Annotated in this window: 93 protein-coding genes (2 of these 93 running past the window's edge); 46 read left to right on the forward strand and 47 right to left on the reverse strand. The window is 38.3% G+C overall.

What is annotated here, in order from left to right:
* From I6E82_RS04290 to I6E82_RS04310, 5 genes are all read left to right on the forward strand, one after another.
* A protein-coding gene (locus tag I6E82_RS04290; protein ID WP_010555216.1) for a fused MFS/spermidine synthase crosses the window boundary here: on the forward strand, positions 1–305 show its end. The gene continues 319 nt to the left of window position 1, outside the view; the window shows 305 of its 624 coding nt (coding positions 320–624); its start codon lies off the left edge, out of view; it ends in the stop codon at positions 303–305.
* Positions 298–1,182, forward strand: coding sequence for a spermidine synthase (locus I6E82_RS04295; RefSeq protein ID WP_121953523.1), 885 nt, complete (start codon positions 298–300; stop codon positions 1,180–1,182). The genes I6E82_RS04290 and I6E82_RS04295 overlap by 8 nt, the downstream gene beginning before the upstream one ends.
* Before the next feature lie 134 nt (positions 1,183–1,316).
* The gene (locus I6E82_RS04300; RefSeq protein ID WP_007583567.1) at positions 1,317–1,784 is read left to right on the forward strand and encodes a MarR family transcriptional regulator; all 468 of its coding nucleotides are present in this window, start codon (positions 1,317–1,319) and stop codon (positions 1,782–1,784) included.
* Positions 1,785–1,792: 8 nt separating this feature from the next.
* Positions 1,793–2,857 (forward strand): HlyD family secretion protein, encoded by a 1,065-nt coding sequence (locus I6E82_RS04305; RefSeq protein ID WP_165726410.1) that lies wholly within the window; start codon positions 1,793–1,795, stop codon positions 2,855–2,857.
* A 10-nt stretch (positions 2,858–2,867) separates the two neighbouring features.
* Entirely contained in the window at positions 2,868–3,917 is a 1,050-nt protein-coding gene (locus I6E82_RS04310; protein WP_007583570.1) for a DUF2955 domain-containing protein, read from the forward strand.
* A 137-nt stretch (positions 3,918–4,054) separates the two neighbouring features.
* Here the strand turns inward: I6E82_RS04310 and I6E82_RS04315 are convergent, their stop codons facing one another.
* Entirely contained in the window at positions 4,055–5,212 is a 1,158-nt protein-coding gene (locus I6E82_RS04315; RefSeq protein ID WP_197116893.1) for a benzoate/H(+) symporter BenE family transporter, read from the reverse strand.
* 379 nt (positions 5,213–5,591) lie between these two features.
* On the opposite strand from I6E82_RS04315, the gene I6E82_RS04320 reads away from it, so the two are divergent.
* Complete coding sequence (locus I6E82_RS04320) at positions 5,592–6,296, forward strand: hypothetical protein (RefSeq protein WP_010555212.1); 705 nt, start codon at positions 5,592–5,594, stop codon at positions 6,294–6,296.
* Positions 6,297–6,422: 126 nt separating this feature from the next.
* Positions 6,423–7,166 carry a zinc-dependent metalloprotease family protein gene (locus I6E82_RS04325; RefSeq protein WP_007583576.1) on the forward strand — a complete coding sequence of 248 codons (744 nt, stop codon included), beginning with the start codon at positions 6,423–6,425 and terminating at the stop codon, positions 7,164–7,166.
* Positions 7,167–7,257: 91 nt separating this feature from the next.
* Here I6E82_RS04325 and I6E82_RS04330 read toward each other — a convergent pair whose 3' ends face one another.
* Positions 7,258–8,478 (reverse strand): alkaline phosphatase family protein, encoded by a 1,221-nt coding sequence (locus I6E82_RS04330; protein WP_024591549.1) that lies wholly within the window; start codon positions 8,476–8,478, stop codon positions 7,258–7,260.
* Between the two features lie 162 nt (positions 8,479–8,640).
* On the opposite strand from I6E82_RS04330, the gene dgt reads away from it, so the two are divergent.
* Both dgt and I6E82_RS04340 read left to right on the forward strand, forming a co-directional pair.
* Positions 8,641–10,107, forward strand: coding sequence for a dGTPase (gene dgt, locus I6E82_RS04335; protein ID WP_197116895.1), 1,467 nt, complete (start codon positions 8,641–8,643; stop codon positions 10,105–10,107).
* 72 nt (positions 10,108–10,179) lie between these two features.
* Positions 10,180–11,829: a cell surface protein gene (locus I6E82_RS04340; protein WP_197116896.1), complete on the forward strand. Its 1,650-nt coding sequence runs from the start codon at positions 10,180–10,182 to the stop codon at positions 11,827–11,829.
* Positions 11,830–12,145: 316 nt separating this feature from the next.
* Here I6E82_RS04340 and I6E82_RS04345 read toward each other — a convergent pair whose 3' ends face one another.
* The 3 genes from I6E82_RS04345 to I6E82_RS04355 all read right to left on the reverse strand — a co-directional run bounded on the left by I6E82_RS04345 (position 12,146) and on the right by I6E82_RS04355 (position 14,417).
* A complete protein-coding gene (locus I6E82_RS04345; protein ID WP_024591551.1) occupies positions 12,146–13,024 on the reverse strand; it encodes a bile acid:sodium symporter family protein in 879 nt (292 codons plus the stop codon).
* A 304-nt stretch (positions 13,025–13,328) separates the two neighbouring features.
* On the reverse strand, positions 13,329–13,910 hold the full coding sequence (locus tag I6E82_RS04350; RefSeq protein ID WP_197116897.1) for a uracil-DNA glycosylase family protein: 582 nt from the start codon (positions 13,908–13,910) through the stop codon (positions 13,329–13,331).
* Between the two features lie 150 nt (positions 13,911–14,060).
* The gene (locus I6E82_RS04355; RefSeq protein ID WP_007583589.1) at positions 14,061–14,417 is read right to left on the reverse strand and encodes a VOC family protein; all 357 of its coding nucleotides are present in this window, start codon (positions 14,415–14,417) and stop codon (positions 14,061–14,063) included.
* Positions 14,418–14,760: 343 nt separating this feature from the next.
* Between I6E82_RS04355 and I6E82_RS04360 the strand changes: the two genes are divergently transcribed.
* Genes I6E82_RS04360 through I6E82_RS04370 form a run of 3 tightly spaced genes read left to right on the forward strand, consistent with a single transcriptional unit; the run spans position 14,761 to position 17,032 of the window.
* Positions 14,761–15,102 carry a hypothetical protein gene (locus tag I6E82_RS04360; protein ID WP_007583591.1) on the forward strand — a complete coding sequence of 114 codons (342 nt, stop codon included), beginning with the start codon at positions 14,761–14,763 and terminating at the stop codon, positions 15,100–15,102.
* A complete protein-coding gene (locus I6E82_RS04365; RefSeq protein ID WP_197116898.1) occupies positions 15,099–16,700 on the forward strand; it encodes a PepSY-associated TM helix domain-containing protein in 1,602 nt (533 codons plus the stop codon). Before I6E82_RS04360 ends, I6E82_RS04365 begins: the two co-directional genes overlap by 4 nt.
* A complete protein-coding gene (locus I6E82_RS04370; protein ID WP_007583595.1) occupies positions 16,697–17,032 on the forward strand; it encodes a DUF3325 domain-containing protein in 336 nt (111 codons plus the stop codon). The genes I6E82_RS04365 and I6E82_RS04370 overlap by 4 nt, the downstream gene beginning before the upstream one ends.
* Before the next feature lie 209 nt (positions 17,033–17,241).
* Here the strand turns inward: I6E82_RS04370 and I6E82_RS04375 are convergent, their stop codons facing one another.
* Complete coding sequence (locus tag I6E82_RS04375) at positions 17,242–17,763, reverse strand: lipocalin family protein (RefSeq protein ID WP_007376693.1); 522 nt, start codon at positions 17,761–17,763, stop codon at positions 17,242–17,244.
* A gap of 130 nt (positions 17,764–17,893) precedes the next feature.
* On the opposite strand from I6E82_RS04375, the gene I6E82_RS04380 reads away from it, so the two are divergent.
* The 4 genes from I6E82_RS04380 to I6E82_RS04395 all read left to right on the forward strand — a co-directional run bounded on the left by I6E82_RS04380 (position 17,894) and on the right by I6E82_RS04395 (position 20,261).
* Positions 17,894–18,349, forward strand: a complete 456-nt coding sequence (locus I6E82_RS04380) for a YaiI/YqxD family protein (protein WP_007376692.1) — start codon at positions 17,894–17,896, stop codon at positions 18,347–18,349.
* A gap of 1 nt (position 18,350) precedes the next feature.
* The gene (locus I6E82_RS04385) at positions 18,351–18,914 is read left to right on the forward strand and encodes a DUF6942 family protein (protein WP_197111823.1); all 564 of its coding nucleotides are present in this window, start codon (positions 18,351–18,353) and stop codon (positions 18,912–18,914) included.
* A gap of 19 nt (positions 18,915–18,933) precedes the next feature.
* A complete protein-coding gene (locus I6E82_RS04390) occupies positions 18,934–19,326 on the forward strand; it encodes an ACT domain-containing protein (RefSeq protein WP_197116899.1) in 393 nt (130 codons plus the stop codon).
* 122 nt (positions 19,327–19,448) lie between these two features.
* Entirely contained in the window at positions 19,449–20,261 is an 813-nt protein-coding gene (locus I6E82_RS04395) for a TIR domain-containing protein (RefSeq protein ID WP_024607052.1), read from the forward strand.
* A gap of 176 nt (positions 20,262–20,437) precedes the next feature.
* On the opposite strand, the gene I6E82_RS04400 is transcribed toward I6E82_RS04395, so the two are convergent.
* From I6E82_RS04400 to I6E82_RS04415, 4 genes are all read right to left on the reverse strand, one after another.
* On the reverse strand, positions 20,438–21,094 hold the full coding sequence (locus tag I6E82_RS04400) for a class I SAM-dependent methyltransferase (protein ID WP_197116900.1): 657 nt from the start codon (positions 21,092–21,094) through the stop codon (positions 20,438–20,440).
* A gap of 28 nt (positions 21,095–21,122) precedes the next feature.
* Positions 21,123–24,773 (reverse strand): SbcC/MukB-like Walker B domain-containing protein, encoded by a 3,651-nt coding sequence (locus tag I6E82_RS04405; RefSeq protein ID WP_197116901.1) that lies wholly within the window; start codon positions 24,771–24,773, stop codon positions 21,123–21,125.
* Entirely contained in the window at positions 24,770–26,017 is a 1,248-nt protein-coding gene (locus I6E82_RS04410; RefSeq protein WP_197116903.1) for an exonuclease SbcCD subunit D C-terminal domain-containing protein, read from the reverse strand. The genes I6E82_RS04405 and I6E82_RS04410 overlap by 4 nt, the downstream gene beginning before the upstream one ends.
* Positions 26,018–26,095: 78 nt before the next feature.
* The gene (locus I6E82_RS04415) at positions 26,096–26,332 is read right to left on the reverse strand and encodes a hypothetical protein (RefSeq protein WP_002959190.1); all 237 of its coding nucleotides are present in this window, start codon (positions 26,330–26,332) and stop codon (positions 26,096–26,098) included.
* Positions 26,333–26,911: 579 nt separating this feature from the next.
* Here I6E82_RS04415 and I6E82_RS04420 point away from each other — a divergent pair.
* The 4 genes from I6E82_RS04420 to I6E82_RS04435 all read left to right on the forward strand — a co-directional run bounded on the left by I6E82_RS04420 (position 26,912) and on the right by I6E82_RS04435 (position 31,658).
* The gene (locus I6E82_RS04420) at positions 26,912–29,359 is read left to right on the forward strand and encodes a M1 family metallopeptidase (protein WP_197116905.1); all 2,448 of its coding nucleotides are present in this window, start codon (positions 26,912–26,914) and stop codon (positions 29,357–29,359) included.
* Entirely contained in the window at positions 29,359–29,853 is a 495-nt protein-coding gene (locus I6E82_RS04425; RefSeq protein ID WP_197116907.1) for a DUF6702 family protein, read from the forward strand. The genes I6E82_RS04420 and I6E82_RS04425 overlap by 1 nt, the downstream gene beginning before the upstream one ends.
* A gap of 322 nt (positions 29,854–30,175) precedes the next feature.
* Complete coding sequence (locus tag I6E82_RS04430; RefSeq protein ID WP_007583617.1) at positions 30,176–30,793, forward strand: HAD family hydrolase; 618 nt, start codon at positions 30,176–30,178, stop codon at positions 30,791–30,793.
* A 139-nt stretch (positions 30,794–30,932) separates the two neighbouring features.
* Positions 30,933–31,658 carry a YebC/PmpR family DNA-binding transcriptional regulator gene (locus tag I6E82_RS04435; RefSeq protein ID WP_024591562.1) on the forward strand — a complete coding sequence of 242 codons (726 nt, stop codon included), beginning with the start codon at positions 30,933–30,935 and terminating at the stop codon, positions 31,656–31,658.
* 200 nt (positions 31,659–31,858) lie between these two features.
* Here the strand turns inward: I6E82_RS04435 and I6E82_RS04440 are convergent, their stop codons facing one another.
* On the reverse strand, positions 31,859–34,048 hold the full coding sequence (locus tag I6E82_RS04440) for a malate synthase G (protein ID WP_197116908.1): 2,190 nt from the start codon (positions 34,046–34,048) through the stop codon (positions 31,859–31,861).
* A 403-nt stretch (positions 34,049–34,451) separates the two neighbouring features.
* On the opposite strand from I6E82_RS04440, the gene I6E82_RS04445 reads away from it, so the two are divergent.
* Positions 34,452–36,053 carry an isocitrate lyase gene (locus tag I6E82_RS04445; protein WP_007583624.1) on the forward strand — a complete coding sequence of 534 codons (1,602 nt, stop codon included), beginning with the start codon at positions 34,452–34,454 and terminating at the stop codon, positions 36,051–36,053.
* An 815-nt stretch (positions 36,054–36,868) separates the two neighbouring features.
* On the opposite strand, the gene I6E82_RS04450 is transcribed toward I6E82_RS04445, so the two are convergent.
* The 4 genes from I6E82_RS04450 to I6E82_RS04465 all read right to left on the reverse strand — a co-directional run bounded on the left by I6E82_RS04450 (position 36,869) and on the right by I6E82_RS04465 (position 42,923).
* A complete protein-coding gene (locus tag I6E82_RS04450) occupies positions 36,869–38,887 on the reverse strand; it encodes a S9 family peptidase (RefSeq protein ID WP_197116910.1) in 2,019 nt (672 codons plus the stop codon).
* Positions 38,888–39,039: 152 nt separating this feature from the next.
* On the reverse strand, positions 39,040–39,774 hold the full coding sequence (locus I6E82_RS04455) for a 5-oxoprolinase subunit PxpA (protein WP_197111837.1): 735 nt from the start codon (positions 39,772–39,774) through the stop codon (positions 39,040–39,042).
* A 1-nt stretch (position 39,775) separates the two neighbouring features.
* Positions 39,776–41,587 carry a glycoside hydrolase family 3 protein gene (locus I6E82_RS04460; RefSeq protein WP_197116912.1) on the reverse strand — a complete coding sequence of 604 codons (1,812 nt, stop codon included), beginning with the start codon at positions 41,585–41,587 and terminating at the stop codon, positions 39,776–39,778.
* An 811-nt stretch (positions 41,588–42,398) separates the two neighbouring features.
* Complete coding sequence (locus I6E82_RS04465; RefSeq protein ID WP_007583632.1) at positions 42,399–42,923, reverse strand: hypothetical protein; 525 nt, start codon at positions 42,921–42,923, stop codon at positions 42,399–42,401.
* 149 nt (positions 42,924–43,072) lie between these two features.
* Here I6E82_RS04465 and I6E82_RS04470 point away from each other — a divergent pair, with 149 nt between their 5' ends.
* Both I6E82_RS04470 and I6E82_RS04475 read left to right on the forward strand, forming a co-directional pair.
* The gene (locus I6E82_RS04470; protein WP_197116914.1) at positions 43,073–47,095 is read left to right on the forward strand and encodes a rhombosortase-dependent M36 family metallopeptidase; all 4,023 of its coding nucleotides are present in this window, start codon (positions 43,073–43,075) and stop codon (positions 47,093–47,095) included.
* A 459-nt stretch (positions 47,096–47,554) separates the two neighbouring features.
* Complete coding sequence (locus I6E82_RS04475) at positions 47,555–49,078, forward strand: sensor domain-containing diguanylate cyclase (protein WP_197116916.1); 1,524 nt, start codon at positions 47,555–47,557, stop codon at positions 49,076–49,078.
* 582 nt (positions 49,079–49,660) lie between these two features.
* On the opposite strand, the gene I6E82_RS04480 is transcribed toward I6E82_RS04475, so the two are convergent.
* The gene (locus tag I6E82_RS04480) at positions 49,661–51,742 is read right to left on the reverse strand and encodes a TonB-dependent hemoglobin/transferrin/lactoferrin family receptor (RefSeq protein WP_197116918.1); all 2,082 of its coding nucleotides are present in this window, start codon (positions 51,740–51,742) and stop codon (positions 49,661–49,663) included.
* Between the two features lie 140 nt (positions 51,743–51,882).
* On the opposite strand from I6E82_RS04480, the gene I6E82_RS04485 reads away from it, so the two are divergent.
* The 4 genes from I6E82_RS04485 to I6E82_RS04500 are packed head-to-tail and all read left to right on the forward strand — an operon-like array spanning position 51,883 to position 55,242.
* Positions 51,883–52,692: a heme/hemin ABC transporter substrate-binding protein gene (locus I6E82_RS04485; RefSeq protein WP_197116920.1), complete on the forward strand. Its 810-nt coding sequence runs from the start codon at positions 51,883–51,885 to the stop codon at positions 52,690–52,692.
* Entirely contained in the window at positions 52,689–53,741 is a 1,053-nt protein-coding gene (locus tag I6E82_RS04490) for a FecCD family ABC transporter permease (protein ID WP_165721992.1), read from the forward strand. Before I6E82_RS04485 ends, I6E82_RS04490 begins: the two co-directional genes overlap by 4 nt.
* The gene (locus I6E82_RS04495) at positions 53,738–54,526 is read left to right on the forward strand and encodes an ATP-binding cassette domain-containing protein (protein WP_197116922.1); all 789 of its coding nucleotides are present in this window, start codon (positions 53,738–53,740) and stop codon (positions 54,524–54,526) included. The genes I6E82_RS04490 and I6E82_RS04495 overlap by 4 nt, the downstream gene beginning before the upstream one ends.
* Positions 54,523–55,242 carry a HugZ family pyridoxamine 5'-phosphate oxidase gene (locus I6E82_RS04500; protein WP_165721994.1) on the forward strand — a complete coding sequence of 240 codons (720 nt, stop codon included), beginning with the start codon at positions 54,523–54,525 and terminating at the stop codon, positions 55,240–55,242. The genes I6E82_RS04495 and I6E82_RS04500 overlap by 4 nt, the downstream gene beginning before the upstream one ends.
* 66 nt (positions 55,243–55,308) lie before the next feature.
* Here I6E82_RS04500 and I6E82_RS04505 read toward each other — a convergent pair whose 3' ends face one another.
* The gene (locus I6E82_RS04505; protein ID WP_197116923.1) at positions 55,309–56,241 is read right to left on the reverse strand and encodes a ChaN family lipoprotein; all 933 of its coding nucleotides are present in this window, start codon (positions 56,239–56,241) and stop codon (positions 55,309–55,311) included.
* A gap of 275 nt (positions 56,242–56,516) precedes the next feature.
* Here I6E82_RS04505 and I6E82_RS04510 point away from each other — a divergent pair, with 275 nt between their 5' ends.
* Both I6E82_RS04510 and I6E82_RS04515 read left to right on the forward strand, forming a co-directional pair.
* Positions 56,517–57,092, forward strand: coding sequence for a hypothetical protein (locus tag I6E82_RS04510; RefSeq protein WP_076924884.1), 576 nt, complete (start codon positions 56,517–56,519; stop codon positions 57,090–57,092).
* 256 nt (positions 57,093–57,348) lie between these two features.
* Positions 57,349–58,023 (forward strand): hypothetical protein, encoded by a 675-nt coding sequence (locus I6E82_RS04515; protein ID WP_197111856.1) that lies wholly within the window; start codon positions 57,349–57,351, stop codon positions 58,021–58,023.
* 316 nt (positions 58,024–58,339) lie between these two features.
* Here I6E82_RS04515 and I6E82_RS04520 read toward each other — a convergent pair whose 3' ends face one another.
* Positions 58,340–58,783, reverse strand: coding sequence for a GNAT family N-acetyltransferase (locus I6E82_RS04520; RefSeq protein WP_076924883.1), 444 nt, complete (start codon positions 58,781–58,783; stop codon positions 58,340–58,342).
* Positions 58,784–59,048: 265 nt separating this feature from the next.
* Between I6E82_RS04520 and I6E82_RS04525 the strand changes: the two genes are divergently transcribed.
* Entirely contained in the window at positions 59,049–59,879 is an 831-nt protein-coding gene (locus I6E82_RS04525; RefSeq protein WP_076924882.1) for a hypothetical protein, read from the forward strand.
* A gap of 10 nt (positions 59,880–59,889) precedes the next feature.
* On the forward strand, positions 59,890–60,432 hold the full coding sequence (locus I6E82_RS04530) for a DUF6843 domain-containing protein (RefSeq protein WP_076924881.1): 543 nt from the start codon (positions 59,890–59,892) through the stop codon (positions 60,430–60,432).
* A 202-nt stretch (positions 60,433–60,634) separates the two neighbouring features.
* Here I6E82_RS04530 and I6E82_RS04535 read toward each other — a convergent pair whose 3' ends face one another.
* Entirely contained in the window at positions 60,635–61,135 is a 501-nt protein-coding gene (locus I6E82_RS04535; protein WP_002959229.1) for a lactoylglutathione lyase family protein, read from the reverse strand.
* Positions 61,136–61,261: 126 nt separating this feature from the next.
* Here I6E82_RS04535 and I6E82_RS04540 point away from each other — a divergent pair, with 126 nt between their 5' ends.
* Complete coding sequence (locus tag I6E82_RS04540; RefSeq protein WP_197116924.1) at positions 61,262–62,137, forward strand: LysR family transcriptional regulator; 876 nt, start codon at positions 61,262–61,264, stop codon at positions 62,135–62,137.
* A gap of 61 nt (positions 62,138–62,198) precedes the next feature.
* Here I6E82_RS04540 and I6E82_RS04545 read toward each other — a convergent pair whose 3' ends face one another.
* Both I6E82_RS04545 and I6E82_RS04550 read right to left on the reverse strand, forming a co-directional pair.
* Complete coding sequence (locus I6E82_RS04545) at positions 62,199–62,876, reverse strand: haloacid dehalogenase type II (protein ID WP_002959247.1); 678 nt, start codon at positions 62,874–62,876, stop codon at positions 62,199–62,201.
* Positions 62,877–62,956: 80 nt separating this feature from the next.
* Positions 62,957–63,733, reverse strand: coding sequence for a DODA-type extradiol aromatic ring-opening family dioxygenase (locus tag I6E82_RS04550; RefSeq protein WP_024609280.1), 777 nt, complete (start codon positions 63,731–63,733; stop codon positions 62,957–62,959).
* 106 nt (positions 63,734–63,839) lie between these two features.
* Here I6E82_RS04550 and I6E82_RS04555 point away from each other — a divergent pair, with 106 nt between their 5' ends.
* Positions 63,840–64,742 carry a LysR family transcriptional regulator gene (locus I6E82_RS04555; protein ID WP_197116925.1) on the forward strand — a complete coding sequence of 301 codons (903 nt, stop codon included), beginning with the start codon at positions 63,840–63,842 and terminating at the stop codon, positions 64,740–64,742.
* 36 nt (positions 64,743–64,778) lie between these two features.
* On the opposite strand, the gene I6E82_RS04560 is transcribed toward I6E82_RS04555, so the two are convergent.
* Positions 64,779–65,660, reverse strand: a complete 882-nt coding sequence (locus tag I6E82_RS04560) for a LysR family transcriptional regulator (RefSeq protein WP_197116926.1) — start codon at positions 65,658–65,660, stop codon at positions 64,779–64,781.
* A gap of 90 nt (positions 65,661–65,750) precedes the next feature.
* Here I6E82_RS04560 and I6E82_RS04565 point away from each other — a divergent pair, with 90 nt between their 5' ends.
* The gene (locus I6E82_RS04565; protein WP_010552903.1) at positions 65,751–66,179 is read left to right on the forward strand and encodes a PACE efflux transporter; all 429 of its coding nucleotides are present in this window, start codon (positions 65,751–65,753) and stop codon (positions 66,177–66,179) included.
* A gap of 496 nt (positions 66,180–66,675) precedes the next feature.
* Here I6E82_RS04565 and I6E82_RS04570 read toward each other — a convergent pair whose 3' ends face one another.
* A complete protein-coding gene (locus I6E82_RS04570) occupies positions 66,676–67,842 on the reverse strand; it encodes an aldo/keto reductase (protein WP_197116927.1) in 1,167 nt (388 codons plus the stop codon).
* 351 nt (positions 67,843–68,193) lie between these two features.
* Positions 68,194–69,432 (reverse strand): NADH:flavin oxidoreductase/NADH oxidase family protein, encoded by a 1,239-nt coding sequence (locus I6E82_RS04575; protein WP_197116928.1) that lies wholly within the window; start codon positions 69,430–69,432, stop codon positions 68,194–68,196.
* 100 nt (positions 69,433–69,532) lie between these two features.
* On the opposite strand from I6E82_RS04575, the gene I6E82_RS04580 reads away from it, so the two are divergent.
* Positions 69,533–69,940: a MerR family transcriptional regulator gene (locus tag I6E82_RS04580; protein ID WP_007583676.1), complete on the forward strand. Its 408-nt coding sequence runs from the start codon at positions 69,533–69,535 to the stop codon at positions 69,938–69,940.
* Positions 69,941–70,292: 352 nt separating this feature from the next.
* Here the strand turns inward: I6E82_RS04580 and I6E82_RS04585 are convergent, their stop codons facing one another.
* The 5 genes from I6E82_RS04585 to I6E82_RS04605 all read right to left on the reverse strand — a co-directional run bounded on the left by I6E82_RS04585 (position 70,293) and on the right by I6E82_RS04605 (position 79,253).
* On the reverse strand, positions 70,293–70,484 hold the full coding sequence (locus tag I6E82_RS04585; protein WP_007583678.1) for a DUF3185 family protein: 192 nt from the start codon (positions 70,482–70,484) through the stop codon (positions 70,293–70,295).
* Between the two features lie 61 nt (positions 70,485–70,545).
* Positions 70,546–72,012, reverse strand: a complete 1,467-nt coding sequence (rmuC, locus tag I6E82_RS04590; protein ID WP_007583680.1) for a DNA recombination protein RmuC — start codon at positions 72,010–72,012, stop codon at positions 70,546–70,548.
* 1,451 nt (positions 72,013–73,463) lie between these two features.
* Positions 73,464–76,610 carry a DEAD/DEAH box helicase gene (locus I6E82_RS04595; protein WP_010552907.1) on the reverse strand — a complete coding sequence of 1,049 codons (3,147 nt, stop codon included), beginning with the start codon at positions 76,608–76,610 and terminating at the stop codon, positions 73,464–73,466.
* Between the two features lie 426 nt (positions 76,611–77,036).
* Positions 77,037–77,999, reverse strand: coding sequence for a transcriptional regulator (locus I6E82_RS04600; protein WP_101217266.1), 963 nt, complete (start codon positions 77,997–77,999; stop codon positions 77,037–77,039).
* Between the two features lie 15 nt (positions 78,000–78,014).
* Complete coding sequence (locus tag I6E82_RS04605) at positions 78,015–79,253, reverse strand: AAA family ATPase (protein WP_007583176.1); 1,239 nt, start codon at positions 79,251–79,253, stop codon at positions 78,015–78,017.
* Positions 79,254–80,026: 773 nt separating this feature from the next.
* Between I6E82_RS04605 and I6E82_RS04610 the strand changes: the two genes are divergently transcribed.
* The gene (locus I6E82_RS04610) at positions 80,027–81,241 is read left to right on the forward strand and encodes a replication protein A (protein ID WP_197116931.1); all 1,215 of its coding nucleotides are present in this window, start codon (positions 80,027–80,029) and stop codon (positions 81,239–81,241) included.
* A gap of 69 nt (positions 81,242–81,310) precedes the next feature.
* On the opposite strand, the gene I6E82_RS04615 is transcribed toward I6E82_RS04610, so the two are convergent.
* Positions 81,311–82,186, reverse strand: coding sequence for a DNA replication terminus site-binding protein (locus I6E82_RS04615; RefSeq protein ID WP_024591591.1), 876 nt, complete (start codon positions 82,184–82,186; stop codon positions 81,311–81,313).
* A 1,003-nt stretch (positions 82,187–83,189) separates the two neighbouring features.
* On the opposite strand from I6E82_RS04615, the gene I6E82_RS04620 reads away from it, so the two are divergent.
* A complete protein-coding gene (locus tag I6E82_RS04620) occupies positions 83,190–84,539 on the forward strand; it encodes a class II 3-deoxy-7-phosphoheptulonate synthase (RefSeq protein ID WP_008167282.1) in 1,350 nt (449 codons plus the stop codon).
* A gap of 63 nt (positions 84,540–84,602) precedes the next feature.
* On the opposite strand, the gene ppsR is transcribed toward I6E82_RS04620, so the two are convergent.
* Positions 84,603–85,412, reverse strand: a complete 810-nt coding sequence (gene ppsR, locus I6E82_RS04625; RefSeq protein WP_007583184.1) for a posphoenolpyruvate synthetase regulatory kinase/phosphorylase PpsR — start codon at positions 85,410–85,412, stop codon at positions 84,603–84,605.
* Positions 85,413–85,569: 157 nt separating this feature from the next.
* Between ppsR and ppsA the strand changes: the two genes are divergently transcribed.
* Both ppsA and ydiJ read left to right on the forward strand, forming a co-directional pair.
* Positions 85,570–87,945 carry a phosphoenolpyruvate synthase gene (ppsA, locus tag I6E82_RS04630; RefSeq protein WP_007583187.1) on the forward strand — a complete coding sequence of 792 codons (2,376 nt, stop codon included), beginning with the start codon at positions 85,570–85,572 and terminating at the stop codon, positions 87,943–87,945.
* Positions 87,946–88,683: 738 nt separating this feature from the next.
* Positions 88,684–91,731, forward strand: coding sequence for a D-2-hydroxyglutarate dehydrogenase YdiJ (gene ydiJ / locus I6E82_RS04635; protein ID WP_197116932.1), 3,048 nt, complete (start codon positions 88,684–88,686; stop codon positions 91,729–91,731).
* A gap of 184 nt (positions 91,732–91,915) precedes the next feature.
* Here ydiJ and I6E82_RS04640 read toward each other — a convergent pair whose 3' ends face one another.
* A complete protein-coding gene (locus I6E82_RS04640; protein ID WP_002962135.1) occupies positions 91,916–93,109 on the reverse strand; it encodes a cation:proton antiporter in 1,194 nt (397 codons plus the stop codon).
* Complete coding sequence (locus tag I6E82_RS04645; RefSeq protein ID WP_007583195.1) at positions 93,109–94,320, reverse strand: tyrosine-type recombinase/integrase; 1,212 nt, start codon at positions 94,318–94,320, stop codon at positions 93,109–93,111. Before I6E82_RS04645 ends, I6E82_RS04640 begins: the two co-directional genes overlap by 1 nt.
* 149 nt (positions 94,321–94,469) lie before the next feature.
* On the opposite strand from I6E82_RS04645, the gene I6E82_RS04650 reads away from it, so the two are divergent.
* Positions 94,470–95,033, forward strand: coding sequence for a YSC84-related protein (locus I6E82_RS04650; RefSeq protein ID WP_007583197.1), 564 nt, complete (start codon positions 94,470–94,472; stop codon positions 95,031–95,033).
* Positions 95,034–95,413: 380 nt separating this feature from the next.
* Entirely contained in the window at positions 95,414–96,394 is a 981-nt protein-coding gene (locus I6E82_RS04655; RefSeq protein WP_197116933.1) for a hypothetical protein, read from the forward strand.
* A 3-nt stretch (positions 96,395–96,397) separates the two neighbouring features.
* Here I6E82_RS04655 and I6E82_RS04660 read toward each other — a convergent pair whose 3' ends face one another.
* The 5 genes from I6E82_RS04660 to I6E82_RS04680 all read right to left on the reverse strand — a co-directional run bounded on the left by I6E82_RS04660 (position 96,398) and on the right by I6E82_RS04680 (position 102,828).
* Positions 96,398–97,429: a patatin-like phospholipase family protein gene (locus tag I6E82_RS04660; RefSeq protein WP_197116934.1), complete on the reverse strand. Its 1,032-nt coding sequence runs from the start codon at positions 97,427–97,429 to the stop codon at positions 96,398–96,400.
* A 402-nt stretch (positions 97,430–97,831) separates the two neighbouring features.
* Positions 97,832–99,238, reverse strand: coding sequence for an alanine/glycine:cation symporter family protein (locus tag I6E82_RS04665; protein WP_076924661.1), 1,407 nt, complete (start codon positions 99,236–99,238; stop codon positions 97,832–97,834).
* A 419-nt stretch (positions 99,239–99,657) separates the two neighbouring features.
* Positions 99,658–100,671 (reverse strand): patatin-like phospholipase family protein, encoded by a 1,014-nt coding sequence (locus I6E82_RS04670; protein ID WP_169060517.1) that lies wholly within the window; start codon positions 100,669–100,671, stop codon positions 99,658–99,660.
* 282 nt (positions 100,672–100,953) lie between these two features.
* Positions 100,954–101,943 (reverse strand): LLM class flavin-dependent oxidoreductase, encoded by a 990-nt coding sequence (locus I6E82_RS04675; RefSeq protein WP_007583209.1) that lies wholly within the window; start codon positions 101,941–101,943, stop codon positions 100,954–100,956.
* 141 nt (positions 101,944–102,084) lie between these two features.
* Positions 102,085–102,828, reverse strand: coding sequence for a siderophore-interacting protein (locus I6E82_RS04680; protein ID WP_197116935.1), 744 nt, complete (start codon positions 102,826–102,828; stop codon positions 102,085–102,087).
* A gap of 293 nt (positions 102,829–103,121) precedes the next feature.
* On the opposite strand from I6E82_RS04680, the gene I6E82_RS04685 reads away from it, so the two are divergent.
* The 3 genes from I6E82_RS04685 (at position 103,122) to I6E82_RS04695 (ending at position 105,282) form a co-directional block, all read left to right on the forward strand.
* The gene (locus tag I6E82_RS04685; RefSeq protein ID WP_197116936.1) at positions 103,122–103,541 is read left to right on the forward strand and encodes a MarR family winged helix-turn-helix transcriptional regulator; all 420 of its coding nucleotides are present in this window, start codon (positions 103,122–103,124) and stop codon (positions 103,539–103,541) included.
* Between the two features lie 80 nt (positions 103,542–103,621).
* Positions 103,622–104,035, forward strand: coding sequence for a S24 family peptidase (locus I6E82_RS04690; protein ID WP_010552918.1), 414 nt, complete (start codon positions 103,622–103,624; stop codon positions 104,033–104,035).
* A complete protein-coding gene (locus I6E82_RS04695) occupies positions 104,023–105,282 on the forward strand; it encodes a Y-family DNA polymerase (RefSeq protein ID WP_024591032.1) in 1,260 nt (419 codons plus the stop codon). The genes I6E82_RS04690 and I6E82_RS04695 overlap by 13 nt, the downstream gene beginning before the upstream one ends.
* A gap of 20 nt (positions 105,283–105,302) precedes the next feature.
* On the opposite strand, the gene I6E82_RS04700 is transcribed toward I6E82_RS04695, so the two are convergent.
* From I6E82_RS04700 to I6E82_RS04720, 5 genes are all read right to left on the reverse strand, one after another.
* Positions 105,303–105,764, reverse strand: coding sequence for a hypothetical protein (locus I6E82_RS04700; RefSeq protein WP_010552920.1), 462 nt, complete (start codon positions 105,762–105,764; stop codon positions 105,303–105,305).
* A gap of 447 nt (positions 105,765–106,211) precedes the next feature.
* Positions 106,212–106,730 (reverse strand): DUF4240 domain-containing protein, encoded by a 519-nt coding sequence (locus I6E82_RS04705; protein WP_007583221.1) that lies wholly within the window; start codon positions 106,728–106,730, stop codon positions 106,212–106,214.
* Positions 106,730–106,921 carry a YwbE family protein gene (locus I6E82_RS04710; protein WP_007583223.1) on the reverse strand — a complete coding sequence of 64 codons (192 nt, stop codon included), beginning with the start codon at positions 106,919–106,921 and terminating at the stop codon, positions 106,730–106,732. Before I6E82_RS04710 ends, I6E82_RS04705 begins: the two co-directional genes overlap by 1 nt.
* A 68-nt stretch (positions 106,922–106,989) precedes the next feature.
* The gene (locus I6E82_RS04715) at positions 106,990–107,271 is read right to left on the reverse strand and encodes a hypothetical protein (protein WP_197116937.1); all 282 of its coding nucleotides are present in this window, start codon (positions 107,269–107,271) and stop codon (positions 106,990–106,992) included.
* A 15-nt stretch (positions 107,272–107,286) separates the two neighbouring features.
* Positions 107,287–107,499 carry a hypothetical protein gene (locus tag I6E82_RS04720; protein ID WP_007583226.1) on the reverse strand — a complete coding sequence of 71 codons (213 nt, stop codon included), beginning with the start codon at positions 107,497–107,499 and terminating at the stop codon, positions 107,287–107,289.
* Between the two features lie 100 nt (positions 107,500–107,599).
* On the opposite strand from I6E82_RS04720, the gene I6E82_RS04725 reads away from it, so the two are divergent.
* On the forward strand, positions 107,600–108,409 hold the full coding sequence (locus I6E82_RS04725) for an ion transporter (protein WP_007583228.1): 810 nt from the start codon (positions 107,600–107,602) through the stop codon (positions 108,407–108,409).
* An 88-nt stretch (positions 108,410–108,497) separates the two neighbouring features.
* On the opposite strand, the gene I6E82_RS04730 is transcribed toward I6E82_RS04725, so the two are convergent.
* Positions 108,498–109,622: a DUF748 domain-containing protein gene (locus I6E82_RS04730; RefSeq protein WP_197116939.1), complete on the reverse strand. Its 1,125-nt coding sequence runs from the start codon at positions 109,620–109,622 to the stop codon at positions 108,498–108,500.
* Between the two features lie 487 nt (positions 109,623–110,109).
* On the opposite strand from I6E82_RS04730, the gene I6E82_RS04735 reads away from it, so the two are divergent.
* Positions 110,110–111,273, forward strand: coding sequence for a GGDEF domain-containing protein (locus I6E82_RS04735; RefSeq protein ID WP_197116940.1), 1,164 nt, complete (start codon positions 110,110–110,112; stop codon positions 111,271–111,273).
* A 233-nt stretch (positions 111,274–111,506) separates the two neighbouring features.
* On the opposite strand, the gene I6E82_RS04740 is transcribed toward I6E82_RS04735, so the two are convergent.
* From I6E82_RS04740 to I6E82_RS04750, 3 genes are all read right to left on the reverse strand, one after another.
* Positions 111,507–113,396, reverse strand: coding sequence for a putative bifunctional diguanylate cyclase/phosphodiesterase (locus I6E82_RS04740; protein ID WP_231616872.1), 1,890 nt, complete (start codon positions 113,394–113,396; stop codon positions 111,507–111,509).
* 339 nt (positions 113,397–113,735) lie between these two features.
* Entirely contained in the window at positions 113,736–114,875 is a 1,140-nt protein-coding gene (gene asd, locus I6E82_RS04745) for an aspartate-semialdehyde dehydrogenase (RefSeq protein WP_197116942.1), read from the reverse strand.
* Positions 114,876–115,095: 220 nt separating this feature from the next.
* Positions 115,096–115,343 carry the 3' end of a TonB-dependent receptor domain-containing protein gene (locus I6E82_RS04750; protein WP_197116943.1) on the reverse strand. 2,455 nt of this gene lie beyond the right edge of the window, so 248 of the gene's 2,703 nt are visible here — the last part of the coding sequence; its start codon lies beyond the right edge, outside the window; the stop codon is at positions 115,096–115,098.

The raw sequence follows: 115,343 nt of genomic DNA on the forward strand, positions 1-115,343 counted from the left end.
ACGGCTCACTCTTAGCGTCAACTGCTTTATTTTTTATACCTACCGTTATTTTAGGCATGATCTCGCCCTACTCTGTGCGCTTACTGGTAACAGATAGCGATAAAAGCGGCCAAGTGGCTGGGCGTTTATACTTTGTAAGTACGCTTGGCAGTGCCCTGGGTACTATAATTACCTCTTTTTACTTTGTACTCGCGTTTGACGTGAATACAATTATTAGCGCTTTTGCTTTAACGCTTGGGTCACTGGGTTTAGTAGCGATTGCTATTAATACCTTGGCTAATAATAAGGGGCTTGCTCATGCTTAAATATTTGCTACTGCCATTAATTGTGTTTTCAGGTTCTGCGTTTAGTAACGTTATTCATGAAGAACGCTCGCTTTATCGCAATATTATTGTTGAAGAAACGAGCGACTTACGTTGCCTTAAATTTAATACTAAAAGTAGCCAAACAAGCCAAAGTTGCATGTATAAAAGCAATCCCGACAAACTTGTTTTTAATTACACAAAATTGACGTTTGCGAGCCTTTTAGTAACCGACAACCCTAAAAGTGTACTTATTATAGGATTAGGTGGCGGTACGCTTTCTAATGTTATTCATGAGCTATACCCCACTGCAAATATTCATAATGTTGAAATAGATCCTGCAGTAACTAAAGTTGCACGCGATTACTTTAACTTTATAGAAAATGACTTAGTGACATCAAGCGTGCAAGATGGCCGTATTTTTATAAAACGCGCCGCTATTAAAAAGCAAAAGTACGATTGGATTATTTTAGATGCATTTAACGGCGACTATATTCCGGAGCATTTGCTCACTAAAGAGTTTTTTGAAGAAGTGCAAAGCGTATTGGCCGATGGTGGCGTTATTGCCGCAAATACGTTTTCAAGTAGTAAACTTTATGAGCATGAGTCGGCAACTTACCACGCTGTATTTGGCGACTTTATAAATGTAAGCCGCGAAAATCGCAGCAACCGTATTATTTTAGCGGGGCTTAAATCAATACCGAGCGAAGCGCAAATTAACACGCGTGTTAATGCTCTCGCCCCTAAATTAGTAAAATACGGTGTAGATATAAAAGCGATTAGCCAACTTATGCACTTTACTAAAGACGGCCAAGATTGGCCAGCAGATACAAAAGTACTTACCGATCAATACTCCCCAGCTAATTTACTTAACTTTTAAAATCCCCTAAACCTCACCATTTTTTTACAGGTGAGGTTTAGCAAATATTTTGCCACTTCCCGTACTTACACATATTTACTTAGCAAGCTAAGTAATGATAAAATAGTTAGCTTGCTAACTATGTTGGGATGGCTATGCCTACACAAAAACCTTTTCACGAGACGCTCGATTTAACAGTTATCGGTAATATGGGCCGAGTTCATCGCTTATGCCGCGAAGCAGTAACCATTGCTGTTGAGCCTTTGGGGCTTACTCAGTCGCGCTGGACTGCACTAATGCATATAAATATGCGTGGTGAGGGACTAACACAACTTGAACTTGCTAATAGCTTAGGGATAGAAATGCCTTCACTGACTCGCACGCTTAAGCAATTAGAGGAGCAATCGTTAATCGTTCGCCGTGTAGACAAACATGATAAGCGCAGTAAAAGACTCTATTTTACTGAGCAAAGTGATGCCATTTTACATTCATTGCAAGAGACCATTTCCGATATAAAAAATCAGTTATACAGCGGTTTATCTGTTGAGCAGCTAGATGCCATTGCATTTGGTTTGATCAAAATAGAGCAAAACGCCCTTAAATGTATTCAAGTTAATAAGTAAGGCTAAAAATGACACCGGATCAAAAGTTTGCACGCTATGTAAGGTTTTCTCTCATAGGGTTTATCTTAGTATTTATTTACTATTTAGTGGCCGATATGGTTTTGCCTGTGACACCACAGGCACGTGTATACCACCCTGTTGTGCAAATATCACCGCAAATTAGTGGCCGAGTCACTAGTGTGCAAGTTAATAATAACCAACCAGTTAAAGCGGGCGATATATTATTTAGTATCGATGAAGGCCCATATAATTTAGCCAAAGAGCAAGCTCAACTCGCGCTTGATGATGCCAAATTACAAAACAAGCGTCTTGATACCAATGTTAAAGCCCTTGAAGCACAAATTAGTGCTGCAAATGCTAAGCAGCATGAGCAAAAGCTATTAAAAAGCAGAGGCGAAAAACTCTATACTCAAAAGTCTATATCGGAGCAAGAGCTTGAAAGTATTCGTGCTAATTTTGAAGCCAGTAAAGCAAATGTTGCGGCCCTAGAAGCGCAGTTAGCTGAAGCAGTTTTAGCTAGAGGTGACTCAGGTAATAAAAACTTAGCTATGCGTCATGCTGCTAACCAGTTAGCGCAGGCTGAGTTAAATTTATCCTACACGCAAGTACGTGCACTAAGTGACGGCGTAGTTGCTAACTTACAATTATTAGACGGCGCATACGCAGTTGCAGGTAGCCCATTATTAGCTATTGTCGCTAAAAAAGCCGATTTAGTTGCCGACTTTAGAGAAAAGTCACTCTCAAATATGAAGCAAGGCACTCAAGCGCGCGTCGTATTTGATAGCCGCCCAGGTGAAGTTTACGACGCAATACTAGAAACATTTGAAGCAGGCGTTAGCAACGGTCAACTTAGTGCAAATGGTTTACTAAGTACAACAGAAACCAGCAATCGTTGGGTACGCGATGCACAGCGTCAACGTATTCATTTAAAGCTCGTAAATCATCAAGACTTAATAGCGGACATGCCAAGCGGGTCACGTGCAACAGTACAATTATTACCCGAATCGACAATTGGGCAATGGTTTGGCTCTGCACAAATTAGATTTATTAGCTGGTTACACTACATTTATTAATGGAGGCTTTATGACTCAAATTGTTAGCCAAGGCCCACAATTAGACTCTAATGGCCTTCGCCAAGCACTACGCATTGCAGGTGGATGCACCCTTGGCTTTACTATTAGTAAATTAATGAACTGGCCTAATGGTATATTTTTTACCGTTTATCCTATGTTGATATTGGGCATGGTACCTACGTTAAGTCGTGGGCTTATAAATCAATTTATAGCATCTGCTGCATTTAGCGCGCTTATAGTGCTGATAATGCAGGGATTATTTTCTCACTTGCCAGTCGTTATGACATTGTTAGTGTTTGGTGTTTTTTGCTTTTTATTTTACCAAATGAGTAGCGGTAGTGCCTTTTTATTTGGCGCTTTAGGCGTGATCAGCCTTTCTATTCAGCTACATTTTTCGAGCTATGTTGATGAAGGAAGTAGTATTTATCCGTTAATTTTAACTAATGGTTTGGCTATATTTTTAACCGTTGTTATTGGAGCATTAATGCATGGCCTATTTCCTGATGTAACCGCAAGGCCCGGGCGAGTAATGCCAGCTAAAGCAAAAGAAAGTATTCGCCATGAGGTATTGTTATGCTCAACCGTGGCTACGCTCTCTTTTGTGGTTTTTCAGGTTCTTGATTTACAAGACTCAATATCTGCGCAGGCAGCTTCTGTGCTTATTTTGTTTTCATTGTGCTGGAAAGCCGCAGGTATGGCTGGTTGGCAGCGAGCAATTGGAACGCTTATAGGGTGTAATGCAGCGTTACTATCGCAACTATTTTTGTATAGTCACTCTGATTTTTTACTTTTTCCGATGGCTATTTTATGGATACTTTCGTTTCTTTTTGCGCGTTTTCATATTTTAGGCGGAGGCATACCTGGTATTGGTTTTGGTGTGTTGACTACGTTTGGTATTTTATTTGGGAACTCACTCGGACCAGGCCAAGATCTTGTTTATAGCGCAATGTACCGGTTTAGCTCGGTATCGGTGGCTATAATATTAAGTCTGTGCGTTGTGTATATTATGCACCATATACTTAATCGGTTTAGTGTAACTCGCCATCATACTTTTGATTAGGTAAATCTTTTTTTATAAAACTAAAGGCTGCAATTACAGCCTTTTTTATAAGCTTAGTTAAGCTATTTTAATGATATAAATAAACTATAATTTTGTTTTGAATACTCACCAGCGGCTCTTTGTACACAATAAAGCTTTTAGTCTTTTTGGGTGATAAGGAGCGTAAGCATACCTGCTATAATCCCCCAAAAGGCAGACCCCACTGAGAGTAATGTTAAGTTAGATGCTGTTACTAAAAAAGTAACAATTGCGGCCTCCGTATATTTAGTACTACTAAGGGCTTGCTGCAAACTATTAGCAATGGTGCCAAATAGCGCAATGCCCGCCAAAGCTAAAATAAGTGCCTGCGGTAAACTTGCCACCAACCCGACTAATGTAGCCGCGCACAGCGCCATTAAAATATAAAATGCGCCACCGGCAATACTTGCCCAATAACGTTTGTCATGATTTTCATCCGCTTCATCACTCATACAAATAGCAGCAGTAATAGCGGCTAAATTAATAGAATAAGCTCCAAACGGGGCGGTAAGCATATTTACAAAACCAGTCACATTAAGAGACGCAGATATAGGCGCTTTATATTTGTGCGCTTTTAAAACAGCAATACCCGGTAAATTTTGCGAGGTCATGGTAACTATATAAAGTGGTAAACCTATGCTAATGCATGCTTGCAAGTGAAAAACGGGTTCAATATAAGCAAATTCGCTCATTTTCCAGTGCAGTGCGCTGGTATCAATATGGCCCATTTGCCAAGCGAGTAGTACACCTATAATAAGCACACTTAACATAGCAAAGCGGGCAAAAAAGCGTTTACCAATAAAGTACATAACAACCATTAAGCCAATCACTAAAGGCATGTCGTTCATAAAATTAAAAACATCAATACCAAAGGTAACAAGTACGCCGGCCAACATGGCGCACGCAAGCTCACTTGGAATACGGTTCATTATTTTTTCAAACCAGCCCGTCACCCCCGACAAAAAAACGAGCAATGCACTGAGCATGAACGCGCCAATAGCCTCGTTTAAGTTATACCCTTGTGCACTTGAAATCAGTAATGCAGCCCCCGTGGTAGACCACGCAATTAAAACAGGCACTTTGTAATAGTACGACAAACCTATTGACGTTGTGCCCATCACTAAACCAAGCATTAAAATCCAACTAGCTACTAAATCGGGCGTGCCTCCAAGGGTTATCACCACCTGATAAATCAATGCAATAGAACTCGAAAAACCAATAATTACAGCCACAAGTCCTGCTGTAATTCGGTTAAGCAACTGATCAGACACCTTCATAAATCCCTCGTAATGCCATTTATGCAGCACACAACATACGTGCCCGATAAGTGCATTGCAATTAGCGATTAGTTTACAAAGAGTGAAAAAAATTCACTTTTTATTTTTCATTGTAATTAACGTCAAAAAGTCACTTTTAACCATTGTATTTAACTAAACAAACAAGTACCCACAAACGCGCCAAAGGCCGCATAAACCCTACAAAAAACCAATACTAAAAAGAGTGAAAAACATACCAAAAATAAATATCCTTATATTTTATAAGGGATTATGAAATTTAGAATTAATTCTTTTCGGTTACATTTATTATCTTGATCTAATCCATTTAATAATATAAAACGTAACAAACAGTTAACCAAAAACACTAAAAGAGAAACAAATGAAGAGATCTGTCGTCTTACTAATTGCTATACCATTATCGGCATTTGCAGTTTATGGGCTATTTTTTAATGCAGATGAAACGGGCGAACCTATCGCGCCTGTTGCTATTGATTTTGTTCCTATTGATTTACAAAAAACGCGCAATACACATCCCCCTGCACCTATTGATATGAGTAAAGATCCAATTACCGTTAAACCTATTGTTGCCCCTGACAACAGCTTACCGTTTGAAGAATTTGATGCCGTAAATCGCCTATCCGACAAAGCAAAGCAAGTGCTTATAAACGCAAAAGTTTTACCTACCGACTTACATAACGAAGCCTACATTGAGTTTGATTTGAATTCTTTACAGGCTTTAGAAACTGGCGAAAATTTTGATTTAGCTATTCCGCAAACAGCCGAAACATTCACCGCAGAAGTGACTAATGTGGTTGAGTCTGAAAATGGCGATAAGAGCATATTTGGCAAAATAGTGGGTGTTGACGGTCGCATGCATAATACCGTTTTAACGGTAGGTAAAGATGCCGTATATGGTCAATTTACTGCGCCTTCTGGCAATTATGTATTCGAAAGTAAAGGTAAGTACGGATGGATTGCAGCAAAACGCGATTTATATAAAAGCCACATAGAGCATGATGTAACCGCACCAAAACCCAAATCAGATAAAAGCATCGATATATTTGCACCAAAAATTGATGGCTAACCAATAATCAAAATATAAAAAACAACTAAAGCCGCACTATAGGGCAGCTTTAGTGTGTCTGCTTTTTATGAGATCAACCAAGTTAAAAACAAGTTCCAACCACAACAAGAGTAAGGAAATACAATAATGAAAAAAGTAATCACAACAACCGCACTGGCTGCGGCATTATGTGCAGCAAGTGTTGCACAAGCAGAAACAATCGATATCGGTATTTTATATACCGACCAATCAGCTGCTGCAACTAGCAATATTGACACTAAAATAAATCAACTAATTGCTTTTAGTAATCAGGTATATAGCCAAAATGGCGTTGATATAACACTACGCTTAGCTGGCAAACAAAACCTAGGTGACTATGCAGTAACGCCGTCTGAGGATTGGTTAGATTCGGTTACAAATAGCAGCTACGTAGATGGTTTACGCAGCGATTGGAAAGCCGACATGATTGCCGTATTAGGTACTGGTCAAAGTGCTGGCAATGGGCTTATTTCATGTGGTTTAGCATGGGTTGGCCAAGGCACTAATGGCAATCTATACAGCTCAATGAGCAGCCGTATGTACTCAATCACTGCAATTGATTGTGGTGCAACTACATTTGTACACGAACTTGGTCATAACCAAGGTTTAGCGCATTCACGCAAACAAGGTGACACGTCTGGCGGTGTATATGTAGATGGCATGGGTCATGGCGTACAAAATGAATTTGCAAGTATTATGGCTTACCCGCACGTTTACGGTAGCGCAACTCAGTACGATTACTTCTCTAACCCTGGCTGGAGCGTAAACGGTATTGCATTTGGTATTACAAACCAAGCGCATGCAATTCGCACAGTTACTGCTACAAAAACAAGTATTGCTAACTTTAAATAAGCTGCCCAATAAAAAAGTGGGCTAAATAGCCCACTTTAAAGTTTTAACATGTTCTTCCCTGCAGAGCGCTTACGCGCTCTTTTAGATTAAGCTAATGCACAACGATTTTTTGCTTAATTGCTGGCATTAATGTTTTACCATTGCCGTCTACTTTGTTTAACAATTTAAGTCCCATCACTTTTGCCAGTACTGGGTAAATATCAAGATTATTTACTTCTTTAAGGCTTACACCTTGTTTAAATGCAGGGCCTACAGCAATAAATGATGCTGCCATATCCTCGGTATATGCATAACCGTGAGTCCCTAAATAGGTTGGTTTTTTACCATTGGTAAATACCGCTGGCGCTGTAGTTTGCACCACAATATCGCCTACGCGAGTGCCTTTATTGTAATGATACGCTGCTAATTGCTCGTCAGTTAATACTGTATAACGACCGTTTGACGCATCTCGTAAACGCGCTTTGTAACCTTCAATATCAGCGTTTTTAGCATCCGGTTGGGTATAAATAAGTAAACGTGGGCCAGTATTTTTAACTAAAAAGTTTTCATCTTGAGGCAGTGTGGTTACATCAATGCTTTTATCTGGATCTATACTCGTCATACCATGATCCGACACAATAACTAAGTTTACCTCTTGCTCTAATTTACTTAAGCGAGTTTGTAATTGCCCCATTAATTCATCAAGCTGTTTAACTGCATCACGCGTTTGTGGTGCGTCTGGCCCAAATTCATGGCCCATGCTGTCAACTAGCGAAAAGTAACTCGCAATAAAACGTGGGCGCTGTGCTTTTGGTAAACTTAACCACTGAATAATTTGATCAACACGGCTTTGGTAATCGCTGTATTTAGAATAGTGATAAAAGTAATCTGGTGTCATGCCGTTAAATAATGCATCTGACTCAGGCCAAAAATAAGTAGCCGATTTAAGTCCCTGCATTTTGGCTAAATTCCAAAGCGGAATACCCTTTACCCATGTGCTATCGCCCAATGCTTTGCCCATGCTGTAACAGTCGTTTTTACGCGCTTTATCACAAAAGCTATTATCAACAATGCCATGGTTTACTGGCAGTAAGCCCGTAATAATAGAAATATGGTTAGGAAACGTTTTAGTTGGATAAACAGGTATTAGTTTTTGTGCGCGAACACCGCGCTCGGCCATTGCTTTTAAATTTGGCGCGCCGTGTTTTTCAATATAATCCCAACGCAGGCCATCAATTGATACAAGCACCACAGTTTGCTCTTTTGCAGCAAATGCGCTGTTCATTCCTAACATTAGGCAAATTGATACTGCCTTTAAAATCCACTGTTTCATTATAAACACCTATAAATGCACAACAATTACTCAAAAAATTATTTTAAAGCAAGTTGTTACTTTATGATACAAACTGATAGATTAAACCCTGTATATTAAAGACAAATGACTATGTGCTAAAAACTATGCCAGTCATCAATTGTAAAAAGGACAAGTATAAAGATGACCATAGATTTTAGTAAAAAAATAACGCCAGCACGAATGTACCGCACAACCTCTAACTTACAGATGGCGCTAGAAAGCGACCGTGGACGTATTATTAACAGTGCTGCTATTCGCAGGCTGCAGCAAAAAACACAAGTGTTTCCGCTTGAGCGCAACGCAGCTGTACGCTCTCGCCTTACCCACTCGCTTGAGGTACAACAGGTTGGTCGTTTTATAGTGCAACGTATTTTTGCTAATTTAAGCTACCAACAACAAAAAGATTACGGCTTAACCGAGCTAGAGCGCCCGCTAGAAAGCCTAGTAGAAATGGCCTGCTTAATGCACGACATAGGCAACCCACCATTTGGGCATTTTGGCGAAGCGGCTATTAACCACTGGTTTAATAACAACCTAGCAAGCGTAACACCCGAGCGCTGTAAAGAGCCAAACACCGGTATAGGTGTTGTTTTTAAACACCTTGCGCTTGATATTTGTAACTTTGAGGGCAACGCCCAAGGCATACGTATAATTCATTCTTTGCAAACGCTTAATTTAACCTACAGCCAAAGTGCTGGTATTTTAAAATACACTCGCCCTGCTGGGCTTGATGTAAAAGACATTCCGCAAAATAAAAACTATTTAATGAAAAAAGTAGGTTACTACTACAGCGAAAAAAACTTTGTTGAAGCGCTACAAAAAGAGCTCACTATTGAGCCTTACTGCCGCCATCCTGCAAGTTACATAATGGAAGCCGCCGACGACATTTCGTATTGCCTAGCCGACATAGAAGACGCCGTAGAAAAAGACATAATAAGCACTGAGTTGCTGTGCGAAAAACTTAAAAGTAGTTACAAAAAAGTATTAATAAATCTGTTAATCGACGACGCTCAACATCAAAATTTTGTAGACAAAGCCGTAGACTACGCACTAGAGCGTGCACAAGCACAACCCTATAATTTTAATAGTGAATTTTTTATATACTTGCGGGTTGCATTGCTACATCCGCTAGTAAATCACGCCGCAAAACGCTTTATCGAAAATATAGAACCTATTTATCATGGCGATTTTAACCAAGCGCTTTTAGAAGATAGAAGCCATCTACATGCAGTAACTAAAACACTAAAGCAGGTAGCGCTTGAGCATGTATTCTCAAACAAAGAAGTCGAAAAATTAGAGCTACAAGGGTATGGCATAATTAATGGTTTGCTCGATTGCTATAAACCATTACTGCTACTAAACAAGGATGACTTTAAGCGTGCACTAAATGGCGATTCACGTTTATTAATAGAGTCGCGACTTGTTAAAAAGCTCTCTAAAAAGCACTTAAATAGTTACCAACACGCAATAGATGCGATGCAAGAAGAGCCCGATCACTTTGCGGCATACGAGTTTTATTATCGTTGTAGATTAATCCAAGATTATATAAGCGGTATGACCGACCAATTTGCTTACGATGAATATCGCAGCCTTATGGTTATTGATTAGTTGTATTACTCTGGATAATTTTTAATTTTGCGCTTAAAATCAAACTATTAATATTTAAGCGCGCATAACTTCATGATATCAAAACTAATTAGATTTACCCTTTGCTTTGCCTTATTTTATAGTGCGCAAAGTGCTGCATACAACGAAGCTATGTGCATTTTAATTAAACAAGAAATGCAGCAAAATAGTAATAATAAAGCGAGTCAAAAATATCGTAAAGCTGCGCGTGATTACAAAAATAACTGTAATAAGCCAAAAGAAATTCAAGCACAACCTAAGCCCCAAATAATAGAGCCTGAGCCGACTATTATTACTCAGCCACAACCTAAAATTGTTGAACCTGCCCCTGTAATTAAACCTACTGAAGAAGCTGTTAAAGAAAGCATCAACGAGCAAACCCTTAATTTAACTAATGATCAAAAACAACAAATAAACGATCAGCTAAATACCAACAGTAACGAAATAGTAATTGATGCAGAGCCAACAAAAGCAGCACCCGAGCAAGTAGTTATAGAGCAAAAAAACGAAGCTGTGATAGAGCAAGTAAAACCGGCGACGCCAGAGCAAAGCGTTCAACCTACGCCTGAAAATCCTGTACTTGTAAAACCAGCACCGGTGTTAACTAAACCAGCGCCTGTAATTGCGCCGCAACCTGTAGCACAAAGCCCAAGCTCGTTACTTTTACCCACTTTAATACTTGTTATAGTGGTACTTATTGGCGCTATAGTAGTCGTGCGCCTGCGCCGTGCAAAACAAAGTAAAACAATGGCAGAACCTACTATGGCGGCTCCACCTGAAGTTAAATCAGAAAAAATTGCTACGCCAGTTAAACCTGAAAGTAAAACAACAAAAGATCCAGAGATTGAGCCTGTCGCCATCAACGAAGTAACTCAAGATAATAAAGCAGCTCAGAGCAGCGTCGCGACAAATGAAGAGTCAGTGGAACCTACTAACACAGCGCAAAATACTGATATTGAACATACAATAACGCAGATCTCAGGTGAGCAAAACAACGTAGTTACTCCATCGCAAACAAGCGAAATTGAGCCTACACCGCTTAATCCAACTGATACCTCAGAGCAAACAAACACCGCTGCATTTAACGAAGTAAAACAAAAGCCTGAACCTAACACTGCTGAATTTGAGGCTGCCGCTAAAACAACATTAGAGCGCATTAAAAATGCCAGCAGCTTTAATGAACCAGAAGTACGCGACTTTGACCCCGATGCAAAACCAGTAAAAAAACAACGTAAGCACTATACAGCCCAAGTAACAGAGTCTGCGCCAATGGAAGCTAAACATAGCACTGTAGAGCCGCTTATTAGCACTCCTGAGCCAGTAACAGCGAGTGAGGCGGTTATAGATTTACACGCTCCAGAGCAAATATCTGACGCTCAATCGACTACGTATACAACCGAGCAAGACTTTAAAGAACCAGAGGTGCGTACATTTAACCCAGACGCGCCATTACCTGGTGAAAAGCCGATGCCTAAAAAAGAAGACGCATCACCTGAGCAAACACAAACAACACCGCTAGTTGATGAGCCAGTAATTGAGCCTAAAAAAGCAGACAGTAACAATCCATTTGCTAACTTATCGTTAGACTCAAGCTGGGATCCTGACTCAACTGAAAAGCCCACAATAGAAGAGAAAAAACGCGCGCCAAAATCGCAAGCATTAATAGATGCAGAAGAACGCGCTAAAAACATGCAAACCAAGTAGTAAGTTTTAAAGTAGCGCCTCATATTTGAGGCGCAGTTTTAGTAACCAAATAATTAACTGTTTTTCACCATATTACTTACACTCTTATCCCATCCTAAAATGCGCCCTAGTAATTAGAAGCTTCACTCTCGCGCAAACAAGCTCTGCGCCTAGTGCAATATTCAAGCTTGAGAGTCTTTTGTAAGCCTACAACTTGTTGACGCGATGGGTGCAGAGCATACATTTAACAGGTGGTATTTTTAGACTGGAGTTTACGGCTACGTTATACGTAGCCTTAAATTAAGCTAACTTGGTCAACATGCCCTAATTAAAAGTCCTAGTTAACAGCCCTAGCGGTACGTTTATTTTTAAGCTTTAACCCGCCAATTAATAGCAGTGGCCCTATAAACATAGCAAGTCCATACACGCCACCGGTAACCGCGTATTCTGGTTTATTCAAAAAGCTAATAGCAATTAAAATAGCTAACGATGCATTTTGAATTCCAACCTCAATTGAAAGCGTCAGCGAATCAGTTAAATTTAATTTTGAACACTTAGCAATTAACCAACCAACAACCATTGAACCAATATTAAGTGCTATGCACGCCCAAAATACATCGTTAAATGAGCTAACTAATAAATCGCGCTCTTTTATTACTAGTGCGGCAATCATCATAAGCATAAAAAACAACGAGAAGCGTCTAAAAAACGGCTCTGCTTTAATGGCAAAATCACTTTTAAAGTGACGTAACCAAATGCCTATAGCAACTGGCACTAAGGTAATAAAAAATAGCCCTAATGAAGTAGTTAAAATAGAAAAAGTAGCATCGTCTGCTGGGGCAAACTGACTCATAGCAAAGCCAATAATAAACGGTGTGGTTATTATACTAATTGCGGTAGAGGCAGCGGTTAAACTTACCGAAAGCGCTAAATTAGCTTTAGCAAGCTGGCTTACTACATTTGACATAGTACCGCCTGGGCAGGCAGCTAATATCATTAAACCAATAGCGATAGGCGTTGGTAGGTTAAGTAAATAACACAGCCCTAATGCTAATAAAGGCATTGCTACAAGTTGGCCTATTAAACCCATAACAATGGCAAGCGGGCTTTTAAATAGACGAGTAAAATCGTTTGTTGTAAGCCCAAGACCCATACCAAACATAATAAGTGCAAGAGCGAGCGGAAGTATTACTTCAGTTAATATAGATGCATTCAAATTAGACAGCCTCGTTTGTTATTGTTTTTAATTGGAGTGTTAATTTTTAAGTTAACTGTATACCAATTCGCTTAATTAAGTGATCTATTTTGAGGATGGAAAAACGTGTTGATAGCTAGGCAAAAAATTCGCTATTTAGTTGTTCTCGGCAATTACTCCTGCATTGCTCTACCTTCTACATCCATGCAGTCGTAAATGAGAATTTTTTAACACAGGTAGCGACACGTTTAGCCCCGCAAAATGATTAAGTATTATTGCGGATTGGTATAACGCCCCTTTACAATAAATCCTAATGCTAGAAGTATTACTTATTTAAAATAGTCGCAATGCGTTTACCCAGTTCTGGAAGTACATCTTGCTCAAACCATGGATTCTTTTTAAGCCATATATTATTACGCGGACTGGGGTGTGGAAGCACTAAATAATTTGGCCAATACTCACGCCACGATTTTACTAACTCCGTAAGTGGCATTTTTTTAGTCTCCGGTAAATGATACGCCTGCGCGTATTTACCTAATACTATTGTCAGCTCAATATTTGGTAGTGCAGCCAATAATTGCTCGCGCCATGCTGGGGCACATTCTTTTCTCGGTGGTAAATCACCCGACTTACCCCTACCCGGGTAGCAAAAGCCCATAGGTAAAATTGCTATATTATTAGCATCGTAAAATTCATCCCTTGTTAGCCCAAGCCATTCTCGTAGGCGGTTTCCGCTTGCATCGTTAAACGGCACGCCTGTTTCGTGAACTTTTATACCCGGTGCTTGGCCCGCGATTAAAATACGTGCGTTTGGGTTAAATTGTATTACAGGTAGAGCCCCTAAAGGTAAATGAGGATCACAGATCACGCATTTACTAACTTGGTCTATTAATTGGTGACTATTCATGTTTATTTGGCCTTAAATGCTTAATTTTTATCCTAAATGGCCATTTAGGATAAATGAGTTGGTAAAAAATCGGTTTATTTTATCTAAAATGGCGATTAGTTAGTAAAATCCTGATCTTTAAGCCTAAATGCCCTACAGCCCTTATAGTACCTAGTGTTCTTTCGCCCATACCGCAAATTCGTTACCACTTGGTTCTGTAAAGTGAAACCGACAACCGCCAGGAAACTCAAAAATAGGTTTTAATATTACTCCGCCAAATGTCTCTACTTTTTTAAAGGTTGCGTGTATGTCGTCGCTATAAAAAATAAGTAATGCTGCCCCATGCTGAGTTAGTGATTTTAATGGAGCCTGAAAAATCCCACCATCTAACCCCTGCCCACTAAATGCCGTGTATTCTGGGCCGTAGTCAGTAAACTGCCAATTAAATACATGACTAAAAAAGGCCTTAGTTGCGGGTAAGTCGCATGCAGGAAACTCAACGTAATTTAGTTTTTCGTGATCGCTCATCGTTATTTCACTCTTTATTTTTACTCAGTTTATTAACCTTAAGCTTTACATACAGCCTGTGCAATATCATTAAACAATAACAGATCAGTATTTTACTAAGTAATTTGAACTCTGGATAATAAATCTATCTCGAGCAGCTATTTTCAGCGCTAGAGAAAATAAATTTAAATATCACCATAATTCAATACGTATAAAACCTGTTAACCAAGGTTCAGGTTAAGTAAGAAGGATAATTTACTAAAAGTTAGTCGCCGTAAATGAGAATAGCTATCTTTTGTATTTGTAACATATATAATAGCGCCTTTGTTTTATCCTCAGCTTTAAATAAAGGGATTAATTAACTATGCAGGCACCTTTGCACAGTGCGCCATTCGATAAGGTTAACGTAATTGCGCTTATAGTAAAAAGCGTAAGCAGTTATCGAGTTTTGGTATTTTTACGTTTTTTTATTGCCATAATTGGTGGCTATGCCTTTACCTCTGCAAGTACTGCGTTATTAAGTTTTGTATTGCCAATAGCTAAGCAAGACGCTGTACTGTTTAGTGTTTCAATCAGCATTTTAATTTATGCCGTAGTATTTATTTATGCCTTTAGCGTTAAATCATTAAGAAAAGTGTGGATCAGTATTTTACTAAGTACAGGTGCGTTTATCGGATTGCTTGTATTACTAAAGGGTTGGGTATGAAAGACAGCTTTTTCAGATCGATGACTTGGTTACACACTTGGGTAGGGTTACTCGTTTGTTGGTTATTATATTTAATATTTTTTGCAGGAACACTTAGCTTTTTTAGAGACGAAATAACGCTGTGGAATCAACCTGCCATACATAATGTACAAGCCCAAACACAGCGTATAGAAGCGCAAAAACAACAAATAATTACAGGGTTCGATTACTTAGCTAACCATGGAGCTAACTCATCAAGCTGGCGTATTACATTACCTGAGCCGCGTATTCCTTATTTAATTTATGGTTATGCAAAGCCAAAAGAGCCAGGCCAGCGCCGCAGCCAGTTTAAAAGCACACAGTTAAACCCTAATACCATGAAAGAGCTTGAGCCCTTTGTAGATACTAAAGGTGGTAACTTTTTTTATCGGTTGCATTATGATTTACATTATATGGATGCAATAACAGCACGCTGGATTGTATGCTTTGCCAGCTTTTTTATGCTAATTGCCATTATATCGGGTGTGGTTATTCATAAGCGTATTTTTAAAGATATGTTTAGTTTTAGACGTAATAAAGGTAGCCGTACGTGGTTAGATGCCCACAATTTAAGCTCTGTGCTTGCCTTGCCTTTTCATTTAATGATTACTTACACGGGCATGATTACGCTCATATTTATGTTGTTTCCCTACCCTGCGCAAACGTCGTACGATAACGGCATGCGTGGCTTTTTTAACGATGTAACCCCTCGCAACACCATGACCGATAAAGCCCAAGGCGAATCGTCAATGGTGCCGATTCAAAGTATTTTGGATCAGGTTTATACTAAGTGGCCTCATGCAGATATTACTCGCGTACAAGTTAACCAACCAAATATGGCAGCTTCAACAATTACCGTATTGGTAAGCGCAGGTAAAACACTGCGTGACCAAGCACCACGCTTAATATTTAGTGGTGCTACAGGGCAAATGGTTGCTAAAACTGATGACGAGCTAACTAGCAGCAAAGCGCTTTACGAGTCGCTTAATTCAATGCATACGGGGCGTTTAGCTACGTGGTTACTGCGTTGGTTATACGTATTAGGCGGTATTGCAGGCTGTGTAATGATTGGCTCTGGCTGTATTATGTGGGCTAAGCGAATTCGCGAGCGAACTAAAAATAACGTTAAACCTTCGTTTGGTTTAAAACTAGTTGAAGGGTTAAACCTAGCCACTATTATGGGACTTCCACTGGCAACGTGTGCATTTTTTATTGCTAACAGACTACTTAGCCCAACTACCGCAGAGCGCGCCGATAAAGAAATACTCGCGTTCTTTTTAACATGGCTAGCGGTTGCTCTTTTAGCACTTATAAAGCGCGACACACTGCAATGGCGAGTTATGGCAGCTATAAATGCTGTTGCATGTTTAAGCGTACCGGTTATTAATGCACTTACAACTAACGGTAATCTAATTAGCTATTTGATGCACAAACAGTGGGCTTTATTTACTTTTGATGCACTGTTTTTGTTATTTAGTATATTGTTTTTTATACAAACCGAAAAATTACGTACTGCTAAAAATAACTCAAAAATAATCAGCCCTAGTCAATCTAATAACCTTAAAAGGCAAAAACCATGATTGATTTACTTGGGTTTAGCCTATGCCTGCTCAGTTTTAACTGTTTTGCGCTGGCTAAGTATAATCATTTTAAAGATGTATTTAAAAAACGCCCTACAGAATCCCAACGTAAAAAGCTGCTATTAGCTGCTTGGATCAGTATTTTACTAAGCTTGGTGCTTTGTATAGTTACTCAAGGTGGATATGGAACATTACTATTTTGCGGGTTTATGAGCCTAAGTGTCTTAATTATAATGGTTTTTTATAATTTTTTAGTAGGCTACGTAAAGTGGTTTAGTGTTTTAAATAGCGTGTTAGTTGTACTAAGTGGGTTGTTTTTAGCGTTAAACTAGCCTTAGTTAGTAAAAACGTGATCCGTTATTTTCTCATATATTAGGCAAAAAAAATGGCAAGCTATATAGCTTGCCAACAATAGGGGATATTCAGTGTTTCCAATACTTACTGTCTCACGGCAAGTACACACAATATAACCATAATATATTTAAGTTACTTTACAGTTAGGTGACTCTTTTATTACTACTGTAAAGGGGCTTTACATTGTTTATTGCTCAACCCAAATTATTTCATCAGTAGCAAAGCCCAACTCTTTAGCTTTAGTTAAAAAGTGTTCTTTAAGCTCTTTGCTAACCGTTGGTGTACGCGATAAAAACCACAAGTAATCTTTGTTGTAACTGGTTATAAATGCATATTGATAATCGGGTTGGTCAAGTTCAAAAATCACGTAAGCGCCATAAAATGGACCAAAAAACGAGACTTTAAAATGTCCGGTGTCAGTGCCCTCAACAAACTTGGCCAAACCTTCGGCGTCATCCCATTTTTTATCATCCGTTAAATACCCTTTGTTAAGGACCTTTACTGTGCCGTCGTCGTTAATTGAATAAGTCGCGGTAACTTGCTCCATACCTTCTTCAAATGAGTGGTTGAGCCGCGCTATTTCAAACCATTTGCCTTTATATTTTTGTATATCAAAGTTTTTAACGGGTGTTATTCCCTCAGGAGGGCTGGTGCAAGCACTCAGAAAAAATAGCCCTGTAATAAGTAAACCGTATTTAATAGCCTTCATGTAAGCTCCTTTTTAAATTACATAAATAGTACGTATTATCTAAATATAGATGGATATAAAGTTTGCTAGCCGATTAAAAAATTTTGCTATAGGATCATATTAATTCTAAAGCAATAAAAATGACCATAGCATGAAAATTTGGGTAGATGCAGACGCGTGTCCTGTTGTTATAAAAGAAATACTTTTTAGAGCTGCAGAGCGTATGAAAATCGAGACTATTTTAGTGGCTAATCACGCAATGCGTATTCCGCCGTCAAAATACATAAGCCGCGTTCAAGTATCGTCGGGGTTTGATGTAGCCGACGACGAAATAGTAAAACGTATTGAAAAAGGCGATTTAGTTATTACGGGCGATATTCCGCTAGCAAGTGAAGTAATTGATAACGGCGGGCAAGCACTCAACCCGCGTGGCGAGCTTTATACCACCGAGAATATCCGCTCAATACTTAACGTGCGAGACTTTATGGATACCATGCGCTCAAGTGGCGTAGAAATGAGTGGTGGGCCGCCGCCACTTAGCCAAACCGATCGCCAAAACTTTGCAAATAACCTCGACCGTATTTTAGCGCAAAACAAGGCTAACTAACTTGAATACCCAATTAGTTGGCTTAGGTGATACGCAATTTAGCGTGGCGGTATACGTAGCAAAAGCGCCGCCAATGCCGTTTTTTGAAACACTCGAATGCCTTGAGCCGGTTATAAATGAGCAAATAAATACCATAAACCAGCACTGTGGTAATGGTTGGCGCAAAGTGTTTAACGTGTACGCAAAAGTGCTATTTGCCCTGCCAAGTGAGCATTATTCATTTGCTAAACAAGCCCCTACTTGGCAACAATATCGCGATGAGTATTTACTGCAAAACAATAGTAAAACCGCCCTGCTATTTAGCGCGCCCAACATTACTATTACGTGTGCAAATAAAGCTGCTAGCAATAAAAACCAGTTACACATAATTGCAGGGCGTACGCACGCTAAAAACTTATTACAACAAGGTAAGTTACATGCGCAGTTTGATTGGCTTGACGACGAGTTTGCAATCGATACCAGTAACAACATTATTGTGTGCCCATATTTTGATTATAGACAGTTAAGTAATATAAAAATTGCGAGATTAAGCGAACTAGTCGCGCAGCTAAAAATCACTAAATAACACATTGTAAGGAACGACCATGGCCGGAATTTTAGAGTTAAACGAATTATTAAAATCAATGCAGCCAGCGCTTAAGCAAGGCGAGTATATTTTTTGTTGCTTAGCAGGAAAATTGGCTGATTATATTCATTTAGAGCCACTTGCCACTTACGTTGAAGAGGAAGGGCTAACCCTTATTTTAAAAGCTGAAACCGCCGATAAAGCAGGTATTACTTACGAGGGTAAATATAATTTAATCACTCTTAACGTACATTCAAGTTTAGAGGCCGTTGGGCTAACTGCTGCGGTATCTGCAAAGCTAACTGAGCATGGCATTAGCGCTAATGTAGTCGCTGCGTTTTATCACGACCATATTTTTGTACAAACAGATAAAGCACAAGCTGCAATGAAAGCGCTTGGAGAGATTGGTTAGGATTTTTGCTAGTATGGTAGCAAGCTAAACATTTTAGTATTAATGTAATAAGCAGATACTAAAAACATATAACTTTATTCTTATTGCTAAAAGAAAACTCAATTAAGTAAGGAGACAATAAGTTGAGAAAACCAAGACTATTTATAGCTTCTTCAGTTGAAAGCTTACCCGTAGCTGAAGCTGTAAATGTTAATTTAGACCATGAATTTGAAGTAACGCTATGGAAAAATGGTACTTTTAAACTCTCATCAACAGTGATCGATGATCTTGTTGAAAAGTCATCATTTGTAGATTTTGCACTATTTATATTTGCTCCAGAAGATATCGCTACGATCCGAAATAGACAAGAACATGTCGTAAGAGATAATGTAATTTTTGAAATGGGATTATTCGTTGGAGCTATAGGTAAATCTAGATCATTTATCCTGAAGCCTCGCGATATTGAAATGCATCTACCAACCGATTTATTAGGAGTAACTCCTGCTGATTATGATTCTGGACGTTCTGATTATGATTTGGTTTCAGCGACTAACCGTGCTTGTACATTAATTAAAGCTGAAGCAGAAAGGCTAGGAGTGATCAATAATCAAAATAGCTCTGGGATAAAAAGAAATATTGCGAATCCATCAGTTTATAACCTTAAGGCACAAGATTATAAATTTTTAGCAGCTTGTCTGCAAAGTTATACGTCTGACCCTGATGGTCTCCCATTTTATAGAATTTCTAATAACTTTAGTTCTACAGATGACTCTATTTTGCAAATATCGTTGATCAAGTTAGAAAGAATGGGATATTTAAGTAAAGCTATTGAAACAGATCAACAAAGTGAATGCGATTTTTATACTTATTCGATAACCGAGATGGGGATTGATATATTGCTGCAGAATGAAGACTTACTCCAACCTCAAGGCTATAAACCTGATATACAATTTTAAGTTTACATTACACTATGTGAGCTACCATTTAACTTCCCCGTCGGGTGGCGCTTCGCTTAACCGACCTACGCTTAGAGAAACTTCGGAGTTTAGAGAGGTTATATTAAAACACCGAACTTGTTAGTTCGGTGTTTTTATTGGTGCTAAATAGCGGGTGCTTGTTTAGCTTGTAAAACTTAAACTACATATCCGCTAAAACCTAGAGCTTTAAAATACAGCTTCGGAATGCCAAATTTGCACTCATTTAGCAGTTCGCTAAAGCGCATTCTATCAAGCGGGTAAAACTCATTTTCTAAGTCGTGCCCTGTTTGTGTTTTACCTGTTTCGGTTAAACCCAATTGCGCGCACGTTGTAAGCTGGGCTTCGCGCTCAAATGAAGTTTCAGGGCGCATTAGATCTGCAATATAAAGGTTGGCGTCTTTTTTAAGGCTTCCTTTAATCGCTTTTAGTAACTCTTTTTTATCGCCGTTATCTTGCACAAAATGCATTACCAATAAACATAAAACGGCATCGGCTTTAACCGATAATTTATTAACAGGTCCGTTATGAATATTAACGCGGCCTGCTATGCCTTGCTCATCAAATTGCTGCTTCGCGATAGCAAGCATATCGGCTGATGTATCTTGCGCGGTAAATTGCCATGTAGGGTTTAATGCAGCCAGTGCAAGCACTTCTTTGCCTGTGCCTGCCCCTACTACTAAAATATGCGCATTATCGCTTAGCGTTGCTTTTAGCTGTGCGTTAGTGAGCTGATGTAATAATTCATAACCAGGAACTAAACGGGTTATACGGCTATCGTATTGTGTTGCTTGCTCGCCTGTAAACGTTGGCATTGTATCTCCTTGTTTTCAGTAATGTTGCTTATAAAACTTCAACTGTGGAATATCCACCTGGCTTTTTGGCTACATGCACTTGAGTGGCTACACGCTCGCTCATTTGTGTTACGTGCGATATAACGCCTACTTTTCTGCCTTGTGCTTGCAAAGAATCCAAAGCGTCCATTGCAATGCTTAGGGTTTCGCTGTCTAACGTACCAAACCCTTCGTCAATAAACAAAGAATTGATTTGTACTTTGTTTGACGAAAGCGATGCTAAACCAAGTGCAAGTGCGAGCGATACTAAAAATGACTCCCCGCCTGAGAGTGTATTAACAGAGCGTTGCTCGTCGGCCATGTCGCGGTCAATAATTGCAATGTCGAGTGTTTGCGCTATGGCGGTTAATTCGTAGCGTTTGTTGAGTGTTTTTAAATGGCTGTTTGCATAGTGCAGTAATATTTTTAACGTTTGTGTTTGCGCTAAGTTACGCATGGTTTTACCCGTTGCATCACCCAATACTTTATTAAGCAAGTGCCATTGTTCAACCTGGGTTTTAAGCGTAGTTAACTCAGCTTGTTTGCCTTCAAGCGCTTTCGCATTTTGGTTATGTTGCTCAATAGCGGTATTAGTTGCTAGTAATGAATTTTGCAGCTGCGTTTGTTGCTCGTTTAAGCTGCTTAGTTGCGTACTTAAAGCCTCTGCACTTTGCGTTGGTTTATCGCTACTGTTGTGTTTTTCAAGCGTAAGTTGCTGCTGTTTTAATGCGGCGTTTGCATCTGTTAGCGCTTGAGTTAACTGCTCGTGCTGAGTTAAATGCGCTTTAATAGTATCGCTACTAAGCGTTAGTAAAATATTGACCTGTTCGTGCGTTGTATTGCTGTATTGCGCTTTAAAGTCAGTAAACCACTGGTTATAACGTGCTTCAAGCGTTGCTAGCTCTTGGCTGCTTTCAAGCAAGCGTTGCTCTACATTTTTAAGCGTTATGGCGTGCTCATCTCGTTGTTTTATAGCGTCGTCATAGGCTTTTTGACTCGCTTGAACCTGCGATTGCAGTTGCTCTTGCGCACTTGTAAGTTTTGCTTGGTAGTCGTCTGCACTTATTTGCTCGTTATTAAATAAAGCTAAGCGCTCACTTTGTACAGTGCTTAGTAAATTTTTAGCTTTTACAAGCTCTTCATTAAGTGCTTTTAACGATTGCTCGTTGTTACTTATAAGCGGTGTAAGCTGTTTTATTTGCTCATTAGCTGTGTCTTGGCGCTTTTGGCTTTGCTCAAGTTGCGTTTGAGTTTGCTGATACTGCGTAACCTGCTCGTGCAGCTCGGTAAGTTCAAGCGCATTGGTTTGTAGTTGCTGCCAAAAATCACTGTTTTCAAATTGGCTATTGAGCGTTGTACCGAGCTCGTTAATTTGCGCACTTAGTTCGCTATGCTTACTCGTTATTTGGTTTTGCTGATGTGTAAGCTCAAGGTGTTTATTACTAAGTTGCTGCTGTACTTGCTGCTCTGCTTTAAGTGCTGCTAGTAGCTCATTTACTTTAGTTTGCAGTGTACGTTGACGTTTTTGTTGCTCAAAGTATTGCGCTTTTTGCTCCGTTAACTGCTTATAAGTTACTTCAAGCTGATCAGGCGTTAAGTCGTTAAGCTCTGTGCGTGCGCCTTGCATGGTATTTTTAATGTCGAGCTGTTTAGCTTTTGCTGTTTGTATTATTTGCTCAAGTTGTCCGTGTTCAGCAGTTAATACAGCATGTTGAGTTTGATGCTTATGCAGCTCGCTTTGTGCATGGTCAAATTGCTTTTTAGCGGCATTAAAAGCATTTTCAAAATCAGTAATTAAGTTATTTAATTGCTGATTTTGATTTACCGCATACGGGTGCTCAGTTGCACCGCACACTAAACAAGGCTCATTAGGGCGAAGCTCTGTGCGTAAATGTTCTACGTTTTCGCTGGCTCTTAAGCGCGCTTGGTTAAGTGCGTACTCGCTACCTTTAAGCGCTTGCTCGCTGGTTATTAAATGCTGATTAAGTAAAGCATGGGCTTGCTGGCTTTCATTTAACTGCTGATTAAGTACTTGTTGGCGTTGAGTGCTTTGTTTTAGTTCTGCGTTAAATTGCCCGTAACGCTCGCGCTGCTCTTTTAAGTAATCAATACTTTTTAACTGCGCGTCGCAGTGCTCTGCATTAAACTCATTAAGCTGAGTATTTAATGCCTGTAAAGTTGATTGCTCACCACTAAGTGCCACCTCGCACTGCTGCACTTTATTATTTTGCGCATTTAAAAGATCGCTTTGACTTGCAAGCTCGCTATTAAGAGTTTGGCTTTGTGCAAGGTTTGCGGTTAATTGCTGCTGTGCATTTAAGTAAGTATTAAAGCTTTGCTGATAGTAGCTCCAGTCTTTTGCTAAAACATGCAGCTGTGCATGCTCATTAAGCCATTGCTGGCTTTTAGTTGATTCGGTATTAGCGAGTTCAAGCTCGCTATTGCTTTGTTTAAGCTGCTGTGTGAACTCATCAAACTGAGATTGCTCTTTGGTTATTTGCGACTCAGTACCTTTTACAGCTTGAGTTTGCAAGGCAATATTGCTGTCGAGCTCTCGCGCTTTAGCTATAACGGGCGCTGCATTTTGTTTTTGCTCATTGGCGTTATTAAGCAGCTCGGTATGCTTAGTAAGCGCGGTATTACGCTCGTTAATTACCGCTAAATGATCAACACTTTTAAGCGATGTTATTTGCTGATCCAAAGCCGTATTTTGATCGGTTAACAAATTAAAACGGCTGCGGTTATCTTTTATTTCAAGCGCCTGCTTGGCTTGTTTTGCCTGCTCGCTTTGTGAGGTAATACTTTCAAGCGCTGAGCTTGCTTGTTGCTGGGTTTGCTGTGCTTGCAGTAAGTTTTGCTCAAGTACTGTAGCTTGCTGATACCAGTTAAGTGCTTTTTCGGTTTTGGATAGCTCTTTTTTAGTGTGTTCGGTTTGCGCTTTTAAATCGGTTAACTTGGTTTGTTGTAGCTCAAGTTCTTCTGGTGCTAGCAAAGTATAGCTTTGAAGGCCTGCTTTAAGCGCTTCAAGCTTTGCTACTTGCTCTTTATGACGTTCAAAAATACGCACGCCAATACGGCTAAATTTATCGGTACCTGTTAAGCACTCTAAAAGTTGCGCTCGCTCATCGCCAGTGGCTTTTAAAAACGCAGCAAACTCATGTTGTGCTAAAAGTACGGCACGGGAGAACTGCTCAAAGTTAAGCCCTATTTTACTCTCGACTTCTTTTATTGTGTGGCTTTTGTCAGCTATAAGGGTTTCGTCTGGCAGGGTTACTAAAGTGTGCTCTGCTACTTTAAGTTTGCCTGTTACTTTTTTATGGGTCCGTGCAATTGTATAGCGCGCACGATAAAGCTGTTTATCTTGTCCTAAAAAGTCGACCTCGGCGTAGCCTTCCCATGTACCTCTGCGTAGCAAGTTTCGCGCATCATTAAGCTTAATGCTGTCGCCGTTAAACTCAATTAAGTTACCTTTATCACCGCGCAGCCTCGCTGTTTTTGTATAAAGGGCTAAACAAATGGCATCTAAAAAGGTACTTTTACCAGCGCCAGTATCGCCAGTAATGGCAAATAGACCTGCGTCTTTTAATGGAGCTTTAGTAAAATCTATTTCAGCGTCAACTATTGAGGCTAAATTATGAATACGAACTGCGGTTATTTTCATAGTTGTTCCTGCTCCGTTAGCTCGTTTATCACGTCACTTAAAAGTGCTTTTAGCTCATCGGGTACGCTTTGCCCTGCCATGTCTTTATCGTTTGCGAATGCTTGTTCTAATAGGTTTAGTGGATTGAGCATTTCAACTTCGCTTAAATCTTCAAATACGGTGTTGTCGTCATTTTGCGCTGATTGCTCACGTACACGTTCAATACCACAAAATTTAATATGCTTGCCTTCAAGTGCTTGTTCTATTTGTTCTCTGAAGGTGGTGTCGGTATCGCTTGATTTAAGCTTTACACGTAAATAAGGCGCTATTATATTTTGTGCGGTGTCGAGCGCTTTAATTTGCTCGCATAGTTCGCTTAATGGTACACACTCCCCTTTTGGTAAAATAATCACATCGGCAGAGCGCGGAATGTAAAGGGGGTTTACAGTTGTACTAATATGTTGTTTTTCATCAATAATAAACTCAACAACATTTACTTGGTGCGTGTAGTTACGTTCTGAAAACGACATAGGGATAGGTGTGCCGCTGTATCGAATAACATCACTTTTAGCGACTTGTTGCGCTTTGTGTAAGTGCCCAAGAGCGACGTAGTTGGCTTGTTTACCAAATACATTAGCAGAAATAGACTCTTCACCACCTATTACTAGGTTACGCTCAGAATCACTTGAAATATCCCCGCCTTTTGCGTGTAAATGCCCCATAACTATTAATGGTGAGTTTTTCTCGTTTATATTAGTAGCTTGCTCTAGTGCAAGTTCGTAAGCTTTTGAAACGCCTTGAGCATAACTAGGGCCGCTTTCGGTTTGGCTAAGTAAACTTACATCACTTGCGCGTAAAAATGGCATAGCGACGATTACAGCGCGTTTACCATTGGTATTTATGGTAATAACAGTTTCATCGGGTGTTGCGACATCAAAGCGCCCTACTACGTGAGTATCAAACTGTGCAAGTAATGGCTGAGCTGCCAAAATACGATTTGCAGAGTCGTGGTTACCCGCAATAATCACTACGTGTAATAGTGGGCATGCTTTTTTGGCGTCTTTAATAAATTGATAAAGCTGATTTTCGGCGCTAGCACTTGGTGTCGCTGTATGATAAATATCGCCCGCAACTAAAAGTAAGTCTATTTGTTGTTCAACAAGAGTGGCTAATAACCATGTAAAAAAAGCTTGATGTTCAACACGGCGATCGTGTTCGTAAAATTGTTGGCCAAGGTGCCAATCTGAGGTGTGGAGGACTTTCATGTCGCGCTCTTAATAAAACCGTAAGAGCGCCAATATACCCAAGGCTGTTAAAGATGCAAGCCTAAGGCATGCATTACGTTAGGTTAAACTGTACCAAGCTGAAAAAACAACCGGTAATGCTAAAAGTGCCATTAATAATGGAATTTTTAACGTTTTAGTTTGTTTTGCGTGTAGCGCCTTTAGTGCATTAGTTTCGTTGCACGCTGCTACTTTATCGATATAAAAATAACCCGAATCGAGATACTGCTTACAGTTATTCTCACTTGCTGGAATCGCAATTAGTTCTTGTTGTTTTTTTAGGATGTAAAAATCCATAAGCCCACCGCATTTCTTGCTAGTAATCGATATTAATTTGAGGATAAATGTGACGAATTTATTTGCCTCAAATAAAAAGGTTGGCGATTTTAAATATAAACAGCACTAAAGATCAACCTAAAATTACACTATTTGTCATTTATCGTACAAATAGCGAATATTAATGAAGTTCGGCAATATTTGAGCCAATTATTTACTCGTTTCACTGTGTTTTTGTTCAGTAGAAAGGGCTTTTAGGCCATTTTACTTGTTGCGAATTAGTAATACTTATACGTAGGATTAATGGTTTACCTGGTAATGCCAAAGCAATACTTTTTTAGCAATATATATAAAATGAATGATATTTTTTTGAGTTCTGGGACTTTGTATTTAACCGATCAAAACCATTATTAAAACCCAATTTTGTAAACCCCCTTTACAGTTTTTATCTATTCGTATTTTGTTACAAAATAATTGTATTTTTCAATCTAAAAAACTAAGTGAACATCACCCTAAAAATACGGTACTTGGTCGCTAATTTATTGAAGCTAACTGGTATATTTGTCAAAGTACGCTCACAAAATTATATTAGGACTAACAATGAAAAAAATAGGTCTTACGCTAAGTGCTTTTGTATTGCCGTTCGCAATATCGAGTGCAGCTATGGCGTCTTCGGTTGAGCAAACAAAAGGTTCTTTTGTTGATAAATTTCGTCAATTAGACGAAGCACTTCCTACACCCAATGTTTATCGTAGTGCCGCTGGCGAACCAGGTGAAAAATACTGGCAGCAACGTGTAAATTACGATATTGATGTGAAGCTAGATGAAAAAAAGCACCGCATTACTGGTAGTCAAAGCATTGAATATAAAAATAACTCACCACATACGCTTAAATATTTATGGTTACAGTTAGATCAAAATATTTTTAAAAGTGACTCTATTGCCGAAACAACAAAAACATTTAAAAGCACTTTAGAAAGCTTACCAGCTCAAAAGCCCGCTAAATTAAGTTTAGGTGAATTACGTCGCCAGCAATTTATGAGCGACAACGAACTGGGTTATACAATCAATGGCGTAAAAGATGACGATGGTAAAGAGCTACGCGTAACTGTAGTTGATACCTTAATGCGCATCGATTTAAACGAGCCATTAAAACCAGGTAAAGAAGTAGAATTTAGCATGAACTTTGCCTTCAACATTGTTGAAGAAGATGCAGTGGGTGCACGTTCTGGTTACGAGCACTTTGAAGAAGACGGCAACGACATATTCTTAATTGCTCAGTGGTTTCCTCGTTTAGCGGCTTATACCGATTACGAAGCATGGACAAACAAGCCGTTTTTAGGCTCAGGTGAGTTTACGCTTGAGTTTGGTGATTACGATGTTGAGATTACTGTTCCGGCAGATCACATTGTATCGGCAACAGGTAAACTTGATAACGCGAGCAAAGTACTTACAAGTACTCAGCGTAAACGTTTAAAGCAAGCCGAAACATCTAAGCGTCCTGTGTTTATTGTTAACGCAGAAGAAGCGCTAGAAAACGAAAAAGAAGGCACCGACAAAACTAAAACGTGGCACTTTAAAGCGCAAAACGTACGTGACTTTGCTTGGGCGTCGTCTCGTAAGTTTATGTGGGATGCAAAGGGTTATCAGCAAGGTGGTGACGTTCAGCCTTTAGTTATGGCAATGTCGTTCTTCCCTAAAGAAGGTGGTGACTTATGGGAGAAGTACTCAACTGAAGCGGTAGTACACACAATGGAAGTGTACTCTAAGTATTCTTTTGACTACCCATACCCAACTGCGCAATCGGTAAATGGTCCTGTTGGCGGTATGGAATACCCAATGATTACCTTTAACGGCCCACGTACTAAGTTACAAGATGATGGTACACGTACTTATTCTCAAGCTGAAAAGCGCTTTTTACTTGGCGTAGTTATTCATGAAGTGGGTCATATTTACTTTCCAATGATTGTTAACTCAGATGAGCGCCAATGGACGTGGATGGATGAAGGCTTAAATAGCTTTTTAGATGGCGTTGCTGGTCGTGAATGGGATCCTACTATTCCTTGGGGTGTTGAGCCTCGCGATATAGTGAGCTACATGAAGTCTGAAAACCAAGTACCTGTTATGACTCAGTCAGACAGTGTATTACGCTTAGGTCCTAATGCTTATACTAAACCTGCAGCAGCCCTTAATATTTTACGTGAAGTAATTTTAGGCCGTGACTTATTCGACTTTGCATTTAAAGAGTATGCTCAGCGCTGGAAATACAAGCGCCCTACTCCAGCTGATTTTTTCCGTACAATGGAAGAAGCCTCTGGTGTTGATTTAGATTGGTTTTGGCGTGGCTGGTTTTACACCACAGACCATGTAGATATCTCTTTAGATAAAGTATATCAACTACGTTTAGACACTAAAAACCCTGATATTGATTACAGCCGTTTACGTGATATTGAAGCAGACAAACCTACTTCATTATTTGTTGAGCGTAACCGCGCACAAGGTAAAAAAACATGGGTTGAGAAAAACTCTGATGTTACCGATTTTTATGACGAAAACGACCGTTTTACTGTAACCAATAAAGAACGTAACTCGTACAATAAGTTTTTAAAAGGCTTAGAGCCGTGGGAGCGTAAAACGCTTGAGCGGGCTTTAGAAGAAGATAAAAACTATTACGTTATGGAATTTTCAAACCTTGGTGGTTTGGTAATGCCTATTTTATTAGAGCTCACATATGAAGATGGCACTAAAGAAGAGCGCTATATTCCTGCTGAAATTTGGCGTCGTAATTATAAAAACGTTCAAAAGCTGATTGTTACCGATAAAAACAAACCGCTTGTATCAGTTACTGTTGACCCAGGCTGGGAAACAGCTGACGTAGATGTTGAAAACAATAACTACCCTCGTCGTATTATTCCTTCACGTATTGAAGTGTTTAAAAAGGAAAAGAGTAAAGCTAAAGTAAGTCGCGATATCATGCAAGATATTAAAACTGAGCTTAAAACTGATGAGAAGAAAGACGAAAAGGATGACGGTGAGGAGCAGCAATAATGCGCTTTTTGCTTATTATTGTTTGCCTTTTAGTTGCTGCGCCAAGTATGGCGCATCAACTAAAATCGTCAGTTACAACCGTGCTTTTTAATAAACGAACGCATAATGTTGAATTAATGCATCGCTTTTATTTACATGATACCGAACACGCCGTAGGAACATTGTTTAAAGGCAAAATTGATATTATTAGTAATAAAGCCGACCAACAACGTTTTGCTAAGTATGTTGAATCGCATATTGCTCTACAAACGTTAAGTGGTGAACCTTTACCACTTAACTTTGTGGGAGCACAAGTTGATGGTAAGTTTTTTTGGGTTTACCAAGAAGCACCAATTCCTGAAAATATTGAAGGAATTAAAATGAGTAATGGCGCACTTCGTGATTTATGGCCATCTCAGGTAAATATGGTAAACGTTGAGGGCAAAGGTAAGATTAAAACTTTAAACTTTGCTCAAGATGATACTTGGCTCGAAGCCCGCTTTGAGCAAAATTAATATTTAAAACTTCCCCAACCGACGCGCACAGCAGTTGTTTATGTGCGCGTTTTCTTCATACGTTTAAACTGCGTTCATGTTTGATCTGTTATTTGTAAATTTACGTAAAATTTGTGAGTTCAATTTGTATATTTACCTTTTTTTGCGCATGATATATCAAGCACTTAAATTACTTTGTTATCAATAGATTGATAATGGTGCGTATTAATATTTAAATATAGTTAGTTTCATTTATCCCTTTGTATTTACCGGCCTAGGGCATAAGCAGTAGAGAATTTTATGTTTAAATTTCATTTAGTAATAACTAAATTCAGGGAATGATATGACTACTCAGGTTGAGGCTATTTTTGGAGTGATTTTTGATTTAGATGGAACATTGGTTTCATCAGAATTAGATTTTGCATTAATAAAGGCCCAAATAGGTTGCCCTTGCGAGCAAGACTTACTTGATTACATTGCTCAGTTGCCCTCACCGTATATGCGTGAAGAGGCAATGAATATAGTTCACCAACACGAATTAATAGATGCACAACATGCCAGTATATTACCTGGTGTGAGTGAAGCTATTCATGCTTTAAAGTCTAAAAATATTCCGATGGCTATTGTTACTCGCAATTTTGATAAAGCAGCGGCAATTAAATTACAAAATAATCCACTCCCTATCAGCACAGTTTTAACGCGAAGCGATGCCCCAGCAAAGCCAGATCCCAGCGCTTTAAATGCCATTGCTACACTTTGGAACATTAACGCCAGAAATTTACTTTATGTAGGCGATTACCTTTACGACATTCAAGCTGCGCACAATGCAAATATGCGCGCGTGTTTATACGCTCCAGAGTCAACGCCTGCTTATGCCGATCAGGCAGATTACGTTTTACATGACTTTGTTGAATTAGTGACATTAGTTGAGAGTTATTCTGAAAAAATAGAGTTATGTTAAATAGCGTACTATTAAATTTATTTAAGAATAAGTGCTACGTTATTTAAATTACAAAATAACAATAACGTTTGTTCCTAGCCCAATACGTTTTGAATTGGTAAAATACCGCAAAACGTAACGTATTCATTAGGGGCACAAAATGGGCAGAGCATTTGTAGTTCGTCAAAGTTCTATGATCAAAACAGCCAATGCAAAAACAAAAGTAAACTCAAAGTATGGTAAAGAGATTTACGTTGCAGCAAAAAGTGGCGATCCCGATCCCGAAGTAAATCAAACACTACGCCGTCTAATCGAAAAAGCTAAAAAAGACCAAGTACCCGCGCACGTTATCGATAAAGCAATTGAAAAAGCAGCCGGTGGCGCAGGGGAAGACTATTCTGTTGCCCGTTACGAAGGCTATGGCCCTGGTAATTGCATGGTTATAGTTGACTGTTTAACTGACAATCCGAACCGTACTATCAAAGATGTACGCTTACCGTTTACTAAAACAGACTCAAAAATTGGTACTCCTGGCTGTGTAGCACATATGTTTGATCATTATGCGGTACTTGGCTTTGCGGGTGATGACGATGAAATAGTATTAGAAGCATTAATGATGGCTGATGTTGATGTTAGCGATGTTGAAGCCGAAGACGGTAAAATATCGGTATTTGCACCGCCAACAGAATACTTTAAAGCTAAAACAGCCCTTGAAGACGCATTTGAAGGCATTAACTTTGAAGTAGACGAAATTACGTTTATTCCTCAAGTTAATATTGAAATTGAAGACGAAGAAGTTATTGCTAACTTTGATAAGTTTATAAATATGCTTGAAGATTGTGACGATGTACAAAACATTTATCACAATGCTATTGTAAAAAATTAGATTTAATTAGCTAAAAGCTTTAAAAAGCGTGTTTTGTGTATGCAAAACACGCTTTTTTACGTTTGAATAAATGTTAGATATTCATGTGTATTATCTATATACCTTTAAAATGCCTTAAAAGTGCTGTTATTCTAATTTTAGGCGATAAAAAACCAGCTTAAAAGCTGGTTTAGCACTTAATCTGAACTTTGCTTAAGCGGTTAAAGCGTATTCGTTTTTTGTGCTTTATATTTTATACGGTAGCTATGTAGCAGTGGTTCAGTGTAACCACTAGGTTGTGTTACCCCCTCCAAAACCAGTGCAAGTGCAGCTTGAAACGCAATGCTGTTATTAAGGGTTTCTTCGTTTATTGCCATGGGTGTATACGCAGTGTCGTGCTCGTTTTGACCATCAACTACTTTGGCCATTTTAGCCATTGTTGATTTTATTTGCGCTTGTGAGCACACGCCATTTAGCAACCAATTAGCCATATGCTGGCTTGAAATACGCAGTGTTGCTCTGTCTTCCATTAGCCCGATATGGTCAATGTCGGGTACTTTTGAGCAGCCAACGCCTTGATCAATCCAACGCACAACGTAACCTAAAATGCCTTGTGCGTTGTTTTCAAGCTCGCTTTGAATATCTTCTTTTGAAAGCCTTTTAGGGTCTGTCATTAGCGGCGGTGTAAGCAGGTCATTAAGGCTGGCAATAGTACGTTTAGCAATACTTTGCTGCTCAGTAAATACGTTTACATCGTGATAATGCATTGCATGCAGGGTAGCCGCTGTAGGGGAGGGCACCCATGCTGTATTAGCGCCTGATTTAGGGTGAGCTTGTTTTTGCTCCATCATTAATGCCATTTTATCTGGCATTGGCCACATGCCTTTACCTATTTGTGCTTTATGACTTAAGCCACAAGCAAGGCCAATATCGACGTTGCGATCCTCATAAGCTTGTATCCATGGTTGCTGCTTAATCTGTGCTTTTGGAAGCACAACACCCGCTTGCATAGAGGTATGAATTTCATCGCCTGTGCGGTCTAAAAATCCAGTATTTATAAATACAACACGCTCTTTAGCTGCATAAATACAGGCTTTTAGGTTTACAGAAGTACGGCGTTCTTCATCCATAATACCCATTTTAAGCGTGTTTTTAGGTAAGCTTAGCGCTTCCTCTACTAAGCTAAATAAAGTGTTAGTAAACGCTACCTCTTCAGGGCCATGCATTTTTGGTTTTACTATATTAATACTTTGCGCGCTGGTATTTTTAATACCTGTTTTTTTATTTAGGTCGTGCAGGGCAGCGGTGGCAGTAAACATCGCATCCATAATGCCTTCAAATACCGGTTGATTGTACACATCGGTAATAGCAGGGTTCGTCATTAAATGACCAACGTTTCTAACAAACATCATGCTACGGCCTTTTAAAGTAACGGTGCCGCCATCGAGTGCTGTGTATGTTTTATCACTTTGCAGAGTGCGCTCTACAGTTTTATCGCCTTTTTTAAACGATTCAACTAGGTTACCTTGCATCAAACCAAGCCAATTTTTATAAACTTGTACTTTATCTTCTGCATCTACCGCAGCTACAGAATCTTCACAATCCATAATGGTTGTAAGCGCGGCCTCTAACACGACATCTTTTAAGCCTGCTTTATCTGCTTGGCCAATAATGTGGTGGTGATCGATATGTAGCTCTATGTGTAAATCATTGTTTTTTAATAACACTACGGTTGGGTTTTGTGCTTCACCTTGATAGCCAATAAGCTGAGATGGGTTAGCTAATGTGGTTTGAGAGCTATCACGTAACGTAATTAAAAGTGCGCCATCTACTACTGAATAATTAGTACTTTCTATATGCGAGCCATTAGTGAGCGGCAATGCTTTATCTAAAAACTGGCGGGCGTAGGCCATTACCTTAAAACCACGAACAGGATTGTAGGTATTGCCTTTTTCGGCTCCATCGTCTTCGCTTAACACATCTGTACCGTATAAAGCGTCGTATAACGAACCCCAACGTGCGTTAGCGGCATTAAGTGCAAAGCGTGCGTTACTGACGGGCACAACCAACTGAGGACCTGCTGTAAGGGCTACTTCGGGTTCTACATTTTGGGTTTCAATTTCAAAGTTGGTAGGCTCTTTAACTAAATAGCCAATATCTTGCAAAAAGGCATGGTACTTAACGCTATCCCACGTTTTATTAGCAAGATGGTAGTCATCTATTTGCTGTTGAAGCAATTCTCGCTTTTCAAGCAGTGCCTTATTTGTAGGGGTAAGTGTTTGAACTATATGTGCAAAGCTTTGCCAAAATTGATGCTCACTTAAGTGAGTGCCTGGTAGTAATTGATTTTTAACAAAATCAGCGAGTTGTGTGTCTACGCTGAGTCCTGAATGTGTGAGAGTGTGGGACATAATTGCCTTCCTTAAACGGTCGCGATGTTGTTGTGTGCTTGTGCGTTAAGGCAACAATAACTCAAAAAGGCAATGTTGAGTGCTTTTTAGCCATTCACAAAATATATAGCCACAATAACAACTATAAATTTACTAAATCTAGAAAAGGAGCCTAATGTTGAATCAAGCGAAACGGAGCACACACTCCTAGCCACTCTCACAACATTAAAATAATTTATACCAATCTGCTTATATATGGGGTCTATTTAACGTTAAGAAAATTACGCTAGAGCTAGGCAAAAATTTTTGTATCTAGTTATTCTAAATAAAAAATTTTTAACGACGTTATAGTGCAATTTAATTCGTTAAATTGATCAAAGATTTATGCAGGTTGGTATTACACACTCGTTCGAAGGATTTTATTATGACAACATATCAACGCGAAACAGACACACTCTCTACTCTTTGCCAATCACAAGGCAGCGCATGGAAAGCTATTAACCCTGAATACGCAAGCCGTATGCGTTTACAAAACCGTTTTCGTACAGGGATTGAAATTGCGCAATACACAGCAGACGTTATGCGTGAAGATATGGCTGCATATGACGCCGACACAAGCCTGTACACCCAATCTTTAGGGTGTTGGCATGGCTTTACTGCCCAACAAATGATGATGGCTATTAAGCGCCATCAAAAAACAACTAAACGCAGCTATGTATACTTAAGTGGCTGGATGGTTGCAGCACTTCGCTCTGCATTTGGTCCGCTGCCAGATCAAAGCATGCACGAAAAAACATCGGTACCTGCATTAATTGAAGAAATTTACACATTTTTAAAGCAAGCTGATGCACGTGAACTAGACCACTTGTTTAACGACCTAGATGCAGCAAAAGCGAATGGCGGCGATGTTCAAGCTGTTATTGATAAAATAGACAACTTTGAAACTCATGTTGTGCCAATTATTGCTGATATTGACGCAGGTTTTGGTAACGAAGAAGCAACTTACTTACTGGCTAAAAAAATGATTGAAGCCGGTGCGTGTGCCATTCAAATAGAAAACCAAGTATCTGACGCCAAACAATGTGGTCACCAAGCGGGTAAAGTGACCGTTCCACACGAAGACTTTTTAGCAAAGATTAACGCAGTACGTTACGCCTTTTTAGAACTTGGTATTGATAACGGTATTATTGTGGCACGTACAGATTCATTAGGTGCAAGCCTTACTCAAAAAGTACCTGTGTCGCAAACACCAGGTGACTTAGCAAGCCAATACAATGCATTTTTAGAAACGACGCCAATTAACGGTGTTGATGACTTAAATGAAGGCGACACAGCAATGAAAATTAATGGCCAGTTATGTAAACCAACTCGCCTAGATAACGGTTTATTTCAATTCCGCGAAGGCACTGAAAAAGACCGCGTAGTACTAGATTGTATTACGAGCTTGCAGTCGGGCGCTGATTTACTGTGGATTGAAACAGAAAAACCTCATGTTAAGCAAATTGCAGAACTGGTAAATCGTGTTAAAGAACACGTGCCAAATGCAAAACTGGTATACAACAACTCGCCTTCGTTTAACTGGACGCTTAAGTTTCGTGAGCAAGTATATCAAGAGTGGGAAGAAGCAGGCCGTGACCTTAGTGCTTACCCAAGCCTTGGCGACAATAAAGGCCTTATGGCACCAGAAATGGATGCAACAGAACTTGCGCAAGCAGCCGATTTACTAGTGCAAAACTTCCAGCGCGATGGCGCACGTGAAGCAGGTATTTTCCATCACTTAATTACTCTGCCTACGTACCATACAGCTGCGTTGAGCACTGATATTTTGTCTGAAGGTTATTTTGGCGATATGGGTATGCTGGCTTATGTACGTGATGTACAACGCCAAGAAATTCGCCGTGAGCAAGCTTCTGTTAAGCACCAAGACCTAGCAGGGTCTAACATGGGCGATACACACAAAGAATACTTCTCTGGTGATAACGCGCTAAAAGCCGGTGGTGAAGATAACACCATGAACCAGTTTTAATTCCTAACTAGATAGTGTTACTCAAGGGCCAATAGGCCCTTTTTTATTGCTTTAAGTAAAGTTAGAACATTGAAGCATAATTACAGATCAGACTTTAACTAGGGCGTGTTGATCTTTGTGGATTGAAATTTATTCAATCTAGGGGCGATTAAATCGCGGCGCGAGGTTTGTAACCTAGTGGGCTAAGTAAAAACCGAGCAACAAATAGTTTATCGCCCCTAGAAAGAACCCAAAGGGCAGCGCATGTTTGGTATTTATGCTACGTTATCGCCTATTCATGGGGAATAACCACACTACATAAGCTCCGCCTTGCCTAAAAACCAAACATACTGCTGCAAATTAACCCACCAAAGTTCAACACGCCCTTGCCAAATCATGTTGGATCACTATTTAACTACCTGAGTGAATTTACAGATCAGAGTTTAACTAACCTTTCATAAAACAGCATATTTGGGGTGATTTTGCTGTAAAAAGCGTTTACAACAACTTTAAAAGGCAGGTAAGTGACTGATTTTTGCTTTAATAGGCAAACTTAGCGAATTTATAAACCGATTTTTTACTAACTTCTCTGTGCTATAAAACAAAATTTTACTAACTGATAGGCTATAAACAGTGACTCAAACCGATTTTTTACCAACTCAAGTTACAAAAAATGCTATAAACCGAAATTTTACTAACTGAAGTTTTAGCTAAGTCCGATATTTAACTGTCACAGAAGTGTAAAGGGGGTTTACAGTTTGAATATTAAGGCGGTAAATACAAAAGCCACTTATTTGAAGTGGCTTTTATTTGAGCTATAAATTTTTATCCAACGTTTATTTAGTGTGTTTATCAAACCACCATTGAATATAAGCTACTTTAGTCATTAAGTTTGATGGGCGAGCTGTAATACCATGCGATGCATTAGGAATGCGCACCATTGCAGTATCAACGCCTTGTAGTTTTAATGCCTGATAAAACTGCTCAGTTTCTGATATTGGTGTACGGTAGTCAGATTCGCCAGTGAGCAACATAGTAGGAGTTTTAACGTTTCCAACATAACTAATAGGCGAGCGCTTCATGTAATGCTCGATGTGATCCCACGGTTTACCCGGAAACCAGTAATCAGCAAAAAACGGGTAAAAATCGGCAGTTAGTACAAAGCTGATCCAATTAATAACAGGCTTAGCAACTACAGCCGCAGCAAAGCGATCGGTATGACCTACAATCCAAGCTGTTAATACACCACCGCCAGAACCACCGGTTACAAACAATTTAGACTCGTCAATAAAGCCTTTCGCTATTAGCGCATCAACGCCAGTCATTAAGTCATCAAAATCGTTACTTGGATAATTATGATGAATAGTTTGTGCAAACTCTTTACCGTATGAATCACTGCCACGTGGGTTCATGTATAAAACCACATTTCCTTTGGCTGCAAACAGCTGAATTTCAGCGCTAAAGTGTGGACCGTAATTAGCTACTGGACCGCCATGTATTTCTAGTATTAGCGGATATTTTTTGCTGCTGTCAAATTCTGGTGGGTAAGCAATCCATCCTTGAATAGGTAACTCATCGTGACTTGATTTAATCCAAATTTCTTCCACTTTAGCCAACGCTTTGTCGCCCAGTGCATCTGCATTAAGGGTAGTTAAACGCTGCGCTTTACCGCGTTTAATTGTTGCTATATCAGCAGGGCGCTGAGTATCGGCAAGGGTAAAGGCTACTTCGCCATCTTCGCTTACATCAAAGTCACCACCAGAATAAGGGCGACCAAAGGCAACACTGCCAATTTGAGTTGTTATTATTTTACGCTTGCCGCTGCGTGGTTGATAGGCGAGGGCAGTTTGACCTTTATCTGCATAGCTAAAGTATATGCCTTTGGAGTTTGCACTCCATTTTATTTGACCTACGCTACGATCAAAATTTGGCGTTAAGCTTGTTGTGTTACCTGTTTTTAAATCACGAATATAAAGCTGAGCGTTTTCGTAGTTAGTGCGTTTATCATCGTAACCTGTGTACGCTAAGTAACGACCATCGGGAGATACTTTAGGCTGCTCATCAGGTCCGTTTCGGTCAGTAACTTTAGTTATATTTTGTGTGGCTAACTCGAGTTGATATATTTCATTGTTTGTGGGTTTTAGCTGGTTGTTTGTGTGCCTGTTCGCAGAAAAATAAAGCGACTTACCATCGTTACTAAAACTTACATCGCCTGCGTTATCAAATTCATCATCAGTGAGTTGTTTGGCATTACCACCGTTAGCATCTATGGAAAATAATTGGCTAAAACCTTTTTGCGTGTAACCGCCACCATCTGAACGGTAATACACATCATCAATAAATTTGGCGGGCTCTGCCCAGGTTGCGCCTTTTGGTTTGCCTGGTAAGCTCACTGGCGCTGAATTAGCGCTTGGAACAAACATGCTAAATATTAATTGGTTAGAATCAGGGTTCCATGTAATCGCACGTGGACTACTCGTTAAGTTACTAATTTTTGCCATAGCACCTGTTTTAAGCCATTTAATATATATTTGGCTGCTGCCATCGCGAGTTGATATAAATGCAAGGCGTTGACCATCAGGAGAGAGTACTGGCGAATAATCCATATGCACGCCAGAGGTTAGCGGCTGCATTTGTTTGGTTTTGTAATCAACAGACCAAATATTACCAACTTTGCGATCTGTTTTTATATCCATGCGGTTACGCACAAAATAAACAGTTTTACCGTCTTCGGTTATATCTATTTGATTGGCATATTCTAAATTAAACACGTCTTGCAGTTGTAGTGTATTTGTTTCAGCGTAGGCTAAATTGCTACAGCCTAAAATGAGGCTAAGTGTTAAAAGCTTTTTCATTTTAATCCCTGTTGTTACTTTTTTAATTTGCTAAGTAGTTATATGTTAGGGATTATTAAATTAACAGTAGGATGCGATGAAGCTCTTATTTAACTCTATGAGTTAAAGCTGTAAAGGGGGTTTACAGCTTCTCTTTAAGGTTGTGTAAAAGTTTAGTTAGCTGAGTTACAAAGGGCTTTTATATCTTTTATAAGCGCTATGCCATCAGCGTTGTCGCCATGTACGCATAAGCTATGGGCGTTGAGCGTTAGTTTTTTTCCAGTTCGTGTTGTCACGCTGCCATCGGATAAAAGCTGAGTTACTTGTTTTAGTAATGCAGCTTTATTGTGAACACTACCCTCAAGTGTTCGTGATACTAAATGCCCGTCGTCGGTGTACTGTCTATCGGCAAATGCCTCGAGTACTAGATCAACTCCTGAGCCTTTAGCTATTTGAATGTGCTTATTGGCATTTTTAGTCGCTAAGACCATTAGTTTCAAATCTATTGGGTAGCTGGCAATTGCATTTATAACGGTTTGTAATATTTGCTCATCAGCCATCATGTCGTTATAAAGTGCGCCATGCGGTTTAACATAGCTAAGTGTTAAACCTTGTACTTTTGCCATGCCCTCAATAGCGGCTATTTGATAATGCAGGCAATTTGTAAGCTCTTTTTCGCTAAGTACCATTGAGCGCCTACCAAAGCCTTGCTTATCTGGGTAGCTTGGGTGAGCACCAATTTGTACGTTATGTTGCTTGGCAAGTACAAGAGTGTTTGTCATTACGTCGGCATCACCTGCATGGAACCCACACGCAATATTAGCCATATCAATATGTGGCATAACGTCATCGTCTAGCCCCATTTTCCACACGCCAAAGCTTTCGCCTAAATCACAATTGAGTTTCATATTAGTGCGCCTTTTGCGGTTTTATTGTGACAGGTAATACGCCGTTAGCCGGTGCTTCTCCTAGTAACACTTTTGCAAGTGCGGTAAAAGCGGGACCAGACACAATATCGTTTTTATCTACATCAATATTATATGCGTAAGATGCAAGTACAGCATTTGCATAATTGCCAAATTTAGCAATGTCGTAAGGCGCTCTTAGGCTTATAAAAACAGTGCTTTTGTTTTCTTCTTTTGCCATATTTAATAATGACTCAAATGCTTTTGGTTGCTCTGCATTATTAAGTGCAAAATTAGGATCGTCTTTTAAATCATCCATACCGCCAATTTCTACCGCACTTTGATTAGGTGTTGCATTGCCGGCTATAACTACATCAGCAGCGTGTATTTGTGCTTTTGCGAGTGCAGGGTCGAACCCTTGTAAGCTACTACAGCTATAAGTGAATTTTTGCTGGCTGATAGCTTTAATCGCTTGCTGCATTGCCATACATTTACGCGTGTCGGGCATAATAATATGAACATTACTTCCTGCTTTTAAATTAAGCGGCAAAGTACTGTTATTATTTTTAACCTGCGTTATTGCCTCTACAGCAAGCTGCGCTTCTATTTCGCGATGTGCTGCACTGCCGATTGTTTGCTTTGCATTTATGAGCGCGGTAATAGGGTCAAAATTAGTGCTTAACCTAAATTTATTTTTAAGCGTAATTATACGCATCGCTGATTGTGCTATTTCTTGCTCATCAAGTTGGTTTGATTTAACCGCTGCAACAAGCTCTTTAATAAGGTCATCGAGCTTGTTTAAATCATCCGGTGTTCTAATTTCAACGGGCATTAGGGCAATGTCAGCTCCAGCGGCAAATGTATTTATTACCGCTTGAGTTGGTGTGAAGAAGTTACTAATACCAGCCATATCAAGCGCATCAGTTACTACAACACCTTGGTAATTAAGCTCACCACGTAAAATATCAGTAATGATTGCACGCGACATTGTTGCCGGTTTTATCATAGTTTTGCCATTAACGCTTACAAACGTCGTACTATCGAGGGCAGGGTATTGAATATGCGCCGTCATTATCATGCCTGGGTTTTGCTTGGCGATAATGTGTTTAAACGGTGCTAGGTCTTGCTCGTAAATAACTTCTTTTGCATGGTTTACTTTAGGCAAACCTGTATGGCTATCTACGTTTGTATCGCCGTGGCCCGGGAAGTGCTTTAACGAGGTAATAACACCGTTGTTCTCAAATCCTGCAACCTGTGCGGCGCCCAATTTACTCACTAATGCTGGGTTTTCACCAAACGAGCGTACGTTAATAACAGGGTTATCGGGGTTCATGTTTACATCAACCGTGGGCGCGTAGTTTACATTGATACCCAGCGAGTTTAGTTCTTTAGCTATAACAGTTGCTGTTTTTGTCGCAAAGCTCGTACCGTGTTTTTTGTAGGTTGCGCCAATCGACATATTACCGGTAAATGATGTAGCAACATCGCGTGGTAACCGTGCTACACGTCCGCCTTCTTGATCTATTGATATAAATAGCGGCAGCTTACTACTGGACCTACTTGCAGCTGTTTGCAATTGGCTATTAAGCGTAATGGTTTGTTCTATTGATTGGGTATTTTCAGAAAATAAAATAACTCCACCAATATCGTATTTAGCAATAGCGGTAGCAAGCTCATTAGGTAACTCGGTCATTGGAGTTCGGCATTTATTACTTGCTCCTTGCTGGCAAAAGTAGCGAAAGTCGAGTATTAACTTTTGCCCAAGTTGTTGTTCAAGAGAAAGCACGGGTTTAGCAAACGAGGATTGTAATGGCATTAAACACCCAGATAAAAAAACGATAGACGGTACAATACACTTATTTAGCAAAACACACTCCAAGGCTAAAAAGTAGATAAATGTATGCAGCTTAACTACTTTTTAAAGTAACTGCAAAAGAAGGTTTTCTTTACAAAAACCATTAACGTATTGTAAAAATTGAAGATAAATTATAGTTTTGAACTTAGTGAAAAGTTATATTTTTTCTGGCTTTATTGATATTAGATAATAAATTTTTAATAGGGTGTAATTGCAGGCTTTATGCTCAATTATAGGTGCAAGTATTGAATGCCTCATTCTTAGGATGGCATTCATTTTCGAAAGAATTATTAATAGCCTTAATCTTCGATTTCTTATTTTTCATTTAACGATTACAGCCTTTATTAGTACTTTAGTAAGTAGCTTTTATTCTACCTACCAAGCACAAAAGGAGCAGTTAAAAACGTACACTAAAAATAACTATGCCTGCGCTAATAAACTAGCATCAACAACTTATACTCTTTAGAATCAGCAATGCAATAACCTGCCTATTCAACTAAAAATCATCTTGAAAAGACAATATTGTGGCGCGTTTAGGTAGAGAAGAGTTTGTATTTTTTACCTAATAACAGCAAAGTGCGCGCAAACATAGCAGAGCGATTGCGTCAAACCGTTGAGTCTATAAATACGTAAACTATTGGATTTATAATAATTCCTATTGGCATTGCAACTTGGTCTGAGCATAGTAACGAAATAGACCAAGTTTACAAATGTGCTGACAAAGTACTTTACCATGTTAATAATATGGTAGTGATAAGTGCATTGTTGCTGATTAAAAATGTGTTTCGATAGGTGAGTAATCAATTGCAACTTCTACATTGCTCACTGAGCTATAATTGTTTAGATCTTTAGATAATCCTGCAATATCAACATCCTTTTCAACAAGTAATGTGTAATTGTGAGCTGTCGACTTAACTAACTCATAATTATTTTTTAACTCATCAGGCAAAGAATCGGTATTTAATGTAATGGTAAGAGTACCTGTTACTACACCTTTTTGCTTTAAGTTCTGATTATAAATAACGTCGCCTTTAAATAACTGCTCAGAGTTAAAAATAAGCTTATCACCAGATGAATTTATGCTTTTAGATGCTTTTTTCATAATACCTTGACTGCTTTCTTTTTTAGGGAAAATAGTGTCAGTTTTCTGGTTCTTAGATGGTTCTTTTATAATGATTTCTGCTGTTTTAGGTAGCGCCTGAGAGTTGTTAACCTCTGTTTTTTCACTGTTATTACATGCAGATAGTAATAAAGCTGCAATTATTGGCACTGAACTTGTAAAAATTATTTTTTGCATTCGTTTACCTTTGTTTACTTTTCTCTAAATTTAAAGCTATTCAGCTTCATTCAAGTATGTATATTAACAACTTAACTATGCGTTTACATAAAATAATCAATTAAAAAACATTAAGTGTTTTAATATAATAAATACAAACAGGTGGATACATGTCTCAATTTAAATTAACAACTATTGCCATAGTTGTAGCATCAACATTAGCAGCAGGTGAGCTAACGGCCGCTGAACAAACTCGATTTTATGATGTAAGTGCTACAAATGCAGTTACTCAGGGTACTTCTTTAGCTGCTGTTCAGCAGAGAACCTTAGCCGAACGCGCCACTGTATCGGGTCAAAAATCTATTTACGATGCACAAATGGGTAAAGCAACATTTTTATGGCAAGCAATAGGTCAGCGTAAGCCTGACATGGCTTTAATCGCAGCTGATAACCGTAATCAATATGCTGCTGACTTTTATATTGAAACTTTAACAGGCATTAGTAATCGTAAAGCAACAGCATCTTCTGCTGTTATGGTTGATTTATCAGAGCAAAAACGTGGTTCTATTAGTGCTAAATATAAACAACAAGTAAACGGTGTAGAAGTTTTTAACCGCGAATACAACTTGTTAATGGATAAAGAGTACAACCTAGTAGCAAGCTCGGGTTATTTTGCTGATACGTCATCATCTAAAAATAAACTTGCTGCATTAACGGGTTTTGTAAGCTCTGAGCAAAGTATAAAAAAAGCATTTAGTGAATTAGCTAATATTGATGTCTCACTTCGTAAAATTGGTAACGAAGGTGGATATGCAAAATATGAGGCTAAATCATTAGATGACTCTAAGATTGTTTTAGGTACGCCACGTGCAAAAGAAGTGTTTTTTGAAGTTGCAGGCGAGCTTAAATCTGCTTACTACATTGAAGTAGAAGTAGCAGAAGTTGGCTCTTTAGAAAGTGACTACTTTAGTTATGTAGTAGATTCAAATAACAGCAAAGTATATTTTGCGAAAGATTTGAAATCTCATGCAGCTGACTTTAATTACCGTGTTTACGCTAACCAAGATGGCTACCCAATGGAAAGCCCGCACGGTGACGTAATTCCTGCAGATGGCCCAGGGCAAGTAGACGAGACTGAGATTTTAGACGCGCCAATGGTATCTCTATCTTACTACAGTAAACTAAGCACAATGGACCCATGGTTAGCTGATGATGCAACGACAACATCAGGTAATAACGTATTTGCTTACGCAGATGTGGTTGCACCTCAAGACTTTAGTGAAGGTGACTTTACCGCTGAAACAACAGCAGACTTCACATTTGACTACCCTTATCAAGTAGATGAAGTTGCAAATAGCTACGCAAACCGTAAAGCGGCTATTGTTAACTTGTTTTATATGAATAACTTTTTACATGATTTTTTCTATGATCATGGTTTTGATGAAACGTCAAATGTAGCTCAAGTATCTAACTTTGGTCGTGGCGGCGTAGAAGGTGACCCGATTGAAGCACAGGCTCAAGATAACTCAGGTCGTAATAACGCAAATATGTCTACGCCAGCTGATGGTGCTAGCCCACGTATGCAAATGTACTTGTACAACAGTAAAGATGCCGTTGTTGGTGTAGATTTTGGTATTACAGTAACTTCACATGACTCTTTAGGCCTTTTAGCTTCAACAAAAGAATCTGGCTTTGGTAAATACCAATTCAGTGATGTGGCTGCAGAAGTTGTTCGTTTAGATGATGGAAATACAGTAGATTCAACAAGTATTAATGATGGTTGTGAGCCTGCTATAAATGCTGCTGAACTAGCAGGGAAAATTGCAATTGTAGATCGTGGCTCATGTGCTTTTACGATTAAAGTAAAAAATGCACAAGATGCAGGTGCAATAGCAACTATCGTTGTTAATAATGACCCAGATACGGCAGAACCGGCACCAATGGGCGGTGAAGACGATACTGTAACCATTCCAAATATGGGTTTAAATTACGCTGATGGTCATGCAATGTATGACCTAATTGATGCTCGTGAAGTTGTTACTGTAAACATGTTTACCAAAGCAACATTAAAAGATGGTACGTTTGATAATGGTATTATTGCTCATGAATGGGGTCACTACATTAGTAACCGCTTAGTCGGTAATTCATCAGGCCTTATTAACTTCCAAGGCCGCGCAATGGGCGAAGGCTGGGGCGATTTCCACTCATTAATGTTTATCGCTAAAGAAAGCGATATAAATATTACAGGTAACGATAAGTTCCAAAAAGCATATGGTAGCGGCACATTTGTAGAAGACTTCTACTTCGGTATTCGTCGTCTTCCTTATTCAACTGATACAGATGTAAATGCATTGTCGTTCCGACATATTACTGAAAATGCTGGTGCTGATATTGGTATTTCACCAACAAGCGTGGCTTCTCCTCATGCTGCCGGCGAAATTTGGGCAACTGTATTATGGGAAAACTACGTAACGCTTATTAACGAGCATGGCTTTAATGAAGCACAAACTCGAATGGCAGATTACTTAGTTGCAGGTTACAAATTAACACCTATAGCACCAACCTACACTGAAGCACGTGATGCTATTTTAGCTGCTGCCTATGCAGTAGACCCTGCTGATTACAAATTAATGGTAGGCGCATTTGCTAAACGTGGTATGGGTCTTGGCGCAGTATCGCCAGATCGTTTCAGTGAAGACCTTACTGGTGTAGTTGAATCAGATAAAACACAGCTTTCTAGCTATGCATTTGCAAGTGCTGACTTAAACAACATGTACAATGGTACAGAGCTTGGTTTTTGTACTAACGACAATATTTTAGATAAAGGCGAAACGAGTACGGTTAGCGTAACAATTACTAACCGTGGTAGTGAAGTACTTAGTGGTACAACAGCACAACTGACAGTTATAAGCGATCATGATGTAACATTTGAAAATGATGGCCTACTTACTTTTGGTGAAGTTCAACCGTACGAAGCAATAACAAGTAACGATATTAAAGTTACTTTGAACGAAGCGGGTACAGCTGAAACACTAGAAATTGAAGTCACATTCCCTGAAATTGAAACGGATGATGATATCGTTGAAGCGCTTGATCAAACACTTACGTTTGAAGTAAATATGGGCTTTAAATCAGAAACGCCTGTTGGAGCTGTAGTTTCAGATGATATGGAAGTAGCAAGTTCATCACTATTAGATTTAAAAGAAAACGTAATGTTTGGTGGTGATTTAGCTGCTGGCACTCAAGTAATGGATAATAGTAGTAATATTGCATTCTTTGAACAAGGTGGCTTTGGGCTAGGCACACAAGCAATGCGCCTTGTAAATAATGGCTTCCAATCGGATGTAGCAGTAGAGAGTAAGTCATTCGAAGTCGGTTACTCTGGCGACTTTGAAATTTCATTCTGGCATTTCTATAGTATCGAGGAAAACTGGGATGGTGGTGTTGTAGAAGTTAGTGTTAATGGTGGTGACTGGGTTGATGCTACTGAAATTGGCGGCACATTTGATGTTGGCTATGACGCTGTTCTAATCGAAAACGATTCTCAAGAGCTTCAAGAACGTGAAACATACACAGGTAATAACGTACAAGATAGTGGCGCGTATGGTAATTATGAAACTATCAACTTTGGTGATGCTCTAAACGGCAACTTAGTAAAAGTACGCTTTAGAATTTCATCAGATGGCGCAGTAAGTGATTTAGGTTGGTGGATTGATAACCTAACTATGTCTAACGTTTTATCTCCTGTATTTTCAGAACTTGTAGCGGGTGATTCACTAGCATGTGATAACGCAGCTCCACTTGTTTTAGTCGAAAGCGCATCAGCGGAAATTACTGAATCTGCTACAGGAACAATTACAGCAACAGCGTCAGATCGCAATGGTCAAACACTAACTTATGCTTGGACTCAGGTTAGCGGTAGTGATGCTACGCTCACTGGTACTGATACAGCAACTTTGAGCTTCACACCTGCAGCTATTACTGCAGATGAAGAGCTTGTTTTTGAAGTTGCCGTAAGTGATGGTGTAACAACTGTGACTCAACAAAGTACTGTAATGGTAAAAAATGAAGCGGTAGCAACAGTGCCTGTAACAGAAGCAAAATCTAGCGGTGGTGGTAGTTTTAGCTTTATAGCTTTATTACTTACTCCATTAGTATGGTTTAATAGACGTCGTAAAAACGTTAGTAAATAAGTTTAAATAACATCCCGTCGTCTCTAAACACATGACGGCTTTAATGAAAGGCCAGTAGCTTTTGCTTCTGGCCTTTTTTATAAACTTAGTGTGATGTTTTTAGTCCTGACCTCATATTAACTTTTTCATGGCCATACACTTTGACTTATATATTAGTCATATTGCCTTTTTATACGACATCAACAACTTATATCTTAAAGCTTAATAAATAACCTCGGGGCGTTCACTTAGTTGGCTAGAGTTTTACTGATTAAAGGATAAAAAATGGCAATGCTGGAATATATTATTTATCACGCCATACCCTAACGCATAGTCGCTAAATTGAACAAACCAACTTAATTAAAAACACTTAAACGGGTATAATACCTAACTTCGTATAATACGCGCTGAATTTGAGTGCTTTGGAATGCAGCTTTGCTATATAAATTACTACCCGCTTTAAATTTAAGATTTCTTATATTGCTACTCGCATTCTCTGCAGCATTGAGCACATTGATAGGGAGTTTTTATTCTACCTATCAGGTTCAAAAAGAGCAGTTAACATCATATACGCTAAAAAGTAATTTAGCCTATGCACAAAAATTAGCCTCCGCAACTGATAACTTTTTAAAGTCTGCGCTTCAGCAGCTTGAATACTCAGCTAAAATTATTGAGCAATCACCAAATAACTCCAAATTATTAAACGATGAAGCCATTCGTTTAAATCATCAAACGGATAGCTTTAACTCTGTTGTGATTAATTTACATGGCGTAGTTGCAGCGACGTCGCCTCACTTTGAAAGTTTAATAGGCCAACAAATACAGTCTCCAGGAGCAATAGAAGCACTAAAAGAAAAACGCCCATTAATTAGTGAGCCTTATTTGTCAGCAGCTGATAATTTAATTGTTTTTATATCGCACCCTTTGTTTGATTTTGAAGGTAAGTATTTAGGTTATATTGGTGGCTCTCTTTATTTAAAAGAGAAAAATATTTTAAATGAGCTTTTAGAACAACATTACTACAAAGGTGGTTCGTACCTTTATGTTGTTAGCTCAAATAAGCGCATTTTATATCACCCAGAACCTGCCAGAATCGGCAACGTTATTGCTAACAATGCTGTGATTGACGCTGTTATAGATGGCGAAATAGGCACCTCAACGGTTATTAATAGCTTAAATAAGCCGATGCTCGCAGGCTACGCACCCATTACTTTATCTAAATGGGGAATAGTGGCGCAAAGACCATTAGAATCAACGCTCTCTTCGCTAGATACATTAACTATTGAAGTCATTGAACAAACAATACCTATGGCATTAGTCACATTTATTTTTATTGGTTTATTTGCACACTTTATAGCAAGGCCGCTAAAGCGCTTAGCCGATAACGCAAATACACTCGACGATCCTTCAAGCTTAGAAAAGCTTAAAAATGTGAAGTCGTGGTATTTTGAAAGTCAAAAACTAAAATTAGCAATGTTAAGAGAAGTAACTTTATTACAAGCTAAAATTGGTGTGTTACGCCATGACTCACAAACAGATCCCTTAACAGATACGCATAACAGAAGAAGCTTAAACGGCTTACTTAACCAGCTTATGCTAAAGCAAACCCCGTTCGCTATATTAGAAATTGATATCGACTTTTTTAAACGTGTTAACGATACTTTTGGGCATGACAAAGGTGACGAAACTTTAGTTTCGCTAACCAATATAATTAAAAAACTATCAAGAAGAGACGACATAGTATCAAGAATCGGCGGTGAAGAATTTGTTCTTGTGCTACCAAATGAAAACAGCCAAAGTGCCTATAAAATAGCAGAGCGTTTACGTAAAACAGTAGAATCGACAGAAATAAACACCATTGGAACAATCACTATTTCTATAGGTATTGCAACCTGGCCTGAGCATAGTACTGATATTGCCCAAGTATATAAATGTGCCGATAAGGCGCTATACCATGCTAAAGAGCATGGTCGTAACCGATGCGTAGTGGCCGATATTAGCTAACCACAGCTTTGTTAAGTAATACTCTGTATTACCTTAAATTGATAAATACTTTACACAGAGTGCATGAGTTTATTAAGCCAGCCATCTGCTTTTGATGGCTTGTAAATCATTACTATGCCTTTGCTATAGTGACTGTTAACCCCCTTTACAGTTATTTTAGTAAACCCTAAATCGTCAATCACAAAATTTGATAAATACGCTAATCCCAAAGCAGTTTCACTACCAAACTAACCTTTTAAAATCCGTTATATGTTGAAAAGCTAACGACAAATAAAACACAAAAAATGCATTTTCATTAGTTAAAATAACGCAGCAATAAGGCTTGGTAATTCATAAAATACAAAGTAATCGTTAAGCTTAGTACCGCTTACTAGGGGGAAGTATAACGGGGAATTAGAGTGCGACAGCGCAATAAATACAACGCTTGCAAGTAAACTAACGGCATGTTTTAAAAACGCCCCCAGCTATTTAAAAACCCTTTACCTGAATATACTCACCATTAAGTAATTTGACTTGAGTAAATATGTGGCAGGCAAACGCTGCATACCCATGCAGCGTTTATTGCCATTTGTTTAGCCCTAATTAAAACTGATAGCTTACCCTTGCTGAAAAGTTACGCCCAGGTTGGGTGTATTGGCTAAAATCAGCACTTTGCGATTGACCTGCAATCAACTCAAAAGGTACATATTCTTTATCGAGCAAGTTAAGTATCCCTACATTTAACTGCCACGCTTGCCATTCGTAATTTGCGTATAAATCAACAACGCCGTAACCATGCCCTTGCGTAGTTTTATCATCGTTTGCATCAAGTACTACATCCGATTGCGATTTAGCTAAACGCAACGCAGCGGTCCAGTTAATATTACCCAGCTCTGTACTTAACAATATTGAGCCATTTAACGGACTAATGCTGGTAAGTGGCTGATCAGTTTCTTTATTTTCACCATCAACGTAGGCTACGTTTGCCTCAAGTAGTATATTTTCAGCGACATACATGGCAATTCCGGCTTCTACACCGCTTATTTGTGTTTCGCTAATATTTTGATATTGATACAAAGTTTTGTTTACGCCAGGAATGTACGTTGGCTCAACACCCACTACTGCAGTTTCAATAAAGTCATCGAATGCTGCATAAAAAGCACTTAAGTTTACGCTAATATCGCTGCTGGCGTATCTTAGCCCAAGCTCAAACGAACCACTGCTTTCAGGGTCTAAATCGGCGTTTGGTAATATTTGATAAAACGGCTCAACGCCGTGGCTTTGATAGGCTTGGTCGTGTGGTGGTATTTTAAAGCCTCGTACGTATTGCCCGTACAACGATAAGTTATCATCCACTTGGTATATAACACCTAGCTTAGGCGAAAAAGCAGACTCGGTAATATCGTCAAGCTGCGCATCAGCGTATAGCTCATCATTTTTAGCTTCAAGGGTGTAGTAATCATATCGCACGCCCGCAATAACCGACCACGCGCTGTTATTAAAAGAAATACTGTCTTGTACATAGGCGCCAATTAAAGAGGTGTCAGCCCCCGGAAACGCTTTTTGTTTTTGGTCTGTAAAATCAACGGTGCCATCAGCTAAAACACGCGTTTTTAAACGTGGCCGAGTGGTGTCGTATAAATCGATATCAATCCCGTATACCACTTCGTGATCGGCACTCTCTGCGTTAAATCCTTTATTAAATACCGCTTTTAAACCTAAAATATTTTGCTCAAAACGATAGTCGTTATAATCGGTGTAGGTGCTTGCGCCACTAATTGCATCACTTTGTTGCTCGTAACTACTATAAGACACTTGCCCGTACCATTTATCAAACGCAGCTGTAGCTACCTCTGAATGGTAATCTAGCGCCAGTGACCAACTAGTGTCGTCTTCCTCGGTTTCTTGAATGGCGGGGGTTATAACTTGCTCAATTGTTTGATTAAAATAATCAAGGGTGTATTTAAGTGTGCGTTTTTCATCAAGCTGTTGTTCAAATTTAACTAATAAAGCGTCCGACTTTGCATCATAACCGGGTAAGTTTTCGTCGTAGTTTTGTACTTCTTCGCTGTCGCGATGGCTATAAACTGCGCTTACTGCAAAGTCGCCTAAGTCTTTTGCACCGGTAATATCAGCAGCAATTTGGTTACTTTGACCTTGATACCCCAGTGCCATTTTTACATAGCTGCTGTTATTTTTTAAATAATCGCTTGGATCTTTCGTGGTTATAACCACAATGCCACCGAGTGCGTCAGAGCCATATAAAGACGATGCAGCACCTTTGGCTACTTCTACTTGTTTTACGCCTGCTACATCAAAGTAATTGCGGCCAACTAAATAGCCCCCTCCGCCTGCATAACCATCGTTGGTGCGTCGGCCATCTTTTATAAATACAACACGGTTACCACCAACACCACGTACAGTAAGTGTTTGCGCGCCTGCACCACTGCCTGTGGTTGCAATGCTTGAATCGTATTTAAACATGGTTTGTAAATCTACAGCTAGCTGGCGCTCTATATCTTGCTCGGTAATAACAGTTACTGAGCCTGTTACATCTTTAAGCTTTTGTTCAAAGCGCGAGCCACTCACAACAATATGATCGTCAATTATGTTTTCGGCAAATGCAGTGCCCGATCCGAGTAATAAGGTTGCTATAGCAGTAAATTTAAATGCAGAGGGCTTCATTTTAACTCCAAATGATAATAGTTATTATTTATGGCGAGGATGTTACAACTAAGTCAAATTAAGATCAATTAATTATGATAATCATTTTCATTTAGATTTAACTAGTTATAATAGCCGAAAAATAAAAGCCGGAGTTTGTAATGAAATACCTATTTATATTGTTTGCTTTAGTCGCTCAACCTGCACTTGCACAGGAGCGCGTTATTAGTGTTGGCGGCACCCTTACAGAAATAATTTATGCACTGGGCAAACAAAGTACCCTTGTAGCGGTTGATCAATCTAGTATGTACCCACAGCAAGCTACGCAATTACCACAAGTGGGTTATTACCGCGATTTAGCGGCAGAAGGCGTGCTTTCTATGCGCCCAACCACCTTGTTAGCGCTTGAAGGAGCAGGGCGAAGCCAAGCACTTAAACAAATTGAGGCAACAGGGGTTAAGCTAATTCATTATAAAAAGCCGACCTCAGTTAATGAGCTACTTGAGCTAATTAAACGCCTTGGTACCGACTTAAACGCCAAGCAAAAAGCGCAATCACTTATTACGCACATTACAAACTCATTACCTGAAAAAGCAAAAGCGCAGACACACAGCGCGCTATTTTTACTCTCAGCTAATGAGCGCGGGCTTGTTGCCGCAGGGCAAGAAACCGTCCCTAATTTATTATTTAGCTATGCGGGCATTACTAATATAGGCGCTACACATTCAGGCTTTAAAGTAATTAATACCGAAGTACTTGCTGTAAATCAGCCTGACTTTTTAGTTGCGCCAAAGCATGTTGTACAAAGCATTGGCGGCAAGCAGGCTTTTTGTAAGCAACCGAACCTACGCTTATTAAAAGCTGCGCAAAGCTGTAACTTACTTGTTATGGATAGCCTGCTTTCGCTTGGCATGTCGCCACGTATTGCCACAGCAATTAATGAGCTTAACGAGTATAAAACCCGCTTATGAATACCCTAGCATTGAGCCGCTTTGTGCCCATAATACTTAGCCAAACTCATAAATGGATGCTATTAGCCTCTGTTTGTATTTTTGCTTTGGCGCTACTAAGCATAGGATACGGCCCTGCAGGATGGGATTGGCGTTTAGCTATTGCTTGGCTTGCGCCCGAGTACTTTAATCAGTTTGATGCACTGCAAATAAATGTCGTAATGCAAATACGTTTGCCGCGTTTTGTGCTTGCTGTATTAGTAGGGTTGGTACTTGCCCAAACAGGGGCGGCAACCCAAGCGCTTTGCCGTAACCCGCTGGCAGACCCATCTATTATTGGCATTAGTGCAGGTGCGGCAATGGTTGCAGTGGCGTTTATTGCACTTAGCGCGCAGTTTAATTTTAACGCTCAGTTGTATTTACCTTATGCGTCGTTTTTAGGGGCGCTTGGTGTTACCTCGCTGGTATATTTTATTGCCAAGCAGCAGGGGCAAATTAATATCACCACACTTATATTGGTAGGAGTCGCTATTAACGCGTTAGCATTCGCTGTTATTGGGCTACTGAGTTTTTTTGCCGACGATAGCGCGCTACGATTAATAAATTATTGGACCATGGGCTCATTAGGCGGAGCAAGCTGGAGCACGATTATTCAAGCTGTGCCGTTACTGTTTATTAGCCTAGTTGGCCTGTGGCGGTTAAAAAACCCCATGAACTTACTCCTTATTGGCGAGTCACAAGCTCAGTACCTAGGAGTAGATACCAATAAGCTTAAATTGTATGTCATTATACTCGTTGCATTAGGGGTAGGTGCGGTTGTAGCGCTTACCGGTTTAATAGGGTTTGTTGGCTTGGTAGTCCCGCATATTGCCCGCTTAATGGTGGGGCCGCATTTACGTAATATGCTGCCGCTTTGTATGTTAATTGGCGTACTGGTATTGCTACTTTCTGACTGGCTAGCACGCATTGTGATCATGCCATCAGAGCTACCCATTGGCATTATTACCGCGCTATTGGGTGCGCCATTGTTTATTTATTTAATAGTGAAAAATAAGCGAGGTTGGTCATGATCACGTTTAACAACCTAAGCGTTGGCTTTGATAATCACAGCGTTTTAAACGCTATTGATGGCAGCGCTAAACAAGGGCAACTTGTCGCACTACTTGGTGAAAATGGCGCAGGTAAATCTACCTTGCTGCATACCTTAGCAGGTATGCACTCCTTTACAGGCAGTGTACTTTTTAATGCTAAGCCGCTGGCCTCTCACGCTAAAAAACGCCTTGCAACACAGCGCGCAGTTATGATGCAAGCTAACCACGTAGGGTTTGATTTTAATGTATTTGAGCTTATTGCAATGGGTCGCTATCCGTATGTAGAGTCATTAAAAATGCAAAGCGAAAAAGTACATAAATATGCCGCTATTATGGATTTAAACCAGTATTTAACTCGCCGCGTAAGTGCGCTTTCGGGCGGAGAGCAACAACGTGTTCATATGGCGCGTACTTTAGCCCAGCTCGATGCCTTTACACAATCGGCTGAGCCAAAACTAATGCTGCTCGACGAGCCTACATCAGCACTTGATATGCGCCACCAACATGCTTTGCTCAGCTGCGTTAAAACCTTTGTAGAGCAGGGCAACAGCGCCATTATTGCAATACACAATCTAAATTTAGCCAGCCTTTATGCAACCGACGCTATTTTACTGCACAACAAAAAAGTGTTGCAAAGTGGGCCTATAAACACCGTATTAACAGAACAAAACTTACAACAAATGTACGCCATGAAACTGCACGTAAATCCTCATCCTTATAACGATGCACCCATGGTTTTTTCTCAACGTCAGGAGTTTTTATGAGAGAGCAAGCATTAAACGATGCACGCACCTTGGTTTACAAAACCAATGCGGGTGTCATGTCGACTATTTCTAATAATTTACGCGGCTACCCGTTTGGCTCAGTAACCCCCTATATGTGCGACGAACAAGGCCGTGTTTACTTTTTTATTAGCGATATAGCCCAGCACACTAAAAATCTAAAGCACGACTCACGTATGAGCCTTACCGTATTTGACGCCGCCGACAGTGGCGATCAAAACGAGCACGGCCGCGTAACGCTCGTAGGTGATGGCTCTGTTGTGCCAAGTGAGCAAGCACACACTTTACTTGATAACTATATTGCCCTATACCCCGAAGCCGCTAGCTATCGCAATGCGCACAACTTTCAATTATGGCAATTAGACGTAATTCGTGTGCGTTACATTGGCGGTTTTGGCAAAATATTTTGGCTTGAGCAAAACGAATGGCAATACGAGGCAAAAAACTGGGATGAAAACCAGCAGCAAAGCATGATAAGTCACATGAACGATGACCATCAAGATGCTATGTCGCTCATATTAATGCAGCACTACAGCGTAGCTGATAACACCCCAATAATGAGCGGCCTATTACCCACTGGTTTTTATATACAAAGCCAAAAGCGTAATTACTTTATTAACTTTAATACCCAGTGCAACAGCCCGTTAGAGGTTCGTAAAGCGCTGGTTGCGCTAACCAATCAAGCCCGAAATAACTAAACTAAATACATGACGACATAGTTAACCTGAGCCCTGGTTAAGAGATTCACTAACTATGTCGTTATTTTATAAGCAAGCTGTTTGCTCGCCTCGTTTGGCTAACGCTTTAAAAGCGGCTTGCTGATGTTCTTTTTGTACATAACGGGGTGGCAAAGGGTTAACTTGCAACTGATATCCTGTTTGGTTAGCTTGCACACTTGTAACCGGCGATATCCACACAACATTTAGCTCTGGCGCTAAACGCTTAATAACGCGCGCTATACCTTCGCCATTTTTCACATGAAAATCGCCCGCTATATGCATTACCTGCGCATCTTTATGATTATTTAAATAGTTAACGATAGACTCCCCCATGGTTTCATCCCAGGTAACTTGCGCAGCATAATAGTTTTCGTTTTGACTTGGCGAGCCGTGGTGCATTGAGGTCATAAAACGTTGTTTATAATCACTTGCTGAGGTATCCATAGTGGCTGCAATGAAGCTCTGCTGTGTTTCATCAAGTTTATTTACATAACTTATGCCTTGCCTGCCAATACAGGTAACAATATTTTTAGGGGCATTTGCAGCTATTACATCGCTATTGTTCGTTTTTGCCAGCTCTACCAGCGCACGGTAATCACTTTTGTAGTTAGGCCACGCTTGGGTGTTATCAATTAAGTATTGCTCACCAATTTCACTCTTAACGTACTGGTTTAAAGTATGCTGATCCGCGCGGCTAAATTGCTCAAGCGACAGCGCAGTGCGTTTATTACTTTTGCTTAATTGCTCAAATAACTCAGCCTGAAATAAATGCACGCCCGGATGCGTATGCCATTCACCCACTAAAACCACATCGGCATTTAATAGCTTGGGCTCTAATAATACAGAGCTAACAGGCTTTGCTTGTGCATTATAAAGTGCTGAGTAATATAACGATGAGCTTTTATCAGGCGGCACAGTTGTTGTGCTACAACCACTCAAACCCATAACTAACGCCAGAGTTAACATATACTTTTTCATACACACCTTTAAAACTCTTTAATGCAAATAATTATCAATATCATATAATTGTAATACCTATTAAGCCAGCCAAACTGCTGCTTACTTACATAATCAAGGAAATGAGCGAAACGCGCATTTATATGCCTTAACTTTGCTTGTAAATATTAAATAGCTTTTGATAGCAATGCCTTAGGTAATTTGTTAAAACTGTAGAAAAATGAGCGTAGCATCGGCAGAAGTATACTCGATTCGCGTATTATAAAATTGTTAGACAAATACATTTGGAGTATAAATTGGAAATTACATTACCAATTACGGTGATTTTTGCGATTTCACTTTTTATCATTAAAGAGAGCTTAGAGTTAGTCCGAAAGTCTAGAGCAAAAAAAAGAAAGCTACTTGCTTTCAAAGCTGTATTGAAAGAAGAATTAGAACTTAATTTATGGACGTGGAAAAAGTTTAAATCTTCACTGAACAGAATCCGAGAGGCTGGGCAAGGTGGTCATTACAATTATTCTATATCACCTGCAGGAACAGAGCGGTTCGAGGTAGTTGATGCCGAAGGATATGGAACTGGACAAATGTTCCCTAAAGTTGAAATTGAACTGCATTCTAAATTACTAATAGATGTTGCAGAGTTAGATGCAAAGATGTATAAAAAATTGATTGCAAGTTATAAAGGACTTTCTGAATTGCATCATTTGAGGAATAGAATAGTCGACTTTATTCATGAAAACCAAGAGACAGTTTGTGATATTGATAATTTTACTGGGTCTACTTTACAAGATCTTTCTCCTATTTATACTGAGTTGGATGCATTGTATCAATATTGTACGGGTAAAAAACTGACTGAACATCGCATGAGATAATTACCTAACAAGCTTTAAACGAAATAAAAACTGTTGGTTACGTTCCACTTTGATTCACAATTATAGTCAACTATTTTTATTCGCTTAAGCAGGCGTTGAGACTGTAGAATTACTCTTTTTAAGAAAAACAGCCTGTTTTATGGGTTCCAAATGCTTTAAAAACGATCAAAGTTAATTACAGGAACTCGTTTTTTTAATTGAATTTGGCTGTCAGAGTTATTCTACAGTCTCGTTATAAATCACAAGGAGTGCGGTGTTGAATTCCGAGTTATCTGAAATTTCAGACCATATGTTTGAGTTGGGGACAAGTGCATTAGCCCATGCTAATTGGCATGCGAATTATATGAGCTTTGAAAATCATATGTGGCCAGAGCTTTCTGTGCTTCAAGCAGCTCATGCCGCAGAAATATTGATTAAAGCGAGGATAGCAGAAGAACATCCATTGCTAATTTTTGATCAAGTTCCAAAGTCTACTCAAGTTGATGATTCTAAATTAGGATTAAAACATCTTTTTGAAAAAGCTAAAACTATACAATATTCTGAATTACCTGAAAGGCTATGGGCAGCAACTGGTATAAAACTAAAGAATATTGATGCTTATAAGAAGTTTGGCTATTTAAGAAATAGCATTCAACATTTTGCTAGTCCATCGGATGTTGGTTGCAGTGAAGAAACAAGAAAATTTATTTATCAAGTCATTGATCCATTCATTCATGATTGTTGGGGTATAACAGCCGTTGATTACAACGAAGATCATGAACCGTATATTTATTTAATGGCTAACTTGATAACTAATGGTGTTGAGTTTTTAGTTTCAAATGCAGCTGCTAATAACTTGCAATATACAGAATTAAACTGGCCTAATGAAAACTACAAGCAGCTTATGCTTAAAAGGTTCAAACAGGCAGGTGCGGATGTAAGTGATTTATAACAAGCGCCTTATGTCTGCCCAACAGGTTAGGCTAGGACAATTATTCGCTGCAACTTCGTTGCAAAACACTCATAATCGCCTCATAGACGAGCGTTAGCAATCACTGAGATGATTATTAATTTAAATATAGAAGGTCATCGGCTTTGATAGCGCTTATAAAAGAACTCCAACCACAGCTTAAATACCTGTCGACATTAAACTTCTTATCCCTAAGCGTTGGAACTGGTGTGATATGGCAAAAAAAGTCGGCTTAGCTGAGGAGTATTTCCTTACAACTATTATTATTCCTTAAAATTAGCGACCTACTTATGATGAGTTAACTACTAATTTTAATAACCGCTAACATATCGTCGTCATCCTCATCGAGGCCAACTTCTTCAAACCCAAAACTTGAATAAAAGTCTTTAGCAACAGGGTTTAGCGGGTTGTAACAAATCTCGATTTGTTTAAGCTTAGAAGTTGTTTTAATCTCTTCAATTGCCATAGTTAGTGCTTTGCGCCCAATGCCTTTATTTTGATGAGTTTGATCCACCATAAAGCGCCAAATAGAAACCTTTGCAGAGGTTTCTTGTACCCACATAAAAAAGCCTACTGGCACACCATTTAGGTAAATAGCTTTACAGGTATACCCGCTATTGTAGTGCGACTCAACTAACGACCACATATTACACGCTACGTATTCTTCTTGTGTTTTAGCAACCTCTAAATCGCATATGGCTTCGTAATTATCGGCGGTGATATCTTCCAATGACAGTTTCATGTTTTTCCTTCAGTACAACTTTGTGTAATTAGTAAGCTATCAGTGTATGTACCTATAATCAAATAAATGAAGAGATTGATTTTTATACCCCCTTAAATTAGCCTAAATAATGTTCTACACGGCTATCTAAAACAAAAAGGCCGCAGTAATAAATACTGCGGTCTTTGTTTTCCCATACCCTAATTTGTTACTCTGTTGTTATCACTAAATGCTAGTGTTACTATTATTGAAACGGATTTTTATAATAGCAAATGGAATTTAATTTATGAGTATTCAATTAGCAAACTACGAAATTAATATAAGATCATTTCATCCTGAAAAAGATTTTGGCTGGTCAGGGCTAATGTTTGAAGGGGATAATCGAGGGTTTTCGCTTAAACCTAGCGGTATTAAACCTACAACCTCAAGGATTTGGCATCGTCTACAGCTATCTACAAAAAATGGTAAAATTAATTCTGTTGATACAATATCAGATCCATCCAAAGCACCTTGGGAAGATAAAAAAAGAATATATTCTGGTAATTTAGCACCAAAAGGACGTGTTACCCTCAAAGACAAACCTCCAACTAATAGTATTTTTCAGTATCGGTTAAACGGCCAATACGGAGGAGTTAATCACGCGATGCCTGGCTCTCCAGAGATGCAAGAAAGATTAGATTTTTCATACGTGCCAACTTTAAATGTTAAATATAAAATTATAATAGACATTGATACTGTAAACGGTCACATGGATATAGTTACTTATATTACGGGCGATGCTTTCCCCAATTGTGAAGCATTTATTGTGGGTCCAGGTGGACAAGCAATCTCACTGGGTATCCATGTTCGAAAAGGTGCGCCACCACTAAGCTTATCTCTTAACGCTGATTACCCAATGATTGCAAGCGCACTGCGTTTACCGCTTAATAACAATGGTAGTTTTAAAGGAACTGTCGGCGATGAACTATTTAGACAGGCAAATAAATATCCTAAATTAGCTTTTCATCAAATAGCCGATTGGAATTACCGATTTACTTCTATTCCAGCGAATAGTGGCCATTGTATGCTACTAGAAAAAGCGAGTTTAGAATATTGCTTTAATGGCTCCCCCAAGTAAAGGCGACTCTATGAAACCCATCTTTAAAGCCCACTTTTTAAAAATATTGTTTATTGGTTCAATGGTAACGTGGCTATCAGGCTGTACTGAGATAAATAAAAGTGAGCCTGCAATTTACTTAATACCTGAAGGGTATGTTGGCTCTTTGTACATAATATTTAACGCCCCAAATGGAGAGCCACCAAAATACGAGGGAAACTCTCGTGTATATAAAATACCGCCATCAGGTGTACTCGTATCACAGATGGATGCAAACGAGGGCTGGATTGAATCTAGCCAAATACAGTACTTTTACGTAAGTGATACAGGTAAAAGAACGCCTATAAGCGAAGACTCTTCATTAGAAGATAACGATTCGCCAGGCAAAAGAACTGTTTATGTAGGTGGGCTAGGACAGTCAGGTCCAATATATGGCTGCACTGTGATAAATCAAAACTTTACGGTGGGCACGGACGCAGAGCAGACTGACAGAAGGAATCTGTACAATATATACGATGCTATCAAGCTAAAAAATATAGACGAAAAACTTTTTTATAATATTTGTCAACATTGAATAGCTTCAATAATATCGCAGCTATACGGAGCTAACCATCTTCCACGATAGTAATATTAAATTTGATTTAAAAATCATATTGTTACTTCATTCTATGAAAAAGTATGCGCTAATCACTAAAGTTATTCGAATAAACAAAAAGGCCGCAGTAATAAATACTGCGGTCTTTGTTTTTAGCTAAATGCTTTAAGCTAAGTGCTACCTAGTAAGCGCCTGCGCTGTAGATAAGCTCGTAGCTGTGGCTGTAAATCTCAAGGATGTTACCAAACGGGTCTTCCATGTAGATCATGCGGTACGGCTTTTCACCCGGGTAGTAATAACGAGGGGCTTCCATACGTTTTTTACCGCCAGCTTCTACAATACGCTCAGCTAAACCTTCTACATCAGGGTCTTGAACACAAAAATGAAAGATGCCTGTTTTCCAGTATTCAAAATTGTCTTTTGGGTTTTCTTGGTTTTTAAATTCGAAAATTTCGACACCAATACGATCCCCTGTAGATAGGTGCGCAATTTTAAACTTTTCCCACTTTTCGCCAAATACTTCTGTGCACATTTCGCCAATTGGGCTTTTGTCTTCGGTAATTAAAGTGGGTTCCATTATTGTGTACCAACCCATAACCTTAGTGTAAAACTCGACTGCTTTTTCAACGTCGGGAACCGAAATACCAATGTGCGAAAAACTACGTGGATATGTATGACTCATAATGCTTCCTCTTTAACTTGTGACTTATCTTGTGACTTATCTTGTGACTAGTTGATGGAGTTAGTTTACGAATCGACCAACATTAAGTAAAATTATCATTAATCATCATTTTGAGTACGTTTTGTAATGATAAATCCAACATGGTTAAATACGTTTTGTACTTTGGTTGAGGTAAATCATTTTACCCAAACAGCTGAGCGCCTTTATATGACCCAATCTGGTGTAAGTCAGCACATTAAAAAGCTAGAGCAACAAGTTAACTGCGCTTTGCTTGAGCGCCATGGTAAGCAGTTTTCTCTTACTCCTCAGGGCCAAAACTTATATCAGCAGGGCAGCCTACTTCTTAAAGATTGGCAGTTTTTAGAACAACAATTAAAAGATGATTCGCCGTACAGCGGAGCGGTAAAGATTCAATCTCCGGGCAGTTGTGGTTTAAAGTTTTATAATCAATTATTAGCACTGCAATCTGAGCATAAAGAACTAATTATTGATTACCGCTTTGCGCCCAATGTAAGTGTTGAACAAGCTGTAGCAAACCATAGTGCCGACATCGGGTTTTTAACTCAAGCTCCAACATTTAGCGAACTAACCAGCCATAAAATAAGCCAAGAGCCACTACTACTTGTAACGCCTGCAGGTATAAACATGCCTAATTGGCAAACCCTGTGTGAGCTAGGGTTTATTGCTCATCCCGATGCAAGCCATCATGCGCAGCTACTACTAAGCGAAAACTACAGTGAGTTTGAGCATATTGACCAAATAAGACGTACGGGATTTTCTAACCAAATTAGTTTAATACTAGAACCAGTAAGTTTAGGGTTGGGCTTTACGGTATTACCTGCTCATGCTGTTGGCGCATTCAATAAGCCCGCGCTTATTAAAACGCATCATTTAGAATGTCCGGTTAGTGAATCTATTTATGTGTGCCATCACCGAAATAGGCCGTTGGCAAAACGTATGAATACAGTGATTGAGCTAATAAAGGCGGGAATAAATAGTTAAAACGTAAACCCCCTTTACACCCACGGCACTTAATACCATAGGCAAAAGGGGGAACAGAAAATTAGTTAACGCTTTCTAATTTTGCTTTTAAATCGAGTAAGTCGGTTGCGATAGTATTTGGCTGTATTTCCCACGGATCGAAAATAGATTCTTTAGATCGTTGAATCCACGCCGCGCGCATGCCGTGCGATATGGCACCGGTTACATCAAACGGGTTACTTGATACAAGCCACGTGTTTGCGCCTGTTGAATTGGTTTCGCGTAAAAAGTGGCTATAAACCCCTGGGTTTGGTTTAAAGGTTTTAACGTCGTCGGCACTTACTACCCCTTCAAAAAGCTCACTAATGCCAGCGGTTTCTAATAAGGTATGAACTGCGTCGGCAGCTCCGTTTGAAAATGCAAACAAACGGTAATCCTTCGCTTTTAATTGCTCAAGGCCTGCTTTTACATCATCGAACGCAGGAAGCGTTTTATAAAGCTCTAGCAGTTGCCCTTTTTGATCTTCACTTAGCTCGGTTTTGTGCGCTAAGCAGGCGTAATCGAGTGCGTGTTTTGTACATAGCGAGAAAGGAATATAATTTTGCATTAATCCACGTCTAAATGAATACTCTAATTGCTTTTCGCGCCATGTATTTGAAAATGCTTGGGCGTTATCGCCAATCATGTCGTCGAGTAAGGACAGTACGCCGTGAGTGTTTATTAGCGTACCGTATACGTCAAATGCAAGTGTAGTTGCCATGTTTGCTCCGCAATAAAATAAATTAAGTTGGTTTTAGAGTACTTGCTTACAGCTTAACTTAATTTGAACGAACGCTCAAATTAATAAAACTTATAAGCATCGAGTGCTAAAATATCCATTTCTATACCTTCATGTATTTTTTTTGCTTTACCGTCACTACTTCCAAGCGCTGCAAAAAGAGGTAAAAAGTGTTCCTGGCTAGGGTGATTAAATAAAGCATGAGGTGCTTCATTTAAATAGTTAAGTAACGCTTGGGTGTTTTGCGCTATTAATTTTTGCTCAACCCAATGAGTAAACTCATTAACCATTTGAACACGATTAGGTGTAGCAGGGCTTTTAAATATTTCACGTAGATTGTGACTAATACCACCGGAGCCAATAATTAATACGTTATCGCTGCGCAGTGGTGCAAGTAACTGTCCGTATTTATACATCGCCTGAGCGCCTAAACGCGTGTTAATAGACACCTGAACAATGGGAATATTAGCTGTTGGGTACATTAAGCGCAGCGGGATCCACACACCATGATCCCACCCTTGATCTGCACTTTTCACCGTTTTAATACCCGCTTTGTAAAAGTACTCACTAATAGTATTAGCAAGCTTAGGGTCTCCTGGTGCTGGGTATTGAATTTCATACAGGGGCTTGGGGAAGTTATAAAAGTCGTGAATAGTATGCGGCGCATCTCCGGATGTAATAACTATATCGTGCGCTTCATCAAAGTGGGCAGAAAACACCACAATAGCACGAGGCTTACTAAGCGTTTGACCTAATGATGCAAGAAAATCTGACGTAGCCGATTGCTGAACAGCCATCATTGGCGAGCCGTGAGATATAAATAAAGCAGGCTGAGTCATACTAAAACCTTAAACAAATAGACGTGTTATAAACACTATATAAGTTTCTATTTTGACGATAAATATGATACTTATTTATACATTATCAACAAAGCATTGTTAAAAAATGGATAAGCTCACCACCATGAAGACCTTTTTAGCCGTTGTGCAAGAAGGATCATTTTCAAAAGCGGCCGATAAACTCGATATTTCGCCGCAGTTAGTCAGCAAATATATTTCTGCATTGGAAGATAATCTACGCACGCGTTTATTACACCGTACAACGCGAAAAGTAAGTGTTACAGAGGCTGGAAATCAATATTATCAGCGTTGTCAGCAGGTGGTTATTGATATTGAAGACATGGAAAACTCACTAAACAACTTAAGCGAAAATGTATCGGGTGTGCTTAGTATTAGTGCGCCAATGTCGTTTGGTACTAAGCATTTAGCAGGTTTGTTGGTTGATTTTCAAAAGCAGTATCCAAATTTAAAGTTAGACTTACAGCTCACAGACCAATATGTAGACATAGTAGAGCAGGGTATTGATATTGCTCTGCGCATTGGCGTATTAAAAAACTCAACGTTGATAGCTAAAAAAATTGCACCTATACACCTAGCGGTGTTTGCGTCACCCGACTATTTAAAACGCCATGGCACGCCACAAACACTGCTAGATTTACAATCACATAATTATTTACGCTATTCCCACAGTGAGCCCACAAAACGATTATTTGGGGTTAATGAGTTAAAAAGCGAGCTAAAGCTTGAAAGTAACTTTGTGGCTAACAATGGTGACTTACTACTAAATACAGCCATTGCGGGAGGTGGTATTGCTATGCAGCCCACATTTATTGCTGGCGAAGCACTGGCTCAAGGTAAAGTAGTGCGCATTTTAAATGACTACGAACCCGACCCAATGGGACTGTATATGGTATACGCTAACAGACAGTTTTTACCCAGTAAAGTACGTGCATTTGTTGATTTTACTAGTGGCTATTATGGCGATACACCTTACTGGGATTTAGCGTAATAAAAAGTAAACCGCTTAACAGGCATTATATAAAAGCTAAATTTTTAAAAAATTCCGTAGTAAATTTCTTAGTACTTTAAACACCTCTTGATTACTGTGTTGCTGATGCTGTAATACATCAACATTAGCCAACCAACCCATTTCTTCAAACTCAAGAGGAAGTTTAACCAGCTCACCACTTTGTACTGCATCTACAGCTACATGGTTTGGTAATAAGCACCACCCGTTACCTTGTATTGCTAGCTCGAGTAATACAAAGTAATTATCGGCATACCAAATCTCTGGGCTAATTTTTAGCTGAAAGCTACTTGTTTGCGTATTGCGAGAACGAAGAAGAAGTTGTCGATGTAGCCGAAGGCCATCCATATTTTCACATCTGATCCCCGCTAAAGGGTGCGATTTAGCAACATATAAATCAAATTTTACCGATCCAATACATTCATAGTCTAAGTAACTCGGTATATTTAATTCACTAAAAATAATACCCGTTATAGGCTTTTCGCTGTTTAGCATGTCAATTATGTCATGGCTGGATGCACTTAAAAACTCAAGCGATACGTAAGGATACTTACTTTGCAGCTTGCTAATAATACTCGCGATAGTTTTAAACGGGATCCCTTCGTCAAGTGCGATAGTGATTTCGGTTGGTGTTTTTTCGTTTAGTGCTAATGCAGAGTTTGTTAATCGCTGGTGTTGATTAAGCACGGCCCTAGCCTGGGGTAGTAACTGTTTACCGGCTTCGGTTAATTGTGGATAGCGCCCTGTGCGCTCAAATAATGTCGCATTACAGTCTATTTCTAAATTAATAATATGCTGGCTTATTACCGACTGCGCTTTACTTAAACCGCGCGCAGCAGCTGAAAACGATCCAGCTTCAACGGTAGCCACAAATGCTTGAAGCTGTTCAATACTAAACATATCGCTTTTCCCGATACTAAGTAACTAACACATATCTTTATAATGAATGAAAATACAGCCATCGTCATCAACTTAAGAAGTTATTTATATATGAACACAGCAGAACGTATTTTTCAGGCACTAATATTTGAGATGATAGCATTATCTTTTGTTGTACCTGCATCATCTTATTTTGGTGGGTTTGCAACAGGAAAAATGGCAATAGTAGGTATTGGTTTATCAATCTTCGCCATGCTTTGGAATTACATTTACAACATAGTGTTTGATAAAATAGTTGGGCATAACCGAATCGAGCGAGGTTTAGTAACCCGCATTACGCATGCATGTGGCTTTGAGCTGGGTATGGTGGTTATAACGCTGCCAATACTTGCTTGGTATTTAAATATTACATGGCTAGCCGCTACAGCATTAGAAGCTGGCTTTTTAGTTTTTATACTTATATACACGTATATTTTTAATGTGTTGTACGATAAGTACCAACCTTACAAAAAATGGGTTAATAAATCGCAATGTGCTTGATATTTTTAAGTTTATAAAAGCAAAGTTGTGGGGTATTGAGATCGTTTTGGCAAAAGCGCAATGGCAATAAATAACGGTAAACGTGGTTTTTAATTAAACCAATTAGCACTGCTCAATTGACTAAGTAGTGCTAATTTACTATTTGTACAATTTACCGGCTAACTGTAATGGGGGTTTACAGTAACTTTTTACTTTATATATTTAGCTCTTTCGATATGTTCCACACGCTCTCACCACCTGGATGAAGCGCTGCATGATACCGATATGCGTAATATGTAATAGGCACGTAATATGTAATAGGCACGTAATATGTAATAGGCACGTAATAATGCTTTTGACTACCTAATAACTAAGTTTAAAAACTTCGTTTTTAAACGCCAGCAAGCTGCGCTTATACAAATGCCCAACAATCAATGTACTTACTACTAAGCGTTGCTTGAAAATCAACCTCATTAGCTATAACGAGGTGTGCCAAGCAAATGGCACACCTATTTTGTTATGTGGGTATGGGGGCGTTTTCTGCAATAAGCTGTTTAGATTTCAATTCACTCCAAAATTCGCTTGGTATGGTAACTTTCATTGAGGCTACATTAGCTTTAATTTGCTCTGCCGTGCGTGCGCCAGGAATAATTGAGGATACCGTTGAAGGCGCCTCTGCAAACTGCAGTGCAGCTGTTTTAATATCAATCCCGTGTTTAGATGCAACTTCGCTGATTGCGTTAAATTTTTGCTGCATAGGTCCAGGTATTTTAGGTGAATAATTAAAGCGATTACGCCCAGCTAAAAAACCACCATTAAGCGGAGCACCAATAACCGCAGAAACACCTCGTTTATCAAGCATAGGAAAGGTTTTATCAAGTGCTTGCTTATGATCTAAAATTGAATATTGCAGCGCTAGTAAGCAAATATCGGGGTCTGACATATCAAGCGCTTTATAAATAGCATGAGGTGTATTTACTCCAAAACCCCAGCCTTTAATTATTCCTTCATCACGCATTTTAGTTAACTCAGGAATAGCTCCTTTGGCTGCCTGATCAAAATACTTAAGCCAATCATCTCCCATATCGCTATTTTGTGGAGATAAATCGTGAATATAAACAATATCAAGTGAGGCTACACCAATACGCTGTAGCGTATCTTCTATAGAGCGACGTGTACCCGATGCTGAATAATCATATTTATAATGAAAAGGTGAGTGATCAGCCCAGTGCCAGCTATTTTCTAAAGGCTCTGCGGAAGGAGTAAGCAAGCGGCCAACTTTTGAGGATAAAACATAATCTTCACGTTTTTTGTTTCGAAGTAAATCACCGAAGCGCCTTTCGCTTAAACTCAAACCGTAAAAAGGTGATGTATCAAAATGACGAATACCAGAATCCCATGCGGCGTTTAGCATTGTTAAAATTTCTGTATCGCTTGATATAGTGTTAAAGCCATTACCAGCGGCAAGGCCACCTAAGCCCATTCTTGCTTCTGGGCGATAATGCTTAGCGTTAGTAAGATCGTTTGTGGGTAGAGCAGCGCTTTTATCTATTGATCCTTTAGTTTGCATAACACTGCCGTTAGACATTTTTACCTTTAGTTGTTCAGCCAAAGCTGAAGCACTAAAAATAGAGCCTAAACTTAAAGCAGCGCCTGCTTTAATAAAATTTCTGCGAGATACCATGTAACTATTCTCCTTGAGTAAGGTTAAATATCTACGCTATAACCTAGTATAAATACCAACCAAATTCAAGCGAACGAAAAGTAATAAACACCAACATTATCAATAAGATGGTTAAATTAACGAGCGCTGAACACGTACTTTAATTAACATTTAGGAATGATTATTTTCTTTACTCGTACAGTACTTTAATATGCACAAAATAGTGCACTTTAATAGCTTGATAAAAAAGCAAACTTCCAAATTGGTGCACGCTTTAATACTCATTTACACAACATAAAAATGGTTACATTTATTCAAGTGTAAAAATTAGTAAACAAATCCGGAATACATAAAAAGAGTGAATACCAAAGCTTAATTAATCTCACTAGCAAAGCGATTGCGGTAACGCTTAGTTAATTTAACCGAACGTAGCTGGTCGCTAATTAAAGTAAATATTGGTGAAGCGTTTGTTTTTACAGGTTTACCTTGGCCTAAACGGCGTATTTGCCTTTTTACCAGTGCCATAGTGGCAAGCCCTGCGAGGGTTTTATCTTGCCAAGTAACATTGGGTAATACGGCTAGTTGCAGTGGCTCATTTTGCCATTTGTTTGGTAAATTTGGTTGGTATGCAAGCGCAGTGGCAATACCCACGAGGGCCACTCCACTTTCAATCACGTTGTTGGCAATAGATAAGCGACTAATGCCGCCGGTGGTCATTATTGGGATTGATGAGCGGTGGCTAATCGCTTTAGCAAACTCTAAAAAGTATGCTTCGCGGGCAAGTGTGCGTTCGTCACCTGTTTTACCTTGCATGGCAGGGGCTTCGTAGCTACCACCCGATAACTCCACAAAATCAACATTGAGTTCATTCAATAAATCCACTACAACTTGCGCGTCACTGGGTTCGAACCCACCACGTTGAAAATCTGCAGAGTTTAACTTTACCGAAACCGAAAGGGTGGGGGAGCAAGCTGCTTTAATACTGCGGGTTATTTCGAGAAGTAAACGGGCTCTATTTTGTAAACTTCCCCCCCATTTATCGTCGCGCTTATTGGTAAGTGGCGATAAAAACTGGGCAAGTAAATAGCCATGCGCTGCATGTATTTGTACGCCATTAAAACCTGCTTTTTCAGCTTGTAGTGCAGTTTGCGTAAAGCGGGTAATAACATCGTCAATGTCGGTTTGCGTCATTGCCTTTGGTACGCCAAATAAGTGCGAGTGCTTACCCATATTAAGTGCAACACTTGACGCTGATATAGCCTTTCCACCCATTTTTTTAAATACTTGCCTACCAGGGTGATTAATTTGCATCACCACTTTGCAATTATTTTGCTTTGATAAACGAGCAAGCTCTGCAAAGGCAGTAATATCGGTACTTTGCTCAAGCACTAGGCCACCTGGGCCTGTCATCGCTAAATGATCAACCATTACATTGCCAGTAATAATTAGCCCTGTACCGCCTTTAGCCCATGCGCTATAAACATTTTTAAGTGCTTGGGAGGGCGTTTGGTCCTCTTGTGCTAGGTTTTCTTCCATAGCGGCTTTGGCAATACGATTTTTTAATACTAAACCACTTGGCAAGGTAAAGGAGGTAAACACAGGGTTGCGCATAATTATTGGCTAATTAAATTGACATTAAAACAACTATAACCTTAAAGTTAGCTTGAAGGTCAACCTACTAAGTTTATGTAAAGTGGAGTTATTATTAGTTATGAAAATAGGCGAACTTGCAAAACTTACCAACATACCTGCCAGCACTATTCGTTTTTACGAAAGCAAAGGGTTATTAGCACCAACCACTCGCAGTGCTAATGGTTATAGGCTTTACACCCAACAAAACTTAGAAAAACTGCAATTAATTAAATTTTCACAAAGCTTGGGGTTTTCACTCAACGAAATACCTTTATTACGTAACGAAAACGGCGAGCTAAACCACACAGTAATAATCGAACGTTTAGAAAAAAAACAAAAAGAAGCTGACATTTTGATTGAGCAAATGCAGAAAAAGTCACAGCGTATTGGCAGTTTAACTGCGTTACTAAACTCTTATTGGGATAAAGGCGAATGCCTGCCAGAAAGTAAATTAAATGAATTACTAGAAGTGATGGATTACAAATAAACTAATACAGCTTATTCAGGGCCTGTTTATCTTTTGAGGTTAAATTTGCAGCAGACTGTTTGGTATTTAGGCAAGGCAGAGTCTATGTAGTGTGGTTATTCCCCATAAACAGACGATAACGTAGTATAAATGCCAAACATGTGCTGCCCTAAGGGTTCTGCCTAGGGGCAATTTACTCTTTGTAGCTCGGTTTTTACTTATTATTACATGGATGTAAGCCATTAGAATAACGCAGGAGCAGTTATCGAGCCCACTAAATTACAAACCTCGCGCCGCGATTAAATAGCCCCTAGATTGAACAAATTTTATCCTGAGAGGTCAACAAGCCCCAGTAAGCTGTATTTTATTTATGTTACTTAAGCTTTTTAATGCCAATTAACACACAGATGGCACCGCCAATAATACCCGCCCATGCTTCTATTGGTGTATCACCACTAAATGCGCGGCTTAACTGCGAAGCCGCCGCATCATAAACGTCATATCCCCACATAATTAAAGCGATACCTATAACGATTAAAACAATACCTATAATCTTATTATTCATAAACACCTCTGGTTTCTAACGTACATTATTTAACATACTTAATTGAAAACACTTAATAAATCTAATCAAGCTCTAGCTGCGCACGTTCAACGCTCTCACTAGGTAACTCTTTTTGTACCGATACACCAAGCTCTTTAAACTCTGATGCTTGTTTAATTAAATTACCTTTACCGCGGTATAATTGCGAGAACGCTTTGTCGTAACTTTCTTTCGCTTTATCAAGCTGCTTACCTACGCCTTCCATACTTAATAAAAAACCATTGAGCTTGTTATAAAAACGCTCAGCCCGATTTGCCAGCTCTTTTGAGTATTTGGTTTGCTCTTCAAAACGCCAAAGCTGTTTAACAATATTTAAACTAGTAAGCAGGGTAGTAGGTGTAGCTACCAGTATATTTTTTTCGATTGCTTGTTGGTAAATATCACTTTGATATTTAAGTGCTTCTACAAAAGCTGATTCTATTGGTACAAACATAACCACAACTTCAGGCGAATTAAGCCCTGGTAAACGGTCGTACGATTTACTCGCAAGCTCATTAATACGTGCTGTAACGGCGTTTACATGCTCTTTAATTGCTTGATTAGCATCTAGCTCATTTTCAGCGTTCACATAGCGTGTATAAGCATTTAATGATGTTTTAGCATCAATGACTAAGTGGCGGCCTTGTGGTAAGTAAACAACTACATCAGGGCGTAAGCGGCCATCTTCAGTGTTAAACGACACTTCGCGCTTATAATCAACGCCAGCACGTAAGCCAGCGCTATCTAAGACGTTTTCGAGCATGAGTTCGCCCCAATTACCTTGGGTTTTCTTTTGCCCTTGTAGCGCGTTGCTGAGCTTGTCGGCTTGATCTGTTATAGCTTGGCTTTTAGCTTGCAAATGCAATAGCTCGGTTTTAAGCGCGGTTCGTTGTTTTATGTCTTCAACATGTATTGATTCCATTTTTTCTCTAAAGCCTTTTAGCTCGCCTTGAACCGGTTTTAATAATTGTTCAATGCTTTCTTGATTTAAGGTTTTAAAGCTTTGTGATTTTTCTTCTAGAATCTTATTGGCTAGGTTTTCAAATTCTTTTTTGAGCATATTTTTACTTTGCTCAATTTGCGCGAGTTGCTCGGTAAAGCTTTGTTGTTTTTGCTCGAGGGTGGTGCGCATATTATTATATTCAACATCGCGTTGATTATATTGCTCACGAAGCGCTGCAAGCTCGCCTTCGGCTTTACGCCAAAAGTGATTGTATTGAATGCTTTGTTTTTCTTGTTCGCTAAAACGCGTTTTAAAATGCTGGGCTTCATCGCGCTGTTCTTGGTGAGTATGTTCTAGCAGTTCGTGATCTTCTTGCAAGGCACTATATTGCAGCTCTTTATTATCAAATTGATTTTGTAATAGGGAAAGCTGTTGCTGCTGTTCGCTTATTTGTAGATGTAGCTTTTTGCGAAGCTGTGTTGATACAACGCCGTAAAATACAACGCCTAACGCAACACCAGCACCGGCGCTTAGCCAATCAATATTAGTGAGTACTTGAGTGAGCATAAAATAAACTTATAAAATTTAGAGACATGCCATCATAACCAATAACAAGCAATAGAAGTAGGGGAGCAAAGAAATTACAGACATAAAAAAACCAGCTCAAAATAAGCTGGTCAAGTATTACTAAATTAAGTAATCAAAGGGAAAATCAACATGTGCCCGAGTAAGCTGCAACTTAAATACATAATCACCAAAATAACTAATATTACTGGGTGAGGCTATATAACAACAGGCATTAGAGTAGACCGGAAAACAAAATAATTAATTCAAATTAATTTACGAAAGATCATTTATTTTTATTCGGGTTGATTTAAACAAATCAAATTATAGGCATAAAAAAAGCCAGTTCAAAATGAACTGGCTTAATCATTACTAAAATTAGTAATCAAATAGGGGGAAATCAACATAAAACCTGTATTAACTGCAATTAATCAACAAGCATAATAGTAGACGCCGCTCTTTGAATTAAGTTCATAAAAAGATCAAAACTTTTAAAATAAAAATTGAATGCTAAATTTTGGACATAAAAAAAGCCAACTCAAAATGGGCTGGCTCAATCATTACTAAAATTAGTAACTAAATGGGGGGAATCAACATGAAAACTTGTATTAACTGCAATTAATCAACAAGCATAATAATAGACGCCACTTTTTTAATTAAGTTCATAAAAAAATAAAAACTTTTAAAATAAGTACTGCATACTAAATTTTGGACATAAAAAAAGCCAACTCAAAATGGGCTGGCTCAATCATTACTAAAATTAGTAACTAAATGGGGGGAATCAACATGAAAACTTGTATTAACTGCAATTAATCAACAAGCATAATAATAGACGCCACTTTTTTAATTAAGTTCATAAAAAAATAAAAACTTTTAAAATAAGTACTGCATACTAAATTTTGGACATAAAAAAAGCCAACTCAAAATGGGCTGGCTCAATCATTACTAAAATTAGTAACTAAATGGGGGGAATCAACATGAAAACTTGTATTAACTGCAATTAATCAACAAGCATAATAATAGACGCCACTTTTTTAATTAAGTTCATAAAAAAATAAAAACTTTTAAAATAAGTACTGCATACTAAATTTTGGACATAAAAAAAGCCAACTCAAAATGGGCTGGCTCAATCATTACTAAAATTAGTAACTAAATGGGGGGAATCAACATGAAAACTTGTATTAACTGCAATTAATCAACAAGCATAATAATAGACGTCCGTTTTTTAATTAAGTTCATAAAAAAGTAAAAACTTTTAAAATAAGTGCCGAACGCTAAATTTTAGGTATAAAAAAAGCCAACTCAAAATGGGCTGGCTTAATCATTACTAAAATTAGTAACTAAATGGGGAATCAACATGATGCTTGTGCTAACTGCAATTAACCAACAAGCATAATAGTAGACGTCCGCTTTTTAATTAAGTTCATAAAAAGATCAAAACTTTTTAAATCAATTTAGTTTTTAATTAGTGATAACATTTGTTGTTCATCAAACTTTGTAAAGCTCATTGATTTATCAGTAAATAACGCATCTACAAGGGCTTGTTTATCTTGTTGCATTTTAAATACTTTTTGCTCTATTGAATTACTCATTATGAGCTTATACACAAATACAGGGTTAGTTTGGCCAATACGGTAAGCTCTATCAGTCGCTTGCTTTTCTACTGCAGGGTTCCACCATGGATCAAAGTGAATAACTGTATCGGCTTGTGTTAGGTTAAGGCCTGTACCGCCGGCTTTTAAGCTAATTAAAAACACAGATGTTTTACCACTGGTAAACTCGTCGATTACTTTATCTCGGTGGCGCGTTTGGCCCGTAAGCATACTAAAGTTAATGTTTATTTCTTCAAGGCGTTGGGCTATTAAATCAAGTGCTGATGTGAACTGACTAAATATAATAATTTTACGACCGAGACTTAACATAAGCGGTAAGTGTGTTGTTAACCATTCAAGCTTAGCGGAGCCTGCTTGAGTGTCTGGATCTATTAATTTAGGGTGGCAACAAATTTGCCTTAACTTTAAAAGTGCCTCTAAAAATGCAAGTTTACTTTTTTGTGCGCCTTGTTCGGCAAATAAGTCTATTAGCTTCTCTTCTAATGAACGTGTAATACCTTGATACATTTCTTTTTGCTTAGGCTCAAACTCAAACTCTTTAGTTAGCTCTGTTTTTTCAGGCAGCTCTTGCGCTACTTGTGCTTTAGTGCGGCGCATTATAAAAGGCATAATTAACGCTTTTAACTGCTCAGCTCTCTCCATATCAGCTTCACGCTCAATAGGCGTTTGAAAGTGCTGCTTAAAGTGGGCTTGAGACCCAAGTAACGATGGCATAGCAAAATCGAGTAACGATTTAAGCTCAAGTAAATTATTCTCGATTGGAGTACCACTTAAACAAAGTTTAAAGTCGGCATTTAAGCGTTTAACTAATCGCGAAACCTGTGCGGTATCGTTTTTAATGTATTGTGCTTCGTCGAGGATTATATTTTCAAAATATAATGGCGAATAATATGCAATATCACGCTTTAAAAGTGGATATGTAGTAAGTATACACTGCGCTTGCGCTAAGTGCTGTAAAGGATCGTTACGATTTGAACCAAAAATAGTGGTGACTTTTAAGCTTTTAGCAAACTTAATAATTTCGTTTTTCCAGTTACTCACCAAACTAGTTGGACACACTATAAGTGTAGGGCCCGCTTGCGGGCGGTTAAATGTACTGGCTAAAAATGCAATAACTTGCAAGGTTTTACCCAGGCCCATGTCATCAGCTAAAATACCACCTAATTGGTGACGTTTTAAAAAGCTAAGCCAGTCAACACCTTGCTGTTGGTACTCACGAAGTGTTACTGAGTCATTTAAGCCATGTAATGAAACCTTAGTAATTGCTTTATCGGGACTATTTAGCTCTTGTAAGTATAGCTCTAATGAGTCGTCGTGAAGCTCTACGTTTATAGCAGTGTGCTTTACTAATTCAGGTAAATACGAAAGCGGAATATTAAATTCGTCTCGTGTTTTTACAAATTCAAAACGCTCTTTAAATTCATTTAATAAGTTAATTGCTGACTTATTAATAACCCCAAACTCACGACCAAGCGGATAGTAGTAAAATAGTTCACTTTGGCGATTTAATGACTGATATAGCGGGTCAGTATTAGTAAACAACAGCGATGCTTTAGCATCACATAGCAATACTTTGCAGTGCATTTGATGCCCTGCTGCGCGGTGTACATGTAAACTAACTTCACACTGCGGATTAGGACTCGTTACTTTACTTACACTTACTTGCCAACCACGTTGCTTAAAGCCAGGGAATACTTCGTATATTAGCCAATGCAAATGGATTGAAGACTGCTTTGTAAATACCAGTTCACTTTGTAAACCCCCTTTACAAAATTCAAATCCTAAGTTAATTAGTTCGTTAGTTACAGTATTTTCAAATGCACTATTAATCGTACTTGCAGGTGCTGCACCTGCTAAATAGTTTTTATTTTTATACTTAAATAACAACGAAAGAGATAAACCTTGATCGCCCATAGTTACTTTTAAAACAGCATTACTAGAGATTTTAGGCAATGTTGGCTGTAAATTAGTAGGGTGGGGTATTACACCTGCACCAAAGTTATCGGCAAGCTGCTTGTATATTCTATCAAAATTAGCGTCATGCAAAGCAGGCATAGTTTGTAAATGTGCTATTTCGTCTGCACTCAATGGGGTGCGAAGACGGCCCGCTTTTAAATGATCTAAATCGAGGTAAGTAGGTGGTGTTGTTTTTAATAAAGCCCAGTTTTGTGTTTGCTCAAGCTTAATAACTAATTGTGAGAGATCTTTATCTTGCTCCCAACTAAAACTTAATGCTTGGCCAGATTGCGCTTTAATTGGTACTCGAGAACGCTGGAAAAACAGGCGTTCTGTAGCTATCAACTGTTGTAAGGCACTAAAACCCCACTGGCCTTTTAGCTCAATACTTCCCACTGCATTTTGTGAGCGTATCCAACTAAATAATCTAAAATCACTTTCGAGTAAGTCACTCGGCGTTACAAAACTATTTAACTGCTGCTCAGTCAGGTTTCGACCTAGCGTGTAATTCTTTTTAGTCTCAACATTCGCTATTTTAGGTGTTAAGAATACTTTGTTATTTTCAATATCTAATACAAATAATAATACTTGCGATGGCGTGTTTTGATCACCACTTTTAAGTGCGCTTAATTCGCTAAACCAGTCATTAATAAAATAATCTTCGCCATATTCACCAGAGTGCTCTATTTTGAGCTTAAATAAAATAGCAGCTAAGTGTCGGCATTTAGTTTTTGCATTACACGTACAATGCGTATCAACAGAATAGCCAGTTGGTACTTTACTGATCTCAATACGTTGGTTAAACGATGATCCATTATCTACTTGTACAGTAGAGTCGACTACAGAAAAATTAGGGGTGTGTTCTAGCCAAGTGATTTGACCTTTCTTGTAATATTCTTTGCCTTTATCTAAAACATTTTCACGGAAAAGTTTTTTAATAAAGCGTTCAGACAGAGGAAACTGGGTAGCCTGCTCATTTTTAATTTCTTCAAAAATAGCCATTAAATCATTTTTTGATAAGTTAGCAGACATGTCACTCTAAGCATTAAATTTTAAAAATAATCCTGCCAGTATATGCCTTATGTGCTCTGAGCTAAAGCACTATTAACAAGATATAAACTGGTTGGAGCTGATAACTTAGTAAAAAATCGGTTTGTAAGTAAAAATAAGCATCCAATTTTACAAAATAATATTTAAAACAACTGCAATGGTAGAAGTTACATATAGTTAGAAACATAAAAGTAGGCATTACAGATCACGATTTTACTAACAATAATAATAAATGAAGGAATGTAGCTAAAAAGAGGATATTAGTTAGTAAAAAAGTGATCTTGAAGAAGGAATATGATTATTTAAAGAGGAAATAGGCTAGTAAAGATCAGATTTTTACTAACAAAACAATCTGCCAGATCACTATTTAACTAAGTAAATATGCCTGACAGATCATTATTTAACTAACTAATTAAAGGCACTTAATAACTTAGTTAATTGCTCTAAGCGCTTGTCTGTCATCACTTTATTATCAATTTTGATAGAGACATCACCGCTTTTTAAATTGCGTTGTACCGATATAAAGTTATTTTCTAGTACAGCTTCGCGCTTAACAGCTACTTGTGGCTCAGCAGTTAGGCATTTGGTGATCGCCATTGCACGCTTGTCGTCGCTTGTAATCGCATTTAACTCATCATCACTAGCAAGGGCACTAACAAGTTGATTAAACGCCTCTTCGTCTCGCTCCTTTGCGCTAACAAGCTTTTTAGCGACTTCGCGACCTACGTGATTAGCAGTAGGGTAAAGCGCAATGACATCAGCAGGAATTTGCTCATAAGCTTTAATGGCATCTGCAATTGCAGTATGCGATACACCTTCTATCGCGGCAATCTCTCTGTAAGATCCTTTTTTACCTTGCTCAATAAGCTCATTTTTAGTTTGTTGGTAAGCTTGGCCAAGCTCCCATAAACTAGGAGCAATGTATTGATCTGAAGATACAGCTAAAATTTTTGCATCTTGATCAGTAAAATCGCTTGAACTAAGTACTAAATAATCTGCGTTACCTAAAATACAGGCCATACGACGACGTGAACCTGCCAGAACTAAACTTTTGTCACCTTGATCCCAAAGTAGGGCAGGATGTTGATTTCGGCCATCCTCACGAATTGCAGGAAGAATGTCTGATACTGACTTTTCGTTTAGAAGTGCCTGTACACGACGATTTTTGCCATATACACCAGTGGTAGATTCAATATCAGCATGTGCGATCACTTTACAAACAAGCGTAATTTGACGAGCAGGGTCGCTCGGTGCAGGCATTCTAATTACATCGCCAGCATTCGCTTGTTCTAGTAATGCATCAAGACTACTGCTGCCTACAGCAGTTGCAAATGGATCTAAGCGGGTGTCATTTTTACGTTTTTTAGCCATTTTTATTTAACATCCTTACTTAGGGGTATTGAGTGTTGATTGAGTTGACTGCCAATTTGAACGAATAAGCATTTCTAGCTCATCGACCACATCTTTAATATTTTCTTGAGCGCGCATTAATGACTCACGACTTGCTAAGCTGTCTGATGCTTTTTGATCAAAAATAGTGTTGAAAGACGATGAACTAGCGGTAATCGCGGAGCTGTGATTGATTGGGTAGCTCATTACTTGGCGACCAAATGCACTACGAACATCTTTAACGATATCGCGCTGTGAGTGATTACCTTTCACATAGTTGGTCACTAAAAATTGCATAAAGTCCCAGCCCTCATGGCCAAGTGCTGCAACTGTATGGTAAATCTCACCTAGTCGTTTTAAATATTTGTTATTAGCATCAAAATCTACAGCTTCCGGATGAACAGGAATAAGCATCGCCGTAGAGGCCATTAATGCATTATAAAACATAAAGTTAAGGGTAGGTGCTGTGTCAATTAAGATAATATCAAACTCGTCTTTAACGGGATCAATTACTTTCTCAAGTAACTTGTGGTAATGGCGAGTTTGCTCATAATTTGAGGTATCTTTGAGCAATGTTGCCGTTTCGTGCTCAAAGTAAAAGTCATCCATACCCGATGGTAATACACGAATATTTGGGATATGCGTTGGTAAAAATGAGTTAGAGACAAATTCAGGCCATGTTTCACCCTCATCTAAATCTATGCAATCACGCATTAAATCACCAACAGTAATCGGGTCGTGCTCACTTGAAGGAAAAAAGCTTGAAGAAGAGCCTTGTGGGTCTAAATCTATAATACCAATGCGATAACGTTTAATATTTGTAGTTGCAAGCGCTGCCGCTATATTAACCATACTGGTAGTTTTACCGCAGCCGCCTTTGAGAGAATTAATTACAATAACTTGCAGTTTGTCATCACCAGTACGATGATCTGGTTTAATGTCCATAATATCGGCCATAGCAAAAATATTTACTAATGTGTAAGCATAGTGACCGTTAGCACCGCGTTTTATGTTTAAATCATCGAAGTCGCCATTATCATGACGTCTTTTTAAAGTACGATTATTACAACCTAATAAATCAGCAGCTGCTTTTTGTGTATACGTTCTTAATTCTTTTTCTTCTGATTTAAGATGGGCACGGTAGTGCTGAATACGTCCTTCTAATGATTTTTCAGCAACTTCAGCTGTGGCTTTCAAAAGCCGATAGGTACTTAATGCGTTATTGTTGATAGACATACTTTCTTCCTCAAAGTTAGGCAGTTAGTATAATGTCCATTCAAATAGCTGTAAACAACTATTTAAGACGACATGCATTTTAAAAACAAGACATCTAAAAATATTTTTACACCTTTAATATTGCTTAGTATAAATAAAGAAGTTTAAAGGTGGTTAAATATATAAGGTAATAAAGGTTAAGGGTGTAAAAATAACATATAACATTATGATTTATATGAATAATGTTTAAAAAAGCAGATCAGGTTTATACTTGGTTAAGATCAGATCTTTATCTACCTGCGGATCAGCTTTTTACTAAGGTCTATTTTAAATATAGAGTTATGCACAGGTTATGCATGAAGTTATGAACAAAAAGAGCCCTGCAGATCAGTTTTTTACTAAGTAAATTATAAAGTTATGCACTAGTCGCAACATAAAAATACGCTTTTAATTAGTATAGATCTGATCTGTACTTGGTACAGATCAGATCTATTCTAACTCGATAAGGCTTTATCCACAGGGGAATATATTTTTTGGTGTATTTGTCGTGCTTAATTTTAAAATTAAGCCATTGTAATGGACAAAATAACAGCTGAGTTAGTAAAAATTAGATTTGTGATAGTCCAGTTAGTATAAATATGATCTGAAATCGTAAGTAATGTACATCACTTAGTATAATAGTGATCCAAACGTTTTATTTAAAGTCAGATCACTTTTATACTAACTTAAACATTTAACTTTTGTTGCTTAATGTGTTGTTATTAGCTGTCGCAATAAAAATGGAAATAAGAACAATGAGCCGAAAGGTCAACATCTCGGTAGATAACTTGCCCGATACACTTAGGGGCCAAATCCACGGGGTGGAAAGTGCAATAGATAACGAAAGTTTAGCACTATTTACAGACAACAAAGACGTGCGAATTTCTATTGAAAATGCAGCACATGGATTACGTGCATATTCAAACACGTTTAATCACTATGATTTGTGGGGACGCTTTGTTCGCTCGGGCTATAAAAAATTGCCACTTGAAGAAGCGCCTAAAAAAACAATTATTACGCGTAAAATATCTGAAAAAGTAGATGGTATTTTGTACGATGGTGAAATAAAAATAACGCCAGCTGTTGTAAGTACACGCAAAGATGGCGAAGATGTTGAATACCTTGTTTGGCCATCAGATAGAGAAGAAAAAGTAGAGCGAGCACTTATTCGTTTAGCTTCTAAAGGCAAAATAGTTAAAATTAATTTTAAATCCGGTATTCAATACGCGGTTGTTTTTTCTATGAACGAATTAGCACAAGAACTCAAAGCGGTAGGGCAGTCAATGCCATATCCTGCAATAAAAGAGTCACTTGAAGCATTGCAAGGTTCTAAACTTTCATTTAAATATTCGGCAACAGATACTAAAAATTCTGATATAGATGATTCGTTTTACGAGTCAAACATGAACTTTTTATCGTCACTGCATTTTAGTGGCAAAAAAGGTCAGGGTGGCAATGTAAAATGTGTTGCCTGTTTAAATGCATTTGTTCATAACATGATTGATAACCTTGAATACAAAGGGTATTACTTTAATAGCGCTCAAGAATTAAAACGTGGATTATCGCGTTGGATGATGCTTCGTTTGTATCACCTTTGGCGTTATGCAGCACCAGGTAAAACGTACCATTTTAGATTACTTTCAATTATGGAAAAATACGGATCTATTTATTCAACTGATGATATTACCGAAAATAAATTAAAAGCACTTCGTCGTGATATGACCACCACAATGAAAGATTTGATTGAAAAAGGTGCAATATCAGAATACAGCATTACAAACGTTAAAGATGACAAAACCAGTAACATTATCGATTACACATACGAAATGCACCCGTCTGATCAGTTTTGCGATGAAATACTTACATTGAACAAACACAATAAACGCATTGAAATCCAAGGCGGTAAACGCATTGTTGAAAATGCCGTGCTGATTGATGAAGATAAAATTGAAGAAATAGTAGAAAAATAATAACCGTTATTTTAAATACTGTACGGATAACTAAAAAGGCCACACTATGTGGCCTTTTTAACATAATGACTACCGCTCAACCTGTTCTAAATATAACCTATCAACCAAAAAATCATACTCGCGCTTACGAGGGTGAGTTTCGGGTTTTTGATAATCAGGTAATATACCTAATTTTACGTCTGGTTCTGGATTAATCAGAATAAAGGGTAATGCAGCACTCACATGATAGCGATTTTGCGCCGTATATCTCACATTTACCTGTGGACTCACTCGAGTAGGGCGGCGAATTCTAAGTTTTTCCTTTTCGCCTAAACTAGCAACCCGTAATTGTTCTTGAGCTACAAGTGATTGCCATTTTTGTTGATCTATCATTCTTGGATTTCGATAACTGGCCGATTTGTCGAGCATTTCGAGAGCCATTTTTTTAGTCAGCGTTTTAGTTGCGTGTTTATGCATCCAAGTAAACCTAACCGAAAATGGCGATTCGCTTTCACTATGAATTTTACGATATGCAGCAAGCGTTATTAAATTTGGTATAGCATTGTGAACTGCTTCAAATCGAGCATCGTTGCTATCAATAGCTAAAATACATTCTTTAAACGTAGTTTTAGCTTTATTTACTTGAGCTATACGATTATTTAAAGCTTGTTTATCTGCATTTTTAATGACGAGCAAACCAGGGTGTCTTTTTAAAACACGACTGCTTAATCCTGATTTTTTATACATGTCTGAAAAAGAGTTTAGGATTGCTTTTTGAGCAGGTACTCCAGTGATTTTAGAAACAAGTATAGATTCTGGAACTTTACTCTCATCGAAACTACTTACATCTGGTAATTGATAATATTCCGCTTTGGAGAATTCACACTCTTTTAGTTCTTCAATCAACCTCAAAGTTAATTCGTTCATTAAATCAAACTGACTTCTAATTTGTACCTTAGTTACCATTACACACCTCAAAGAACACATCTTACTAGTCTTATATTATTACATGCACTTTGCTTTGTCTAAATAAATAACAAATAGTACTCGGGGCTCATAGTAATATTATATTTCAATTAAGTATGATGTGTTCTTTAACGTGGGAATATATAAATGAAGAAAGATTGAAACTCCTTACTAATTCATATGACATTGGAGTATTTACTTTGTCGTATATAAAAAGGCTAATACGCCAAGTGCTAGATTATCTAAGTAGTAGGTGGTAAAACTAAGTTTAGAAAAATGAGTTAAGCGGAGTTATATAATTTTCATATATTTATCTAACCGTCTTAGCATTCATTATTATTTATAATTACTGACTCATATTACACCGTGTTGGCAGTATGGTGACAAGCTAAAGGTTACAATGACTACAAATGCTTTTTGATATCAGTTCCCCTTTAAAGATACTTCTAGCAGTGGGGGCTTTAATCATGGTGAACTGTTAAGTAACACTATCACTTTGAAGAGAAAACTTAATGGCCTACCACACCTTTGAGTTGTAGCACTTGTGAATATAGTCCAGCATACGAGTGCTATACAAGACTATGCGTCTAGGTTTTAAAGCGCAGATAAATGATTACCACAAACGCTTTTATCATACATTAAGGTCTGCACATAGCACTTGATAGCTATTAATTAATTGCCCGCGTAAAGTTAAGATTACAGAAGCAGTCATTTAAGTATGATGTGTTCCTATCTAAATTACGTATAACATACCCTTATGTACTATTTATTCTCAATGCGTTAAAATTGTAAATAGTTAGCTCTAAACTCATGTATTTAAACACTTTATTTTATTCGAAATAAAACTAAAGTGTATGTTATATAACCACCTAGGTTAAGTAAGATTACTATTATACTTAACTCATAACTAAATAATTGGAAAATAGTGAATTTAGTCCTTGAACATAGGGGCCTGCATACGTTAATTTCTTCTTATCAGGTAATGTAGGAATGAGGAAAAATTATGCAATCGTGGAACCCAAATAGCTGGAGAGAGCTGCCAATACTGCAGCAGCCACAGTACCCGGATCAAGAAATACTTAAATCAGTAGAAAGCCAATTAAAAACGGCACCACCTTTAGTTTTTGCTGAAGAAACAAGAAGCCTATTCAAACAGCTTGAAGATGTGTGCGAAGGGCGTGCTTTTTTACTTCAAGGTGGTGACTGTGCAGAATCATTTAGCGATTTTAATGCCGCTAACATTCGCGATACATTCAAAACAATCTTACAGATGGCTGTTGTATTAACTTACGGCGGTAAATGCCCTGTAGTTAAAATAGCGCGCATGGCTGGTCAATACGCTAAACCTCGTTCAGCAGACTTAGAAACAATTAATGGCGTGTCTTTACCATCTTACCGTGGCGACATTATTAATAATATCGAGTTTACAGAAGAAGCACGTATACCCGATCCACAACGCTTAATGACTGCATACCATCATAGTGCCGCTACGTTAAACTTATTACGTGCTTTTGCACAAGGTGGTCTTGCCGATCTTCACCAGGTAAACCGTTGGAACATGGGCTTTGTTGCTGCAAATCCACTTAAAGAAAAATACCAACAGCTTGCTGATAAAATTCAAGACGCACTAGAGTTTATGGAAGTGTGCGGAATTAACTCTACAATTGCGCCAAGCTTAAAAGAAACCGATTTATACACTTCTCACGAAGCGTTACTACTTGGTTACGAAGAGGCGCTTACTCGTCGCGACCACTTATCTGGTGATTGGTACGATTGTTCTGCTCACTTTGTTTGGATTGGTGAACGTACTCGTCAACTAGACCATGCACATATTGAATTTTTTAAAGGCATTAAAAACCCAATTGGTGTTAAAGTTGGCCCAGGTATGGACCCAGATGACCTAATTCGTTTAATTGATGCATTAAACCCAGATAACATTCCTGGTCGTTTAACGCTAATTACGCGTATGGGTGCAGATATACTTCCTGAAAAACTTCCAGCACTAGTAAGAAGAGTTCAACAAGAAGGCCGTAAAGTAATTTGGAGCTCAGATCCAATGCACGGTAACACTGAAAAAGCGACATCAGGTTACAAAACACGTAACTTCGACAATATTATGCGCGAGATCAGTCAGTTCTTCGCTGTACACAAAGCTGAAGGTTCATACGCAGGTGGTGTTCACCTAGAAATGACAGGCCAGCACGTTACAGAGTGTACTGGCGGTGCTTACGGTTTATCTGACGATGACCTAGCACAGCGTTACAAAACGCAGTGTGATCCACGCCTTAACGCCGACCAAGTATTAGAGTTAGGCTTTTTAGTAGCTGATTTACTAAAAGACGCACGTAAATAATATTTGTTGATACTAAAAAAACCGCTTAATTGCGGTTTTTTTGTTTTTAATTTTATTAGTAAGTTAGTACTTACGTCGCTCTAAATCTGTTTCTATCAGTATTTTAGCAGATATTTCTTCAACAGAATGATGCGTAGAATTAAAATAAGCAATTTTATGACGCTTATACAACATTTCCACTTCGCGGACCTCAATACGACACTGTTTAATTGAAGCATACTTAGAGTTCGCCATACGTCGATGCCTAATAGCCGCAAGTCTCTCAGGGTCAATCGTAAGTCCAAATAACTTATGTTTATAAGGGACTAAGCACTTAGGCAAACCTTCATTATCTAAATCTTCTTCTGTAATAGGGTAGTTAGCTGCTTTAATGCCGTACTGCAGTGCTAAGTATAAGCTTGTGGGTGTTTTACCACTTCTGCTAACACCAATTAAAATGATGTCTGCTTCAGAAAAGTTTTTAATATTTCCGCCATCATCATTCATAAGTGCATAGTTAACCGCATCAATTCTAAAATCATAACTTTTTTCGTGGATAGAATGCGTACGATGCATTTTAGGAACTGGGGCTACATTGAGTTCTTTTTCTATTTTTTCGCTATATGTAGTTAAAAAGTCATACGTGACTGCATCAGCCGATTTTATAATTTCACTTAAATTGTGGTTAACAAAAGTAAAAAAAACAAATGGCTTTTCGCCTGTTTTTGCAGCGGTTGCATTAATTAATGCTTTAATTTCGTGCGCTTTCTCTTCAGTTTCTACAAATGGAATTGTTTTATGATTAAAATCGATAGGAAACAACGACAAAGTCGCATGCCCAAACACCTCTGAAGTAATAGCTGTTCCATCTGATATATAAAAAGCAGTTCTCATAATTAACCTTTTTATTGCGTTTAAATCCCTAAAATGGGTTTCTCACGGTTTACGTGAGGACTATTGCCAGTGTAGAATGATGATGACCTTTATAAAAGGTTTTCTTTCTTAACTCTCACAGTTAGACCTACAATTTGTTTTTTTTGGAGAAAGATCCGTGCAAGAATACGTTCTCTGGTATCAAGAGCTTGGTATGCAAGATGTTCCTCGAGTTGGCGGTAAAAACGCTTCACTTGGCGAAATGATTTCAAACCTAGCAAACGCTGGTGTACAAGTACCGGGTGGTTTCGCAACTACCGCAGATGCTTTTAATGAGTTTTTAGATCAATCAGGACTCACAGCAAAAATTCACAACATTCTAGATACACTCGATGTTGATGATGTAAATACACTCGCTAAAGTCGGTGCCGATATCCGCCAATGGATAATCGACACACCATTCCAACCAAACCTAGATCAAGCCATTCGCGACGCATATAGTCAACTCCATGGCGATACTGCAGCAGATGTATCATTCGCAGTACGTTCATCAGCTACCGCTGAAGATATGCCAGATGCATCATTCGCAGGCCAGCAAGAAACTTTCCTTAATGTTGTTGGTATCGATTCAGTCATGGTCGCTATTAAACACGTATTTGCTTCATTATTTAACGACCGTGCAATCTCATATCGAGTTCACCAAGGTTACGATCACCGTGGTGTGGCGTTATCGGCTGGTATTCAGCGCATGGTACGTTCAGATAAATCAGCATCTGGCGTAATGTTTAGCATTGATACAGAGTCTGGTTTTGAAGACGTTGTATTTATTACATCAAGCTACGGCTTAGGTGAAATGGTTGTACAGGGCGCAGTTAACCCTGATGAGTTTTATGTTCATAAACCAACACTCCTTAAAAATAAACCTTCAGTAGTACGTCGTAACATTGGTTCTAAAGCCATTCAAATGATTTACTCAGAAGATAAAGCACACGGTAAGCAAGTAGACATCGTTGATGTTGCCCCTGAGCTTTCAAATAAATTTTCGATTACAGATGAAGAAGTGCAAGAACTTGCCAAGCAAGCTGTAATCATCGAAAAACATTACGGTCGTCCTATGGACATCGAATGGGCAAAAGACGGTAACGACGGCAAACTATATATAGTTCAAGCACGTCCAGAAACTGTACGCTCAAACGAAGACTCTAACGTAATGGAACGCTTTCAATTAAATGGTACAAGCAACGTTGTTGTTGAAGGCCGTGCAATTGGTCATAAAATTGGTAGCGGTGTTGTTCGTGTTCTTGATTCAATCAAAGAAATGGATCAGGTACAAGTAGGCGACATTTTAGTAACCGATATGACCGACCCTGATTGGGAACCAATCATGAAACGTGCTGCAGCGATTGTTACAAATCGTGGTGGACGAACGTGTCACGCGGCAATCATTGCACGCGAACTTGGTATTCCAGCTGTTGTAGGGTGTGGTAACGCAACTGATTTAATTAAAGCGGGACAAGAAGTCACTGTATCGTGCGCCGAAGGCGATACCGGCTTTATTTACGAAGGTATTTTAGATTTTGAGATACTAACGTCACGCGTTGATAAAATGCCAGAACTACCAATGAAAGTTATGATGAACGTAGGTAACCCCGATCGTGCATTTGACTTTGCACGCTTACCGCATGCAGGTGTTGGCCTTGCGCGAGTTGAATTTATTATCAACCGTATGATTGGCGTTCATCCTAAAGCGTTATTAAATTTTGACGCTCAAACAGATGCATTAAAAGCAGAAATTACTGACATGATTGCCGGTTACGAATCACCAGTAGAGTTTTACATAACAAAACTGGTTGAAGGTATTTCTACTCTAGGGTGTGCATTTGCACCAGAGCGTGTAATTGTTCGTATGTCTGATTTTAAATCAAACGAATACGCAAACCTAGTTGGTGGCCAGCAATACGAGCCAGAAGAAGAAAACCCAATGATTGGTTTTCGTGGTGCCGCACGTTATATCTCTGAAGACTTCCGCGATTGTTTTGCACTAGAATGTGAAGCTATAAAACGCGTAAGAAATGACATGGATATGGCTAACATAGAAATCATGATCCCATTCGTACGTACCCTTGAAGAAGGCAAACGCGTAATTGAATTACTAGAAGAACATGGCCTTAAACGCGGCGATAATGGTCTTAAAGTAATCATGATGTGTGAGCTACCTTCAAATGCATTACTTGCAGATGAATTCTTAGAAATGTTTGATGGTTTTTCTATCGGCTCTAACGATTTAACACAGTTAACGCTTGGTCTTGACCGTGATTCTGGTTTAATCGCACATTTATTTGATGAGCGTGACCCTGCAATTAAAAAGCTACTTTCTATGGCAATTAAAACAGCTAAAGCAAAAGGAAAGTACGTAGGTATTTGTGGCCAAGGTCCTTCAGATCATGAAGACTTTGCAGCATGGTTAGTAGAGCAGGGTATTGACTCTGTTTCATTAAACCCAGACACAGTAATAGAAACATGGTTATACCTAGCTAAAAAATTAGCAAAGTAATAAATAGGTAAGCTATAAAAAATGCCAGCAATAAATTGCTGGCATTTTTTTATACTCAATTAAAAGTAAATTAACGGGCTAATTTTTTATCTAAATAAGCACATGATTTAGTTAACGCCTTTTGACAAAGTGATAAGTAATGTCGCGCTTTAGGGTAGTAAAACGAAAAGCATAATAAACCCGCCATAAAAAATATAAGTGATGGCTAAGGGCGTGTTGATCTTTGTGGATTGAAATTTGTTCAATCTAGGGGCGATTTAATCGTGGCGCGAGGTTTGTAACCTAGTGGGCTAAGTAAAAACCGAGCAAAGCTTCCGCGTCCTGCTCACGCCCCTTACCTACATCCATGTAGGCAACAAAGAGTTAATCGTCCCTAGAAAGAACCCATTGGGCAGCGCATGTTTGGTATTTATGCTGCGTTATCGCCTATTTATGGGGAGTAACCACACTACATAGGCTCTGCCTTGCCTAAAAACCAAACATACTGCTGCAAATTCAACAACCAAAGGTCAACACGCCCTAGCTACAACCGCAAAAAATAATCCTAGCAAAATAAATAACACGCCACTGATCTGTAATAGTAATTTTTTCATATAATACACCTTATTACTTGTTAACTTGAGTATAATTTAAGCTGCATTAAAATCGACTAAAAGAGTGTTACAAACTGTAAAATCTTCAATTTCTATTCGCCATCACCATGATATAATTAGTCAAATGCCCTAAAATATCGCCGTCATGATAGCAACAATTACACAGCAAGATGCCGCGACAGAGCTTGTCGCAAACTACCTAAATACCATTGCAAACCAAGGTTTTATTGGAGACACCGACGCAAGTTATGCAACGCGTATTACCGCTTCAACTGATAACAGTGTGTATCAGCAAATACCGCAAGGTGTTATTTTTCCAAAAAATGAAAAAGATATTCAACTCGCACTGCAAACTGCATCTCGCGACCCGTTTTTATCATTAACTTTTGGTCCTCGTGGCGGTGGAACAGGCACTAACGGACAATCGTTAACACCTGGTATTGTTGTAGATTTGTCTCGCTATATGCGCGAAATCCTCGAAATAAATGTAGAAGAAGGCTGGGTACGCGTTCAAACCGGCGTAATAAAAGATCAACTTAATGACTTTTTAAAACCTTATGGCTTTTTCTTCTCACCCGATTTATCTACCAGTAACAGGGCAACTATTGGTGGCATGATAAGTACTGACGCATCGGGGCAAGGCTCGTTAGTTTACGGTAAAACGAGCGATCATGTTTTAGGGCTAACAACTTATTTAGTTGATGGCACACCTATGTGTACCTCCCCAATAGACATCGACAAAGCACAAATTATAGCTAATCAAGACTCATTAATTGGTAGTTTATATAAAACAGTTTTAGATATTTCAGTTAATGAACGCGCTGCTATTTTAGCTAAGTTTCCACGGTTAAATCGTTTTTTAACCGGCTACGACCTAGAGCATGTGCTAAGTGATGACTTACTTACCTTTGACATGAGCCGACTAATAACGGGTTCAGAAGGCTCATTAGGTATAGTAACTGAAGCAAAATTAAACATAACGCCTATTGCCGAATTCAAAACGCTTATTAATATTAAGTATGATAGTTTTGACTCAGCACTTCGTCATTCACCATTTTTAGTCGATGCACGTGCAACATCGGTAGAAACCGTTGATAGCAAAGTTTTAAACTTAGCGCGTGAAGATATCATTTGGAATTTAGTATCGGACTTAATAACCGACGTACCAAATAAAGATATGCAAGGCCTTAACATGGTCGAGTTTAATGCAGTATCAAACGATGATATAAAAGACAAAGTAGACACGCTTTGTAAGCTTCTAGATGAATGCGTAATAAATCAAACTAATGGCGTTATTGGTTATCAGTTAACCAGTGATAAAAGCGATATACTAAAAATTTACGCAATGCGTAAAAAGTCAGTGGGTTTATTAGGTAATGTAAAAGGCAGCCAAAAACCGCTCGCCTTTGCAGAAGACACCGCTGTACCGCCTGAAAATTTAGCAGATTATATTGTCGAATTTAGAGCATTACTCGACAGCCACAATTTACAGTATGGTATGTTTGGCCATGTTGATGCGGGGGTTTTACATGTACGCCCAGCACTTGATATGTGCGACCCAGAACAAGAAAAACTACTACGAACTATTTCAGATCAGGTAGTAAAACTAACCGCTAAGTACGGCGGTTTAATGTGGGGCGAACACGGTAAAGGTTACCGTAGTGAATATAGCCCTGAGTTTTTTGGTGAGCATTTATATACGCAACTTCGAAAAATAAAAACAGCTTTCGATCCTAACAATCGCATTAACCCCGGTAAAATATGTACTCCTATTGATAGTGAAGACTCACTAGTTAGTGTAGATGGACAAAAGAGATCGCACTTCGATAAGCAAATATCAATAGAAGTTAAAACCAGTTTTAACAATGCAATGACCTGTAATGGTAATGGCATATGCTTTAATTACGATGAAAATTCACCTATGTGTCCATCGTATAAAGTAACTGGCGATCGCCGTAATTCACCAAAAGGACGCGCAAGTTTAATGCGTGAATGGCTTCGTCTGCAAGAGTCAAAAAATGTAGATTTGCTCGAAGTAGAAAAGCAACTTAACAAAGGTGAAGTCATTACCTGGTGGGAACGTTTTGTTCATAGCCGCGAAAAACGAAAAGGTATTTACGACTTTTCTCACGAAGTAAAAGCGTCAATGGATGAATGTTTAGCGTGTAAGGCATGTACAACTGCATGCCCAATTAAAGTAGATGTACCCACTTTTCGTTCGCGCTTTTTAAATTATTATCATAGTTATTATGCACGCCCGCTAAAAGATTACCTTGTTGGTAACATAGAAAATAGCGCGCCATTAATGGCAAAGTTCGCTAAAGTTATAAATCCAATTGTTAAAACATCATTAGTTAGTAATGTTATTAAAAAAACGGTTGGCTATGTTGATACACCACAGTTAAGTATTCCTGCACTTTCAAAGCGTGTTACTAAAATACAAAAATTCGATTTTGATTTACTAAATAAATTAAATGCAGAGCAACAAAGTGAATATGTATTAATAGTACAAGACCCATTTACGAGCTTTTACGAAGCCGAATTAGTAGAAAGTTTTATTACTTTAATAACCCAACTTGGCAAAAAACCAATGCTATTACCTTTTAAACCAAATGGTAAACCGCAACACGTAAAAGGTTTTTTGCATGAATTTAAAGTTACAGCTAAAAATGCAGCCGAGTTTTTAAATAAATTAAATGATATTAATGCACCGTTAGTCGGTTTAGATGCGTCACTCGTTATGTGTTATCGCGATGAATATAATACAATTTTAGAAAATAACCGTGGCGAATTTAATGTGCAGCTTGCTCATGAATGGCTAGAAACACAATCGTTTAAATCACTAAGCGCAAAGCAAAATACAGATACCGAATTTACATTACTGAGTCATTGTACTGAAACAACTGCGCTGCCAAAAGCAGCAAATGTATGGCAAACAATTTTCAATGATATTGGTTTAACATTAAAAACAACAAATACAGGTTGTTGTGGAATGGCGGGAACTTATGGCCACGAAGCACAAAATCAAGATAACTCACGTGCGCTTTACGAAATGAGCTGGAAACCAATTGTAGATAAAAATAAACCTGAGCAACTTTTATCTACCGGCTTTTCGTGTCGTAGCCAAGTTAAACGTTTTGAACAATTTAAACCAAAACACCCAATTGAATTACTAGCACAGGTTCTTAAATAACTTTATAAAATAAGAGTGCTTAAATAAGATCACTTATATAAGAGTACTTAAATATTTTTATCTAAATACAAATTAGTAAATTATTTATTAAATAAAAAAAGGCGCAACGATTAACTTCATCAGTGATGAAAATAACCGTTACGCCTTTTTTAATACGTATTCTTAATTTACCTAGTTTAAATAATTATTTTTTTACAAAACTATCAGCAATAGGTTTAGTGCTAATACCATGTATAAATACACTAAACAGAATAGTCGTCATTGCTATTGTCGCTATTTGATATTTGTTTTCTATTTGCGTATCTATCACCATCAATGTAAAAACAATTGATGCTAATCCTCTTGGCCCAAACCACGCAAATGTAAAACGCTCTTTAATACTCAATGCCGTAAACTGCAGAGACAGCATAACTGGAATTATTCTAATCAATGTTGTACTTAACAAAGCGTAAATTATAATTTCAGTATTTAATTTAGGAATAACTAAGTAAGCACAAACAAACCCGAACAAGCACCAAATCATTAACGATGTGAAATCTGCTATGTGCTCTGAGTCTTCAATTAATTCTGTTCTAACTTCTTCGGTCGAAAATTTATCAAATAATAAGCCTGCAATAAACACCGCAATAAAACCACTGCCATGAAAATACTGAGTGACAGAAAATACAGCCATTGCAAAACCGAGTAATAAAAATGGACTGGTATTTTGTGCAAAGTAATGACGTTTCATTGCAAAGTTTAAACTCGGTATAAAAACAGCAATACTTGTAATAGCTATTAATAAAGCCAAGCCAAGCTCTCGTCCAAACACACTTAATGTTTGTGTTGCGGTAATAGCTGAATCAGGATTTTTAGCGAGTAATATAAATATTAAAAATATGGGTACGCATAATCCATCGTTCAAACCACTTTCAGTATTTATTCCTTCGCGTATTTTTTCAGGTACTTGTGTACTTGCTAGTAACCCTTTACTTAAAGCTGCATCGGTAGGCGTTAAAATAATAGCGAGCAAAGCCGCTTGAATAAGTGAAAGCTCAGCAAAGAAAAATAAAGCAACAGCTATACCGAGTAATAAAGTTAAGGGTAGGGCAACAAACAACAGTAAACTAGGATACTGAAAACTATGCCTTAATACACTTAGCTTTGATTTAGCTGCATCAGAAAATAAAAATATACTTAGCGTAAGCTCTATAAATGGTAATAAAAGATCAACGCCTTCTTTTATTTTATGCCCTTCGTTGGGTAGCATTGAAGCTAAACATATTCCGCCAACAACAAAAAACATTGGGCCTGTTACTTCTGTTTTTTCTAACTGGCGAAGTGTTAAAGAATAAATTAAAAATAATCCGCCTATAAATGCTATTACTAAATACTCCATTAAATTTTCCTTTTAAGTCCTGACTTTGCTCGCTCTTTAATATTTGTTTGAATATAAATTTGATCGGTAGTCGCAATTTTAGAATGACCTAAATCTTCTGACAAATGTTTAAGCGGTCTGGTTTGCGCATCATGTGTGGCACCAGTATGGCGAAGCCAATGCGCAGTTGCAGCGCCAAGTTGTTCAGCATCATCTTTAAAACCATCATCAAGTAATGATTGCTGTGCATAATCAAAACTTTGTTGAACTAAACGCCTAATTTGCCTTACGGTCATACCACCTTGCCCGCGAATTTTATGAACCAAGGGATCTGATTCATCAACACGGGGAAGGGCAGGTAAACCTCTGTATAGTCTATAACGTTTTAAATATTCAACAAAATCATCGCTTAAGGTTACATCTCGTAATTTATTACCTTTGCCCATAATACGTAAAAACCAGAAACCATCATTATCTTGCCAAAAATGAGACATCACCGGCGACCACTGTGGGCGCTCAGATAATTCTGAGATTCGTAAATAAAGACCTTTTAAGCAGGCAAGCGTAAATAAGTTTCGCTCTAAATCAGGGTTATGTTCGCATAAATCACGCGTTACACCAAAAACGTATTCCCATTGAATATCGCTTAATGTGTCTGGAATTTGAATTTGTGATTGAACAACTAAGTACGGACTATTTTTTTTAACAACAGGGACAAAGTTAGCAAATGTTTTTTCTTCTAGTAAGGCAAACTTATAAAACACATTTAATGCTGTAAACATAGACGATAAAGTTTGCTGACTAGCAATGGATTCTTTAAGCATAAAAGGGCGCCAGTTTTGGTTTAATCGACGAATTCCTTGTTCATCTTTATAACGCCATTGCACTGAAGTTGCAGCCCATGCTTTATCGGGTTCAACCATAAAATCAACGTAAGCTTCAATATCTTCACGTTTTAAATCGAATACTGATTTTTCTGCGATTAACCATGACCATAAATAAAAGCGTTCAAGCTCATTTCGAAAACGACTATAAGTGGCTTCTGATTTTCGGCCATAAACATATAAAAACTGATACAAGAATGTCAGATCGGCTTTTGATTCAGTTACAGTCAAGCCAATTTCCTGTATAAAGGATGCAAGTTCTGGGTATTCTGAATTGAGAGTACCGTCATCTAGATGGGCAATTTGATATCTTAATTGTTTTAACGTATCAACCAAAGCAACAAGCATAATGTATAAATATTCAATTAAATAATAGACTTACAGAATAACGTTAAAGTCCGATACTGTCTAGTATTGGACATAGTAAAGCTCTAATTATTTTAATACCGTGATTATTCTATGGTTGTTGGTTGCTATATCTTATTAAGGAAAACATTATGAAAAAACTAATTATACTAAGTGTACTTGCTTTAACTGTTGCGTTAACTGGGTGTGCTACTACAGGTAGTGCATCGCCAAGCGAAAAACGTTCACTTGTACAAAGTATGAAAGCAAACACATTAGATAAATTATACGCTGAAAAACCTGATGTTAAAAAACAAATTGCTAACTCTGCTGGTTATGCTGTATTCGATAACGCGAATGTAAATGTAGTGCTTGCTAGCTTTGGCGGTGGTTACGGTGTTGTTAGAAATAATCTTACAGGTAAATCGACTTACATGAATATGGGCGAAGCCGGTTTAGGACTTGGCTTAGGCGTTAAAGATTTTAACGTTGTAATGGTTTTTCATAACCAAGCTGCATTAAACAGATTTATTGAACATGGTTGGGCATTTGGCGGAAACGCTGATGCAGCAGCAAAATATGAAGATAAAGGCGGTGCATTGGTTGCCGAAGCGATTGCAGATCAAGTTACTGTATATTCTGTAACCGAAAATGGCCTTGCACTACAAGCTGTATTAAAGGGAACTAAGTTTTGGGTTGATTCAGAGCTTAATTAACCACCAAATTACTCTCCTAAAAGCGAGCTGGTTTGTATAATCACGCTCGCTTTATTAAAACCCACTCAATTTAACATAACGTAATTTATAGGCAGTCTTATATCGCGTTATTTCTTCTTTCATTTATTTCTGGCTTTGCTTCTATTTGAGTTTGAAGGTGCACAATGATTAACTGTGTAGATTCATGCCCTTGCTTTTAGCAAAGTATGTATATGTCTATCTTATCATTCACATAATTCTGTTTAACATTATTTTTATTTTTATCATTCTTACACATATTTATAGAATATAAATTCTTCCACAAATTTTTTGAGTAACATACACAATTATTATAAATTATTGATAAAATATAAATTCGAATTATAAATTAAGGATGATTAGTGAATTTAGCAAATGAAACTAAGCAACAGCATTTTATTTCAGCTTATGAGCAAGGGTTAAACTCTTTGAACCCTAATGCACTAAAAAGAAGCAATAAAAAGATATATTCATTTACTTTAAAAGATAGACAGTCGCAATCATTTAAATTGGATAATGAAAAAGGTACTAGTATTGATTCTAGCTTAAGTGCTTTTGATCTCTATAGTTTTGATATGATAGATAAGAATATAAGACTTAATTTTGAGGATCTATTTAAAAAATATGAATCTCTTTTAGAGATCAATACTACTGCTCTTTTATCAAAAATACTAAAAAAAGATAATAACGTGAAAGATGAGATTTATTATTTATTTTTCATTAAGTTTCTGAATTTCATTAGAAACCCTTACTGTATTAATAAGGTATTTAACACATTCCCATATTTAAAATCATTGCAACCAACCAATCCTCTCCATCTAAAATACTATGAAAAAATCCTTAATGGTATAAATTATTCACAAGCTTTTAACTGTAAAAAATTTGATATATCTACTGAGGACTACAGAGATTGGCTTGCTCTGTTATTTAATTTATTAATTCCACATGGAAAAGATAACAAAGTAATATTTGAAGATATTGTCAGAGATCTCTATGTGAATGAATCTAGTTTCATTATGGTAAATGCTTTTTACTATACAAATCATTCATGTCTTCTATCTGATCGTGGCTTTTCTACACCTATTGAATCTGATGAATATTTATCTTTTGATTTTAACTTATGTTCTAATGTTTTTTTACGGTATACATTTGCTGATATTTATACCGTTGCTCCAAAGAATGCTTCTTCAAAAATAATCGATCTATATAAGAAAATGCCAAAAAAAATTATATACAAGGTTGAAGTAGATAATTTAGAAGCTTTAATTAAATATAATCAGAATGTTGTTTTCCAATGTCATGCTAAATTTTTTAATTCAACTATTGACTGCTATGGTTTATAAGGTTTAAATAAAATCTCCGCTATTTATTTTGTTATCAAACGCTTCAGCCAATTTCTCAGTTTCACTAAAAACAGTATTCCAATATTTAATACGCGTATCTGCATCAAGATCGGTAAAGTCATTTCTGTCTGGAATTTTTCCGTAAGGTAAGCTTGCTACAAATTCTTTTGATGGAGTGATCATCACTACGTTATCGTAATTAAGTGGTGATACTTTACGTTTTAAATTTTTATCGAACCACCCTGCTTTTGGCTCTGAATTAAAATGCGGATATAAAATTAAGCCTGGGTTATTAATTTTTAAATCAAAGTGGTAATCGATAATTCCGCCGTCGCGATACATACCCAGCGGCGAGCCTGCAATATTTTTTATGCCTTGCATAACAAGTGGTATTGAACCCGATGCAAGTAATGCATCTTTTAAATTATTTTGAGTAAGTAAAATGTTTTGCGTTTTAAAATTATAGCTGTCGGTAATTGATAAATTGCTGTTTGGTGCGCCAAAAATAAAACGCTCATACTGCGAGCCTAATAATTTTCGGTTAACGCGGTTTAACATATAACTTTTTGATAAACCCAGTAGTTGTATTAATTTATTTTCGCTGGCAATAAAGCCATTCGATTTTGCTACTATAAAGTGCGCTTTAAATATTGGGTTATTAATAATTTCGGTTACGCCGTTATCGCCAAAAACATCTTCAAGTAATGTGCGCGCTTTTATTGTTATTTCATTTGGTGTTGGTTTATTACTTGAGTACCTAGTTTGCGAATACGATTTTGCTAATCGCTCAATGGCAGCAACGGGATCGTTTTGTGCAAAACACGCAGAGCGAAAAGCGCCGGCAGATGACCCAATTAAATTAAGTGGTTGGGTACGGTTTTTAAAAAATTCACCAAAAATATATTTATCTAAGCCGAATAATGTAAACCACTTTGGCCCACCACTTGCGCCTAAAAAAGAAGTGAAAAGTTCAGGTTTAAAGCCCTGTTCGTTAATAATTTTAGCCGCTGTTTTCCCTGCGTGAATCTCGATCATTTAAAAAATTATGCCTTTTATTTTGGTTGCTGTAGTTATTTCATAATACTTAAAGTGAATATTTATGCAAAATGAAAAGCGGTTTTATGTTGCCATAAAACCGCTTTTTATAGTTAAGTGTGCTTAAAGTACGTTGGGCGTGTTGACCTTTGTGGATTGAAATTTGTTCAACCTAAGGGCGATTAAATCGCGGCGCGAGATTTGTAACCTAGTGGGCTAAGTAAAAACCGAGCAACAATGAGTTAAGCTCCCTTAGGAAGAACCCGCAGGGCAGCGCATGTTTGGTATTTATGCTACGTTATCGCCTATTTATGGGGAACAACCACACTTCATAGGCTCTGCCTTGCCTAAAAACCAAACATACTGCTGCAGATTCAACCACCAAAGATCGACACGCCCTAATTAATCCCAAATGCCGTCTTCGCATTTGCCCTGTACTTTTACATCTTTTACTTTAAATTCGGGCTCTAAACCTTTGTCTCTTTGTGCGTGGTAATCGCTCGTAACAGACAAAATAGTCGGCGTTAACAGTATAATAGCGATAACGTTAACCACTGTCATTAACCCTAAGGCAATATCGGCTAAATCCCAGACTTCTTTTAATGTGGCCGACGCGCCCCACAACATCATTGATAAATAAAGCAAAGTGTAAATGCCGCGCCCTACTTTGTTGTCGAGTTTAAATAAGTGCAAGTTACTCTCTGCATAGGCGTAGTTTGCCACCACCGATGTAAAAGCAAATAAGGTTATAGCGGCTGCTACAAAGTAAACACCACCTTGTGCTAAATGAGCGGTCATCGCGCTTTGTGTTAGACGAATGCCTTCCATTTCGCCGCTAATGTCTATATCGGCTAATAAAATGATCACCGCGGTACAGCTACACAGTACTATTGTATCGAAAAATACGCCTAGCATTTGTATGTAACCTTGCGTTACAGGGTGATTAGGAATTGGGCTGGCACTTGCTGAAGCATGCGGGACACTACCTGCACCGGCCTCATTAGAATATAAACCACGTTGAATACCGTTTTTAATGGCTGCGCCCATTGCACCCGCTCCGGCTTCTTGTAAACCAAATGCTGATAAAAATATATCTTTAAGCATGGCAGGTACTTGCGTGAAATTTATAATCGTAATAATAACGGCGGCAAGTACAAACACAATGCCCATTATTGGCACAACACGTTCTGCAAATCGGGCAATTGCTTTAAAGCCACCGAGTATAATTGAGCCGGCTAGCACGGTAATAACCAGGCCTGAATAAAATGTAGGAACTTCAAACGCGTAATTAAGTGCGTCGGTAATTGTGTTAGTTTGCATTGCGCTAAACGTAAAGCCGTAACCTAAAAACAAACACGCAGCAAACACAATTGCGAATGCTCGGCTACCCAAACCTTGTTGAATATAATACGCAGGGCCGCCTCTAAATTCGCCGCCACTATCGCGCACTTTATATACTTGCCCAAGTACGCTTTCAGCAAAGCCTGTAGCCATACCCAATATGGCTATTACCCACATCCAAAATATAGCGCCGCTGCCACCAAGTGAAATTGCCACTGCCACACCGGCTAAATTACCGGTACCTACTCGTGCACAAAGCCCTGTACACAACGCTTGAAATGACGAAATGTCGTCTTTTTTACATTTGCTACTTCCTTTTAAAAGGCTAAACATATGTTTAAATTTAAGTATTTGAATTGCTTTTAGTCGTACCGAAAACCATATACCTGTAAACAAAAGTATATAAATAAGTACCTGACCTTCTCCCCATAAAAGGTTGTTTACACTTTTGACGACGGTATCGAACATTATTAATCCCTTTTTATTTTATACTTTTACTTTATGTTAGCACCGACTTTAAACTCTGCATGCAGCGCTACTCAACTTTAAAACTCCGGCAGCTAATTATGCATTAAACATAATAGTGTTTAAGTTTGGCTTTACCCGATAGTGAAGTGTGTATTGGTGTTTAATAATCTGTAAGTAAGCACATTCAACATTGAATTTTATTTCTATAAATATGAATAATAAATCATACCTACACTTTATATTGATTAGTTAAAAAATCAATAATATCTTTTTAAGATTCAGTATTTTATTTTGCGCATAGGTGCGGGATGCAATAGTTTTTATTTTGATGCAGTAAGGTTTATATGAGGCGTAATGAGGATTAAGAATGGCAAAAAAATAGCGCATAAAGTTATGCGCTTTTTTGTAATTATATTTAATTAGTTATAGCTGTATTGTGTAGGTGCACTGTAATGGTTGTTGCTGTTAATCTGTAAATTTTGCATTGCTAAGTATGAGCGACCGGCATCTAAGCCTAATTTATGATCAAAACGTAAATCGTTATTTGAACTACCTAATAATTTGCTATGCAGTTTTTCGTCTGCAAAAATTTGTATTATTTCCACATCACTTGGTGGGTTTGCAATAAACTCAAGCTCATCTAAATACGCTTTCTCGTGCTGTATCAAGTAGTCCAATGTTTTTGGACAATAGCCTGATGCTATAGCAAATGATCTTAGCTTTTGTACCCATGCAGATTGCGCTTGAAAATTAGCGTCAACCGTTCTTATTACAACAATTTTACGAGCCCCTCGGTTGTAAGCTTCACGCACTGGTAATGGAGCGGCTAAACCGCCGTCTAGGTAAAAATCGCTCTGTACTTGCTCTTCAGCAAGGTGTATTTCGTTAGCTGCTTTTGCGTTTAACCAAGGGGTTAACTTTACACCCTGTTTGTATAAAAACGGGAGTGCGCTAGAAGCCTTTAACAAATCACGCCATTGACCACTCTCACCTGTTGGCGATAAATAATAAGCTTTTCTGTCTCGTGCGTTAGTGGCTGTTATAAGTAGTTCACGCTCACCTAAACTCGTTTTCGCTGTTTTGAAATCTATAGCTCTGTTTACTTCAGTGGTTTTGTCAAAGTACCAATCTAAATCAACTATATGCTTACCCACTAATCCGCGACCAAGCTGAAAAAAACGTTTGTTACGCGAAAGCCCTCTAATTAGGCGTTTGGCATAGCCTTTTTGACGCGCTAAGTAACTAGTTAAGTTTTGCGAACCTGCAGAGGTGCCAATGAATAAATCGAATGGGTCATATTCTTGCTCTAACCACGCATCAAGTACGCCAGCTGTGAAGATCCCTCGCTGCCCGCCACCTTCAGCAATCAGTGCAACTTTTGGTTGCGCTGTTTTGTTAACTGAATTAGCTGTTGCGCTATTTAGAGACTTCACGGTGAACCTACCTTTATTTAATGATGTTTGGTTTAATACATACATTATAAAAAATAAAAGTGATATCTTAAAATTGATTATTTAAATCAGTTCGATTGAAAAAACAGAACGGTATGTAAAGCAAAATATATACTAAAAATAGCAATCAAATTTACTTTGAATATTTAAATAACAAATACAGACATCACTTAAAGTTAATAAAATGAGTTAAAAAAGTTTAACTTTTGATGATGTCTGTATGTTAACAAGCCCAGAGTGTACGCTTGCTTAACTAACTATATTTTAGTGCTTTATTTCCATTAAAATTTCGAGTGCACGGTGGCGTTTTTCACTATCGAATACATCATTGGTAAATATAAACTCATCAACTTCTAGCTGTTTCGCTATCATCTCTAACTTGTGTTTAATACTTACATGTCCGCCTACTACGCTTAGACTTAAAAAGTTCTCTACATGAGCGCGTTCTTGTTCGCTCCATAACCCGTCCATGCTTTCAACAGGTGGTTTTAGCCACAGCTCGTTACCGCGTATCAGTTCGAGCACACGTTGCTTAGAAGTAGTCGACAAGTATTGCGCTTCATCGTCGGTGTCTGCTGCCACTAAAGGCAGTGCAAGCATGACGTATGGCTTATCAAGTACGCTTGATGCTTTAAATTCGCGCTTATACAACGCTATTGCGTCGTGCACGAAGCGCGGTGCAAAATGTCCTGCAAATACATACGGTAACCCTTTTTGCGCCGCTAGTTGCGCGCTAAATAAACTCGAGCCTAATAACCAAATAGGAACGTTTGTGTCCTCACCCGGTATAGCACGTATAGGGTGCGTACCGTTGTAAGGACCTAACAATGTTTGCAGCTCAGTTACTTCACCCGGGAAGTTTTCTGCACGGCTCATATCGTTGTTTAATGCACGACTCGTTACAGGGTCGCTGCCGGGGGCACGCCCTAGTCCTAAATCTATTCGCCCTGGATATAAGCTCTCTAACGTACCAAATTGTTCAGCAACAACTAATGGGGAGTGGTTTGGCAGCATAATACCGCCCGATCCAACGCGTATCTTTTTGGTATTACCTGCAATGTGTCCAACCAAAATAGAAGTGGCAGCACAAATTATTCCTGGCATATTATGATGCTCAGCAAGCCAAAAACGGTTAAAGCCAAGTTCATCTGCACGTTGGGCGTATTTAGTACTTTTATGAAGAGTGTTAGTAACGCTGTCCCCTTTGATCATGGGGGCAAGTTCTAATAACGAAAAAGGAATGGAATTTAACAAAATAGCAGCTCCTAAAAATGCATGCTAATAATGGATTACATCATTAGCATAAAACACTTAAATGGGTCTGCTATTAGGTCAATTCAAGTTACGCAGAGGTATTAAAGCAAAATAGGTATATGTTATTTTGCTCTAAGGTATTCAGGCAAGCTGTGCATCACGTTGGCGCTGCTTTTTATAGCCTTCTGAATCTACGCCTTTTTTCCAATAACCTGAGGAAACAATATTACTGCGCGGTATATTAAATTGCTCTGTTAGCAGTGTTTTTGCCCTACGTACAAGCCCAGCTTCCAATGCCATAAATACAATGGGAGGCTCTGCTGTAATGTGCAAATTTTGAAGCGCGCTAAGTAGCACTTCGTCAGCGTTGTCGGTAACAAGCCAATTAATATCGCGGCTTGTTTCTAAATCAATAATGTCTTGCTCAGTGGGCGCATGTACAAAAGCATCAATTTTTGAAGTTAAAGGTAATTGCTGCGCATACCCTTTTATTGCATTTACCGATGTTAAATCGCCTAGTAATACATAATGCGAATGCTCATAATTATCTAGCTTTTTAGGGCCTGGTCCTGCAATACCTAGCTCGTCGCCTACTTTTGCAATTTTAGCCCAGTCAGTTGCAGGGCCTTGGTGCATATTTATAACAAAATCAATCGTTAGCGCGCCTGTTTGTGCATCTACATGCCTTATTGTATATGACCGTATACAGGCTGTTTTTAAGTTAAAATCTACTTCACCATTTTTTGGAAATAGTACTTTTACATAGTTACCAATGTACTGTGAGGTTAAGTCTTTAAAATCATCAGAGCCTACAACAATACGCTGTAGGTGGGGTGTGATTTGCTGTGTACTTAATACGTTGGCTTTGCGAACTTGTTTACTCATGTATTACCTCGTTTTACAAAACTTAGACTTTAATACCACCTGCATAAATCTTTGATCAATTTAACGAATTAAATTGCACTATAACGTTGTTAAAATTTTTATTTAGAACAACTAGATACAAAAATTCCAACCTAGTTCTAGCGTAATTTTCTTAACGTTAAATAGACCCCATATATAAGTAGATTGGTATAATAATTGGCTGCTAGAAAAAGCAGGTATTGCACAACGCCCTATTGGTTGATAAAATCAACTATAACAAATTAATTGACTTTGTCAACTATATTGAGAGTTCTATGAATACACCTTTATCAAATACGCTGTTTGAATTGATGCAAAATTACCGCGTCACAATTCGTGAAGCAATTAACGCAGGCGAACTTGGTATTAATGCTATGCACGTACGCTGCATACATATTATTGCGAGCGTAAATAACTGTACGGCTAACGATATTGTTACTAAAACGCAGCGCGACAAAGCGCAAATAGCACGTTTAATTAAAGATCTTATTGGCTTAAATTTAATAAATAAACAGGCAAGTGAGCACGATAAGCGCTGCTTTATTTTGTCGCTCACAGAGCAAGGTAAAGTTCTTTTTGATAAGTTATTAGCATCAGAGCAGAAAATAAATAATCAAATGTGTAAAAACTTAAACCCTCAACAAATCAAAGACTTTTTAGATACCGCACAACAAATGATCAAAAACATGGATTGATCAGCCATACATTTCTTGGCATAACTTACACAAAACGCATATACTGTACACTTATACAGTATATGCGTTTAGGTTGTGTTATGTTTGTTATTCCCATTTATATAGAAGCAGGCGTGTGTGGTTTTGAATCCCCCGCAGCGCAGTACACCGAGCTAGGTGTAACCCTTGATGAGCTTTTAATAAAGCATCCAGATGCCACGTTTATTGGTATTGCATCGGGTAACTCTATGCAAGAAGTCGGAATTTTTGAAGGTGACTTATTAGTTATCGACCGTGCAGAGCCTGCAGAAAATGGTGACGTTATTGTTGCTAACTTAAATGGTCTTTTTGTATGCAAACTACTTGATAAAACCAATGCACGGCTGCTTTCAGCTTCTTCTTTACATAAGCCTGTACAACTAACCTCTGCAGACGAGTTTCAGCTAGAAGGCGTAGTAACGCTATCAATAAGAATGCACAGGCAAAGCCCAGAGTTACTAAAATGTATGCCTTAGTTGATGCTGTGTCATTTTATGCCAGTGCCGAAAAAGTATTCGACCCTGCTATTCGCTCCAAACCCGTGGTTGTACTTACCAATAACGATGGCTGTGTATGCGCTATTTGTCCTATTGCTCGGCGCTTAAATATTCCTAAATTTGGCCCGTACTTTAAAGTTAAGCATTTACTTGAGCAAAACAACGTTGTTATTCGCTCTAGCAATTACGAGCTTTATGCTGATTTAAGCGACAAGATGATGAATATTATTGGCCGCTTTTGCGATACACAGCACATATACAGTATTGATGAATCGTTTTTGCACTTTAATGGCTACACATCGTTAATTAAAGACTGGCATGAATACGGCCATACAATAAGGCGCACAGTATGGCGCGAAACAAAGCTTCCTGTAGGTGTTGGTTTTGGCCCGACCCCTACTTTAGCAAAAGCCGCTAACCACGCCGCTAAAAAGCTCAGTGGTTTTAATGGCGTAGCAGTAATAAATAGCGAGCAAACTCGCCAAGCTATTTTACAAAGAATGAGCTGCGAAGATGTGTGGGGAATAGGCCGGCGACTAGCTAAAAAGCTTAAAATAATGAATATACACACCGCTTGGGATCTTGCTCAGCAAAACCCTAAAGCAATGCGCCGTGCATTTAGTGTGGTTGTTGAACGTACAGTAAGCGAACTTAACGGGATAACATGTTTAAACTGGGATGATGTACGACAAGACAAGCGGGAGATTTATTCGACCCGTAGTTTTGGAGAGCGCATATGCGAGCCAACAGCACTTAAAACAGCGCTAATTAACCATGTAACCACAGTGGCTAATAAACTAAGAGCGCAACGCTCGCTTACTCACCAGCTTTATATTTTTGCAGCCAGTGGTGCGCACGAAAACAGATATTATAAAAAGTCGTTTGTGTATAAGTTCCCCTCACCCACTAACGACACCTGCGTGATGGCTAATGCTGTATCTGAGGTATTTAATAATATTTACCAACCGGGGATCCGATTTTATAAGTGTGGTGTGGGCGCGGTAGAGCTAATATCAGAACAGTTTCAGCAAAATGACTTATTTAATAAGAGCCCTGATAATCCAAAGCTTATGCAATGCCTAGATACAATTAACAATCGATACGGAAAAGGGATGCTCAGCCTTGCAAGCAGTAAATTAAATGACCGATGGCACATGAACCGTGATTTTTTATCGCCGCAGTACACTACGCGTTGGCGCGATATCCCTAAAATATACTGCGAATGATTTACTACTTACTAGATGCTTTATTTGCTCTCGTCTGCTTTTTTAAATGTGCACTCTACACTAGGTTCGCTTAATGTGTATTTTAGTGTGTTATCAGCTAAGAATTTGATACTTTGACTGATTGTTTTTTCGTTTGCAGGGTTTTCACAACGGCTCATTCTTAAACCGTTTTCAAGGCCATCACTTTTATATTTAAGCGTACTGGTTATAAAACAAAAGTTTGGTTTTTTAATAGTGCGAGTACCATTGTGGAGCGATCCAAATACAATTTGTTCTCCAAGTTTAAAACCTGCACTTAAATCACTTTCGTCTGTCAAACTCAAATCGCTATTAACGCATAACCCTGAATTGGTCGACACAACTTCGTATGCCCCCAATTTTGACTTTAAAAACGGTATAAATCGTGTTTTATTACTCGGCTCAGAAAAAGCATTTGCACTTGTAAAAGCGACAGTTAATAAAGCGAGTGTTAAATATTTCATTTCGTGGGTGTATCCTCGTGAGTCAGCGTGTTAAATAATAGCAAAATGCCTAATCACTTAGCTTTTATAACTTTTAACAACTATAACAGAGATTTACTATAAAAGGAGAGAAGTCGTATTACAGGAGCGAGCGCGTGAGTAGAACACGGAAGCTTTGCTCGGTTTTTATTATTCTTACATGGATGTAAGCCATTAGAATAACGCAGGAGCAGTTGTCGAGCCCACTAGGTTACAAATCTCGCGCCGCGATTAAATCCTTCTTGGATTGAACAAATTCAACCACCAAAGGTAAACATGCCCTAGATACTCATTACAAACCATTTTGTTGTTAAGCACTTTATTTAATACGTACTTAAACAACAAAACGATTTATACCAATGCGCCTAATTGTAAGGGTCAATTGAACTCATTAGATTGTTTAACTAGTTATACGAATTGGTATTTATTTTATTGCCAGTACTTTGCAAATAATAAAGGGTAGCTTTGCTTTAAAAACTTAGGTTTGTCTTTAAAACGTTTACCTTTGGGTTCATCACTGCCAGATGGGATAAACGGCAATTCGTCTTCGTTACGTTCTTCAAATAATAAACCGGCTATTAAGTCATACTCATCAATGTACGGATAAGGCTGCTCGTTTAAGTAATAAACAGGTGTACACTGCGCTATAGAATCAGCATTTTCTAAGGCGTTTTCGAAAACTGTTTTACCGCGCGAAATTAACCAACATCTAAATTCGCTAAAGCCGTAATCGTCGTTACATCCAGCCATCACAAAAGCGGCACCAAATAAATCCCAGGTAAAACACTTGCGCATATGTATGCCAAAATGCTTATCAAAATCAATAAGGTGTTGATCGCTTAAATCATTAAGTTTAGTTTTTAGGTTATCGCTCACACTTTGCGGATCGAGCCCTAAATCAGGCGTTGTTACTAATTCCCAAAAAGCCTGTTCTGTTAACGCTGCCATTATAAAATCTCTTTTACTCGGCCAACTTGACCATCTTCTAAACGTACTTTAATGCCGTGTGGGTGATTTGGTGATTTTGTTAAAAGGCGCTCAACAACACCCTCAGTTAATGTGCCGCTGCGTTGATCTTCTTTTAATACAATATTTACTGTGGTACCTGGTGAAATTTGCGAACGCGTAGGAACAGCCATAATTTAAACCCTAAAAATAATTTATCTAATTATAACGTCCATGTGCTATCAAACCAACAAAAGCTCTGTTAATTGGCGGAAAATGAAATATGTGCTGGTTTTGCGTTCAACTTAATAACTGCTAACTCGTTAAGTATAATAGCTGTTAATTCGTTAAGTTGCGGTTTTGCACTTTCAAGGGCTATACCATCATTAAAATAGCACTGTACTTTTAACGTATTGGCCTCGTTATTTAAATCAATGGTATGCGTTAGATAATCAAAACCAATTACGCTTTCTTTTATTGCCTCGCATGCATTAGTAAGTGCTAGTCGAATGTGCTTATCGCGCTGCTTTTGAGTTTTAGTCATAAATATAAAGGTTACTTATTTAGTTTCTGCTTGTTGCTGTTTTTTAAACTCTTCGTAGTTAGAGTCTTGTTTATCTAGGCATTCGTAATATTCTTTGTCGGCTTTATAGTTACATTCATCAAGGCGCGCCGATTGAACTTCATGAAAACGCGCGTCAGAGCTACAACCAGCTAAAACACATAATCCAACAATAAGTAATGCGCTACTTTTTAGTTTATTGATAAACATTAAATTTCCTTACACTTTCTATATCGAAAAAGCGTTAAATTATTACAATATTATTGTATATTAGCGCCATAAAATCTTAATCTCCAAAGGATCTATTTCTATGATGTCGCAGTTACAAAAGTTGTTTCAGCGTATAGATAAAAGCAAGATATTTCAATCATTTGTTATAGCTGTAATTATTGTTTCTGCCCTGACAGTCGGTGCGCACACTTACTCACTACATCCTACCGTAGAGCTTGCTCTAAATTGGATGGACGTTGGCATTACCGCATTCTTTTTAATTGAACTAGTAATCCGCTTTATTGCAAGTAAAGGCATAAAACACTTTTTTTCTAAAGGATGGAATATATTCGACACCATCATAGTATTGGGCAGTTTATATCCTGCTGCTGGATCTACTATGTTAATTGCTCGTTTACTGCGCATATTTAGAGTACTGCGATTGGTATCGATGATCCCAGAGCTGCGCTTATTAGTTAACTCATTGCTTAAAGCCATTCCACAAATGGGTTATATAGCCCTATTAATGTTTGTTATTTTTTATATATACGCTGCAATGGGCAGCATGATGTTCGCGGAAATAAACCCCGTACTTTGGCAAGACGTATCAATCTCAATGCTTACCTTGTTTAGGGTGGCGACGTTTGAAGATTGGACCGACATAATGTACGAAACAATGGCGGTGTACGAACTAAGCTGGATTTATTACCTTACGTTTATATTTTTAACCGCATTTGTATTTTTAAACATGATGGTAGGTGCAATACTTGAGGTAATGAGTGAGGAGCACCGCAAAGCACGAGAAGAGCTCGCAGACGACAGCTCATTACCTGCAACGCAAGGGCAAGTAAACGAACTACAATCCCAAATTGCTGAGCTTAAAGAGCTATTGAGTAACCGCAAAAACTAATCTGATAAGAGTATTAAAGCACCCACTTAAAGTTTAAAAAGTGGGTGCAGCTTAGGCATTTAACTCAAACATGCATTCCCAAAGTGCTTTAATTCCCATTGTTATCAGGTATGTTATCCGTATCTTCAAAAGAAATAACGTTATCTACTTTCATCTTAAACGCATCAAAAAATGCGTTTTCTAATACCGAAATCACAGCTTGAAAAGTCGAAACATCCGTATTATCTAATTGCCCTTCTATAGGAATGCGTGCAGCAACAAGTTTAGACTCATCGTTTTCGAGGATAGAGCCCAGTAAATCTACACTGCCTTCAAATATGGCTGTAAATATGCCGTCGTCATCTTTTTCTATATCTTCGCGCCACGAAAAAACACGCAAGTTTTGAACGCCTGCTTTTACATAACCATTTAAGTTATTATCTTTAGCCGCAAGTTCCATAGCGCCATCAATGCCTCCCGCTTCAATATCAAACGGTGTATACACTTTAAATACAGTGTCTAAATTTTTAACTGAAAAGCGTTGTACCTCTGCATTAAAATCAAAATTAGCTTGCTTGCTAAAAGGGTCTAATTTTCCATTAAGCTTTAATGCAGCCTCCCCCATTAATGCCCCCTCCACGTTTAGAGTAGTCACAAGTGTTTTTGATAGGTTTTGCGCATTCGTTATGTTTTCTATTCTGGCGTTAATATTTGATATAAAAGTGGGTTTTTCACCGCTGTTAGTTGAATTAACTAAGGTTAACTTTCCTTGCTCAATTGTTAAGGTATCAATAGAAAACAGTACTAAGTTATTGGCGAGCCCTACCCAGGTAGTTTCGTCTTTTACTTGTTTATTTTGCTCTACTGTACTTGGGTCTTTATCGTAAATAACTATTTCAGGACGCGTAAAGGCCATGTTTGTTACTAAATTGCCCTTTAAAAGGGCTGACCACGCGAGTGAAAAATCAAGAGTTTGAATACTCAGTAAAGGCTTCGGAGCTGAAGTTGCATCAACAGCGTAAATTTCAACGTCGTCAATCGCGTAGGCACCGCGATATAAGAACAAATCTACATCACCAACATGTCCCGTAACACCTTGCGTATGCTTTAACTGATAATTTACGTAATACTGAACTACATAAGGCGCGGCTATTCGCGTTATTATAAGCAATACAATCAGCGCTATTACACCTTTAAAATATTTGGCGTGAAATGTTGTAGATGAAAAATGCATTCTAACTTCCTTTGCTAAAAACGAGGGCCTATTGACCTTTAAGGATTAAACTCTGTTCTATGTAGGGCACGTATGTTTGGCATTTATGCTGCGTTATCGCCTATTTATGAAGAACAACCACACAACATAGACTCAACCTTGCCTAAAAACCAAACGTACGGCTGCACATTTAACCTCGAAAGATAAACAGGCTCTAATTAGTTAAACTTTTTAATTAAGTACATAAATAAACGTGTAAAAATTACTAATATTTGTAACTTAAGTACCTGTTAGGTATAAAATTACAAATAGAGCAAAGCCATATAAGCTTAAAACTCTACACTACAATCACTACAGCAAAGGATATACCACTATTCAAATACACCGCTTAATGAAGTGATTGCCATGCTTATCTATCTATAGTTTTGCCAACTAATAACCTGCATTGATTCGAATAAACCGCTTTCATCTACTAAAGTAAAATTAACGCAAACAAGAATAAAAATACATGAACCCTGTTTTTTATATATTAGTTACCCTCTTTTTAACCAGTGTTATTTGGTCTGTCATATTTTTAATGTCGTGGTTTACGTTAGGTAAAAAGCAATATGCCATGCTTTGGACAATCGCATTCGCACTCTCTGCATGCCAATGGGCAACAATATTAGCAGAACCATTATTTGACTCTCACACACTATATTGGATGTTAGGAAGCAGCTTCTCAGTAGGCTCTGTGCTACTTGGTACATGGGGGCATTGCATTAGGGTAAATTCGAGTATAAAAATTCGCTATTTAATCATCTCGGCAATAGTAACTCTTGCTGCTGTTTATTATTTTACAGCCATAAATGTGCATGTTGGCTTATTTATGTCGTTGTATGTGTATTACGATGTGATCTTACTGATACTAAGTGCGGTTATTATTTTCAGGCATAAGCAAAAATCACTCCCTGCTGAAATAGGCGCTAGTATCACTTATTCGCTATGTGGATTACTTTTATTTGTTGCAGCAAGCATAGCATTACTGCAAGGCAGCCAAGTGAATGAAGAATATATAGCGCTATATACATTAATTAATTTTATGACTGTCCCTGCTGCTCATGTCGGCATGGCCGTATTTATGATATTCATAATGGCGTCTGATTTAGCCGAAAAAATGAACCATCTTGCAATGACTGATGTACTTACGGGCTGCTTAAATAGGCGTGGGTTTTATAATAAAAGCCAAGAGCAACTAAAAGATAAACTTAATAATTATAAGTACGTAAGCTTAATTTATTGGGATATAGATAAATTTAAAAAAATAAACGATGAGTTTGGACATGCAGGAGGTGATGTGGTGTTAGTAGAAGCGGCGAAAATAATGCAAGACTGCATAAATCCAGATGATTTGTTTGGCCGAATTGGTGGCGAAGAATTTACCTTATTAATAGCACGTAACGACGAGCCTACAGCTAAAGCATTCCCCGAAAAACTAAGAAACGCACTCGCCAGTAGTCCGATTCATTTTAATGATAAAATAATTAATGTTACGGCAAGTTTTGGCGTAATAAATATTAAATGCAATAAAACCGCAATTGAAAGCGCAATAAATGAGGCAGATAAAGCACTCTATCATGCTAAAAATGGAGGGCGTAATCAGGTAGTTCATATAAGCGAATTAAGTCAATAAAAGTTCATTATTACTAAGGCCTACCTATCTTTTTAGGTTGAATTTTCGGCAGCATCTTTAGGCAAATAGCATTAAAAAAACGAGGCGGATTGCTCCGTTTTAAGTTATTTTCATATGAATGTAAGCTAATAGAATAACACAAAAGAAGTTACCGCTCGCAGCGAGCCAGAAACGCACGGCACGCTTAAATCGAACCTAGATAAAACAAACTTTGTGCCTGAAAAGCCAGCGCTCTAACTAATAAGTTTAAGCGCATCGGCAAATCTAACTGGTTTACTGAATATAAAACCTTGATACTTATCAATTTGTAAGCTTTGTAATAACGTTAGCTGAGCGGGGTTTTCTACGCCCTCCGCTATTACTTGGCAACCAATCATATGCGACATGTTAGTTACCGCAGATACAATACTTTTGTCTTTTGAGCACTCACAAATATTATCAATATAAGATTTATCTATTTTAATGTAATCAACTGATAGCTCTTTTAAAACCGATATAGAAGAAAACCCAGTACCAAAATCATCAATAGAGATACGCACACCGGTATTTTTTATGGCCGTAATCACTTTTGACAAATACGGTAAATTTTTAATCATCACTGTTTCTGTTATTTCTAAATGCACATTGTATGGTTTAACAGCATATCTATTTAGAAGAGCAACTAAAAAATCTAAAAAATTATGGTTTTCTAGTTGCAACACCGACACATTAATCGACAATCCAATCTTACTATTCACAGCGTTTAACTTACTTAAACTCGCGATGGCTTGCTCTAGTACAAATTCACCTAATATATTAATTTTTCCATATCGCTCTGCAATATCTATAAATTCTGAAGGGGGGATAAATTCATCATTAAACTGCCAACGAAGTAGTACTTCAAACGTGGTTATTTCATTTGTACTTATATCAACAATAGGTTGATAACACAGATGAAAGTCACCTTTTTCTACGCACTCTTTAATTGAGCTGCGAAGTACTTCTTCTCTTTTAAGCGATTCATGCATTCGCTCGTCAAATACCGATATTTCATTACGGCTTTTCTTACCTTCATACATAGCAACATCAGCGTATTTAATCGCGTCTTCAAGGTTAAAATTTTCACGCGTAAAATACAGCCCAACTTTAAAAGAAGGGTTTACTTGATAGCTATCCATGCTTACTGTTTTCGTTAAAGTTTTAACTAATCTAAAAACACAGTCAAAAAGTTCGTCTTCGGTGTTACTACGAGAATAAAAAATAAACTCATCCCCTCCCCAACGACAAGCAATAAAATCGCCCTGAGTTTGTGTTTCAACTAATCGTTTACCTGTTTGGGCCAGAACAAAGTCACCAAAATCGTGACCGTATTTATCGTTGATGATTTTAAAGTCATCCATATCTAAAAATAAAACGGCTTTAATATCATCATTTTGATTGGCTAAATCAAGTTCAACATTAGAAACAAAGCTCCCCCTGTTAAACAATTTAGTTAAATTATCTTTTTGCTCTAAAAGGATTATTTGTTCGGTACGAAGTTGCACTTCGTTTTCTAAGTTTTCAATAAATTGATCTAACTTAAGTTCATTATTAATTGATGACTTTACATCTTTAGCAGAACGTACAGCGGTAACAAAACACAAAATAAACCATAAAACGAGCCCTAAAATACCTAGTACATTCTCATCTTCAATAGGCTGTAAAAGTAATAAAATACTAAAAGGAACCAGTAAACAGGTTATATACGACAAGGAGGAACGAATATCAGAAGCTAAAACATTTACACCGCCACCAGCAAGGGAGCTAAAAACAACGAGTGATACAAACTTCTCCTGCATTGGCATATTTTCATAAAACAAAATGGGGAAAGCAGCCCAAGTTACGGCTGTTAATAATAAACCTATAAAATACAGATGATATTTAAAAGCATGGGTGTTGTTAACAAATACATGGCTGGCTATTCGAAGTAATGAAATAAATGATAACGTAAAAAGCCAGTAAAGTTTTTCTTGCGAGGCGCTGTGGTTAATACTGCTAAAAATAAGAAAACAAGAAACAACCGTGTTTATAGCAATTGCAGAACTAAAATAGGAGCTAACAAATGCTAATCGCTTATTGGCAAAGTTATTTATATGAGAGGTCATTAATGTTACTTGAATAGGCTGTTGCACAATGTAAACAGTTTACTTAAGTTCAATAATAAACAACAGTGAACATTCATAAAAAAGTATTGTTTAAGCCTCTTAAGCGGTTTTATAAGCCATTAAACTAAAAAGGGCTGGCAAATTGCCAACCCCTTTTGTTAATACTGATTATATATTATACCAATTCGCTTAATTAAGTGATCTATTTTGAGGGAAGAAAAATCGTGTCGATAACAAGGCAAAGATTTCGTTATTTAGTTGTTCTATATCAGAAATATTTAACGTAGTTAGCGTCAGATTTAACCCCTCAAATTGATTAAGTATTATTGCGAATTGGTATTACTCACCATCAACAATTATGCGTAGCATACGACGAAGTGGCTCTGCCGCTCCCCACAAAAGCTGATCGCCTACTGTAAATGCGCTGATGTATTTTGGCCCCATCGCTAATTTACGAATACGGCCAACAGGAATTGTTAAAGTGCCTGTTACTTTAACGGGTGTTAAGTCTGTTGCGCTAATTTCACGCTCGTTAGGAATAACCTTAACCCACTCGTTATGAGACGCTAAAATTTCTTCAATTTTTTCTACGCTAATATCTTCACGTAATTTAATGGTCATCGCTTGTGAATGACAACGCATAGCGCCAATACGTACACATAAACCGTCAATAGGCACTGGTTGCTTTGAAGAACCTAAAATTTTGTTCGCTTCAACTTGCGCTTTCCATTCTTCTTTAGACTGACCGCTTGGCATAGGTACGTCAATCCACGGGATTAAACTGCCCGCTAATGGCACACCAAATTGGTCTTGTGGTAAGTCTTTTGACGCCATTGTTTCACTTACTATTTTATCAATTTCTAAAATAGCAGAGCTTGGGTTATCTAGTTTATCTGCAACACTTGCATGAATAGCGCCCATTTGTGCAATAAGCTCTTTCATATTTCGTGCACCAGCGCCCGACGCCGCTTGGTAAGTCATTGGGCTTACCCATTCAATTAGGTCTTGCTCAAATAAACCACCTAATGCAAGTAGCATCAGCGATACAGTACAGTTACCGCCCACAAAGGTTTTAACGCCTTGCTCTAAGCCTTGTTCAATAACATCTTTGTTTACGGGATCAAGCACTATAATGCTGCCCTCACTCATACGCAGCGCTGAAGCTGCATCAATCCAGTAACCATCCCAACCCGACTCTCGAAGTTTTGGATATACCGCATTGGTGTAGTCACCGCCTTGGCAAGTAACAATAATATCCATTTTAGCAAGTTCGCTAATGTCACTTGCATCTAGTAATGGTTTTGCGTCGCCTGCTATATCTGGGCCTAGTTGACCCGCTTGTGAGGTGGTGAAAAAGGTGGTGTCGATATGGGCAAAATCACTTTGCTGCTGCATACGTTCTAATAACACAGAGCCAACCATGCCACGCCAACCGACTAATCCTACTTTTTTCATTGTTTGTTCCACTGTTTGATTCATAAAAGATGCCTTAATACATTAAAAATTAAATTCATTGCGTGAGATTTAATTTTCATTAACGCTAAACTAACACTGGCTGAAAGCTAAAACTAGCGAATAAAACAGAACTTAAATATTTTTCATACTGAGCATAAACACAAAAAAGCTCTGTATTAAAATACAGAGCTAATAGATAGTGAAGTTTATTATTTCATTCCTTGAGTTTTATTTTAAATAAAGCTTAAAACTCATAGCTATAACTTAAACTAAACTCAGTGCCGGTGTCTTGTCCCCAAAGGGTAAGACCTTCTTGTTCAATTTCTTTTTCTTGGCCAAGCATATTCTTAACCTTAAAATTAACTTTAGAGTTAAAGTTAGGGAAGTAAGAATAAACTAAATCAACTGAATGAAACGACTTTTCTTCTGCATCTTCATTACCACGTGTACCAGGTACAATTATACGAGGACCAAACACATTATAAATTAGTG

This window comes from Pseudoalteromonas sp. NZS11 (genome assembly GCF_015864765.1).
Classification (GTDB): domain Bacteria; phylum Pseudomonadota; class Gammaproteobacteria; order Enterobacterales; family Alteromonadaceae; genus Pseudoalteromonas; species Pseudoalteromonas arctica.

What these genes read in the sequence shown, in the direction of transcription:
- I6E82_RS04295 (WP_121953523.1), top strand. Translation starts at nt 298, where the DNA reads ATGCTTAAATATTTGCTACTGCCATTAATTGTGTTTTCAGGTTCTGCG.
- I6E82_RS04300 (WP_007583567.1), top strand. Translation starts at nt 1,317, where the DNA reads ATGCCTACACAAAAACCTTTTCACGAGACGCTCGATTTAACAGTTATC.
- I6E82_RS04305 (WP_165726410.1), top strand. Translation starts at nt 1,793, where the DNA reads ATGACACCGGATCAAAAGTTTGCACGCTATGTAAGGTTTTCTCTCATA.
- I6E82_RS04310 (WP_007583570.1), top strand. Translation starts at nt 2,868, where the DNA reads ATGACTCAAATTGTTAGCCAAGGCCCACAATTAGACTCTAATGGCCTT.
- I6E82_RS04315 (WP_197116893.1), bottom strand. Translation starts at nt 5,212, where the DNA reads ATGAAGGTGTCTGATCAGTTGCTTAACCGAATTACAGCAGGACTTGTG.
- I6E82_RS04320 (WP_010555212.1), top strand. Translation starts at nt 5,592, where the DNA reads ATGAAGAGATCTGTCGTCTTACTAATTGCTATACCATTATCGGCATTT.
- I6E82_RS04325 (WP_007583576.1), top strand. Translation starts at nt 6,423, where the DNA reads ATGAAAAAAGTAATCACAACAACCGCACTGGCTGCGGCATTATGTGCA.
- I6E82_RS04330 (WP_024591549.1), bottom strand. Translation starts at nt 8,478, where the DNA reads ATGAAACAGTGGATTTTAAAGGCAGTATCAATTTGCCTAATGTTAGGA.
- dgt (WP_197116895.1), top strand. Translation starts at nt 8,641, where the DNA reads ATGACCATAGATTTTAGTAAAAAAATAACGCCAGCACGAATGTACCGC.
- I6E82_RS04340 (WP_197116896.1), top strand. Translation starts at nt 10,180, where the DNA reads ATGATATCAAAACTAATTAGATTTACCCTTTGCTTTGCCTTATTTTAT.
- I6E82_RS04350 (WP_197116897.1), bottom strand. Translation starts at nt 13,910, where the DNA reads ATGAATAGTCACCAATTAATAGACCAAGTTAGTAAATGCGTGATCTGT.
- I6E82_RS04355 (WP_007583589.1), bottom strand. Translation starts at nt 14,417, where the DNA reads ATGAGCGATCACGAAAAACTAAATTACGTTGAGTTTCCTGCATGCGAC.
- I6E82_RS04360 (WP_007583591.1), top strand. Translation starts at nt 14,761, where the DNA reads ATGCAGGCACCTTTGCACAGTGCGCCATTCGATAAGGTTAACGTAATT.
- I6E82_RS04365 (WP_197116898.1), top strand. Translation starts at nt 15,099, where the DNA reads ATGAAAGACAGCTTTTTCAGATCGATGACTTGGTTACACACTTGGGTA.
- I6E82_RS04370 (WP_007583595.1), top strand. Translation starts at nt 16,697, where the DNA reads ATGATTGATTTACTTGGGTTTAGCCTATGCCTGCTCAGTTTTAACTGT.
- I6E82_RS04375 (WP_007376693.1), bottom strand. Translation starts at nt 17,763, where the DNA reads ATGAAGGCTATTAAATACGGTTTACTTATTACAGGGCTATTTTTTCTG.
- I6E82_RS04380 (WP_007376692.1), top strand. Translation starts at nt 17,894, where the DNA reads ATGAAAATTTGGGTAGATGCAGACGCGTGTCCTGTTGTTATAAAAGAA.
- I6E82_RS04390 (WP_197116899.1), top strand. Translation starts at nt 18,934, where the DNA reads ATGGCCGGAATTTTAGAGTTAAACGAATTATTAAAATCAATGCAGCCA.
- I6E82_RS04400 (WP_197116900.1), bottom strand. Translation starts at nt 21,094, where the DNA reads ATGCCAACGTTTACAGGCGAGCAAGCAACACAATACGATAGCCGTATA.
- I6E82_RS04405 (WP_197116901.1), bottom strand. Translation starts at nt 24,773, where the DNA reads ATGAAAATAACCGCAGTTCGTATTCATAATTTAGCCTCAATAGTTGAC.
- I6E82_RS04410 (WP_197116903.1), bottom strand. Translation starts at nt 26,017, where the DNA reads ATGAAAGTCCTCCACACCTCAGATTGGCACCTTGGCCAACAATTTTAC.
- I6E82_RS04415 (WP_002959190.1), bottom strand. Translation starts at nt 26,332, where the DNA reads ATGGATTTTTACATCCTAAAAAAACAACAAGAACTAATTGCGATTCCA.
- I6E82_RS04420 (WP_197116905.1), top strand. Translation starts at nt 26,912, where the DNA reads ATGAAAAAAATAGGTCTTACGCTAAGTGCTTTTGTATTGCCGTTCGCA.
- I6E82_RS04425 (WP_197116907.1), top strand. Translation starts at nt 29,359, where the DNA reads ATGCGCTTTTTGCTTATTATTGTTTGCCTTTTAGTTGCTGCGCCAAGT.
- I6E82_RS04430 (WP_007583617.1), top strand. Translation starts at nt 30,176, where the DNA reads ATGACTACTCAGGTTGAGGCTATTTTTGGAGTGATTTTTGATTTAGAT.
- I6E82_RS04435 (WP_024591562.1), top strand. Translation starts at nt 30,933, where the DNA reads ATGGGCAGAGCATTTGTAGTTCGTCAAAGTTCTATGATCAAAACAGCC.
- I6E82_RS04440 (WP_197116908.1), bottom strand. Translation starts at nt 34,048, where the DNA reads ATGTCCCACACTCTCACACATTCAGGACTCAGCGTAGACACACAACTC.
- I6E82_RS04445 (WP_007583624.1), top strand. Translation starts at nt 34,452, where the DNA reads ATGACAACATATCAACGCGAAACAGACACACTCTCTACTCTTTGCCAA.
- I6E82_RS04450 (WP_197116910.1), bottom strand. Translation starts at nt 38,887, where the DNA reads ATGAAAAAGCTTTTAACACTTAGCCTCATTTTAGGCTGTAGCAATTTA.
- I6E82_RS04455 (WP_197111837.1), bottom strand. Translation starts at nt 39,774, where the DNA reads ATGAAACTCAATTGTGATTTAGGCGAAAGCTTTGGCGTGTGGAAAATG.
- I6E82_RS04460 (WP_197116912.1), bottom strand. Translation starts at nt 41,587, where the DNA reads ATGCCATTACAATCCTCGTTTGCTAAACCCGTGCTTTCTCTTGAACAA.
- I6E82_RS04465 (WP_007583632.1), bottom strand. Translation starts at nt 42,923, where the DNA reads ATGCAAAAAATAATTTTTACAAGTTCAGTGCCAATAATTGCAGCTTTA.
- I6E82_RS04470 (WP_197116914.1), top strand. Translation starts at nt 43,073, where the DNA reads ATGTCTCAATTTAAATTAACAACTATTGCCATAGTTGTAGCATCAACA.
- I6E82_RS04480 (WP_197116918.1), bottom strand. Translation starts at nt 51,742, where the DNA reads ATGAAGCCCTCTGCATTTAAATTTACTGCTATAGCAACCTTATTACTC.
- I6E82_RS04485 (WP_197116920.1), top strand. Translation starts at nt 51,883, where the DNA reads ATGAAATACCTATTTATATTGTTTGCTTTAGTCGCTCAACCTGCACTT.
- I6E82_RS04490 (WP_165721992.1), top strand. Translation starts at nt 52,689, where the DNA reads ATGAATACCCTAGCATTGAGCCGCTTTGTGCCCATAATACTTAGCCAA.
- I6E82_RS04495 (WP_197116922.1), top strand. Translation starts at nt 53,738, where the DNA reads ATGATCACGTTTAACAACCTAAGCGTTGGCTTTGATAATCACAGCGTT.
- I6E82_RS04500 (WP_165721994.1), top strand. Translation starts at nt 54,523, where the DNA reads ATGAGAGAGCAAGCATTAAACGATGCACGCACCTTGGTTTACAAAACC.
- I6E82_RS04505 (WP_197116923.1), bottom strand. Translation starts at nt 56,241, where the DNA reads ATGAAAAAGTATATGTTAACTCTGGCGTTAGTTATGGGTTTGAGTGGT.
- I6E82_RS04520 (WP_076924883.1), bottom strand. Translation starts at nt 58,783, where the DNA reads ATGAAACTGTCATTGGAAGATATCACCGCCGATAATTACGAAGCCATA.
- I6E82_RS04525 (WP_076924882.1), top strand. Translation starts at nt 59,049, where the DNA reads ATGAGTATTCAATTAGCAAACTACGAAATTAATATAAGATCATTTCAT.
- I6E82_RS04530 (WP_076924881.1), top strand. Translation starts at nt 59,890, where the DNA reads ATGAAACCCATCTTTAAAGCCCACTTTTTAAAAATATTGTTTATTGGT.
- I6E82_RS04535 (WP_002959229.1), bottom strand. Translation starts at nt 61,135, where the DNA reads ATGAGTCATACATATCCACGTAGTTTTTCGCACATTGGTATTTCGGTT.
- I6E82_RS04540 (WP_197116924.1), top strand. Translation starts at nt 61,262, where the DNA reads ATGATAAATCCAACATGGTTAAATACGTTTTGTACTTTGGTTGAGGTA.
- I6E82_RS04545 (WP_002959247.1), bottom strand. Translation starts at nt 62,876, where the DNA reads ATGGCAACTACACTTGCATTTGACGTATACGGTACGCTAATAAACACT.
- I6E82_RS04550 (WP_024609280.1), bottom strand. Translation starts at nt 63,733, where the DNA reads ATGACTCAGCCTGCTTTATTTATATCTCACGGCTCGCCAATGATGGCT.
- I6E82_RS04555 (WP_197116925.1), top strand. Translation starts at nt 63,840, where the DNA reads ATGGATAAGCTCACCACCATGAAGACCTTTTTAGCCGTTGTGCAAGAA.
- I6E82_RS04560 (WP_197116926.1), bottom strand. Translation starts at nt 65,660, where the DNA reads ATGTTTAGTATTGAACAGCTTCAAGCATTTGTGGCTACCGTTGAAGCT.
- I6E82_RS04565 (WP_010552903.1), top strand. Translation starts at nt 65,751, where the DNA reads ATGAACACAGCAGAACGTATTTTTCAGGCACTAATATTTGAGATGATA.
- I6E82_RS04570 (WP_197116927.1), bottom strand. Translation starts at nt 67,842, where the DNA reads ATGGTATCTCGCAGAAATTTTATTAAAGCAGGCGCTGCTTTAAGTTTA.
- I6E82_RS04575 (WP_197116928.1), bottom strand. Translation starts at nt 69,432, where the DNA reads ATGCGCAACCCTGTGTTTACCTCCTTTACCTTGCCAAGTGGTTTAGTA.
- I6E82_RS04580 (WP_007583676.1), top strand. Translation starts at nt 69,533, where the DNA reads ATGAAAATAGGCGAACTTGCAAAACTTACCAACATACCTGCCAGCACT.
- I6E82_RS04585 (WP_007583678.1), bottom strand. Translation starts at nt 70,484, where the DNA reads ATGAATAATAAGATTATAGGTATTGTTTTAATCGTTATAGGTATCGCT.
- rmuC (WP_007583680.1), bottom strand. Translation starts at nt 72,012, where the DNA reads ATGCTCACTCAAGTACTCACTAATATTGATTGGCTAAGCGCCGGTGCT.
- I6E82_RS04595 (WP_010552907.1), bottom strand. Translation starts at nt 76,610, where the DNA reads ATGTCTGCTAACTTATCAAAAAATGATTTAATGGCTATTTTTGAAGAA.
- I6E82_RS04600 (WP_101217266.1), bottom strand. Translation starts at nt 77,999, where the DNA reads ATGGCTAAAAAACGTAAAAATGACACCCGCTTAGATCCATTTGCAACT.
- I6E82_RS04605 (WP_007583176.1), bottom strand. Translation starts at nt 79,253, where the DNA reads ATGTCTATCAACAATAACGCATTAAGTACCTATCGGCTTTTGAAAGCC.
- I6E82_RS04610 (WP_197116931.1), top strand. Translation starts at nt 80,027, where the DNA reads ATGAGCCGAAAGGTCAACATCTCGGTAGATAACTTGCCCGATACACTT.
- I6E82_RS04615 (WP_024591591.1), bottom strand. Translation starts at nt 82,186, where the DNA reads ATGGTAACTAAGGTACAAATTAGAAGTCAGTTTGATTTAATGAACGAA.
- I6E82_RS04620 (WP_008167282.1), top strand. Translation starts at nt 83,190, where the DNA reads ATGCAATCGTGGAACCCAAATAGCTGGAGAGAGCTGCCAATACTGCAG.
- ppsR (WP_007583184.1), bottom strand. Translation starts at nt 85,412, where the DNA reads ATGAGAACTGCTTTTTATATATCAGATGGAACAGCTATTACTTCAGAG.
- ydiJ (WP_197116932.1), top strand. Translation starts at nt 88,684, where the DNA reads ATGATAGCAACAATTACACAGCAAGATGCCGCGACAGAGCTTGTCGCA.
- I6E82_RS04640 (WP_002962135.1), bottom strand. Translation starts at nt 93,109, where the DNA reads ATGGAGTATTTAGTAATAGCATTTATAGGCGGATTATTTTTAATTTAT.
- I6E82_RS04645 (WP_007583195.1), bottom strand. Translation starts at nt 94,320, where the DNA reads ATGCTTGTTGCTTTGGTTGATACGTTAAAACAATTAAGATATCAAATT.
- I6E82_RS04650 (WP_007583197.1), top strand. Translation starts at nt 94,470, where the DNA reads ATGAAAAAACTAATTATACTAAGTGTACTTGCTTTAACTGTTGCGTTA.
- I6E82_RS04660 (WP_197116934.1), bottom strand. Translation starts at nt 97,429, where the DNA reads ATGATCGAGATTCACGCAGGGAAAACAGCGGCTAAAATTATTAACGAA.
- I6E82_RS04665 (WP_076924661.1), bottom strand. Translation starts at nt 99,238, where the DNA reads ATGTTCGATACCGTCGTCAAAAGTGTAAACAACCTTTTATGGGGAGAA.
- I6E82_RS04680 (WP_197116935.1), bottom strand. Translation starts at nt 102,828, where the DNA reads ATGAGTAAACAAGTTCGCAAAGCCAACGTATTAAGTACACAGCAAATC.
- I6E82_RS04685 (WP_197116936.1), top strand. Translation starts at nt 103,122, where the DNA reads ATGAATACACCTTTATCAAATACGCTGTTTGAATTGATGCAAAATTAC.
- I6E82_RS04690 (WP_010552918.1), top strand. Translation starts at nt 103,622, where the DNA reads ATGTTTGTTATTCCCATTTATATAGAAGCAGGCGTGTGTGGTTTTGAA.
- I6E82_RS04695 (WP_024591032.1), top strand. Translation starts at nt 104,023, where the DNA reads ATGTATGCCTTAGTTGATGCTGTGTCATTTTATGCCAGTGCCGAAAAA.
- I6E82_RS04700 (WP_010552920.1), bottom strand. Translation starts at nt 105,764, where the DNA reads ATGAAATATTTAACACTCGCTTTATTAACTGTCGCTTTTACAAGTGCA.
- I6E82_RS04705 (WP_007583221.1), bottom strand. Translation starts at nt 106,730, where the DNA reads ATGGCAGCGTTAACAGAACAGGCTTTTTGGGAATTAGTAACAACGCCT.
- I6E82_RS04710 (WP_007583223.1), bottom strand. Translation starts at nt 106,921, where the DNA reads ATGGCTGTTCCTACGCGTTCGCAAATTTCACCAGGTACCACAGTAAAT.
- I6E82_RS04715 (WP_197116937.1), bottom strand. Translation starts at nt 107,271, where the DNA reads ATGACTAAAACTCAAAAGCAGCGCGATAAGCACATTCGACTAGCACTT.
- I6E82_RS04720 (WP_007583226.1), bottom strand. Translation starts at nt 107,499, where the DNA reads ATGTTTATCAATAAACTAAAAAGTAGCGCATTACTTATTGTTGGATTA.
- I6E82_RS04725 (WP_007583228.1), top strand. Translation starts at nt 107,600, where the DNA reads ATGATGTCGCAGTTACAAAAGTTGTTTCAGCGTATAGATAAAAGCAAG.
- I6E82_RS04730 (WP_197116939.1), bottom strand. Translation starts at nt 109,622, where the DNA reads ATGCATTTTTCATCTACAACATTTCACGCCAAATATTTTAAAGGTGTA.
- I6E82_RS04735 (WP_197116940.1), top strand. Translation starts at nt 110,110, where the DNA reads ATGAACCCTGTTTTTTATATATTAGTTACCCTCTTTTTAACCAGTGTT.
- I6E82_RS04740 (WP_231616872.1), bottom strand. Translation starts at nt 113,396, where the DNA reads ATGACCTCTCATATAAATAACTTTGCCAATAAGCGATTAGCATTTGTT.
- asd (WP_197116942.1), bottom strand. Translation starts at nt 114,875, where the DNA reads ATGAATCAAACAGTGGAACAAACAATGAAAAAAGTAGGATTAGTCGGT.